We start from the raw sequence: 113,855 nt of genomic DNA on the forward strand, positions 1-113,855 counted from the left end.
CCGCGATGACAGTGGGGCTCCTGCTGCTTGCCACGCTCGGCGCGCACCCCGACGCCATGCAGATTACGTGGCGCATGGCACTGTGCGGCGCGGGCTTCGGCATCTTCCAGTCGCCGAACAATCGCACCATGCTGTCGGCCGCGCCGCGTGAGCGCAGCGGCGGCGCAAGCGGCATGCTGGGCACCGCGCGTCTAACCGGGCAGACGGTTGGCGCGGCACTGGTCGCGCTGATCTTTGGCGTTGCGCCGCAAAACGGACCGACTGTCGCGCTCTATGTGGCCGCGGGCTTTGCGGCGGTCGCCGCGGTCATCAGCACGCTGCGCGTGACGCAGCAGGTCAACACGCAACCTGCTTGAGCGCTTGACTGGAGAGCTTGGGATAGCGACGTTAGCGACGTGACTCGCCTGCGCGGCTTCGCTGAAACCGCGCAGGCCGCGGATCCGGCTACGACGATGCGGTCACGTCAGCGAGCTTTACCGCTTTGGCCGTCACCGAGGATGCGGTTGCGACATTGCGCAGATCGGCGAGGAAGGTATCGCGCCAGACTGACAGATTGTTCTCGCGCATCGGCGCCATCATGTCCGCATGCCGCGCCTGACGCTCGGCGAGCGGCATCGACAGTGCGCGTTCGAGCGCTTCGGCCATCTGCGACAGGTCGAACGGATTGACGACCAGCGCGCCCGGCAGCTGCTCGGCCGCGCCGGCGAATTGCGACAGCACCAGCACGCCCGGATCGGCCGGATCCTGAGATGCGACGTACTCCTTCGCAACCAGATTCATGCCGTCGCGCAGCGGCGTCACATAGCCGACCTGCGACTGGCGGAACAGCGCCATCAGCAGATTGCGCTCGTACTTGCGGTTCAGGTACTGGATCGGCGTCCAGTCGAGTTGCGCGAAGCGGCCGTTGATGCGGCCGGCTTCCCCCTCCAGCGTCTGACGAATCCGCTGATAGGTCTGCACATCCGCGCGCGTCGGCGGCGCGATCTGCACCAGCGACACGCGCCCGTGCCAACCCGGTGCATTCAGCAGCAGCCGCTCGAACGCCTGGAAGCGCTCCACCAGCCCCTTCGAATAGTCGAGGCGATCGACGCTCATGATCAGCTTGCGCCCGCGCATGCCGTCGCGCAGGCTGCGCACCGGCTTGCGGTCGGTGAACTGCTCGGCGGCGCTGGCAATCGCGTCGGGATAGATCCCGATCGGATATGCGCCCACTTTCAGGAAGCGGTTATACGCATGCATCATGCCGTCCTCGCTCGAGGTGCCATGATGGCCGCGCTCGATAAAGTCGACAAACGACTGGCGATCCGCTTCGGTCTGGAAACCGATCACGTCATAGCTGCACATGGCCTTGACCAGCTCATCGTGCGGCGGAATCGTCCTCAGGACTTCCGGCACCGGAAACGGAATATGCAGGAAAAAGCCGATCGGATTCTTCACGCCCAGCTCGCGCAGGCAACGCGCGAACGGCAGCAGGTGATAGTCGTGCACCCAGATGATGTCGTCGGGCTTGAGCAGCACCTTGAGCTGCCCCGCAAGCGTCGCGTTGACGCGCTGATAGCCGGCGTACTCCTGGCGGTCGTAGCGCGACAGGTCGTTACGGTAGTGGAAGGTCGGCCACAGCGTCGCGTTGGAAAAGCCGCGATAGTACTGGTCGTAGTCGCGCTTGGTGAGGCCAACCGTCGCGTAGGTCACGTTGCCCTGTTTTTCAATGACCGGCGCGCTCGGCTCGGTCACCGTCTCGCCATTCCAGCCAAACCAGACCCCGCCGGTTTCTTTCAACGCATCCAGCACGCCCACCGCGAGGCCACCCGCTGCGGGGCGGCCTTCCTGGATCGGCGCGACACGATTCGATACCACGATCAGTCTGCTCATTGATGCTCCACCTGGTTCAGTTGTTTCGTTGCATATCGTCATGCGCCAAATGAGTGCATGCAATTCACGTGCCGTTTTTTGAGATGTTGGAAATAAAAATGTATGCAAATGTGACAGGCGAGTAGAAACACGCAACGCCGTTTCGTCACGAAGAAATTTTTTCCCGCTTGATACGACGAAACCGGAAGCTCTCTCGCGGGCCGTCAAGTCGGCTCACGCGCCCTCTCAGGCATCCTTTCAGGCATCCTGTTCAGAGCCGAGATCGCGTTGATAGTCGAGGCCTTCCTGACGCACACCACCCTGGTTGTGCTCGCCGTCCGGCGGCGCACCGGGCGCGACCCGGTTCTGCGCGGCCGGATCGTGATCCTCCGAGACCGGCGGTGCGTCCTTGCCGCCGCCCGGCCGGGAATCGCGCTTCGAATGGCGCGCTGAACGTCGCAGTGCTGGATGTCTCATGATCCACGCCTCCTGGGCAAGCCCGCCGCCTGGTCCCGTTCGGGTGCCGGCGGCATCAATACAGTCTAGGGGTCACCGCGGCAATTTGCCGGTAAAAGATGCGCCGGGTTTGTAACAAGTACATAAAATCGTCGCACCGGGTCGCGCGGCGGACGCCCGGCCTCGCGGAGCCGCATCGTTGTGATCGCGACAGCCGCCGCCGGCGGGCTTGTGGCGTTTGTGTCGGTTCCGGCGGCGGATCGCCAATCGGCGGCGCAGCGGGTTCGTCGGGATCGATCGGAGGCGGACTCGGGCTGGGTATGGTGTCGGGATCGTCCGGGTCCGGCGGGGGCATCGGGGGCGGTGATGGTGGTTCGACCGGCTCCGGACGATGTGCGTGCTTCGAAGGAGGAAGCGCGGGACCAGCAGCGTATTGCGGCATGGCAGATATCCTCATTGGCGTTCCATGGGTTCGCCGCAAGGCCTGTGCCGTAAGCGTTGCCCCACCGGCCGCACGGCGCGGCCGGCGCGTGGACAGCCTAAGCGCCCGCGCCGCCCAGCGCGCGCGATTCGTCGGCGGCGTCGCCGTCCTCGCGTGTGTCGTTGCCGTACTCGACCAGACGGTTATAGAGCGTCTTCAGGCTGATGCCGAGAATCTCGGCGGCCCGCGTCTTGACGCCGCCACACTGCTCGAGCGTTGCAAGGATCAGCTGACGGTCCGCCTCGGCGAGCGAAGTCCCGAATGCAATGGTGATCGCCGTGCCGGCCGCGGGCTTCGACAGCGTAATCTGCAACGGCACCGCCGCGGTGCTATCCGAATCCGCACCCGACATGATGTGCGCGCGCTGCACGTAGTTTTTCAGCTCGCGGACATTGCCCGGCCACGGGTACGACATCAGCATCTCCTTCACGGCGGCAGGGAAATGCTTCTTCGTGCTGTGGCGCTCATTGAGTTCGTCGAGGAAAGCCTGCGCGAGCAGTTCCACGTCTTTGCCCCGGTCGCGCAACGGCGGCAGGCTGATGGGGAACACGTTCAGGCGGTGGTACAGGTCGAGCCGCAGCTTGCCCTCCAGCACCGCCTGCTCCGGATCACGGTTCGTGGCCGCAATCAGGCGCACGTCGGTTTCGACTTCCTTGGTCGTGCCGACCCGCATGAACATGCCGGTTTCCAGCACACGCAGCAGCTTGACCTGCAACTCGATCGGCATCTCGGTGATTTCGTCGAGGAACAGCGTGCCGCCGTTCGCGCGCTCGAAATAGCCCTTGTGCTGACGGTCCGCGCCCGTGAACGCGCCGCGTTCGTGGCCGAACATTTCCGACTCGATCAGGTTCGGCGAAATCGCGCCGCAGTTCACCGCAAGGAACGCATGCTTGCGGCGCAGGCTGAGTTGGTGCAGCGTCTGCGCGGCGACTTCCTTGCCCGTGCCCGACTCGCCCACCAGCATGACCGAGGCTGCCGTCGGCGCGACGCGGCCGATCTGGTCGTACACCTCCTGCATGGCCGGCGAATTGCCGAGCATCAGGCCGAAGCGGCCCATGCGGCGCAACTCGCCGCGCAACGTGCCGATTTCCGCCTTCAGGTCGCCGGCGCGCGGCAGGCGTGACAGGATCGCCTTCACGCGCTGCATGTTGATCGGCTTCACCAGATAGTCAGTGGCGCCCATTTTCAGCGCGTTGACCGCCGACTCCACCGTAGCGTGGCCGGTAATCACGATCACTTCCACGCCGGAGCGCGGATCCAGATCTTCGAACAGATCGACCCCGCTGCCGTCGGGCAGCTTCAGATCTGTGAACACGACGTCCGGCATCTGCCGGACCAGTTGAATGCGCGCCTCGCGCAGATCGCCCGCAGTGGCGGTAGTCAGGCCGTCTTCCGCGATGATGGCGGAAAGCGCCTCGCGGGTACCGGCATCGTCATCGACAATCAGTACATGTGGCATTGCGTCTCGATAGCCTGCAAGCGTGGGAGTCGGAAGGCATGCTAACGCGCATGCGGAACAACAGACCGACGGGCCGGCGCTTCGTCACGTGGCACGGCACCCTCTGACGTGAGTACCCACCAACTTACGCAAAGCACCGGTTCGGCGACTTGATACGTTACTGCAACAATGAACGAGAAAACCGCGCAAAATAACCGCTCATTGTTGTCTATTTACCTATTATACGGTGTTATTTGGATAACTTTTCGAGGTGCCGCGGCACTACCCGCCTGAACGTCGCCAGCGGTGCGTGGCGGGCAAACCCGTTCAACCGCGCGGAAACGGCCACGCACCGCCGTTGCCGTCCGGATGAGCGGCACCGTTGGCGCCGGGTGCTGCGGGGACCGTGCGCACCGCCACCATCTCATTGACCGACGATGCCGCGGACGCCGGCGCGACCGCTCCACCCTCGTCTTCCCAGCGGCTCAATTCACGCGCCGCCGAAGCCTGAGCGGAACGGCCGCGCTGCACATAGCGGAACGCCATATAGCCACCGAGCGCCACCAACGCGCCGAATATGCCAATTTTGGGTCGTGCCATCGTGACCTCCTGTTCATCAAGATGCTCTCATGATGCGCTCATGAAGCACGCGTGAAACGGATCCTTCCCTGCTGGAATACACTTTGGCGCGACGATGCTTTTCGTCCGCCATGGTCGCAGCCATCCGTCGATGTATAGTGGATGAAAGCCGCAAGTGCCGTGCCCGGTAAATTCGCCATTTGCGTAAGATCCGCGCACAGCCGCAAGCAGTTTCGACCGGTTGTGTTGCTTCGATTGCCGGAAAGCGCGCCGAAGTGGTTAAATCATCTTTTGTAAGATATCGGCGGGTCGCTCTGTTTCGCTCCCAGGCCTGCGCGCCGCGACAACGAACTCATTTGCACAGGACCCTCGTTCATGGCGTCTATCGATCTTGATTCGCCCAGCGCCTGCGCCGGCAGCGATGCCTCGGCACCGGCGAAGCAGCGTGGCGCGGACAGCATCGCCGGACTGCAGTCGTACGGGCTCCTGTACGGCTCGTCGCCGGTGATGCTGGATCTGTACGAGCAGATCGAACGGGTCGCTAGCACCGACGCGACCGCGCTGATCATCGGCGAGTCCGGCACCGGCAAGGAACTGATCGCCCGCACGATTCACGATCAGAGCAGCCGCAAGGACGCACCGTTCGTCGCCGTCAACTGCGGCGCGATCCCTGACGAGCTTATCGAGGCCGAGCTGTTCGGCCACGAAAAAGGCAGTTTCACGGGTGCCGTCCAGGGCCGCATCGGCTATTTCGAACATGCGAACGGCGGCACGCTGTTTCTCGACGAGATCACCGAAATGGCGCCGGTGCGCCAGGTCAAGCTGCTGCGCGCGCTCGAAACCGGGACCTTCTACCGGGTTGGCGGCAACGAACTGATCAGCGGCGACGTGCGCGTGATCGCCGCCACCAATCGCGACCCGGCGGCAGCCGTCAAGGAAAACGGCCTGCGTGAGGACCTCATGTACCGGCTCGCGGTTTTCCCACTGCGCGCGCCGCCGCTGCGCGAGCGCGAGAATGATCGCGAACTGCTCGCGCAATATTTCCTCGCACAACTGAATCAGCAGGAAGGCGCGAACAAGAGTTTCAGCAAACGGTCGATCGACACCTTGCGCACCTGGTCGTGGCCGGGCAATGTGCGCGAGTTGAAAAACGCCGTGTATCGCGCGTTCATTCTCGCGGAGAAAACCGTGGAGCTGCCGCATCCGCATCTCGCGTCGCGCGTGAAAAAACCCATGACGCAGGGCGATGCGATGAGCGTGTGGATCGGCACGCCGCTCGCCGACGCGCAAAAGCAGATCATTCTCGGCACGCTCAAATATTGCGGCGGCGACAAACGGCGCGCCGCGAAAGCGCTCGGCGTAAGTCTCAAAACGCTCTACAACCGCTTGAGCACGTATAGCAACGAAAGCACGGACGAAGAATCCGACCAGTAGTCCCCAGCTCAATTCCTTCGCACCACCAGGCAAAACTGGCATGCGTCCAGCAGAAACCGTTTTGCCTCGCATTAAGTTTTGCAATTTCTTGCACTTTTCCCCTGCCAATTACAAATAGCATCCTGCAAAATGCGGCAGCACGTATTGCTGCAATGAAACGCGTGCCACTCGTTCACAACTTCATTGCCGGCCGCGAACGAAAAGCACTTGCAGGAGCAGAGACAGGGAAATGCAGAAACACAGGGTGTGGGCCGAACGGGTAAAACACACGGGCCGGCGTAGACGTCCCCACGCAATAGCGCTCATTGCTGCAGCCGTGGCGATCTCCTCGGCAATGAGCGGCTGCAGCTCGCTCTACTCGGAAGGCGCTACCGCCGGCGCCGGTATCGCGGGCGCCGCGCTCGCGGCGAAAGTCACCAGCAATGCGGCCGTCGCCACGGGTATCGGTCTCGGTGCAGTGGCCGCCGCGCGCGCCGGTGTGCAGTACTCGGAGCGCGTGGTCCACAAAAATACCCAGGACGGCATCGCCAAGATTGCCGGACCTCTGGACGTCGGCGCAGTCGCGCCGTGGAGCGTGACCCACTCCGTGCCGATCGAAGACGACGAACATGGCCGCGTTACCGTGAGCCGCACGATCAGCGCGGGCGCGCTCGACTGCAAGGAAATCGTCTTCTCCGTCGATCAGTCCGCCACCAAGAACGTGCCGGCAAGCAGCGCGTTTTATGTCGCGTCGATTTGCCGTGACGGCGACAACTGGAAATGGGCATCGGCCGAACCGGCTACCGAACGTTGGGGTGCGTTGCAATGACGGCGCGTTCGCTTGCGGGTTTGACTGCCACGGCGCACGCGCCGCGTCGTCCCCGCCACCGCCTTCATCCGTTCCTCGCCTCGCTACCCGGCAACCGGCTGCGGCTCATGCTGGCCGGCGCGCTCTGTGTCGGCGCGAGCATGGTGACGAGCGGCTGCTCGTCGATCGGCGCGGCGACCGGCGCGGCCGCCGGGGTCGCCTCCGGTCTGGTGACGTCCAATCCCGCGGTCGGCATCGGCATCGGCATTGCCGTGCAGGCGGCAACGGACGAAGCCGTCGGCCGCTATATGCGCATCATGCACACCGATCAGCAGGACCTCATTGCGGCCCTGGCGGGCGCCATGCCGGTCGGCGAGACGCGCCCCTGGGCGGTCAAGCACACGCTGCCCGTCGAGAACGGCCACGGCCAGGTGCGCGTGACGCGCGCCTTCAGCTCGGCGCTCGCGCTATGCAAGGACTTCGTCTTCTCCGTGCAAGACGGCGACGGCCCGAATGCGCATGAGGACTGGTACACGGCCAGCGCGTGCCGCCAGGACAAAGGCTGGAAATGGGCGTCGGCCGAGCCGGCGGTGGAGCGCTGGGGCAATCTGCAATGAACGGGTAAAAGAAAAACGGCAGAGTCTCCCCTGCCGTTTTCTCTTCAAGCCTCTTAAACAACGACGGAGCGCTTAAGACTCCACGTCTTCCAGACTGAAAATTTCGGTCTGGTCGTTGTACGAGAAAATCTCCCCATAACGGCCCCAGTTGATGACCGCGTCGAGCGTCTCTTCCGCGGCGCTGTCCGACAGGAAGTCTTCAAGCTCCTGCTCGAAGCGCACGCGCGGCGCGCGATGGCCAGGGCGCTCGTTGAGCACCTTCTTGATTCGCGCGGCGAGCGGCACGTGCCGCAACAGGTGCTCGGCGAACATCATCTTCCGTTCCTGAGTGCCGAACTCGGAGAACACGCGCGCCGGCGGCGTCAGGAAAATGTCGCCTTCGCGCACGTCGGCGAAACCGAGGTGTTGCAGCACTTCGGCGACCGGGAACAGATCGTCCACCTCCAGATGCAGCGAGCGGGCGATTTCCGGCATGTCGGCGCGGCCGTGGTACGGCGCGGCGGCCAGCGTTTCGATCAGACCGGCCATCAGGTTGGTCGACACGTGTGGCAGCCAGCTGTGCAGCTCCAGCCCCTTCTTGGTCTTTTCGTCGGTCTGGCGCGCGGTCATCTTCGCGTAGATATCGTCCACCAGTTTGCGGAACGCCGGGTCGAGACGATTGCGCGGATGCTTGAACGGCACCTTGATTTCGGCGATCACCCGGCCCGGATTCGACGACAGCACCAGAATCCGGTCGCACATGAACACCGCTTCCTCGATGTTGTGCGTGACGATCAGCACCGACTTGATCGGCATGCGGCCTTGCGTCCACAGATCCAGCAGGTCGGTACGCAGCGTTTCGGCGGTCAGCACGTCGAGCGCGGAGAACGGCTCGTCCATCAGCAGCAGCGTGGGGTCGACCACCAGCGCGCGCGCGAAGCCGACGCGCTGGCGCATGCCGCCCGACAACTCGCGCGGATAGGCGTTTTCGAAACCGTCCAGACCGATCAGGTCGATTGCGGCGAGCGCCCGTTCGCGCCGCTCCCGGGCGCCCACGCCTTGCGCTTCGAGACCCGCTTCCACATTCTGCAGAACGGTCAGCCAGGGGAACAGCGCGAAGGTCTGGAACACCATCGCGACACCCTTGGCGGGGCCGTCGAGCGGCTTGCCCAGATACGTGACTTCGCCCCCGGTCGGTTCGATCAGACCGGCGATGATACGCAGCAGCGTCGACTTGCCCGAGCCCGAACGGCCCAGCAAACCGACGATCTCGCCTTCGCGCAACGACAGATTTGCGTCGTCGAGTACGAGCAGTTCGCCCTGTGTCTTGTTGAATCCACGGCACACGTCCTTGACGCGCAGGATTTCTTCGCCAAGGCGCGGCGGCATCGGCGGCGTCTGAATTGGCGCGGCGGTCATAGCAGCTTTAGGATTTTGCATCGCGTTAGGCCTTCAAATTTCAATCGAGCCGGAGCTTGGACTCGGCGTAGGCGTACATCGGGCGCCATAGCAGACGGTTGAACAGGGTCACGAACAGGGACATCACCGCGATGCCCAGAATAATCTTCGGATAGTCGCCCGCGGCGGTGGTCTGCGCGATATAGGCGCCAAGACCATGCGCGGCGACTTTCGTGTCGCCCCACTGCACGAATTCAGCCACGATACTCGCGTTCCATGCGCCGCCCGAAGCGGTAATCGCGCCCGTCACGTAGTACGGAAAAATGCCCGGCAGCATCGCCTGACGCCACCATTGCCAGCCTTTGATGTGGAAATTCTTGCTCGCTTCGCGATAGTCGTTCGGATACGAGGTCGCGCCGGCAATCACGTTGAACAGGATATACCACTGGGTGCCGAGCACGATCAGCGGTGACAGCCAGATATCCGGGTTCAAATGAAAGCGCACGATGACGATCACGAATACCGGGAACAGCAGATTGGCCGGGAACGCGGCGAGAAACTGCGCGAGCGGCTGAATCTTCTCGGCAAGCGCCGGACGCAAGCCGATCAGCACGCCGAGCGGCACCCAGATGACCGATGCGATGGCGATCAGCAACACCACGCGCAGCAGCGTGATGAGGCCGAGCACGAACACGTGGCCGACTTCGTCGAGCGTGACGCCGGTGCGCACGTAGATGACGACGCGGTACACGACATAGACCGTGCTGATCAGCACGAGCGTCGCCCAGATAAAGTCGCCGACGCGCGAGCTCTTCTGCATTTGCGGAATCTGGAAGCGCGGGCCCTGGAAAGCCGGCAGCCGCAACGGCACGCGCGCGGCCTTGGCGAGCATCCAGCCGGCCGGCACCAGCAGGCGGTGAATCAGGCGGGTGCGGCGAATCAGATCGAGCAGCCACGATTCCGGCGCATCGCCGGAACTGGTGTTTTCCATGCGGAATTTGTCGGCCCACGCGACGAGCGGACGGAACAGGAACTGGTCGTAGGCCAGAATCACCACGGTCATCGCAAGAATCACCCAGCCAATCGCGTGCAGATTCTTGTCCGAGATCGCCTGCGCCAGGAAGGCGCCGATCCCCGGCAGGGTGATCGTATTGTTGCCGACCGTGATCGCCTCGGAGGCCACCACGAAGAACCAGCCGCCCGACATCGACATCATCATGTTCCAGATGAGGCCCGGCATCGAGAACGGCACTTCCAGTTTCCAGAAGCGCTGCCATGAAGTCAGGTGAAAGCCGCGCGAGACTTCGTCCAGATCGCGCGGCACCGTGCGCAGCGACTGATAGAAGCTGAACGTCATGTTCCACGCCTGGCTCGTGAAGATCGCGAAGATCGCCGCCAGCTCGGCGCCGAGCACGCGGCCCGGAAACAGCGCGAGGAAGAACGTGACCGTAAACGAAATGTAGCCGAGCACCGGCACCGACTGCAGGATGTCGAGAATCGGCACCAGCACGAGGCCGGCGCGGCGGCTCTTGGCTGCCAGCGTGCCGTACACCAGCGTGAAGGTCAGCGAGGCGACCATCGCCGCCAGCATGCGCAGCGTGGTGCGCATCGCATATTCAGGCAGGTTCGACGGGTCGAGCGAGATGGCCTGGGTCTTGAGCGTCGACATCGGCGCGAGGGTTTCGTGGAACCCGATCGCCGCCATCGCGATCACGCAGATAATCAGTGGAAACGCAACGAAGTCCCAGCGGTTGGGCAGCACCCGCCATGCCGATGCATTGGCGGTGCGCTTCAGGTCAAAGCTGAAATCCATCAGATGCCCTCCCCATTGAAACAGGCGTTCGAACGTGACAAGAAGGAGGCCGTGGCTTCGGCGCGGCGGTCTGAAGATCGGTCCGGAAAGCGGAAATCAGGCATGGCAAAAACGCGTGTGCGCGGTAAATCGTTAGCGTTGGAGACGCATGAAGCGGTAACGGACGTGTCCCTGGACGAGCCGTCCAGGACCGCAACCATCAAGCCGGACTTCCTCGTCACCGCAGGCGCCGCCCGTAGGCTGGCGAGCTTTCCTTGTTTTGGACGGCACGACACTACACCATCCTATGTTTCAGGCACAACCTTTCCCGGTAAATAGCGGCAAACGTCAGGCTACCGTCCTCGCGCCATGCACCGCGCGGGTGACACAGCGTGCGTGGCGCACCGGCCACATTTTCGGCGATCGCGGCAGCTCTATCGTTCACCCCGGCATCACCTGGCAACCCCATACATCCATTAAGAAACCGGCCGGGTTGCCGTTAATAACCTGATGGACGCGGTGGACGCGCTTCGCATTCCTGCAATAAGAGTGGCGTCTGGCCCCATGACGGTTAAAATCAGAAGACGACGCCAGAGAGCGGTTCATCCCGGGCCACAGCGGCGGCGAATCGCCAGCCGCTTCAACAGGGGCGATACAGCGCCAGCGCGCTGCCAAGAATGAGCTAGTTGCATGTCACAGCCAGACGGATCAGAGGGTCGATGAACAGGACAACGTTGCGCCAGGTAACCGGGCCGGTCGGCTTTTTGCTGATCGTACTGGTTTGCTGGTTCGTGGCCGGCATGGTCGCGGACCGGATGGTACAGCAAGAGCTGGACGCGGCCCTACGCTCGCAGCGGCAAATGTCCACTTCGATCGTCGACAACATGGCGGAGGTGATTGCCAGTGACCTTGCCATGTCCCGGGCCATCCCTGCGACCATGGCCGAGATGGACGTGGTCCAGCGCGCGTTGGTGCAATCCCAGAATTATGCCGCGAACGACGCAGCGGCGGAACCCGCCATGCGCGCCGCCTTGCTAAAAGATGCGCGGATGACCGCCGTGAGCAACTTCCTGCACGACGCGCAGGGTTTCTCCGGGCTCGACCAGATCTGGCTCGTCAACGCCAACGGCATCTGCGTCGCCTCCAGCAATTCCATCAACAACCCGCTCGCGGCCGAGCGCTCATTCGTGGGCACCGACATGCGCACGCGCGGCTACCTGACGAACGCCCTGCTCGGTGCGTTCTCGGAAGCCTACGGCGTGGGCCGTTCGAGTGGCGAGCCAGGCATCTTCATCGCGGCGCCGTCCTACCAGGACGGCCTGCTGGTCGGCGTAGTCGTCGCCAAGGTCGGGCTCGCGCGGTTGCGCCACTGGGTCGCGCACGCCGGCACGTTCGTCGCCGACGAAAGCGGCGTCGTCATCATGGCGCACAACAGCGCGCTCGAAGGCCACGCGCTGCCGGACTCGCGCGTCACGCAAATGACACGCACCGATCGCATGCTCGTCTATCACCGCGAGGCATTCCCCGAGATCCAGATTCGCGTCGACGCCAACGTGCGCAAACAGGCGCCGTGGGTGCCGGAAGCCGTGGCCGGACAGCTGTTCGGAATGACCGAGCAGCCGGTGCCGTCGCTCTACCAGTCGCGCGGCGGTCTGAACTCGGGGCTGTCGGCGCACCTGGTCGATCCGCTCGCGGCATGGCCCGAACTGCTGCGCAATCACAAGCGCGATCATTTGCTGGTGTTCCTGACGCTGGCCGGCACGGTCGCGCTGGCGTGGGTCATTACCGTGTCGTATGTGCGCGAGCGGCGCCACCATCGGGCCACGCGCGACCTCGCCGAACAATTGCAGTCGGCTAACACGCTGCTTTCAGCCGAAGCGCGTCACGACGCGCTGACCGGCGCGGTGTCGCGACGCTACTTCCTCGATCTGCTGCGCCATGAGATCGAACGGGCGCACACGAGCAACGAACCGCTGTGCATGGCGATCGCCGACCTGGATCATTTCAAGCAGATCAACGACCGCTTCGGCCACGCCGCCGGCGACCGGGCGCTCGAGCATTTCGTCGACACCTGCCGCGCCGAGCTGCGCGGCGCCGATGCGATCGGCCGCCTCGGCGGCGAAGAGTTTGGCCTGCTGCTGCCGGCCACGGATCTGGCCGGCGGCCATGAAGTAGTCGAACGCCTGCGGCTGCGGCTGAAGGCGATGCCGTCGGCCAAGCTGCCGGCGTCGGTGGGCTTGAGCGTGAGCATCGGCATTACCGAGCTCTCGCCCGACGATCTGCCTGAGCGGATCATGAGCCGCGCCGACATGGCGCTCTACGCGGCGAAATCGGGCGGCCGCGACCGCACCGAGGCGCTGCCGCCCGACGACACCGCCCCGCCCGCCCGCACGGTCGCCAACGTCTGGTAAGGTCGCGCGCGGCCCGCACCAGCATCCGCACCCGAAGTGATGTAACGCAAAACCCGCGCTCGGGCGTCCCGTAATGAAGCAGGTATGATCAACCCTGACATCGAGGTTGCCGCTTACCGCTTTAACGGGAGATTCGCATGAAGGGAAATCTGGTCATTGTGTGCCGCGATCAGGATGCTGACGCGTTCGACCATCTGCTGGCTGAATACGGCGCGTTTCAGACGCGCCTGTCGTCTACCGCGTGGTATCTGAAACTGGAGGTCGCGCCCGAACTGATTCAGGAGGAAATCCTGGCGCGCCTCGGCAAATACACCACGCACTACATCTTCGAAGCGGAAACCGTGACGTGGAGTACGGTGGATGGCGAAGCGGCGAATGCGCTGAATACGTTGTTCGCGGAGTAGCTCGCCCGCTCCCGCCCGCGCCTCCTGAGCGCTGCTGCGGATCGCAAACGCGGCGCGGGTCACGCAATCCCGCACCGCGCTCCACTTCTACCATGCGCTTTCCGACGTTGCCGCAACCCGCGACAAGGCCTCAAGCGGAAAGCTCATCAAGCCGCGCAAGCCACGGCCGCCGTCGTTGCCGATTTCCCACTCCCCGCCCGCCCGCCGCACCAGACGCTCGACGATCGCGAGCCCCAGCCCGCTATGTCCATTGCCGCCGCGCGCCGGATCGAGCCGCACGAAGGGCCGGCTGGCATTGATGAGGTCCTGGGCCGCGATACCGCCACCGTTGTCGCTCACCGACAGTGTGAAGCCTTGCACCGTACGCGCCGTGGCAACGACAATTGGCGGCGCGCCATAAGCATGCGCGTTGTCGATCAGGTTCGAGAGAATCCGGTCGAGCGTGGCGGCAGGCAACAGGAACGCCGGCCCTGCGTTGAGTTCGGTCTGCACGGTGGGAGCGCCGGCGGCCACCGCACGATAGCTGCGCACGATCCGCTCGCACTGCGCATCCACTTCGACCGGCTCGCTGCGGTCGGCGCCGTCGTGCGCGAAGACCAGGAACTGCTCGACGATGTGCGTCATGGAATCGACGTCGCGCACCACGCCGTCACGCATCTTCACTTCGTCCATCATTTCGGCGCGCAGCCGCAAACGCGCGAGCGGCGTCTTCAGATCGTGCGCGACGCCCGCCAGCATCACCGCGCGGTCGTTCTCCGTACGTGCCACTTCCTGGACCATCTGATTGAAACCGTGCGTCAACTGCCGCAGCTCGCGCGGGCCGCGCTCCGGCACCGGCGGCACCGGCAGCCCGCGCCCAAAACGCGCCACCGCCTGGGCCAGCGAGCGCAACGGCTGCTGCAGCGCCCACGCGGCGAACAGCGCCGCCATGACCGCGAACGAGAAAATAATGGCGAGCCACAGCACCGTGCGGTCCAGCGAGCGCGGCATGCGCAGCGGCTGCACCGGCACGACGATCCAGTTGGGATCGGCCGTGGTGCGCACCCACAGCGTGGGCGGACGGCCCGGCACGCCGACACGCACCTGGGTGCCGGCCGGCATGCGATCGCGCACGTCTTCGATGAAACGTTCGAGCCCTGCCGGCAGCTTCGCATTTTCCGGCGGCACGTCCGGGCTCGCCGGATCGACTAGCTTGACGCGCGACGGCAGGGGTAGATCCGGTGTACGGGCGACGTGCTGGCGCACCGCGTCGACGAGGAAGGTGGCCTCCTCGACCGCGTATCGCGTTTGCTGCTGGGTGCGCTCGAGGCGCATGAGCGAGTACCACGCGAAATGCGACAGCAGCAGCACCGCGACGACTAGCAGCGCCAGCCGCCCGAACAGCGAATCAATGGGCCGACGCATGTTGTTCGCCGTCCGGCACGAACACGTAGCCACGGCCGCGCACCGTCTGAATGAAGCGCGGCGTGGACGGGTCGGTTTCGAGAATGCGCCGCAGACGCCACACCTGCACGTCGATGCCGCGGTCGGTGCCGTCATATTCCGGACCGTGCAGCAGTTCGAGCAGGCGCTCGCGCGTGAGCGTGCGCATGGGGTGATTGACGAAAATCTTCAGCAACGCGAATTCGCTGCCCGACAGCGTGAGCGGCTTGTCTTCCAGATGCAGCGTGCGCGACTGGAAATCCAGCGTGAAGCGGCCGAAGTTGAACGGCTCGCGCTGCTCCGGCGCCGCCGCCGAAGGCAGCGTGCGGCGCCGCCGCAGCACCGCCTGCACGCGCGCCAGCAGCTCGCGCGGATTGAAGGGCTTGCCGAGGTAGTCGTCCGCGCCGAGCTCCAGCCCGACGATGCGGTCCACGTCGTCCGCACGCGCCGTGAGCATGATCACCGGGATGTCGTCGCCCGATGCGCGCAGCTTGCGCAGCGCGGTGAGCCCGTCGACACCGGGCATCATCAGGTCGAGCACGATCAGGTCCGGGCGCTCGCGTTCGAGCCTGCGCTCGAGCGAGCCCGCGTCGTGCAGCACCGAGACTTCGATGCCCTGACGGGCCAGATAGTCGCGCAGCAGATCGCGCAATTCGACGTCGTCGTCGACGACAAGTATTTGAGTAGCCATGAGATGAAGTTTAACGCGCAGCAGGAGGGGATTTCGATTTCAGACGGCCCTCAAGGGTTACCGGGTGTTACGGTGAAAGGCGTGCGTAATGTCCCGTAATAGCGGCATCGAGCCACGTAACACAGCGCCGGACGCAGTTCTCTACGCTGTGTCTTACCGAATGCAGGCCGTCCCCTTTCTCGGTTGCATCGTCGGCTATTCCATTACAGGGAGTCTCACATGTCTACCAAAAAGATGTCGCGCTTTCTCGCCGTTGCCGCCACCGCCCTAGCCATCGGTGCGGGTGCCGCCTATGCCGCGCAGCCCGCCGAACACGGCGGCCCCGGCGGCTGGCACGGCCACTTCATGAAGGAACTCACGCAGCTGCACGACCAGCTGAAGCTGAACGCGGATCAGGAAAAGCAGTGGCAAGCCGCGCTCGACACCATGAAGCAGAACCACGAGGCGATGCGCGCCAATCATGAGCAGATGAAGAACCAGTTCAAGGCCGCCCAGCAGCAGCCGATTCTGGATCTGAACGCCATGGCCGCCGCCCACCAGCAGATCGAGCAGAAAGACGCGCAGCTGCGTCAGCAAACCTCGGACGCCTGGCTCAAGTTCTATAACGGCTTGAACGACCAGCAGAAAACTACCGTCAGTACGGCGCTGAAGCAGCGCTTTGCGAAGATGGAGTCGCGTCACGAGAAGATGAGCGAGCGCTGGGAGCATCATAAAGATGCAGCGTCGGCGCCGGCAGCGAACCAGTAAGCGGTCCGGTGCCGGGAGGCAGCCAGGCAGCCGGCCCGGGCGGCGGCCTGCCTGGGTGGCCGGCTGAATGCGAAAACGCCACGGATGAACTCCGTGGCGTTTTTGTTTGGCCGCGCGGCGTGCGGGTTACGCGGGGCACGTTGCGACGGCTCGTTGCGTTTTCAACGACTTGGCCGACGAGCGCGCAACCACGCCGTTATGGCTCGACGCCTAGCCATTCAGAGGCCCTAGGTCGAATAGCAGCACCTCGGCGTTCTTGCCCTTCTCCAGCGTCACCGTATCGATATCGCTGAGCTTGAGTGCGTCGCCCGCGCCAAGCGACTCTCCGTTCACCGTCAGCGCGCCTCGCGCAACGTGCACATAGGCGAGCCGCCCCTTGGGCAGGGCGAATGTGGCCGCTTCCGCGCCGTCGAGCAGCGCCGCGTAAATCGACGCATCCGCATGAATCGTCACCGAGCCGTCGCGGCCGTCGGGCGAAGCGGCCACGCGCAGGCGGCCGCGCTTGTCGGCGTCGTCGAAGCGTTTTTCCTCGTAGCCGGGCTGATCGCCCGCGCGTTTCGGAATCACCCAGATCTGTAGAAGGTGCGCCGGCTCGACCTGCGACGCGTTGAACTCGCTGTGCTGCACGCCGGTGCCGGCGCTCATGCGCTGCACGTCGCCGGGACGGATGGTCGAGCCGTTGCCCATGCTGTCGCGGTGAGCCAGCGCGCCTTCGAGCACGTACGTGACGATTTCCATGTCGCGATGTCCGTGCGTGCCAAAACCCTGGCCGCCGGCGATACGGTCTTCGTTGATGACCCGCAGCGGCCCGAAATGCACGTGCTGCGGATCGCGATAGTCGGCAAACGAAAAGCTGTGATACGAGTCGAGCCAGCCGTGGTTGGCGTGGCCGCGTTCTTCGGAACGGCGAATCTCGATCATGGAAGCACTCCCGGTGAGCAATTAGCGATGCCTCGAATGTATGGGCACGGCAGGCGGGACACAATCGCGTTGAGCGCACCGGATCGTTTCAGCAATCCACGCAATCGGGCGCCGGTGCAGCGTCGGGAGGAGAACATCACAACGTCGCGCACGCACAACGCCGGCAGCCGTCAGTTGGCCGCCGCCGGCGCGCCAGACTGGCGCCCCGTCCCTGTTCGGGTAAAATACCGCCCTTTTCAAGACACGTGGGCGCTTCAGGCGCGCCGCGATGGAATAACCGCGGGCTTGCGGCCCGCGCCCGGCTCCGTCGCTGCGTCAAATCCGCGCGATCCTGAGCGAAGCAGGCACCCCGCGCTGCGCGACAATTTTGACCGCCTAGAATAGCGACGGCCGGCCACGAGCCGGCGGTCGCCGAGATCGGATCACCACGACGATCAGTTTGACCCAGGAGAAACATGAAGAAGTTCGCACTGTGCGTGGCCCTTGCAGTCATGGCCACCGGCGCGCTGGCGAAAGAGTGGAAAACCGTACGGATTGGGGTGGACGCCAGCTACCCGCCGTTCGAATCGAAGGCGCCGGATGGCCAGATCGTCGGCTTCGACGCCGATCTGACCCGCGCCTTGTGCGCGAGGATGAACGTGAAGTGCGTGTGGGTCGAACAGGACCTCGACGGCATCATTCCGGCGCTGAAGGGCAAGAAGTACGACGCGATCGTGTCGTCGCTGACCATCACCGACAAGCGCCGCGAGCAGATCGACTTCTCCGCCAAACTGTTCGACGCCCCCGCGCGGATGATCGCCAAGGCCGGCTCGCCGCTCCTGCCCACGGCTGAATCGCTGAAGGGCAAGCGCGTCGGCGTCGAGCAAGGCTCGACGCAGGAAGCCTACGCGAAGGTGTGGTGGGAGCCCAAGGGCGTGATCGTGGTGCCCTACCAGAATCAGGATCAGGTGTACGCGGACCTCGCTTCGGGGCGCCTTGACGCCGCGTTGCAGGACGAAGTGCAAGCCGACGCCGGCTTTCTGAAGACGCCGCGCGGCAAAGGCTTCGCCTGGGCAGGTCCGGAAGTGAAAGACCCGAAGACGATTGGCGAAGGCACGGCCATCGGATTGCGCAAGGAAGACGTCGAGTTGAAAGCGATGTTCAACCGCGCGCTGGCACAGGTTCACCAGGACGGTACGTTCAGGAAGCTCGAAAAGCAGTACTTCGATTTCGATATTTATCCTGGACAGTAAGCTGGACAATGAGCTGGACAGTGAGCCTGGACGCGCAGCCCAGGCGCCTGACGGGGGACGCAGGACGGCAGCCCCCGCGAGTCTCGGGGCGAGCCCGCATGGGCTTTCGCGAGGCTTCGTAATACAGTCCGCAGTAGCTTTAAAAGCAGTTTCAACAAGAGTCGAAAAGCGCGCTGCAAGACCGGCAACGGCCATGCAGTCATGATTTGCACAGCGGTGCGCTCTGCGCCGCGTCTTTCGCGGTGTGTCACGAGCACATCGTCAAGGACCCCCTATGTTCCTTCAAGGCTACGGCCCGCTGCTTCTCAACGGCACCTGGCAAACCGTCAAACTGGCGGTATTGTCGTTGGCGTTCGCTTTCGTGCTGGGCCTGCTCGGCGCGGCGGCGAAACTGTCGAAGAACCGTTTCTCCTACGGTGCCGGCACCGTCTACACGACGCTTGTGCGCGGCGTGCCCGATCTGGTGCTGATGCTGCTGCTGTTCTATAGCATCCAGATCTGGCTGAACAACCTGACCGACATGCTCGGCTGGGACCAGATCGACATCGACCCGTTCGTGGCCGGCGTCGCGGTGCTCGGCTTCATTTACGGCGCGTACTTCACCGAGACCTTCCGCGGCGCGTTTCTCGCGGTGCCGCGCGGCCAGCTCGAAGCGGGCGCGGCCTACGGCATGACCGGCTGGCAGGTGTTCTCGCGCATCATGTTCCCGCAGATGATGCGCTTCGCGCTGCCCGGCATCGGCAATAACTGGCAGGTGATGGTCAAGGCGACCGCGCTGGTGTCGATCATCGGCCTCGCGGATGTCGTCAAGGCCTCGCACGGTGCGGGCAAGGGCACGCTGCGGTTCTTCTTCTTCACCCTGTTCGCAGGGGCGATCTATCTCGTCATCACCACAGTGTCCAACTTCGTGCTGATGTACCTCGAAAAGCGTTACTCGACCGGCGTGCGAAAGGCGGATCTATGATCGAGATCATTCAGGAATACTGGCGCAACTATCTTTATAGCGACGGCTACCGCTTCACCGGCGTCGTGATCACGCTGTGGCTGCTGGTGGTGTCGATCGGGTTCGGCTTCTGCCTGTCGATTCCGCTCGCCGTTGCCCGCGTGTCGAAGAAGAAGTGGCTTGCCGGTCTCGTGTGGCTGTATACCTATGTGTTTCGCGGCACGCCGCTGTATGTGCAATTGCTGCTCTGCTACACGGGCCTGTACAGCCTCGAAATCATCCGCAACCATGAGCTGACCAACGCGTTCTTCCGCGACGGCATGCATTGCACGCTGCTCGCCTTCACGCTGAACACCTGCGCGTACACCACGGAAATCTTCGCCGGCGCGATCAAGGCCACGCCGTACGGCGAGATCGAAGCGGCGCGCGCGTATGGCATGTCGTCGTTCACGCTGTACCGGCGCGTGATTCTGCCGTCGGCATTGCGCCGCGCGCTGCCCTACTACAGCAACGAAGTGATCCTGATGCTGCACGCCACCACCGTCGCCTTTACCGCGACCGTGCCGGACATCCTCAAGATCGCGCGCGACGTGAACTCCGCGACCTATCAGTCGTTCAACGCTTTCGGTATCGCCGCGCTGCTCTATCTGTGCATTTCCTTCGCGCTCGTGTGGCTGTTCCGCCGCGCCGAGCGTCGCTGGCTCGCTTACCTGCGGCCCCAAGGCAAGTAACCCCGGGGGCCGCCGCGCCCCCAGCAAGTGAGCCCTCCTGATGAACACCAAGAAGCAAAAGCTCTTCGTCGACGAGCTTCACAAACAATACGGCGACAACGAAGTCCTCAAAGGCGTGTCGCTCAAGGCCAACGCGGGCGACGTGATCAGCGTGATCGGCTCGTCCGGTTCGGGCAAGAGCACGATGCTTCGCTGCATCAACTTTCTCGAGCAGCCGAACGCCGGGCGCATTTTCGTCGACGGCGAAGAGGTCCGCACGCAGACCGGCAAGAACGGCGCATTGCGCGTGTCCGACCCGAAGCAGTTGCAGCGCGTGCGCACCAAGCTGTCGATGGTGTTTCAGCACTTCAATCTGTGGTCGCACATGAACGTGCTCGAGAACATCATCGAGGCGCCGGTCAATGTGCTGGGCCTGAAGCGCAAAGAGGCCGAGGAACGCGCGCGTCAATATCTGGAAAAGGTCGGCCTCGCGCCGCGTCTCGAGAAACAGTATCCGTCGCATCTGTCGGGCGGCCAGCAGCAGCGCGTGGCGATCGCGCGCGCGCTCGCCATGCATCCGGACGTGATGCTGTTCGACGAACCGACCTCCGCGCTCGACCCCGAACTGGTCGGCGAAGTGCTCAAGGTCATGCAGAAGCTCGCCGAAGAGGGCCGCACGATGATCGTCGTCACCCACGAAATGGGTTTCGCACGCAACGTGTCGAACCACGTGATGTTTCTGCATCAGGGCCGGGTGGAAGAAGAAGGCCATCCGGACGAAGTCTTCAAGAATACGAAGAGCGAACGCCTCAAGCAGTTCCTCTCAGGCAGTCTCAAATAATAGGCAATCGCACAGCCTGTTCGAAGGGCTGTAGTCGAAGTAGCATTACAAGGCGCTTACGAGCGCCTTTTTTGTTTCGCTCACCTGTGCATTCCGGTCATTCCGGCCGCGAAAAACACGCCTCGCAGTACGTCCCGCCGCCCTTATCCCCGCCTTTTCGCCCTACTCCGCCGCATTTGAAGCGTCAATAGTGGCAATCCTTAACGTTGCTCGCGCCAAACCGTGATTCCCTTGTCGCAGAAGGGTTTCCGCGTTTTTTGAAGGCATGGTGACGGGCCCTTGGACACATTCGTATTGCAATTTGGAGACATTGGTCCAGGCAGGTACTAATTTCTTCTCCCAGTCAGGGGTATTTTTGATAAATTAGTAACCAAAGTAGCAAAACAAAGTTCATTAAAAGTAGTTTCACTTCAAAGCACAGAGGAGAACCGGTCGGCGAGGGATCGGCATGACGAGCAGATAGCCCCCACAAGGCTACACGTCAAGGCAGGAGACCCAGTCCACCCGCCAATCTCCCTGGTACCGCTTTCTGTTCGGCGCTAATCGCGGCCGAACACCATTCGCAGTACTGGGTTTCACTTTTTGACAGGGTATGGAGGAGAAGATGAAGAAAGCTTTGCTCGCCGCTGCGCTGATGTCAGCCGGTGTTGTTGCGCATGCCCAAAGCAGCGTGACGCTGTACGGCCGCCTTGACGCTGGCCTGGAATACATGACGGGCGTTCCGCAAGGCGTGGGTGCAAACGGCCAGGCAACGGGCAGCACGAACCGTTGGCGCGCGGAAAGCGGCGACTGGGGTACCAGCCTGTGGGGTATGAAGGGCGTTGAGGACATCGGTGGCGGCAACAAGGTCCTGTTCCAGTTGGAAGGCTCCTTCAACACCATGACGGGTGCAGGCCCTGGCGGCGGCGGTCTCTTCAATCGCTGGGCAACTGTCGGCGTGGCGAACGACCAGTACGGTACGTTCACGATGGGCCGCATGCTCTACATCTCGAACGGCGTGTGGGACTTCGACCCGTTCGGTCAATCGAGCTGGTCGTCGGCATCGCTGGTGCGTGGCCGCAACTGGCCGCAATCGAGCAACAACTTCGCGTACCAGTCGCCGAAGATCGCAGGCTTTGACTTCTACGGCCAATACGCGCTGTCGAACGCAACGAGCTGGAACGGCAACGGCACCACGCCTCAAGGTCGTGAAGCCGGCGCACAGGTTACCTACACGACCTCGCTCTTCCAGATTCGCGGCTTGTACGACGAAATCCGCAACCCGGCTAACGGTAATCTGTACGGTGCGAGCGCAAGCACGGTCAATCCGGGCAACATCGGCAGCGGCGTGTTCGCGGCATCGCGCGAATACTCGGCTCTCGTGAACGTGTTCCTCGGCCAGTTCAAGATTCAGGCGGCTTACCAGGCTATCCGCTCGGCGAGTGCGACGAACGTTCTGCCGGGTCAGCCGACCACGCTCGATCATGAATGGGGCGGCGTGACGTGGCAAGCAACGCCGGCTGCGGCGCTGATCGCTGCGGTGTACCACGTGAACGGCAACAACGGCGCGGGCAATGCGACGATCTACACGATCGGCGGTTCGTACAACCTGTCCAAGCGCACGCTGCTGGACATCCAGGTTGCCACCACGCAAAACAGCAAGACGGCTAACTACGGCCTGAATGCCAACAACGCTGGTACGTCGACCGCGACGGACAACCCGCTGCCGGGTCATAGCCAGACCGGCGTGTACGCAGGTATTCAACACTCGTTCTAATCAAACGGTGTTTGCCCCGAAGGACTTCCTTCGGGGCGCCCCCCAAGGGGACTTCCTTCGGGGCGTAGTCAGGAGTTCTCCAAGAGAATCTTTTTCACGCTGCTGCGAGAGGCGCGTATCGGTGCGATGTCCGCAAGGGTATCGCACCGTTTTTTATTGGAGCGGGTGGTTTCGTTACTGTCTGAGCGCACCGCCGCGGTGCACTCAAACAGCCGCTTCGTTTTCCTCACCGGTACGGATGCGGATTACGCGCTCCACGTCCGCGACGAAAATCTTGCCATCGCCGATCTTGCCAGTGCGCGCCGCGCCGATGATCGCGTCGATCACCTGGTCACACTGATTGTCCGCGACCACCACCTCGATCTTCACCTTCGGCAGAAAGTCGACCACGCACTCTGCACCACGATAGAGCTCGGTATGGCCTTTCTGGCGGCCAAAGCCTTTGACCTCGGTCACCGTCAGCCCGGTAAGGCCGACTTCAGCGAGCGCCTCGCGCACTTCGTCGAGTTTGAACGGTTTGATGACTGCGGTGATGCGCTTCATGGCGAACCTCGTCTCGTGATGGGAAGAGTGAAAGGAAAATGGATGATTTTTATTCTACGCCGCACCGGACGCATTGCGGCATCCGGCGCGTGCTTCAGGTCAGTCAGCGATGGTTCGCCGCGGCTCATTCCACCGGCTCGGTGTAGCGCGAAGTAATCGGATAACGCCAGTCGCGGCCAAACGCGCGATGCGTGACGCGAATGCCGATCGGCGCCTGCCGGCGCTTGTACTCGTTGATCTTGATGAGGCGCGTGACACGTTTGACGTCGTCCACCGAGTAGGCCGCCGCGATGATTTCAGCGAGCGAGCGGTCCTCTTCCATGTACATGCGCATGATCGCGTCGAGCACTTCATACGGCGGCAAGCTGTCCTGGTCGGTCTGGTTCTCGCGCAATTCCGCCGACGGCGCGCGCGTCAGAATCCGCTCGGGAATCACGTCCTGCTTGCTGAACGTGGTGGCCTGGTTGCGGTAGTGGCAAAGCCGGTAGACGAGCGTCTTGGCAATATCTTTGATGACCGCGAAGCCGCCGGCCATGTCGCCGTACAGTGTGCAATAGCCCACCGCCATTTCGCTCTTGTTGCCGGTGGTCAGCACGATCGAGCCGAACTTGTTCGACAGTGCCATCAGCAAGGTGCCGCGAATGCGCGCCTGAATGTTTTCTTCGGTGGCGTCTTCGGCACGGCCCGCGAACTCTTCGGCAAGCGAGCTGCGGAACGCGTCGAACATCGGGGCGATCGCGATTTCGTCATAACGCACGCCAACGCGGCGCGCCATCTCGGCGGCGTCCGTCGTTGAAATATCCGCGGTGTAGCGCGACGGCATCATCACCGCGCGCACCCGGTCCGCGCCAAGAGCGTCGCACGCAACCGCCAGCACCAGCGCCGAATCCACACCGCCCGACAGCCCGATCAGCGCGCCAGGAAAGCCATTCTTGTTGATGTAGTCGCGCACGCCCATCACGAGCGCGGCATAGACCTGCGCCTCGATCGACAGTTCAGGCGCGACGGTTGCGGGCAACGGTTGGCCGTTTTCGAACTCGACGATCGCGGTGGCCTCGTCGAACTGCGCCATCTTCGCAACCAGTTGGCCTTGCGCGTCGAGCACGAACGAGCCGCCGTCGAACACCAGTTCGTCCTGCGCGCCGACCATGTTGACGTAGACCATGGGCAAGCCCGTCTCGCGAATCCGCGCGCGCAGAATGTCGAAGCGCACCGCTTCCTTGTTCAGGTGATAAGGCGAGCCGTTCGGAATCAGCACCACTTGCGCGCCCGCCGCCTTCGCCATTTGCGCCGCGGACGAATGCCACGCGTCTTCGCAAATCACCACGCCGTACTTCACGCCGTCCAGGTCGAACACGAACGGTTGCGGGTCGGACGCGAAGTAGCGCTTCTCGTCGAACACCTCGGTATTGGGCAAATCCTGCTTGCGATACGTGCCGCGGACTTCCCCGTCGACGATCAGCGAAGCCGCGTTGAACGTGTCGACCGGCGGCACGCCGCGCTCGATTGGCGCGTTTGCATTACCATGGCCGTTCGCCGGCTCGCGTAGCGGATGCCCGACGATCACATGCAAGCCGGTGAAAGGCTTGAGCTGCGCGGCCAGGTCGGCCAGCGCCGCCGCACTCGCGGTATAGAACGCGGGGCGCAGCAGCAGGTCTTCGGGCGGATAGCCGGAGAGCGCGAGTTCAGGCGCGATCAGCAGCTTCGCACCATCGTTGTGCGCGGCGCGCGCGGCAGCGACGATCTTCGCGACGTTGCCGGCGAAGTCGCCGACGGTGACATTGATTTGAGCAAGAGCGATTCGGGTCTTCATGGCAGGATCGACAGGCAAGCCAGATTGGCCTGCGAGTACCGCGGCTGGTGAGCTCGACGGCATGGACAAATCGGATAAACGAACGGCGTAGCGCTCATCGCGCCGCGCCGCTCATTGGCAACACTCATTGGATACAGTCACACAGATTGAACCAGGAACGCTTTGATTATCGCACGGGCATTCTGGCGTCGCCCTCGGAGGTGGACGCCGCTGAATGGAACGCCCTACTCGCGCAGCAGTCGCAGCCCACGCCGTTTCTGCGGCATGAATTCCTGAGCGCGCTGCATGCGACCCGCTGCGCGGTCGCGGATACCGGCTGGGCGCCGCAATTCGTCACGCTCACCGACCCGCGCACGGACCGGCTCGTGGCCGCCGCACCGGTGTACCTGAAGGGGCACTCGTACGGCGAGTACGTGTTCGATTGGGCCTGGGCCGACGCCTACAAGCGTAACGGCCTGGCGTATTACCCCAAGCTGCTGTGCGCCGTGCCGTTCACGCCCGTGCAGGGCAATCGCCTGCTGGCGGCGGATACGCACGCGCTGCGTCATCTGGCGGCCACGCTGATGGCGTTCGCCGAGCAGGCCGATGTGTCGTCGCTGCACGTGCTGTTTCCGACCGAAACGGAAGCCGGCGCGCTCACCGACATGGGCATGATGCAGCGTGAAGGCGTGCAGTTTCACTGGCTGAACGACGGCTATCGCGACTTCGACGATTTCCTCTCGACACTCGAACAGAAGAAGCGCAAGAACATTCGCGCCGAGCGCCGCAAGGTGCAGGAGGCCGGCGTGACGATGCGCCGGATTCGCGGCGAGGACATTCAGGACGCCGACTGGCGCTTCTTCAGCAAGTGCTATCGGCAGACTTACCGCGAGCATTTTTCGAGTCCGTACCTGAACCTCGATTTCTTCCGCATGATCGGCGCGTCGATGCCGGAGAACCTCATGCTCGTGATCGCCGAACACGAAGGCAAGCCCATCGCCAGTTCGCTCGTGGTCTATCAGCGCGACGCGAAGACCGGCGGCACGCTGTATGGCCGCTACTGGGGCGCGTTGGAACACGTGCCGTGCCTGCATTTCGAAACGGCGTACTACCAGCCGCTCGAATTCTGCATCGAGGAAAAGCTCGGCGCGTTCGAAGGCGGCGCCCAGGGCGAGCACAAGATGGCGCGCGGTTTCATGCCCACGGTCACGCGCTCGGCGCATTGGCTCGCGCACCCCGCCTTCGCCGATGCAGTCGGCCATTTTCTCGACAACGAAAAGAACAGCATCCACGCGTATGTGGATGAGTTGCGCGAACACAATCCGTTCAGAGGCTGAAGCGCGAATATGGCGTGGTTTCTTTATCTGCTCGAATGCTCGGACGGCAGCGTCTATACCGGCATTGCCATCGACGTGCAGGCACGCTTCGAGCAACACGCAAGCGGCACAGGCGCGCGTTATACGCGTTCGCGCAAACCGGTGCAGGTGCTGGCGTCGTTCGAACTGGCGGATCGGTCGAGCGCTTCGCGCGCGGAATATTGGGTCAAGCGGCTGCCGCCCGCCGAGAAGCGCGCGCTCGCGGCCGGTGTGCGGACGCTCGAATCGGTCGTGCCGTTGCCGGAACCTGACGCGCTCGCCGGCGATGAGGACGGAGAAGAAACGGGCGCTGCTTGACAGCGCCGCTGCTTGGTCTCGCTGCCGCGCCGTTCTGTCTCGCACACTAACGCGCTATCCCCTCGCCTCGCGCATCCTCTCGGTGAGCAGCCGAAGCATCAGCGCCAGTTCCCCTACCGCGTCGGCCTCCAGCGAAGTCAGCCTGTCGCGCACCGGCAGCGCATGACGCGCGGGCCGCAAAGTCCGATTCAACGCGGCGTCGATGTCCTCGCTCACTGCGGTGATCCATGCATCGAGTTCGTCGTGCATCTCGCGCCGGTTGGCGCTCAGGCGCAGTTGCGTGGCGGTCCCGGCCATGCGTCGCAACAGGCTCAGCACGGTCAGCGTGACGGTGTCGACCATCGAGTCTTCGAGCTTTTCGAGGCGCATGCGGCCAATGGCCTCCTCGGCGTTATTGCTACCAAGGCCGGCGGCCCGGCGCAGGCGTTCCATGTCTCTGTCTCCAGGCGCAGGCGACGCCAGCGCCGCCCTCAGATACGCGAGATTGGCGCGCACCGCGTCGTTCAGATAGACGCGGTAATCGGCCTTTTCACGCGTCGGCCAAAGATAGAACGTGGCCAGCAGGGCCAGCACGCAGCCGAGCACATTGTTGCCGAGCCGCGTGATCGCATAGGCGAATTCGTTGGCGCCCGGCGAGGCGAAGTCGGCCACCAGCACGAACGTCGGCGTGAGGAACAGCACGAACAGGCTATAGCTGACCGGCCGCAGCGCCATGGTCGCCATCACCAGCGGAAACACCGCGAGGGAAATGCCGAGCGGCGAATGGATCGCATAACCAAGAGCCGCCGCCAGCACGCCGCCGACAATACTGCCCGCCGCCCGCTCGATACTGCGCGGCCAGGTCGCGCCGATCGACGGTTGCAGGATCAGCAGCGCCGCCATGGTGGCCCAGTAGCCGAACGGCAGCCCGAGCGCGCGGATGATGAGAAAGCCCGTGGTCGTCGTCACGCCGACGCGTGCCGCGTGCCGCAAGCCGACGGATTGCGGCGACAGGTTCGCCTTGAGCGTCGCCCAGGTTTGCGTCAGAAACCGGGCGGCGCCTTCCTTCCAACGCTCGGACGGCGCTTGCGCCGGCGCGAAATCGACCAGCTCGAAGCCGGACTTCAGTTTCACCGGTTCCATCAGGGCCGTTTCGAGCCGCTCGGCCAGGCGCCGCAAGCGCAGTTGCAAGCCGGCGACACGTGCCCCCTGCCCGTCGCTGGCGGCAGCGCCGATGCCGCGCAGCACGTCACCGATCGCGGTCAGCAGCCGGGCCACGCGGCGTGCGCGCCGTGCGTCGTCGGGGACTTTTTCGCATGCGCCGGAGACGGCGATCAGATAGGCAAACAACGCCTCGCCGTCGGTCAGCAAACCGAGCAGATTGTCATAGGTCTCGTGGCCGCCCGATCTCGATGCCGGCACACGCGCGAGAACTTTGCGCGAGCGCTCCAGCGCGCCGCGGGCGTCGGCGCGAAATTGCGCGGCATGGGTGGCCCAATCGCCGCGCACCGCGCGCTGTTCGAGCAGGCGGGCGCTATCCGATGCGATATCGGCCAGACGCAGGTAGACGGCGCGCAGCGCAGCGCGGCTTGAGCCGAATGGGTGAATGCGCCAGACGGTCAGGCTCAGCGCCACGGCAAACAGGCATCCGGCGAGATAGATGCCGAGGGACGCCATGCCGGCACGAAGATCGTGGATGGGCCGGTCGACCATCACGACACACGCGGTCGCCACGAGAATCGTCACCTGCGCCGTGGCCGCGCCCCAGATTCTGCCGAACGCACCCAGGCTCGTGAACACCAGCAGCGCGAGTGCCGCGGCCGCGGTCCCGGCACCGGATGCCAAAGCCGTCAAGCCGCCGCATACGGTGGACAGCAACGCGAAACCCATCATCGACGCAAAGCGCGCACGATTGGAGCCGGCGGCGTCGGCGAGGCACGTCCAGAAGGCGCCGATCGCGGCCCACGCGAACGCCGGATCGTGCAGCAGATTGCCCACGACCAGCATGGCCGTGGAGGCGCAAGCCGCCCTCAGGCCTTCCGGCAGACTGGCCTCGCTCGCCGAGAACGACACCATCCACACCGGCCGCTTGCGGTAGATCGTGCTAGCGAGCGCATGCAGCCGGTTCGACCAGCGCAGCGAAAACGCCGACGGTTTGGACTTGCGATTCAACATCTGGACGGTGTGCTCCCGTGAGCGTGCAATGGCGCGGAAAAGGTCACGTGAAGCGCGTCACATGAAGCGGCACATCATAAGGGTTTACACCGAGCAATAAAAATGGCTTCGATTCATCCGCGCGATGCACTGCGTCTATGCGCGCCGTGCAGCGCGCCACCGCGACCTGCGCATTGAGGCGGCCATAAAAAAAACCGCGCGGCCCTGGCGGGCTCGCGCGGTTTTTCTCAGTCCGAATAACGTGATGCAGCTTACTTCTTGAAATTCGCCACGCCTTCCGAGATTTCCTTGTGCGCGGCTTCAATGCCCGCCCAGCCGTCGACCTTCACCCACTTGCCCTTTTCGAGCGCCTTGTACTGTTCGAAGAAGTGCTTGATCTGGTCTTTCAGGTACGCCGGGACGTCGTCGATCGACTTCAGGTCGGCCGTCATCGGGCACACCTTGTCGTGCGCGACGGCGACGAGCTTCGCGTCCACGCCCGATTCGTCGGTCATTTGCAGCATGCCGAGCGCGCGTGCGCGCACCACCGAGCCTGCCAGCAGCGGGAACGGCGTGATCACCAGCACGTCGACCGGATCGCCGTCGCCCGACAGGGTTTGCGGAATGTAGCCGTAGTTCGCCGGATAGCGCATGCCCGTGCCGATGAAACGGTCGACGTGGAGCAGGCCCGTTTCCTTGTCGGCTTCGTACTTCACCGGATCGCTTTGCGCCGGGATTTCGATGATGACGTTGAAATCTTGCGGAAGGTCTTTGCCTGCGGGGACGTGATTGAAGCTCATGAACGCTCTCTGATCAGGATGGAATTCGGGACACGGCGTGCGGCTGACGGGGCCTGAGTTCGAGTCACACGCCTCGTGAAACTCGCCTCGGGCAGCCGTGCTGCGGCCGGACGTGCGAAATGGAATACGCCATTATAGCCAATCGGCCGATGGCATCCCTTGCAGGATCGGCGCGATAATCGTCTGACGCCTTTCGGATTGTGCCTCTCGTTAGTGAACACAACGTAACCGCCGCATGGTTGCGTGACACCTCAAGGAGCCTGCATGGACGAAGCCCGACACTTTATCGGCGGCGAGTGGGCCGCCGCTTCTGGTGGTGACACGATCGCCGTGCTCGACCCTTCGGACGGCCAGCCCTTCTCCCAGTTGGCGCGCGGCAACGCGGCGGACATCGACGCCGCCGTGCGCGCCGCCCGCCGCGCCTTTGAAGGCGTGTGGGGCGAGGCGAGCGCCGCCGAGCGCGGCCGCGTGCTGTACCGGATTTCCATGCTGGTCGCCGCGCGTCAGGAAGAACTCGCCCAGCTCGAAGCGCGCGACACCGGCAAGCCGCTCAAGCAGGCGCGCGCCGATTCGGCCGCCCTCGCCCGCTATTTCGAGTTCTACGCCGGCGCGGCGGACAAGCTGCACGGCGAGACGCTGCCTTACCAGACCGGCTATACGGTGCTGACCGTTCGCGAGCCGCACGGCGTGACGGGCCACATCGTGCCGTGGAATTACCCCATGCAGATTTTTGGCCGCAGTGTCGGCGCGGCGCTCGCCGCCGGCAATGCGTGCGTCGTCAAACCGGCCGAAGACGCGTGCCTGTCCGTCCTGCGCGTCGCGGAACTGGCCGCCGAGGCGGGCTTGCCCGCCGGTACGCTGAATATCGTCACCGGCTACGGTCATGAAGCGGGTGCGGCGCTCGCGCGTCATCCCGGCATCGATCACATTTCGTTCACCGGGTCGCCGGAAACCGGCAAGCTCGTCACGCAAATGGCCGCCGAAAATCACGTGCCGGTCACGCTGGAACTCGGCGGCAAGTCGCCGCAAATCGTCTTCGCCGACGCCGATCTCGACGCGGCGCTGCCCGTGCTGATCTCGGCCATCGTGCAGAACGCCGGGCAAACCTGTTCGGCGGGCAGCCGCGTGCTGATCGAGCGGGCCATATACGAACCCTTGCTCGACCGGCTGAGCGGCGCGTTCCACGCGCTGCGCGTCGGCCCCTCGCAGGCCGACCTCGACTGCGGACCGCTGATCAACGCCAAACAACAGCAGCGCGTGTGGGATTTTCTCTCCGACGCGCAGCACGACGGCATTGCCATGGCCGCGCATGGCGAGGTGATTCCCGAGGCGCCGGAAAGCGGCTTCTATCAAGCGCCCACGCTATTGCGCGACGTGCCTGCGACCCACCGCCTCGCGCGCGACGAAGTGTTCGGCCCGGTGCTCGCGGCCATGTCCTTCGGCAGCGAAGACGAAGCGCTGGCGCTGGCCAACGGCACCCCGTTCGGCCTCGTGGCCGGCGTCTGGACGCGCGACGGCGCGCGGCAGATGCGCCTCGCGCGGCGCCTGCGCGCCGGCCAGGTGTTCATCAACAACTACGGCGCGGGTGGCGGCGTCGAACTGCCGTTCGGCGGCGTCAAGCATTCGGGCCACGGGCGCGAAAAAGGCTTCGAAGCGCTCTATGGATTCACGGTGCTGAAAACCATCGCGATCCGGCACGGCTAGTCCGGCACATGGCAGCGAAGCACGCGCATCACCATCCACAACCCACAGCGGAGACATCATGCGGTTGACAGGTAAAACAGCCATCGTCACAGGCGGCGGCTCGGGTTTCGGCGAAGGCATTGCGAAAACCTATGCACGCGAAGGCGCGAACGTGGTGGTCAACGATCTGAACGGCCCGGCCGCCGAGCGTGTGGCAAGCGAAATTGCACTGGCCGGCGGCAAGGCCATCGCGGTGCCAGGCAACGTCGCCGAGCGCAGGGATTGGCAACAACTGCGCGAAGCGGCGCTCGAAGATTTCGGCAGCGTGCAGATCGTGGTCAACAACGCCGGCACCACCCATCGCAACAAGCCCGTGCTGGAAGTGACGGAGGCCGAGTTCGACCGCGTCTACGCGGTGAACGTCAAGAGCATCTATTGGAGCGTGCAGGAATTCGTGCCGTATTTCCGCCAGCAAGGCGGCGGCTGCTTCGTCAATATCGCGTCGACGGCCGGCGTGCGGCCGCGCCCCGGGCTCGTCTGGTACAACGGCAGCAAGGGCGCGGTGATCATCGCGAGCAAGTCGCTGGCCGCCGAGCTGGGCCCGGACCGTATTCGCGTGAACTGCGTGAACCCGGTGATCGGGGAAACGGGCCTCACCTCCGAGTTCATGGGCGTGGAAGATACGCCGCAAAATCGCCAGCGCTTTCTCGCCGGCATCCCGCTCGGGCGCTTCTCGACACCGCAGGACATCGCCAACGCCGCGCTCTACCTGGCCTCGGACGAGGCGGAGTTCATCACGGGCGTGTGTCTCGAAGTGGACGGCGGACGCTGCGTGTAGCGCCTCGCGCGAGGGCCGTGCAGGCGCGGCCCGCGCGGAAGTTAGTGTTTTCCCCCTCGGTCGATTCGTCATGCAAATCAACCGGTGCGGCTAGAATCGCTCGAAGTCGGTCAATCATTTCCACAAGAAAAGAGGAGACGCCATGGCTAGTCCCGCAGATCCGCTCCACCATCCCGGCGCGGGTGCGCCGCCTTCCACGTTCGAAGAGGCCACCTATCGCAAGGTCAGCTGGCGGCTCGTGCCGCTCCTGATGCTCTGTTACGTGGTCGCGTATCTGGACCGCGTCAACGTCGGCTTCGCCAAGCTGCAAATGACCAGCGACCTCGGACTGAGCGACACGGTGTACGGCTTCGGCGCGGGGATTTTCTTCCTCGGCTATTTCTTCTTCGAAATTCCAAGCAATGTGATCCTGCACAAGGTCGGCGCGCGCGTGTGGATCGCGCGGATCATGGTGTCGTGGGGCGTGATCTCCATGCTGACCATGTTCGTCACCACGCCGTCCATGTTTTACGTGATGCGCTTCCTGCTCGGTCTCGCCGAGGCGGGCTTCTTCCCCGGCATCATTCTGTATCTCACGTATTGGTATCCGGCGCATCGGCGCGGCCGCATGACCACGTGGTTCATGACGGCGATCGCGTTGTCCGGCGTGATCGGCGGTCCGGTGTCGGGTTATATCCTGAAGTCCTTCAATGGCATGAACGGCTGGCATGGCTGGCAGTGGCTGTTTCTCCTCGAAGGGATTCCTTCGGTGCTCGTCGGCATTCTGGTGTTCGCGGTGCTGGACGACCGCATCTCGAAGGCCAAATGGCTCACCAAGGAAGAGCAGCAGCTTCTCGAGCGCCATGTATCCGCCGAAGAAGCCACCAAACACGACATGCCGATCAGCCAGGTGCTGAGAAGCGGCCGCGTTCTGATGCTGAGCCTCACTTACTTCTCGTTCGTGATGGGCCTGTACGGCGTGAGCTTCTGGCTGCCGACCATCATCAAGGCGACCGGCGTGACCGATGCGTTCATGATCGGCCTGCTGTCGGCGATACCGTTCGCAGCGGCCGTGGTGGCGATGGTGTTCGTGTCGCGCAGCGCGGACCGCAGCCGCGAGCGGCGCTGGCATATCGCGTTGCCCGCGTTCGCTGGGGCGATCGGGCTGGTGCTCTCCGTGGTGTATGCGCACAACACCGTGCTCGCGATGGCTTCGCTCACACTCGCGACCATGGGCATCATGACCACGCTGCCGCTCTTCTGGAGTTTGCCGACGGCGATTCTCGCCGGCACGGGCGCGGCGGCCGGTATCGCCATGATCAACTCGATCGGCAATCTGGCCGGTTTTCTTAGCCCCTATGCGGTGGGCTGGCTCAAGCAGGCGACGGCCGCGAACGATTCCGGCATGGTCATGCTGGCGGCGTTCATGGTGCTCGGCGGCTTGCTGGCGATCAGTGTGCCCGCGAAGATGGTGAACAGGTGAAGTGGTTCGTGGCGTGACATCGGGCGGTAAGTACCGCTAACGCCAGATGTCATGTTGCATGGCTCAAGCATCACCCGCCAACGAAAAAGCCCCCGGCGCTCTAAAACGCCGGGGGCTTGTTTCCATCTGTCTGCGCACCGCTCACCCTGCGAGCCGCACGGAACCCGCCACGCTTCAAACGATATTCATCGCCAACGCGCTCTCGCGATAATGCTGGCTCGCCTTATCCATATCGCCAAGCTGCTCGTGCAAACGCGCCAGCGCACGATGCGAACGAATCTTCAGCGTCTCGTTGTCGGCGAGCTTGAGCGCCCGCTCGAGGAACGACTGCGCCTTGCCCCACAACTGCTGATGCAGGCACAGGCGGCCCAATGTGAACAGCAGGTCGGCGTCTTCCGGACGATCCTTCTGCCACGCTTCTGCCTTCTGGATCAGCGGCAACGCGTCGCCCGCCGTGGTGTCCGGATAGCGGCGCAGCAAGCGCGCGTCCCAGTTCTGCGCCAGTGCTTCCTCAACGATCTTGCGTGCTTCCAGCGGCCGGTTCAGCGCCACCAGCAATTCGGCGGCGAGATCCGCGAGACGCGGCGAGTGGCGCTCGGTCGCCGACAGCGAACTCCACAACTCCAGCAGCGCGTCGGCGTTATGCCGGCGGTCGCGCAACAGGTTCTCCGCCGCGAGCTGGCGCAAACGCACCGCCACCGCCGGGTGAATCGCTTCGCGCTTTTCCAGCATCTTGACGAGCTTGAGCACTTCGCCCCAGTTCTTCAACTGCTGTTGCGCGCGCAACATGATCTGCTGCGCGTGAATGCGCCGCGCACCCTGCGATTGCATTTCGGTCAGCGCATTCAGCGCTCCATCCGCGTCGCGGCCGTCGGCGCGCATGTCGGCGGTGGCCATCAGGCGCGCGTCCTGCCAGTCGGACTCGTTGATCTGCGCGAGCCATTCGTCACGTCGCGCATATTCGCGCATGCGGTGCGCGGCCGTGGCCGCGATCAACCCGGCCGCGCCCTTGTTGTCGCCGTTCGCGAGCGCATCTTTCGCTGCCTTCTCAGCGCGCGAAAAACGCCCGGCGTACAGATTGCCGATTGCATCGCGCAGCGCGGCGTGAGCCTTCGCAACACGCGAGCGCGCGCGATAGGCAGCCACGCGTTGCGGCATGCGCCAGATATTGCGGAAGATGCGCAGCAGTGCATACAACAGGATGAACAGCACCACCAGCCCGACCACGAACAGATTCAACGACAGATCGACGCGGTACGGCGGATAGATCAGCAGCACCTGCCCCATGTCGAAGCGCCCGACCACCGCCAGCACCACCGCGACGGTGAACAGCAACGCAAGCCAAAGAAGTCCCCGGATCGCCATGATTAACCTCGGCTCCGGTATTGATTGACGGCCTGCAGGCTCGTATTCAGATTCGGCAGTTCGACCGCCGCCGAGCCCGTGTCCACCTGCTTGACCAGATCCACGACCGTCTGCGTCTTCTTCGACGTATTGTCGAAGTAGCGCGTGAGCGCGTTCTGCGCCGCCTGCAGATCGGACCTGAGCGTGGTCTCGTTACGCGAGAGCAAGGCGAGGCGCGCCGAGAGCAGGCGCAGCTTCAGATTCTCACGCACGAAGTAGCCTTGATCGGGCGTGACCAGCATCGCGTCGGCGTTGTCGATGCGGCGCACTTGCACGAGGCTCGTCAACTGCTGGCCGATGCCGGTGGTCACTTCACGCCACCACACTTTCCAGCGCGGCTCGCCGGTGGCCGCGGCCACCTTCGCCGTGTCGGCCCAGGTTGCTGCGTGCGGCGTGACATGGGCGATCGGCGCTTCGCCCGAGAGCGGCAGGTTGTCGACCTGGTCGATCGCGTTGTCGAGCTTGATGGCGAGACCCGTGAGGTCGGTGGAAGGCGCGGCCTTCAGCTTGTCGATGTCTTGCGCGATGGCCTTGCGCACCGCGACGGCCTGCGGGCTGTCCGACGCGGCGAGACGGGTGTCGGCGCTTTGCAGTGCGAACAGCGCGAGCTGCGTGTTGCCGGTGAGCTGCAACTGCTGGCTCGCGGCCGACAGCATCTGGCCGACTTCGGCGAGCGTCCAGTCGTCGCGATTGCGGGCGAGATCCGCGTATTGCTGCTGCAGCGCCTGCTGCGCGGCTTGCGCATCGGCGAGCTTGCCCTCGAGCTGCACGACCTGGGTGTCCGATTGATGGACCGTGACCAGCGCCTGCTCGGTCTTGGCGCGCAGTTCGCTGGTCTGCGCGTCGTTGGCTTGCTGACGCTGCGCGAGCTGCTGCTCGGTGCGCTCCAGCTTGCGATTGAGCGCAAAGCCGCCCACGCCTGCGGCGCAAGCGATCACCACGACGACAAACCACAACAGCGGTCCACTCGCGCTGTGGCGCTTCTGCGCTTCGTAGGGCGTGAAGGGTTGATTCGGCGGCAACGCAGTGGTCGCGGCCGGCTGGGGTGCAGCGTTCGTGGAAGCGTTCGTTTCAGTCATGCGTGATTTAGCCGGTGAATGAGCCGGATTGGACGATACCGGTTGAACTACGGTCGGAACGGCGGCGATCAGCGCGCGGGCAATGCGCTCATCGCCCGCGCCGGACACCGTAATGCTATCAAAACCCAATGCCCGCGCGGTCTGCGCGATACGGGGATGCGGCGCGACGAGCGCCGCGCGTTTGAGCTGCGCGATTTCGTCGGCGGTGAGGTGGTCTTGCGCGAGTTCGTGCAGATTGCGCACGCCTTCGGAGCTGGTGAGCAGCCACGCATGCGGCTCGCCGGCAAGCAGCGCATGCACGCGCGCCCAACCGCCAATGGACGGTTCCGGCACGAGGCGCCGGTACGCCGCGACTGTTTCGACTTCGGCGCCCGGTTCGCGCAGACGCTCGGCGAGCCACTCGCGGCCGCCGTCGCCACGCACGATCAGCACGCGCTTGCCCTCCAGGCCGGCGACACCGAGCGCCGTCTCGATCGCCGCGAAGAGCCCCTCCGAATCGAAGCGCGCGGTGTCTTCATCGGTACCGGACGGCGGGCTGATCACCTGGTACGCCGGCTCGGCAACGCCATGGCGCGCGAGCGCCTGCACGCTGCCCGGCCCGACCACGCCGACCGGCAGCGCATGCGGCCAGATCGTGTCGCTGCGGGCGAAAGCGTGATCGACGGCGTTCGGCGAAACGAACACCACGAGCGCGTAGCGTTCGAGCGATGCCAGCGCCGCGCGCAGCGGCGCGTCGTCGGTGACGGGCGCGATGTCGATCAGCGGGAAGTCGAGCGTGGCAATCCCGGCGGCGGCGAGCCGGGTGATCAGTTCGTTCGACTGACCGGCCGGTCGCGTAATCACGACCGTGAACGGCGTCGCGCCGACGGAGGAGGATGCGTTGCCGGGGATGTCGGCCGCCATCAGTCGCCGGACGCCGCGCTGTCGGCGGCGCTATCTTTATGCGCCGCCGCGGGACCGCTGGCGATGCTGAGCGCGCGCACGATCTCCATCGCGCCCTGCGCCTCGAGCGCGTCCGCCACTTCCTGGCCGAGCGCGATCGCGCGTTCGACCGTGGGCGCCGGCGCCGACGCCTGCGCGCTCAACACGCGCTGACCGTCGGGCGTGGCCACGATGCCGCGCAGATGCAGCGCGCCGTCGCGCCACGTGGCATAGGCCGCGAGCGGCACTTCGCAACTGCCGCCGAGCGCGCGCGAGACCATGCGCTCCGCTTCCACGGCAGCCGCCGTATGTTCGTGATGCAGCGGGGCGAGCCACGCCGCGAGTTCCGCGCGGTCGGCGCGAATCTCGATGCCGAGCGCGCCCTGGCCCGCCGCGGGCAAGCTGTCTTCGGGATCGAGCAGCGCACGGATGCGCTCGCCGAGGCCCAGGCGCTTCAAACCGGCTGCGGCCAGAATGATCGCCGCGTAATCGCCGCGGTCGAGTTTCGCCAGACGCGTGTCCAGATTGCCGCGCAACGGCCGCACCTCGAGGTGCGGGTAACGCATGCGCAGCATGGCTTCGCGGCGCAGGCTGGAGGTGCCGACCACGGCGCCGGCGGGCAACGCCGCGAGCGAGTCATAGTCATTGGAGACCAGCGCGTCGCGCGGATCTTCGCGCTCCATGATGGCGGACAGTGCAAAACCTTCGGGCAACTCCATCGGCACGTCTTTGAGCGAGTGCACGGCGAGGTCGGCGCGGCCGTCGGCGAGCGCGGCCTCCAGTTCCTTGACGAAGAGCCCCTTACCACCAACCTTCGACAAAGTGCGATCGAGTATTTGATCGCCACGTGTTGTCATTCCGAGGATTTTTACGTCACAAGATGGATATAATTTGTGCAGCGCACATCGCACATGCTCCGCTTGCCACATGGCAAGGCGGCTTTCTCGCGACGCAATCACAAGCGTGTGGGGTGGCGTGGAAAACGTCTCGGTGTTCATTAGCTTGCTGATTGAATGACGGGATGTAGTACAAACAATGTTAGCACGCGCCCTTGTGTCTCAAGGCACAGCGCAGCGCCGTGCTGAAGCGGTATCGATGGAGGAGACGGGCTTCGCGCGGTGTCGCGCCTGCCCCATCCCAGCCTGTTCACGCACGGTCGTTCGCGCACCGGGCCGCGGCATGCGGGATGATGCAATGCGGCGCAACCCGTCGCGGGTGCCTCGCGCGCAAGCCGCATCACAAGTGCGCGGCGCGATTCGGGCACGCATCCCCTCTCAGGCATGTCGCCACCGGCGCATACCGTTTCGAGCAGTTCACGTTGCAACTCATAGTGCAGTTCCGCAGTAGCAGTTCATCAATCAACAGACCCTGGCTTCCCTGAGGAAACCCATCGTGACGTCTTCCGGATCGGCGCGCCCTGACCGCCGCAACACTGCATCGCCCAACGCTGACGCGGCTGACGCCGCCGCGGCGCCCGCCGACACTGCTGTAACCGCCGCTCAGCCGGCGCCGGCCAAACGGTCGGGCAAGACCGCCCAGGCGGCCAAAGCCGGCAAGGCCGCCAAAGCCTCCACGCCCGTCAAGGCGGACAAGGCTGCGAAAGCCACGAAGGCTGAGAAGGCCGCAAAGGTCGGGAAGCCGGACCCGGCCGTAGAAGCCGCCCTCGCCGTCAAGGCGCGCAAACCGGCCAAGGCCGGTGCCACGAAGCTCAAGGCCGCCAAGGAACAGCCGGCCGGGGAAACGCCGGCGGCCGCGCCGAAGGGCAACGGCCGTACGCGTGAGGACAAGGACCACCCGCTGTTCCAGGACATCCGTTACCTGGGTCGCCTGCTCGGCGACGTGCTGCGCGAGCAGGAAGGCGACGCGGTATTCGACGTCGTCGAAACGATTCGTCAGACTGCTGTGCGTTTTCGCCGCGAAGACGACAGCGCCGACGCGCAGACGCTCGACAAGAAGCTGCGTTCGCTGAGCCCCGAGCAAACGGTCAGCGTGGTGCGCGCGTTCAGCTATTTTTCGCATCTTGCGAACATTGCTGAAGACCGCCACCGCAATCGCCGTCACCGGATTCACGCGCTGGCCGGCTCGACCTCGCAACCGGGCACCATCGCTCACGCGCTCGAACGGCTCGTCGAAGCCGGCTCGGCGGCGACGCCCGTGCTGCAGCAATTCTTCAACGACGCGCTGATCGTGCCGGTGCTCACCGCGCACCCCACCGAAGTGCAGCGCAAGAGCATTCTCGACGCACAGCACGACGTCGCGCGCCTGCTTGCCGAGCGCGACCAGCAGCTGACCGAGCGCGAACGCGCGCACAACGAAGCGATGCTGCGCGCCCGCGTCACGTCGCTGTGGCAGACGCGCATGCTGCGCGACTCGCGCCTGTCCGTGGCCGACGAAATCGAAAACGCGCTGTCGTACTACCGCGCCACGTTCCTCGAGGAAATTCCGGCGCTCTATACCGATATCGAAGAAGCGCTCAAGGAGCACGGTCTCGACGCGCGCCTGCCGCCGTTCTTCCAGATGGGCAGCTGGATCGGCGGCGACCGCGACGGCAACCCGAACGTCACCGCCGAGACGCTGGAAAACGCGATCACCCGCCAGGCCGCGGTGATCCTCGAGCACTACATGGAGCAGGTGCACAAGCTCGGCGCCGAACTGTCGGTGTCGAACCTGCTGGCCGGCGCGAGCGACGCACTCAAGGAACTCGCGGCGATCTCGCCGGACCAGTCGCCGCATCGCACCGACGAGCCGTACCGCCGCGCGTTGATCGGCATGTACACACGGCTCGCGGCCAGCGCGCGCGTGCGCCTCGGCGAAGGCAGCGTGCCGGTGCGCAGCGCGGGTCGGGGCGCGGCGCCGGTGCGCGCCAAGCCGTATGACGACTCTGAAGAATTCGTGCGCGACCTGCATGTGCTGATCGATTCACTGGCCGCGCATCACGGCGCGCCGCTCGCGGCCCCGCGCCTCGCGCCGCTCGCGCGGGCGGCCGAAGTGTTCGGCTTCCATCTGGCGAGCATCGACCTGCGCCAAAGCTCCGACATCCACGAAGCGGTGATCGCCGAGCTGCTCAAGCGCGCGGGGGTCGAAGAAGACTACGCGGCCCTCTCCGAAGCGGACAAGCTGCACGTGCTGCTCGCGGAACTGGCGCAGCCGCGCCCGCTGCGTCTGCCGTATGCGGAGTATTCCGATCTCGTGAAGAGCGAACTCGGCGTGCTCGAAGAAGCGCGCGTCACGCGCGAAAAATTCGGCGCTCGCGCGGTGCGCAACTACATCATTTCGCACACGGAGACCGTCAGCGATCTGGTCGAAGTGATGCTGCTGCAAAAGGAAACCGGGCTGCTGCGCGGACGTCTGGGCGACGCAAACGACCCGGCGCAAGCGGGCCTGATGGTGATCCCGCTGTTCGAGACGATCCCCGACCTGCGCAACGCGCCGCACATCATGCGCGATCTGATCGCGCTGCCTGGCATGGGCTCGCTGATCGAACATCAGGGCAACGAGCAGGAAGTGATGCTCGGCTATTCGGACAGCAACAAGGACGGCGGCTTCCTCACGTCGAACTGGGAGCTGTATCGCGCCGAACTCGCGCTGGTGTCGCTGTTCAACGAACGCGGCGTGACGCTGCGGCTGTTCCATGGCCGCGGAGGCACCGTCGGCCGTGGCGGCGGTCCGACCTATCAGGCGATTCTGTCGCAGCCGCCGGGCACCGTCGACGGCCAGATCCGCTTGACCGAGCAAGGCGAAGTGATCGCCAGCAAGTTCGGCAATCCGGAGATCGGCCGGCGCAATCTGGAAACGGTGGTGGCCGCGACGCTCGAAGCGTCGTTGCTGCCGCAAGGCAACGCGCCCGCCGAACTGCCCGTATTCGAAGAGACGATGCAGCAGCTCTCCGACGCGGCGATGGCCTCGTATCGCGCGTTGGTCTACGAAACGCCGGGCTTCAAGGAGTACTTCTTCGAGTCCACGCCGATCGCGGAGATCGCCGAGCTGAACATCGGCAGCCGCCCTGCTTCGCGCAAGCTGCAAGACCCGAAGCAACGCAAGATCGAGGACCTGCGCGCGATTCCATGGGGTTTCTCGTGGGGCCAATGCCGTTTGCTGCTGACCGGCTGGTACGGTTTCGGCAGCGCGGTGGCCGCGCATCTGGACAGCGCGCCTTCCGACGCCGAACGCGCACGCCGTCTCGCGCTTCTCAAGAAGATGCACAAGACCTGGCCGTTCTTCTCGAACCTGCTGTCGAACATGGACATGGTGCTGGCAAAGACCGATCTCGCGGTCGCTTCGCGTTACGCGGCGCTCGTCTCCGACAAGAAACTGCGCAAGCACGTGTTCGAGCGAATCGTCGCGGAATGGGAGCGCACGTCGAAGGTGCTGTCGGAGATCACGGGCAAGAGCGAACGGCTCGCGGAGAACCCGCTGCTCGCGCGTTCGATCAAGAACCGCTTCCCGTATCTCGATCCGTTGAATCACCTGCAGGTGGAACTGCTCAAGCGGCACCGCTCGGGGGATACCAACCAGCGCGTGCGGCGCGGGATTCATCTGTGCATCAACGGGATTGCCGCGGGCTTGCGTAATACAGGCTGAGCGACGGCCCAACGCGTTTGCATTGAAATTAAAGCCGGTCGCGGATCAGTTCGCCGTGACCGGCTTCGGCATTTCTCGCGGCGGTATATTGAACTTGATTTCGGGGTTGTTACGCGCACGCCTTGCCTGGTCGATTGCCTCCCGTTCCGCCGCCGCTTGTCTGTCAAAGGTACCGCTCGCTTCCTGTGACGCTCGTACCGCCGCGCTGTCCTGCGTGATGGTGGGCTGATTCGAGCCGTACGGCGCGCCCCTCGGATCCGAGGCGATTGCACGCGGCATCGACGTGCCGTGTCGGCTGTAAAACTCCTGATCGGTTTCCGCTGCGGCATAAAGATATACCGTTGCCAATGAGATACTCACGATCTGTTTCAACATTTCAATAACAATCCGGATAGCTAAGCAACCCGGAGCGTATCACGATGGTCCCGCCCCTTTATTTTGGGATGGTTGACTTCACAATGAAGGCGCAGAACCATCATGACCTACGACGTTGTCCTCATTGCGCGTCGATCATCAGCGCGTCGAGCTTGAACGAGCCGTCTTCCTGCACGTCGAAATATTGACGCACTTCATCGGGCGCGCCGGCCCACATCGAGCGAATCGCCACCACGCGCGGCTCGGGTGTGCGCATGCGCGCCACCCATGAGCTGAACTCGATGTCGATGCGCCAGCGCTCGCGGAGCGACGCCTTGAATCCTGCCGCGGCGAACAACGCGATCCATTCGTCGGCGCGGTAATCACGAATGTGCGAAGCGTCGCGCAGCAACTCGATCGCCTGGATGTGCGTATCGAGCAGCGGATGATCAATGCCGGCAATGTCGATGAACAACACCTTGCCGCCCGGTTTCAGCACGCGCCGCACCTCCGCGAGCGCGCGCGGCACGTCGTGCCAGTGATGCGCGCTCATGCGGCTGATCACCCAATCGAACGAATGATCGGCGAACGGCAGCGTTTCGGCCGCGCCTTGCTGCGTGCGGATGTTGGCAAGGCCGCGCTCCTTCGCCGCGCCGTCCACCGTCGCAAGCATCTGCGGCGCGATGTCGTATGCCACCACTTCTTTGGCGTGCGGCGCGACCGCGAAACTCGCGTGGCCGGCGCCGCAGCCCATGTCGAGCACCGTCGCCCCGGGCGTCGCCGCGATCGATTCGGCCAGCGTGCGCAGATCGGCGCCGGTGGCATGCGTCTGACTCGTCAAATAGGCGGCGGCGGTCGAGCCGAAGGCGTCGGCGACCTGATCGTGATGCTTCATGGGAGGCTCCGTTATCCGGGTGGGTGGTGCGGAACGCGTTGTGCCGTTCCAGCCGCTACAATAGAGCCCGCCGTGTACCAGTACAAGTTAAGCAATTATTCTGGTATCTCTATTACCCCCTCCACGCGCCACCCGACCAGCATGACCACGCCGTCTTCCGCCGACCACCCGCCGCCGCTCGACGCCACCCCCGCCCGCGCGCTCGGCGAATTCATCCGCGCTCACCGCGAGCGGCTCTCGCCGCAAGCCGTCGGCCTGCCGCCGGGCCCGCGCCGCCGCACGCCGGGATTGCGGCGCGAGGAAGTCGCGCAGCTGTGCGGCGTGAGTCCGACCTGGTACACGTGGATCGAACAGGGGCGGCCGGTGTCCGCTTCCGCGGACGCGCTCGCCCGCATCGCGGTCGCCCTGCAACTGTCGCGCGCCGAACGCGCCTATCGGTTCGAACTGGCCGCCCAGCGCGACCCGGCCGAGCCCGATCCGGCCGCCGCCGACGCGCCCGCCACGCTGCTCGAAACCGTGCAGCTCGTGAACACGCCGGCCTATGTGCTCGACCGCCAGTGGAATGCGCTCGCGTGGAACGAACGCGCCGCAGACCTGTTCGTCGGCTGGCTGGACGAGGCGCACGACCGCAATCTGCTGCGCTACACCTTCACCGAGCCGGCCGCGCGCGAGCTGATCGTCGATTGGGAGACGCGCGCGCGGCGGCTCGCCGCCGAATTCCGCGCAGACTCTATCCGTCATCTGAACGATGCGCCCACGCGCGCGCTGATCGACTCGCTCACGGCCACGAGCGATGCCTTCGCGCAGTTCTGGGCGTCGCAGGACGTGGGCGGCCGCGAGGGCGGCCGGCGCGAGTTCAACCATCCGCGCGACGGCCGCATCGTCTTCGACCAGATCACCTTCAAGCCCGCGCATCGCGAAGATCTGAAGCTGGTGGTGCTGGTGCGCGAGTAGTAGACAAAAAGCGCACGAAAAAACGAACGAATAAGCGCACAAACAGGCGCACGGCCGGCGCAGTCTTCCACGCTCCCGGCCGGTGTTAAAATCGTTGTCTTTCCGCGCTTCGCCGGCACCTTTGCACAGTCCGTGCGAGTGCGCCGCCAGCCTCTTCACCGTTCGTTCAACTGCCCAACACCATGACGTCCCAACTGCACAAAAAAGGCGAAGCCTGGTCGGCTCGCTTCTCGGAGCCGATGTCGGAGCTCGTCAAACGCTACACGTCGTCGGTTTTCTTCGACAAGCGTCTGGCGCTAGTCGATATCGAAGGGTCGCTCGCGCACGCCTCGATGCTGGCCGCGCAGAAGATCATCGCCGCCGACGACCTCGCCGCGATCCAACGCGGCATGGCGCAGATCAAGGGTGAAATCGAGCGAGGCGAGTTCGAGTGGCAACTCGATCTGGAAGACGTGCACCTGAATATCGAAGCGCGCCTGACCGCGCTGATCGGCGACGCCGGCAAGCGCCTGCACACCGGCCGCTCGCGTAACGACCAGGTCGCGACCGACATCCGTTTGTGGCTGCGCGGCGAAATCGACCGGATCGGCGGCTTGCTGACGGAGCTGCGCACCGCGCTGCTCGACATGGCGGAGAAGAACGCGGCGACCATCATGCCGGGCTTCACGCACCTGCAAGTGGCGCAGCCGGTCACGTTCGGCCATCACCTGCTCGCCTACGTCGAAATGTTTTCGCGCGACGCCGAGCGCATGCTCGACTGCCGCAAGCGCGTGAACCGCCTGCCGCTCGGCGCGGCCGCGCTCGCCGGCACCAGCTATCCGATCGACCGCCACGCGGTGGCGAAGACGCTGGGCTTCGACGGCATCTGCGCAAACTCGCTCGACGCGGTATCCGACCGCGACTTCGCGATCGAATTCACGGCGGCGTCGGCGCTCGTCATGACGCACATCTCGCGCTTCTCCGAAGAGCTCGTGCTGTGGATGAGCCCGCGCGTCGGCTTCATCGACCTGGCCGACCGCTTCTGCACCGGTTCGTCGATCATGCCGCAGAAGAAGAACCCGGACGTGCCCGAACTGGCGCGCGGCAAGACCGGCCGCGTGAACGGCCATCTGATCGCGCTGCTCACGCTGATGAAAGGCCAGCCGCTCGCGTACAACAAGGACAATCAGGAAGACAAGGAACCGCTGTTCGACACCGTCGACACGGTGGCCGATACGCTGCGCATCTTCGCTGAAATGGTTGCCGGCATTTCGGTCAAGCCGCAAGCCATGCGCGACGCCGCGTTGCAAGGCTTCTCCACCGCAACTGATCTCGCCGACTACCTCGTCAAGCGCGGCTTGCCGTTCCGCGACGCGCACGAAGCCGTTGCTCTCGCCGTGCGCATCTGTGCCGATCGCGGCTGCGATCTGGCGGATCTGACGCTGGAGGAAATGCGCACCGAACTGCCGAACGTCGCGCATCTGATCGGCGACGATGTGTTCTCGTACCTCACGCTCGAAGGCTCGGTCGCAAGCCGCAATCATCCGGGCGGCACAGCGCCGGAGCAGGTGCTTGCCGCTGTAAAAGCAGCCCGGCTGGCATTGCAGTAAAGCCGAAAAAAAGCCCGCGCGAAGCGGGCTAATTGAAAGACTTCCACCGATGCCTCCCGAGGGAGGCAGTCGCAGTGTAGGCTCGTTTCGAACGCGCACCAAACCGTTCATATTTCAGCGCGTTACGGGCGCTGGGACACGGAAAGCGGGTGAACGCCAATTGCTTCCTGGCTTATTTTGACTACTATCAAATCACGTCCCGTCCCGCGTTATCTCCGACGATGTTCACCCGTACGCGTCACCCTCTCCGCCTGACCGGCAGTCGTGTGTACCGTGTCAGTGCATGGCCCGCGCTTGGCCGCGGCATGCTATTCGCCGCAGCGCTGTGCATCGCCTTGAGCGGCTGCAATGTGACGCTCACGCCGTGGACACGCCCCGCAGCCGTGTCCACACCGCCGGCTGCCATCAATAGCGTGACGCTCGATCAGTACCGCGATGCCGTTGCAAGACGCATCGTCGAACGCAATCCGTCTTATGTGCTGCGCGGCACACCGCAAGCCATGCTGCGTTCGCTGGTGGTGGTGTCGTTCACGGTGGATGCGAATGGCCGCGTGGTGCAGTCGTCGGTCTATCGCACCAACGGCGACAATGAAGCCGAAAGCGCCGCGCTCGCCTCGTTGCGGCGCGCCGCGCCGCTGCCGGAGCCTCCCGGCAAATTGCTGAACGGCCGTGGCCAGCTCGAACTGTTCGAAGACTGGCTCTTCAACGACGACGGCAAATTCCAGCTCCGCGAGCTCGCCTCGCCGCAAGCGCAAACCATCGACTGAAGCCCGTTGCGCTCGCTATAATTTTCGGATTCCCTGCGCCGGAACCTTCCGGCATGGCTCACGCCGCCCAGTGGAATCACGACACATGGAGACCCTGCATGTCCACTTCGCCGATTTCCGCGGCCGGGCCCAATGCGGCCAAGCAGAATAACAACGCGCGGATCATCTTCGCGAGCTTTATCGGCACCGCGATCGAGTTTTACGATTTCTACGTCTATGCAACCGCCGCGGCGCTCGTCATCGGGCCGGTGTTTTTCCCGCACGGCTCGGCGACCGCGCAGGCCGTGTCGGCCTTCGTCACGTTCGGCATCGCGTTCATTGCGCGGCCGATCGGCTCGTTCCTGTTCGGCCACTTCGGCGACCGGATCGGCCGCAAGTCGACGCTGGTCGCATCGCTGCTGGTGATGGGCGTGTCGACCACGCTGATCGGCTTCGTGCCGGGCTACGACTCGATTGGCAGCCTCGCGCCGATCCTGCTATGCGTCTTGCGCTTCGGCCAGGGCATTGGCCTCGGCGGCGAATGGGGCGGCGCGGCGCTGCTCGCCACCGAGAACGCGCCCGCCGGCAAACGCGGCTGGTTCGGCATGTTCCCCCAGCTTGGACCGTCGATCGGCTTTCTCGCATCCAACGGACTGTTCTTCGCGCTGGCGCTCTCGTTGAGCGACGAGCAATTCCGGAGCTGGGGCTGGCGCGTGCCGTTCCTCGTGAGCGCCGTGCTGGTCGCGCTGGGTTTATACGTGCGTTTGAAGATTGCCGAGACGCCGGCGTTCCAGGCGGCTATCGACCGGCAGGAACGCGTCAAGGTGCCAATCGCGACGTTGCTGTCGCAACACTGGGTGCCGACTCTGCTCGGCGCGCTCGCGATGGTGGTCTGCTACACGCTGTTCTACAACGCCACCACGTTCTCGCTGTCGTACGGCGTGTCCGTGCTGCACATTCCGCGGCCGACTTTCCTCGGGCTGCTGTGCATCGCCGTGGTGTTCATGGCGCTCGCCACCCCGCTGTCCGCCTGGGCCAGCGACCGCGTTGGGCGCAAGCCGGTGCTGATCGTGGGCATCATCGCGGCGATCCTGTCTGGCTTCACGATGGCGCCGCTTCTCGGCAGCGGACAGACTCCGCTGGTGCTGCTGTTCCTCGTGATCGAGCTGTTCCTGATGGGCGTGACGTTCGCACCGATGGGCGCGCTGCTGCCGGAACTGTTCCCGACCAATGTGCGCTACACCGGCGCGGGTGTGTCGTATAACCTCGGCGGGATTCTCGGCGCCTCGGTCGCGCCGTATATCGCCCAGATGCTTGCCGCGCGCGGCGGGCTGCCGTGGGTTGGCGCGTATGTGTCGATCGCCGCCGCCGTCAGCATGATCGGCGTGCTGTGCATGCGCGAAACGCGCGACGCGCGTTTGATGTAACCCGGGAGGCCGCGCCAGCGCCTTGCTTGTAGTGACTCGATGCCGTCCCGCACGCGATGCGTGGCACGGCGGCATTGGTCACCCCTGCCCCGCTTCACCGCCCGCTTCACACCCTCGCCTGCCGGGCGTTCCTGGGTGAATCCCCTGCCTTGCACGTCTTTTTGACTTCCCTATACTCGACGCAAATAACCCTATTGTGCGCAGGGAGGTCCGGATGAATATTCATCTTCACAACGCGGACGTCGTCATGATCATTGCGCTGGCACTGCTGTGTTCGCTGCTGCTTGCCCTGCGCTTTCGCCCCGCGACATGGAAAGGCATTGTCGTGGAGGCGCTGGCGGCGAATGCCGCGGCCATCGCGGCAGTGATCGCCTTCGAAATGCTACTGGCCTGACCCGGCCTCATGCCGCGCGTCCGTGCTTTCGCACGTTGAGCGCCGCGGCACCTGACCTCGGCCCTTAGCGGTAGTAGTAACCGCCGTGATGGTAGTAGCCGCCTCCGCCATAGTAGTAGCCGGGGGCCGGCGCGACGATGCAGCCGCCAAGCGCTGTTGCGAGCAGTGTGCCTGCGATCAGGCTCAGAATCAGGCGTTTCATGTTGTTCTCCGTCGAGTCAGATTTATTCGAGCCCAAGCCCGATGACTCGATTGAACACGACGGCGCCTCACGCAAGCGTTGCCATTTGTAAGGGAAGATCACCAAGGTGTTACATGATCCGCGCACGTGGCATACGGCGTCCGAGGCATGAGCGCGACCAATTCACCGCAGAGGAAAACACCGCCTATACTGGTTTGAACTTGCCTGCGAGGCAGGCGCCTTGCTGGAAGCGCATCCGTAGCGCATGTGAGAGGCAAGGCGCCGTGGCGCGCGGCAAGGTGTTGAAGGGGCAGGCGGCCCCGGCACCATCGGCGAAGTGACAAGATGCACCGGCGGCGCCGTTAGGCACCCTACGAAAAGCGACAGATTTAACAGGCGTGTAATGCGCGGCGCGTGCGCCGGCTCAACGCCTGGTGCAGACCCAGCAGGGTTGTACGCAACGATTCCTCTCCGCCCGTTGTTCCCCGACGCGGGCGTTTTTCAGAGGCGTTACGAGGCAGCGCCCGACTGATCGGGCGTACCGCGCGTGGCGCCTCTTTTCTTTTGGGCAAACGATTGCGCGGCCGCGCAAAGTGCGGCGCGGCGCTCAGGCTGCAGCCGATCCACTTTGCATAGAAACGGCGTGCGGATCGGTATGAACGTAGTCAATCGCCTCGAGCGCTGCGCTGACGGGCGGCACCGACTGGCCGTCGCCGATCGAGATGGAGCGGAACGGCGATTCGATACCGCAGTGCGACGGCGAGGTCGCCACGAAGATCATCACCGTGCGCTTCTGCAACGCGTGCGCGAGATGGACGAAGCCGGTGTCGGTGCCGATGACCAGTGCGCACGCATCGATCATCTGCGCGATTTCGGTCACGCTCATTTTCGGCAGAACGGCCGCGCCCGGCACTTGCGATGCAATCTGCTCGGCCTCGGCCCGCTCGCCCTCCGAACCCCACGGCAGCACCACATGAAAACCGCGTTGCGCCAGTTCGCGGCCGACCTCGGCCCAATGCGTCAACGGCCATTTCTTGTCGTCTTTCGAGGTAGCGTGGAAAAGCGCGGCGACCGGCGCGCTGTTCGACCCGAACGGCAGGCTGGCCGGCTCGGGCAGGCGCAGATTGTAGATCGCCGGGCCTTCTACTTCGTAGCCCAGCGCCTCGCCCGTGCTGATACGCATGCCGTGCCACGCATTGCATTGCGGACGCGGCCCGAAGCGGCCGGTGTACGCAAATGCGGCGCCGCGCTCGCCCAGATCCTGGGACTGGTAGCCGATACGCTTCGACGAGCGCGCCAGAAAGGCGATGATCGCGCTCTTGTAGACACCGTGGATGTCGATAATGAAATCGTAACGGTAGGCGCGCAGTTCGGCGATAGACGCCCAGATCGCCTTGAAATCGGCCCAGCGGCGGGCCTTCTTGAACCGGCGCAGCGGCGCGCACAGCACGCGATCCACGCTCTCGCTCCAGTGCACCACCTCGGCGAATGCTTCGTCTGCGGCCCAATCCACCTGAACGCCGGGATACGCGCGTTTGATATCGGCGACAACTGGCAAAGCCTGCACGATATCGCCGAGTGAAGTGACCTTGACGATAAGGACGCGCTTCATGGAGGACCTGTTAGCTGTTCGAATGTAAAAAAGTATTTTAGCCGACGATTTCAATAACCATGACTGAAACCGACACCCTGCGAGCCGGTCATTAATACGGTGCATTACGTTAACACCATTACAAAATCCATCTCAAAATATTTCACCATCCTTTCAATTCGTTTTATCGAACCGGTGCGGCTTATACTTCAACCTTTGCGCCTGCACACGCTCATGTCCCGGCCACTCCCCCTGCGCTCTCCTCCCATCGTGCGGCGCGCGAGGCGCCTCTGGCGCCAATACGGTATTTTCTGGCTCGGCGCGGTCGCCGTCGGCCTCGTCGCGGTGATGTATGCAAGGCTCATCGACCTGGGCTACAGCGAATTCCGCAGCCTGCAGCAAGAGCATGTGTGGGCGCCGCTGATTCTCACCCCCGCGGTCGCGGCGCTCGCCGGCTGGCTTACGCGCACCTTCTTCCGCGGCGCGGAAGGCAGCGGCATTCCACAGGTCATCGCCACGCTTCACTCCAAGCCGAGCGATCACGGCGCGCGGCTGCTGTCGTTCCGGATTCTGTTCGGCAAGATCGCCGTGTCCTTTCTGGCGATTCTCGGCGGTTTCACGATCGGTCGCGAAGGACCGACCGTGCAGGTCGGCGCGGCGCTGATGTTCAATCTGCGGCGGCTCTATCCGCGCTCCAACGCGCTGATCGAGCGGCAGCTGGTGCTGGCCGGCGCGGCGGCCGGATTGTCCGCGGCGTTCAACACGCCGCTCGCCGGCATCGTCTTCGCCATCGAGGAACTGACCCGCAGCTTCGAGGCGCGCGCAAGCGGCGTGCTAATTACCGCGATCATCATCGCCGGCGTGATCGCGCTCGGATTGAACGGCAACTACACGTATTTCGGCACGATCCAGATCGGCGCGCACTTTCCCAAGCTGCTGGCGCTGGCCGTGCTGCTCACCGCGATCGTCACCGGCGCCGCGGGCGGCTTGTTCGGCTGGCTGCTGCTGAACACCGCGCGCTGGATTCCGGCGCCGCTGCGTCAATTGCATGGCGAGCGTCCGGTTGCGTTTGCCGCGTTGTGCGGTTTCGCGATCGCGGTGGTCGGCCTGATCTCGGGCGGCACAACCTTCGGCAGCGGCTATGCCGAGGCGCGCGGGTTGCTCGACGGGCAGACGCAGTTGTCGGTGTTCTATCCGTTCCTGAAGATGATCTCGATGGTCGGCTCGTACCTGCCAGGCATTCCGGGCGGCATCTTCGCACCTTCGCTGTCGATCGGCGCGGGCTTCGGCAATCTGCTGCATATCGTGTTCGACTCGATGAGCCTGCCCATGCTGATCGCGCTCGCGATGGTCGGCTATCTGGCCGCCGTCACGCAATCGCCGATCACGTCGTTCGTGATTGTGATGGAGATGATCAACGGCCATGCGTTGGTGATTTCGTTGATGGCAACCGCGTTGATTGCGAGCCGCGTATCGCGCCTGTTCGCGCCTCCGCTGTATGAATCGCTGGCAGCGCGCTATATGGCGCCGCTGCCGCAACCGGCGCCCGCGCCGGTGCCCGAAGTCCCCGAAGTCGAAGCGCTCGACGCGGCTCCCGCGCCAGCCAATGGCGGATCGGACAGCGGCGCCAACGCTGCCGCCGGCTCTGACGCGCCACGTCAGTAGACAACGACCGCCGGCGCGCGCATATACACCGGCCGAGCCGGCACGACGACGCAGCCGGCCAGCATGACCGCCAGCACGGCGATCAGAAGCAGATTCTTTTTCATCATGGGTTCCCTTGAGCGCACGGGCGGGCGCTACGCCGAACTGGCGGGCCACGCTATGCCGTCATCGATCTGGAAGATGCGGCGCGTGCTGCACCCGGCGTGCCGCATCGCGTCCCGGTGAAGCCGGTGGAATTACGCCCAGTGGCCTTCGACCCAGCGGTAGTTCGGGCCATGCTCGACCCAGTGGCCCGGCACCCAGTGATAGCCGACGCGCTCAACTTGCCAGTGGCCCGCATCCCACACATAGCGGCCATGGTCCCAGCGCCAATGCCCCTTGTCCCACACATAGCCGACGCGCGGTGCCGGCACGACTTCATAGCGCACCGGCGGCGGCGCGGAAGGTGCGATGACAACGACTTCTTCAGCCGAAGCCGACGCGACTGCGGCTGCGCCGGCAGCGATCAATACGACGTTGACGATCAGCGAACGAAAGGTCTTGTTCATGATTTTCCCCTCTGTTGGTGGACACCGAATACGCGTGATCCGTGGTGTTATCCAATCAATGCGCGAGGGAACGGACTGGCTGACTACGGGCGTGTAACGGCACACACCGAAGTGCAACGGATTATTTCGACGAGGGGGAAACACGCGAGAGAGCACACGCGGCACGCGCGCGAAGCGTCGGTACCGGCACGCTCCGCTGCGTCATGTCTTACCGACACGACGCGGCAAAGCGCGCGGCACATGTGAAACCGGCAGCGGCTCCTGAGAGACCAGGAAACCCGAGGCGACCCGAGGCGCTCAGGCCTGCGGTATTTCGATCTTGACCTCGAGCACTTCGAGATCGTCCTGGCGTTCGAGGCTCACGCGAATATCGTCATGGGAGATCTTCACGTACTTCGAAATCACGGCGACCAGTTCGCGTTGCAACGCAGGCAGGTAATCGGCCGGCGCATGGCCGCCGGCGCGCTCGTGCGCGATGATCAACTGCAGGCGTTCCTTCGCTACCGACGCGGATTTCTTCTTCTCGCCCAGCAAAAACGAAAGAATCGACATTACGTGCGCTCCCCTTACTTGGTGCCGAAGAGGCGCTGCAGCAGCCCGGGCTTCTGGTAATCGGTAAAGCGAAGCGACTTCTGCTCGCCGAGGAAACGCGACACGACGTCTTTATACGCCTCGGCCACATCGGTGCCGTCGAGGTGCACGGCCGGCAGGCCCTGGTTCGACGCATGCAGCACCGCTTCCGATTCCGGAATCACGCCGATCAGGTCGATGCGCAGGATTTCCTGAATGTCGGTGAGCGAGAGCATTTCGCCTTCGCTGACGCGCTTCGGGTTGTAGCGGGTGATCAGCAGGTGCTCCTTGATCGGCTCCTTGCTTTCGATCGCGCGCTTGGTCTTGGACGACAGAATGCCGAGGATGCGGTCCGAGTCGCGCACCGACGAAACTTCCGGATTCGTCACGATCAGCGCTTCGTCGGCGAAGTGCATGGCGAGCAGCGCTCCCGACTCGATACCGGCCGGCGAATCGCAGACGATGTATTCGAAATCCATCGCGATCAGATCGTTGATGACCTTCTCGACGCCTTCCATCGTCAACGCGTCTTTGTCACGCGTTTGCGAGGCCGGCAGGATGAACAGGTTCTCGCACTTCTTGTCCTTGATGAGCGCCTGGTTCAGGTTGGCTTCGCCCTGGATCACGTTGATCAGGTCATACACCACACGTCGCTCACAGCCCATGATGAGGTCGAGGTTACGCAGGCCGACGTCGAAGTCGATCACGGCGGTCTTGCTGCCCCGCAATGCGAGGGCCGATGCAAAACTCGCGCTCGTGGTCGTCTTGCCCACGCCACCCTTGCCCGAAGTCACCACAATGATTTTTGCCATTACCCTTACCTTGTGTTCGTCAAATTCATCAATTATGTGCGGCCAAATTTGCCGTGAACCGGCGCCTGCCCTGTACGTTCAGGACACTGCGCGCTTCACGCCGGTCAGGTCAGCCGCAGCGGTTCGATCATCAACTTCTCTTCTTCGAGCCAGATCTGTACCGGCTTGCCGAGCACGTCGGCCGGCAGCGGGTTCTCGGTCGTCCGATAGATGCCCGCGATCGAGATGAGTTCCGGCTCGAGACACGTGCAGAAAATGCGCGCGTCGTGATTGCCCAGCACGCCGGCCAATGCCCGGCCGCGCAGCGGCGCGTAAATATGGATATTGCCTTCCGCGATCACTTCCGCGCCGTGGCTCACGAGGCCGAGCACGACCAGGTCGCCCTTGGCGTAGATGCGCTGGCCGGAGCGCAGCGGCTTGTCGATCACCGTGGTTTGCGACGAAGTGGCGAGACGCACCGGCTCCGCGGCGGGAGCAGGTTCGACTGTGGCCGGCGCGCCGGCTTCGGGAGACCCGCCGGCGGGCGCGACTGCGGCGGCTTCGAACAGATCGGCCGGCGGCGTGGCGGTCGCGGCCGTCGCAGCCGGTGCTGGAACGGGAGCGGGAGCGGCGCCGTTGGCGCTTTCTTCGTCAGCGGACCGGCCGGCGGCACCGCGGCGGTCGCGAGCTTCGAGCAGCGGCAACGCGGACTCGGCGGCCCACGTCTGCTGTGCATTGGCGACCACGCCGACCGGGCGCATGCGCACGCTGCCGAGCAGTTGGGCGATGTCCGCCAGCGGCACGCGTTCATGCTCGGTGAGGCGGCGCACATCGATCGCGACGACGTCGTTGGCGAAAAATTCAGGGGTCGCCTCGAAGCGCCGGGTCAGTTCGGCACGCATTGCGTCGAGGTCGGTTGTCTTGACCACGAACAGGAGTGTGTCGACAGAGCCGCTGCGAAGTTCGAAAAAGGGCGATTTCTTGGGCGACATAGCGTTCGGCAAAAAATTTTGCGTATTTTACAGGCGTCGACGCGCACGAGCAGCTTTTTTGCCGGAAGAACGGGTCGCCGCGATTGCGGCGCAGTCGTGAGGAACCTGCGCGATGGCCGGTCAGCCCGCGCTTCGCGCCGACAACCCGGCCACGAACGCTGAACAGACGCGGATGGGAATCGAGCGGCAGGCTGTTGCGCCGCTCGCGAGATCACTGCTGAAACACCTGGGACGTGGTCGGCACGTGGCGCACCAGCAGACTTTCGGCCTGGTCGGGCGCGCGCGTGATACGCCGGTGCTCGCCGGTCGGACCAAAGCCGAGCGCTTCGTAAAAGCGCATGGCGGTGCGATTGGCGTCGGCGACCCACGCGTAGATTTCGGTGGCGCCTTCGTTGGCGAGCCAGGTGCTGGCCGTGTCGACCAGCAACTCGCCGCCCCGCAGATGACGCACGGCGGGCGCCACCCACAGTTCGCCGACAAACGCGCGGCGCGCCGCGCTGTCTTCGAAATGCGCTTCGATCAGTCCGGCGGGATGGCCCTCGGTATAGAGGATGAAGCTGGTGACGATGAAGGAAACCGCATGTTCCGCGGCAGTGGCATCGAAACTGGCGGCGCCCGCCGACAACGCGTCTTCTAGCGTGGCGCCGAAGGCATAGGGCGCCTCCCGCAGCGACGCAGTACGGAGTTCGCGAAACACGGCGCCCTGGTCAGCGGCGATACGGCGAACGGTCAATGACGGACTCATGCAGACAAAAACCCCTTGAAATCCTAAGGCGTAGCTTTAACCGAACCGGCGCGAGAGTCAAATCATTATTTACCGGATTGTGCCATGCCTCACAGGAAGTCCCTTGAGGACCTCTCGCGCAGCACACACACTCCCTAGCATGTCGCGCGCCCGTGCGCGGCGCATGCGTGCCGGACGCGGCACATGCAACGTGTTTACGGCGCTTCGTAGCGGCCGGTACCGTCTGGCCAGGGTGTCAGCAGTTCATAGCCGTCTTCGGTCACGGCAATCATATGCTCCCATTGCGCCGACAACGAACGGTCTTTGGTGACGACGGTCCAGCCGTCGCGCTGCACCGTCGTGCCGGCGCGGCCGGCGTTGATCATCGGTTCGATCGTGAAGACCATGCCCGGCTTCAGACGCACGCCCTGCCCCGGCTGGCCGTAGTGCAGCACTTGCGGGTCTTCGTGATAGACCTTGCCGATGCCGTGCCCGCAGTAGTCACGCACGATGGAGAAGCCGTCGCGCTGGGCGACCTTCTGGATGGCATAGCCAACGTCGCCGAGCGTGGCGCCCGGCTTCACTTCGCGGATGCCGGCGAGCATCGCCTCATAGGTCGTGTCGATCAGCTGGCGCGCCACCGTGCTCGGCTCGCCCACGCAATACATGCGGCTGGTGTCGCCGAAATAACCGTCCTTGATGATCGCGACGTCGATGTTGATGATGTCGCCGTCTTTCAGAATCTCGCTGCGATTCGGAATGCCGTGGCACACCACCTGGTTGACCGAAGTGCAGACGGTCTTAGGAAAACCCAGATAGCCGACATTCGCAGGAATCGACTTTTGCGTCTTGACAATGTAGTCGTTGCACAGTGCGTCCAGCTCGTCGGTGGAGACACCGGCCTTGACGTGCTCGCCGATCATTGCCAGAACGTCGGCGGCGAGGCGGCCGGAAATGCGCAGCTTGGCGATGTCGTCGGGAGTCTTGTAGGTAATGGCCATGAATTCGGTCGATGGGGTCGAATGGAGTGCGATGTTCAATCGGACAGCCAATTGTACAGAGGATCGCCGCCGTACCGCCACGAACCGGGCAAAACGTGCGGCGCTGAAGGCTTCGCGATGCAAGTCTGTGCCAGTCTATCAGTACAACCAATTGAATCGATCAGCCGATTTATGTGTGCTCCACGACTTCGCGTAATACGATCTGCAGGCGGGCACGGCAATAGCAGCGACGAATCGAAATCCGCAGCGACGTTCAATGCCAATTGCGATCCGTCGTCGTAGGAACCTGCTTTAACTCTTGCTCGACGTCTTGGCGACGAACGGCGTGGGGGTGTGTTGAATCTGCTCGCTGCCACACTTCGGGCAGCGCGGGTGAGCGGTTTGATGCTCCGCGAGATGTTCAACGTGTTCGAACGTCTCGCCACATTTCTCGCAACGATATCGGTAAGTCGGCATGGCATCTCTCCAGCGCGAAACTTGCATGTGCGGCCCCGGACGAAGCCCGGGCGGTGTGCGGCAGCCCCGATGAATCATTGTAGTTCAGCAGATGGACAGACAGAAATCGTTGATTCGTCGCCATGGCGGCGACTCCGTCACGCAATCCGCTCAACCCACTGAGTGCGCCAGCCTGGCGCCTCAAAGGACTCTGAAAAATATTGGGTCTCGTGCACGACCTTGCCGTCAACAAACTCCATGATGCTCACGACGCACGCTGGCCGCCCGTTATAGGTAATCGTGTATTCGGTAATCCACAGACTCCCGTTTCCCTGGATTCGCCTGACGTCGAACCCGGATGGCTTATCGGGATGATGGCCTCGCAACGCCTGCAAATTGGCCCGCCCAATAATTCGTTCACCTGATTGAGGATAGTCGCAGATGGCGCCATCGTCGTAAATGTCGTGTTCCGCGATTAGATCGCCAGCGGCCGACGCGCGCCAGTGCGCATTCAGCGCTTCACGCATTTGTTGGTCCTGCATGGGGCGCCTCCGGATACAGATGACGTACGGTCATCCCACCCCATGGATGCTAGTCTGATTTTCGCTCAACTTCCATGTCCGTCTGCGGCGGCCTCAACGGCGAAGCTCGCATCAAGGCAAAACCAAAACCCTCAATACCATCGATAAGCGCGCGCCGCAGGATAGAACACCCTCCCGCACCCATAGACGCACCGATACCAGTTGCCCCCTGTTGGCCCGACACCCGCAAGATGGAAACGGCACTTGTGGACGGCCCCAGAATTCCCCATTGATGTCTCCTCGAATTGTCAGAGGATCGACTGAAACATGTCGTTTCGTCGGCCCACTGGCGGGAGTTGATTTTTTGATCGGAAAGGAAATTTCGTGCTTCACGCATGAAGGTTCATGCATAGAACACGAAAGTGTTACCGGATCTTACTGGAAATGGAAAGTCGCGGCTCTTAAAGCTTTGGCAGGCTCTTTGGCCGAGCAGAAACGAAAACAGGCCCCGAAGGGCCTGTTTTTCAAATCTGGCGGAGAGGGTGGGATTCGAACCCACGGTACGGGAAAACCGTACGCCTGATTTCGAGTCAGGTACATTCGACCACTCTGCCACCTCTCCGGGGTACTGCCTTACTGCTTCTCAAGCCTTGGCCGGCGGCCAGAGAAGGCAGGATTATAGAACATTTTTTTGTTTCCGCAAGCCCTCTCTTGAGAAAATTTCGGGGGCGAGGCATTCATCCTGACCGCGCCCCTGAACCGGCACCAGCGTTCAGGCGCCCGCTTCGAGACGCGCAACGCCGCCCATGTAAGGGCGCAGCACCTCAGGCACCGTAACCGAACCGTCCGCTTCCTGGTAGTTCTCAAGCACGGCGACGAGCGTGCGGCCCACGGCCAGGCCCGAACCGTTGAGCGTATGCACGAGTTCCGGCTTGCCCTGCGCATTGCGATAACGCGCCTGCATCCGGCGAGCCTGGAACGACTCCGTGTTCGAGCAGCTCGAGATTTCGCGATAGGTGTTCTGCGCCGGCACCCACACTTCCAGGTCGTACGTCTTGGCGGCCGTGAAACCCATATCGCCCGTGCACAGCGTGATCACGCGATAAGGCAGCGTCAGCTTCTGCAAAATCGCCTCAGCGTGGACGACCATCTGCTCCAGCGCGTCATACGAAGTTTCCGGTGCGACGATCTGCACCATCTCGACCTTGTCGAACTGATGCTGGCGGATCAGGCCGCGCGTATCGCGGCCATACGCACCCGCTTCCGAGCGGAAGCACGGCGAATGAGCGGTCAGCCTGATCGGCAGCGCGTTCGCTTCGACGATGCTGTCGCGCACCGTGTTCGTCAGCGAAATTTCCGACGTGGAGATCAGGTACTGCGTGACCGTGTTCTCCTCGCCACCCTTCTCCACGCGGAACATGTCTTCGGCGAATTTCGGCAGCTGGCCGGTGCCGTACAGGATTTCCGGATTGACGATATACGGCGTGTAGATCTCCGTATAGCCGTGCTGCTGCGTGTGCGTGTCGATCATGAACTGCGCCAGCGCGCGGTGCAGCCGCGCAATCTGCCCGCGCAGCATGGTGAAGCGCGCGCCCGAGAGCTTCGCGCCGGTCTCGAAGTCGAGGCCGAGCGGCGCGCCGATGTCGACGTGATCCTTCACCGCGAAATCGAACTGGCGCGGCGTGCCCCAGCGGCGCACTTCGACGTTGCCGTTTTCGTCCTCGCCCTGCGGCACGCTCTCATGCGGCAGGTTCGGCACGCCGAGCAACAGGTCCGACAGACGTTTCTGGATCTCGTCGAGCTTCGCGGCCGACGCCTTCATCTCGTCGCCGATACCGCCCACTTCGGCCATGATCGCCGACGTGTCCTCGCCCTTGCCTTTCATCGCGCCGATCTGCTTCGACAGGCTGTTGCGGCGCGCCTGCATTTCTTCGGTACGGGTCTGGGTGTCGCGGCGTTCCGCTTCGAGCGCGGTGAACGCGGCCACGTCGAGGGAAAAGCCGCGGTCGGCGAGGCGCTTCGCGACGCCGTCGAGGTCTTTACGCAGCAGCTGAATGTCGAGCATGAGATGGGGCGGGTATTCGTTGGATGAAGGTGGGATTTTACCGCACGGGAAAGGCTCAGCCTTTCTTCTGCTTGTTCTCGCTGCGCCATTGCGCGTCCAGTTCGGCCAGACGCGCCATCTTGTCGCCAATCTTGCCTTCGAGCCCGCGCGGCGTCGGCTCGTACCAATGCGGATCGCGCATGTGCTCCGGCAGATAGGTCTCGCCGGCCGCGTAGGCGTCGGGCTCGTCGTGGGCGTAGCGGTATTCGTGGCCGTAGCCGAGTTCCTTCATCAGCTTGGTGGGCGCATTGCGCAGATGCACCGGCACCGCGCGCGACTGGTCCTTGCTGACGAACCGGCGTGCCTCGTTGTACGCGTTGTACCCCGCGTTCGACTTCGGCGCGACCGCCAGATAGATGATCGCCTGCGCCAGCGCCAACTCGCCTTCGGGCGTGCCCAGGCGCTCGTAGGTCTCGGAGGCGTCGAGCGCGATGCGGGCGGCGCGCGGATCGGCGAGGCCGATGTCTTCCCACGCCATGCGCACGATGCGGCGCGCCAGATAGCGCGGATCCGCGCCGCCGTCGAGCATGCGGCAGAACCAGTACAGCGCGCCGTCCGGGCTACTGCCGCGCACCGATTTATGCAGCGCGCTGATCTGGTCGTAGAATGCGTCGCCGCCTTTGTCGAAACGCCGCAGGTTTTCGGCGAGCGCGCTGCCGAGCAAGGCACCGTCGATCTCGGTGGTTTTTTGCTGCGAAGCCGCCCGCGCGACGATTTCGAGGTTGTTGAGGAGCTTGCGGCCGTCGCCGTCGGCGGAACCGATGAGTGCATCGCGCGCTTCGTCGGTGAACGTGAGGCCGCCGAGTTCCTCCTGGGCGCGGGCGAGCAACTCGCGCTGTTCGTCGTCGGTCAGGCTTTTCAGCACGTAGACCGCGGCACGCGAGAGCAATGCGCTGTTCACTTCGAACGACGGATTCTCGGTCGTCGCGCCAACGAACACGAACAGCCCCGATTCGACGTGCGGCAAGAACGCGTCCTGCTGGCTCTTGTTGAAGCGATGCACCTCGTCGACGAACACCAGCGTCTGATGCCCGTTCGCGCGATGAATCTGCGCGGTCTCGACGGCCTCGCGGATATCTTTCACGCCGGAGAGCACCGCGGACAACGCGATGAACTCGGCATGAAACGCGTCCGCCATGAGCCGCGCGAGCGTGGTTTTACCGACGCCGGGCGGGCCCCAGAGGATCATCGAATGGGCTTCGCCGGATTCGAACGCGACCCGCAGCGGCTTGTTCGGGCCGAGCAGGTGCTTCTGGCCGATCACCTCGTCGATATTGCGGGGCCGCAGGCGTTCGGCGAGCGGAACATTGGCACGGGTTTCTTCAAACATGACGTTTTAGAGATAATCTCGGCTTTCCGGACGCGGTCCGTATGAAGGCGGCGCACTGCCGGATGAGCAAACCCGGCACCCAAAGGTGCGGGCAATGTCCTGCATTATGACAGCGACGGCGCCCTAACAAGTCTGCAAGCAACAGCATTACCAACAGGGACAAGACCAGATGGCACAAGATCCACTCGCCGGCGACGCCGGTTCCACTTACGCACCGCTCACGCCGGTGCCCGACGCGCGGCGCGCGTTCCGCACCGGCGACGCCTTCGCACTCTGGTTCTCGCTCGGCATCGGCCTGCTGGTCGCGCAAGCGGGCGCACTGCTGGTGCCGGGGCTGTCGCTGCCCCATGCGCTCGTCGCCATTGTGATCGGCAGCGCGATCGGCGTGGTGCTGCTGGCACTCGCCGGCGTGATCGGCACGGACACGGGCCTCGCGGCCATGTCGTCGTTGCGGCCGACGCTCGGCGTGCGCGGCGCGTCGGTGCCCGCCGTGCTGAACGCGGTGCAACTGGTCGGCTGGGGCTCGTTTGAAGTCATCGTGATGCGCGATTCCGCCGACGCGCTCGCCAAGCAGGCCTTCGGCTTCTCCATGCCGCTCATCTGGACTGTGATCTTCGGCTTGCTCGCCACGCTGCTGGCGATCAGCGGTCCGCTGTCGTTCGTCCGGCGCTTCCTGCGCACATGGGGCATCTGGCTGCTGCTCGCGGGCGCGGCGTGGCTCTCGTGGAATCTGCTCGCGAGGCACGATCTGGCCGCGCTGATGCGCCGCCCCGGCACGGGCGAGATGTCGTTCGGCGGCGCGATCGATCTGGTGGTGGCGATGCCGCTGTCATGGCTGCCGCTGATCGCCGACTACACCCGCTTTGCCCGGCGCCCCGGCGAGACGTTCCGCGGAACGCTGCTCGGCTATGGCATCGCCAACCTCTGGTTTTACGCGCTCGGCGCGATCTACGGCCTCGCGGCGGGCGGCGGCGATGCGCTGCTGACCGGCGCTCTCGCGCAAGCCGGCGGCGGCCTTGCGCTGCTGCTGATCCTGATCGACGAAGTCGACAACGCCTTCGCCGACATTCACTCGGCCGCGGTTTCGACCGGTACGTTCTGGACGCGCGGCACCGTGCCGATGCTGTCGGCGGCGTTTGGCGCGCTCTGCACGCTGATCGCCCTGCTCGTGCCGATGGACAAGTATCAGAACTTCCTGCTGCTGATCGGCTCGGTGTTCGCGCCGCTGTTCGGCGTGGTGCTGGTGGACCATTTCATCGTGCGCAAGCGCCGTATCGAAGCGGCCGCGCTCGCCGATGCACGGGGCCGTTATGCGTTCTCGGGCGGCTGGCATCTGAGCGCGTTTGCCGCGTGGGCCATCGGCATCGCCGCGTATCAGGTGATCAATCAATGGCTGCCGAATCTCGGCGCGACCTTGCCCGCGCTGGCGATCGGCGCGCTGTGTTATCTGGCGTTCGTGTCGGCGCGCAAGACTGCGTATGCGTAAGGCTTGAGCGAGCGGCACGCAGAAACACAAAAAGGCCTGCAATGCAGGCCTTTTCTTCTTTGCACGTTCCTTGCGCGTCACTTCACCGCGTGGACGCCCGGTACTCGACACCCGGCAACACGCACAGCAATTCGAACGCGAGATTCGCGCCCAAGAGCGCGGTCGTGCCGAACGGATCGTACGGCGGCGCCACCTCGACCAGATCGCAGCCGACAATGTTCAGCCCGCGCGAGCCGCGAATGATTTCCAGCGCCTGCGGCACCGTCAAACCGGCGATTTCCGGCGTGCCCGTGCCCGGCGCAAACGCCGGATCGATCCCGTCGATGTCGAACGTGATGTACACCGGGCCATCGCCCATCCGCTCGCGCACCCGCGCCATTAGCGGCACGAGCGACTGGTTCCAGCACTCCTCGGCTTGCACGACTTCGAAGCCCTGATCGCGGCACCAGTCGAAGTCTTCCGCCGCGTAACCCGTGCCGCGCAAGCCAATCTGCACGACCCGGTCGCAATCGAGCAAACCCTCTTCCGCCGCGCGGCGGAACGGCGTGCCGTGCGCAATCTTCTCGCCCATCATCGTGTCGTTGACGTCGGCGTGCGCGTCGACGTGAATCAGGCCGACCTTGCCGTGCTTGCGATGGATCGCGCGCAGGATCGGCAGCGCGATGGTGTGATCGCCGCCCAACGTGATCGGCTTGCAGTCGTGCTGGAGAATTTCGTCGTACGCGGTTTCGATGCGTTTGATCGAATCGTGCAGGTTGTACGGATTGATCGCGACGTCGCCGAGATCGGCCACGCGCAGCGAATCGAACGGCGCGGCGCGCGTCGCCATGTTATACGGGCGCAGCAGCACGGACTCGCTGCGGATCTGGCGCGGCCCGAAGCGCGCACCGGTGCGGTTCGAGGTGCCGAGGTCGAACGGCACGCCGACGAAGCAGGCGTCGAACCCTTCGGCCGAGCCGACGTTCGGCAGACGCATCATCGTCGCTATGCCGCCGCAGCGGGGCATGGCGTTGCCGGACAGCGGCTGCGGCCGTTCGCCGGCCTCTGGGGAAATGAAGGAAGTGGTATTCATCGTGTCTCGGCAATGAAAAAGGGCAGCAAGCAAATTCGTGCAGACCGGCCGAGGGGAAGCGTCGTAACCGCACCTTGCCGGGCGAATCTCGATTCTTGAGCAGTTTCCCGGAAGTTAAAATACCGACAGAATAAACTTCACATTGATTCCCGGCGATGTATCCTGACGTATGTTCTCCCAACTCACCGATCTCGACCTGCGGCTGATCCGCGTCTTTCTCGCCATTGTCGACGCGGGCGGCGTTTCGCCGGCCCAGGCCACCCTCAACGTCGGTCAGTCGACCATCAGCACACAGCTCGCCACGCTGGAAACGCGCCTCGGCTACCGGCTGTGCGAGCGCGGGCGCGGCGGCTTCAGCCTGACCGCGCGCGGCGAGCAGTTCATCGACGCCGCTCGCGCCCTGCTCGCGGCGGTCGATACGTTCGGCATGCAGGCCCGCAACGTGGGCCGCAAGCTGGTCGGCACGCTCGATATCGGCATGATCGGCCACACGCCGGTATCCGCCAGCGCGCGCATCAGCGAGGCGATCGGGCGGTTCCGGGCACGCGATCAGTCGGTGCGTTTTTCGATTCTGGTGCGCTCGCCGGGCGAACTGGAAGAATTGCTGCTCAATGGGCGGATTCAGATCGGCATCGGTTACTTCTGGCATCGCGTGCCGTCGCTCGAATACACCGAGGTGTTCGCGGAAGATCAGTTCGCTTATTGCGCCAAGGGGCACCCACTGTTCGATCAGGCCGGCGACGTCCCGCCCGCCGATGCAGCCCAGCATGAATGGGCGTGGCGCAGCTATCCGCTGCCTGAAGCCGAGAGCTCGACCACGCCGCAGAACGTCACCGCCGTCGCCGACAACATGGAAGCGGTCGCGATGCTGGTGCTCTCCGGACATCACCTCGGCTATTTGCCGGGGCATTTCGCGGCGCCGTTCGTCAAGGAAGGCCTGCTCGCCGCGCTGAATCCTGCGCAGATGCGCTACCGCGTCGCGTTTCACATGGTCACGCGGGCGCGGCAGCATCGTACGGATATCGTCGAAGCCTTTATCGACGATATGAAGGCCGCGCATCCGGCGCGGGAGCTGGAAGTGACTGAATAGCGCAAGCGCCCCTCAATCGACCGGCAATAAAAAAACCGCGCCCGATTCAGCGCGGTTTTTCCGTTCTTTGGACACCACCTGCGGGTGGCTTACCCGTTGATCACGTCCGCGCCTTTCGGGACGGTGAACTTGAACGCGTCAGCCGGCAGCGGCGGATTCTTCTGAATGTTCGAGAACGTCAGCAGCGTCACGTTGCCGAACACGTCGTGCAATTCCATCGCTTCGAGATTACCGTCCTTGAAGCCAATGCCGACCCGCTCGAACTGCGTGTCCTTCGCCTTCGGCGTGAGTTCGAGCCAATCGATACCGGCCTTCACGCCAGCGTCGCGCAGCGTGAAATTCTTGTCCAGATCGTTGCTGCCGAACAGGATCGCCGCCGGGCTTGCGCCGAGCGCGCCGCCGAGGCTGCGCACGGTCACCTGATTCAGGTCCTTGTCGTACACGTAGAGCTTGTCGCCGTCCGCTTGCAGCAGTTGGGCATAAGGCTTCTCGTATTGCCAGATGAACTTGCCGGGACGCGCGAACGTAAAGGTGCCGCTAGAGGTTCCGACCTTGCCGGCCCCCGTGGTGGACAGCGTGCCGCTCGCGCCCTGCGCCTTGCTTGGCGCCCGCACTTCCTGCTGCACGAAGGTGCCGCGCGCCGAATGCACTTGCGCGACGAACGCCTTGAGTTGCTCGGTGCCGCTCGCGAATGCCTGCGACGCGACGAGCATCGACGCGCCGATCGCGACGCTGCCGACCCCACGCACGAGAGTCCGGGCAAGCTGGCCGAAGCGGCCGGATTGAGCACCCGGCCGAGCGTGCTGCTGCGCGAATAGCTGCATGGTGTTTTCTCCCTTGATTGAATTTGTTGAGCGGTCGTGACCGCCGGCACGCGGGCCTTGTTGCGAGCCCGTGGCGGCAGGGGCCTGGCGCGGCGCCAGGCGGTCGATCGCTGGTCGTATTGATGACAGCTTAAGCGACCCGCCTTAAACGAGGCTTAGCGGGTTAGCTGATGCATCAGCCGCAAAGCCCGTGCCGCGCTGCATTGCACGCGAACAAGTGTCGCGGCTCATGCCCCTCTTTTTCCGCGCTCTTTCCGTTCTTATTCCGCTTCCCGTGCCGGCGCGAGAATCTCGCGATTGCCGTTGGACGACATCGCCGACACCACGCCCGAGTTCTCCATCTGCTCGAGCAACCGCGCGGCGCGGTTATAGCCGATGCGCAAATGCCGCTGCACCAGCGAGATCGACGCGCGGCGGTTCTTCAACACCACGTCGACGGCCTGGTCGTAGAGCGGGTCCGACTCGCCGTCGCCCGCGCCGCCGCCGGCGCCCGCCGAGCCTTCGTCGCCCTCGCCCGTCACTCCGCCTTCGAGAATGCCCTCGATATAGTTCGGCTCGCCCTGCTCCTTCAGTTTGTCGACGACGCGATGCACTTCCTCGTCGGACACGAAGGCGCCGTGCACCCGCACCGGCAAGCCCGAGCCAGGCGGCAGGTAGAGCATGTCACCCATGCCGAGCAGCGATTCCGCGCCCTGCTGGTCGAGAATGGTGCGCGAGTCGATCTTGGACGACACCTGGAAGGCCATGCGCGTCGGCACGTTGGCCTTGATGAGGCCGGTGATCACGTCCACCGACGGCCGCTGCGTGGCGAGAATCAGGTGGATGCCTGCCGCGCGCGCCTTTTGCGCGATCCGCGCGATCAGCTCTTCGACCTTCTTGCCGACCACCATCATCAGGTCGGCCAGTTCGTCGATCACCACGACGATGTTCGGCAGGCGCGTGAGCGGCTCCGGGTCATCCGGCGTGAGGCTGAACGGGTTCGGCAGCTTCTCTTCGCGCTTGGTGGCTTCGTCGATCTTGTTGTTGTAGCCGGCCAGATTGCGCACGCCAAGCTTGCTCATCAGCTTGTAGCGGCGCTCCATTTCGGCGACCGCCCAGTTCAGCGCGTGGCCGGCCTGGCGCATGTCCGTCACCACCGGACACAGCAGATGCGGAATGCCTTCGTAGACGCTCATTTCCAGCATCTTCGGATCGATCAGGATCATGCGAACCTGCTCGGCGCTCGCCTTGTAGAGCAGCGACAGGATCATGGCGTTGATGCCCACCGACTTGCCCGAGCCCGTCGTACCCGCTACCAGCAGGTGCGGCATCTTGGCGAGGTCGGCGCACACCGGCTTGCCGCCGATGTCCTTGCCGAGGCCCATGGTGAGCGGCGACGCGGCGTCCGCGTAGACCGCCGAGCCGAGAATCTCGGAGAGGCTCACGGTCTGGCGGCGCTGGTTCGGCAACTCCAGCGCCATGAAATTCTTGCCCGGAATCGTTTCGACCACGCGGATCGACACCAGCGACAGCGAACGCGCCAGATCTTTGGCAAGACCGACGATCTGGCTGCCCTTGACGCCCGTGGCCGGTTCGATTTCATAGCGCGTGACGACCGGGCCCGGATACGCCGCGACCACGCTCACCTCGACGCCGAAGTCCTTGAGCTTCTTCTCGATCAGACGCGAAGTGAACTCCAGCGTATCCGCGGAGATGGTTTCCTGCGCGGCGGGCGCGGCGTCGAGCAGCGAGATGGGCGGCAAGGTGGAATCGCCCGGCAGGTCCGTGAAGAGCGGCACCTGGCGTTCTTTTTCGACGCGCTCCGACTTGGCCGGCGTCACCACCGGCGGCACGATCATGACCGGCTCGTGCTCCTCGATCCGCACGCGCCCCTTTTCGACCTTGCCCTCGCGCTTCACGGCCGCCGCTTCGCCGAGTTTCCGGTCGCGGCCGGCCTCGCGGCGCAGCTTGGCGAACGTCACCGCGGAAATGATCGACTCGCCGACCTTTTCCGACACCGACAGCCACGAGAAACGGAAATACAGCGACAGGCCGATTGCCAGCGCGATCAGCAGGGCCAGCGTGCCGCCCGTGAAGCCCAGCGCATGCGACACGCCGCGCGCGACGGCGTCCCCAACCACGCCGCCCTTGACGCCCGGCAACTGCACCTTGAGCGACCACATGCGCAGCGCTTCGATGCCGCTGCACGACAGCAGGACAAGCACGAAGGCGAACGCGTCCGTGAGCCAGCCAACGCCGCGCGGCGCGTCGTCCTCGTCGTCTTCGCGGCGGGTGATGCGCCGGTAGTTGTCGGAAATATGGCGGCCGAGCAGTACGACCCACCAGTACGTGGATAAACCGAACAGCAGCAGCAGGATGTCCGAAGTTCGCGCGCCGACGCGGCCCGCCCAGTTGGCGATGTGGTCGACCTGCGCGGCATGGGTCCAGCTCGGATCGTGCCGGCTGTAGCTGACGAGCGCCATGAGCAGGAACACGCCGAGCGCAACCTGCAGGATCCAGCGGATTTCGGTGAAAAGGCGCGACATGCGGTGCGGCAATGCCTGCGCGCTCGCGGAATAGGGAGCTTTTGCCATTGATCCTGTTGCGTGTGTACCCGATTGGCCGCCCGGGCCGCGGCCGGCGCCTCGCCCGGCGTGGCTTCGGGCCCGATTCCGGCTTCCGGAAACTTCGATCCGGCTTATTGTAAACGCTGTGCCCCGCGTGAGGCTGTAAATGACGGTAACTTGGCCGTTTGGCCACAGAATGCGGTGACAAGCCGGTCTCGAGCGTGCAGCGGCACTATCGGCGCGATCGCAAAGCTTCATGGAGCACGCCGGCGCCCCGACCTTTATAATGCCGCACGGATGCCCATCTATCGAATTGACTCAAGTCGCGCGGCCTCGCATGGGCGAGTCCGGCGCTGTACAAGGATTTCCATCATGCCCGCAACTACCACGAAACACGCCAAGGTTCTGATTCTCGGTTCCGGTCCTGCCGGCTACACGGCAGCGGTCTACGCGGCACGCGCCAATCTGTCCCCAGTGCTCATCACGGGTCTCGCCCAGGGCGGCCAGCTGATGACTACGACCGACGTCGAAAACTGGCCGGCCGACGCCAACGGCGTGCAAGGCCCGGAACTGATGACGCGCTTCCTGGAGCACGCCGAGCGCTTCAACACGGAAATCATTTTCGACCACATCCACACGGCCAAGCTCGATGAGAAGCCGATCCGCCTGATCGGCGACTCGGGCGAATACACCTGCGACTCGCTGATCATCTCGACCGGCGCATCGGCGCAGTACCTCGGCCTGCCGTCGGAAGAAGCGTTCATGGGCAAGGGCGTGTCGGCTTGCGCCACCTGCGACGGCTTCTTCTACAAGCAACAACATGTGGCCGTGATCGGCGGCGGCAATACCGCGGTCGAGGAAGCGCTCTACCTGGCCGGCATCGCCAAGAAGGTCACCGTGATCCATCGCCGCGACAAGTTCCGTGCCGAGCCGATCCTGATCGACCGCCTGCTGGCGAAAGAGAAAGAAGGCGTGGTCGAGATCAAGTGGAACCACACGCTGGACGAAGTAACCGGCGACCAGTCCGGCGTGACCGGCCTGCGCATCAAGCATACGCAAACCGGCGAAACCACTGACATCGCGTTGCAAGGCCTCTTCGTCGCGATCGGCCACAAGCCGAACACGGACATTTTCGCGGGTCAGCTGGAGATGAAGAACGGCTACATCATCACCAAGGGCGGCCTGAACGGTTTCGCCACCGCCACCAGCGTGCCGGGCGTGTTCGCCGCGGGCGACGTGCAGGACCACATCTACCGTCAGGCGATCACCAGCGCGGGCACGGGCTGCATGGCCGCACTCGACGCGCAGCGCTATCTGGAAACCATCAACGAGATGGGCGGCGAGCACGCGATGAGCGCGGAAGCCGAGCGTTAATCGGGCGCGAGCGTCTGCGAGCATCGACGCAACGGTAAAATGGCGGCTGGGTGTGGCCTGGCTGCCTGTTTGAAGAAGGCCGCGGCTGACAAGCCGGCGGCCTTTTTTCTATGCCGGCCGCCACGACACGTCGCGTGATCGATCTACTTTTCCGCGTGTACTACCGATATGCCGAAGAATCAACCTCACCCGAGCGAACCGAAGCGCGCGCGAGTCGTCGCGCAACCCGCGCCCGCAGCGGCTGTGCCCGCCGCCAGGACCAAAGTCGAACCCGCTGCGGGTCTCGCCGGTCTCGGCGCGCTGCGCGATGCATTGAAGGGCGATGCCGAGCGGCGTGAACGCGAACGCACGGCGGCCGCGGCCAAGCAGCGCGAAGCCTCGGCGGACGCCGATCTGTTTCGCCGCGAGATCGGCGCGGTCGCGCCGCTGGCGGCTCCGCCGCGCGCTACGCAACCGCGCAATCCCCCGCCGCCCTTGCCGGTGCAAACCCGGCTCGACGAAGAAGCCGTCCTGCACGAAGCGATCTCGGACGAATTCGACCCCGAGGTCCTGCTCGACACCGACGAAACGCTCTCCTATTGCCGCCCAGGCGTGAGCCAGGAAGTCGTGCGCAAACTGCGGCGCGGCGATTGGATCGTGCAGGCGCAAATCGACCTGCACGGCATGCGGCGCGAGCAAGCGCGCGAGGCGCTGGCCGAGTTCATCCGCGAGTCGGTGAAGCGCGGCCTGCGGTGTTTGCGCGTGATTCACGGCAAGGGTTTGGGATCGATCGGCAAGGAGCCGGTGCTCAAGGGCAAAGTGCGCGCATGGCTCGTGCAGAAGTCCGAGGTCATCGCGTTCTGCCAGGCACGCCCGCACGACGGCGGCGCCGGGGCGGTGGTCGTGCTGTTGCAGCCGGGCGCATCGCCCGCGCACGCCAAGTCCTGACGGAGCCGCGGTGATCCATCCGAGACTGACGCTCGCGCTGACCATCATGGAGGCGCTGGCGCTTTTCTCTTACGCCATCTCCGGTCTCATCGAGGCGAAAACCCGCCGGCTCGACGCCGTGGGCACGTTTCTCGTGGCTATCGCCACGGCCTTTGGCGGCGGCACGCTGCGCGACGTGCTGCTGGAGCGGCGGCCCTTCTACTGGGTCGAGCACCAGGATTATCTGATCGCGATCTTCGTGATGTCGCTGTTCGCGCCCAAGGTGTTGCAGATGACCTCGCGCCTGCTCTCCGAGCGGGTGCTGCTGGTAGCGGACGCCGTGGGTCTCGGTTTGTTCAGCATTGCCGGCACCTCACTCGCGCACGACGCGCAAATGCCGTGGTTCACGTCGGTAATGATGGGTGTGCTGACGGGTGTGTTCGGCGGCGTGATTCGCGACGTGCTGTGCAATGAGGTGCCGCTGATCCTGCGCGACTCTCGGCCTTACGCCACGTGCGCTTTTGTAGGCTGCTGGCTGTATGTGCTGCTCGACTATGCGAACGTCGACACCGTATACAGCGTGCTGATCGCCACCGGTTTTATCCTGCTTGCCAGGCTCGTGACGTTCCGCTTCAACGTTCGCCTGCCGCATTGACGGCATCGGCCCCACGATCGGCGCATCTCCCGCGAACGGAGCATGCGCCGCCTCGCGAACTGACGTCGCGAACTTACTTGTTGGTCGCCAGCGCACCCGCGCTCTTCGAGCCGCCGAACAGCGCCGTCAGGTAGGCCGAGTTGTTGTTCATGGTCGCCATCAGCTTGTTGAGGGCCGTGAACTGGCTCTGATACTGCTTGGTCAGCTGCGTGGCGTAGTCGGCGAGCGTGTTCTGCTGCGTGGTGACGCTTTTCAGATCGGCGTTCAGCGCGCTGTTGCGAGTGTCGATGATGCCGCCCGTGCGCGTGAACTCCGTGATGCTCTTGTTCAGTTTGGCGCCAATGCCATCGGTCGAATTGAACAGCGCGGCAACCCGCGCCGGATTGTTGCTGAGCGCAGCGCTCAGGGCCGTATTGTTGACCACCAGCGTGCCGCCGGCCGGATCGCCCTTCAGCGTGATGCCGATATGCGCGAGGCTCACCACCGACGTGCCCTTGCCGACGCCACCGCCGACAATCGACGCCAGTGCGTTCTTGATCGTCATCAGCGTCGAGTCGCCGAGCAGCGCGCCAGCGCTCTTCGACGATTTGTCATACGAGGACAGCTTGTTGACCGTCGTGACGACGGTGTTGTAAAGGTTGGCGAAATTCGTGATCGCCGTGTTCTGCGCCGTGGTGTCCGGTGCGACGGTCAGCGTCTGCGGATTGCCGACCGAGGCGCTCGACACATTCAGCGTGACGCCGGCAATCGCGTCGGTCACGGCGTTGCTGGCACTGCGCGCCTCAATCCCGCCGATGCTCAGCAGCGCGTCCTGCGCGCCCTCGCTCTGGTGCCACGCCTTGTTGGTATCGGACGAGACGATCGAGGACGCCGCGCCGTTCGCACCGGGCGTGGAGGTCACGCCGAGACTCGACAGACCTGCGTCGTTCTGCACGTTGCTCGCCACCACGTTGATCGTGTTGGCCGCGCCGCTCACGGCCGAGCGCAGCACGAGGTGGGCGCCGCCGGTGCCGGTCACGATGGTGGCCGTGACGCCGGGATTGTTGGCGGCCTTATTGATGGCGGCGGCGATACCGCTCAAGGTGTTGTTGGTGCTGTCGATCGCAACGTCCATCGACTTGCCGCCGAGCGAAATGGTCAGCTTGCCGGTGCCCAGTTGCGTGGTGGCGCCGAACGCCGCCGACGACAGGCTTTGCGACGCCGCGATCTGCGTGACGTCGATCGTGTAGCTGCCGGCCACGGCGCCGGCGCCCGCTTTCGGGTCGATGCCCTTGCCGCTCGCGGTGGCCGCGAAGGTCGAGAGCGTGGTGCCGTCCGAGAGATTCTTGATGGCCGCCTGCAAGGCGCTGAGCGCCGAACTCAACGCGCCGTAGGCAGACAGGATGGTGGTATCGCTCGTCTGCTTCGCCTTGAGCGCGGCCGTCTGACCGGCCGTCTTCGCGTTCACGAGGGCCGACACGAGGGTGGCCACATCCATCGACGAGTTGCCGGTCGAACCGCTGATAATGGATTGCGCAGCCTGCTGAACCTGGCTCTGCGCGTTGCTGGTCGCGCTGTTCACCGACGATGTGTTGATCGTAGACATGCCAAGACTCCCCGTGCGCCGAATGTTTTGCTATTGATTGAGTGACGCCCCGGGCCTGCTTTTTATTGCGCCTTCTTTCCGGTTATAGCGGCGTCTCTTACAAAGTTTTCAAATGTTACACCATCTTTCTTCATAGTTTTGTGTCGTTTTGTCGTAAGAAAGGATGCCCGCGGACGCCGCTGTCGATTCGCCCGCGTGCCGTTCGTCGTCAGGTAAACGGCCTGCCGGCCGCCGACTTGCCGCGCTGCATCCCGCAACCGCGCAACTGCCCGAGGTGATCACGATGACCCTGAAGCTCTATGCCCATCCGTTCTCGTCTTACTGCCAGAAGGTCCTGACCGCGCTCTACGAAAACGGCACGCCGTTCGAGTGGCGCCTGCTGTCGCACGACGACCCGCAGGTCATGGCCGAATTCGCCGCGCTTTGGCCCATCAAGCGCTTTCCGGTGCTGGTCGACGGCAGCCGGACGGTGATGGAGGCGAGCGTCATCATCGAATATCTCGGTCTCTATCATCCCGGCCCGGTGCAGCTGCTGCCGGCCGACGCCCGCGCAGCGCTGGAGGTGCGCAGCATGGACCGCTTCTTCGACAACTACGTTTCGACGCCGCAGCAGAAAATCGTCTATGACAGCATGCGGCCCGAGCCGGAGCGCGACGCGCGCGCGGTGGCCGATGCACGCGCCATGCTCGACACCGCGTACGGCTGGCTCGACAAGGTGATGGCCGAACGCGAATGGGCCGCGGGCGACACCTTCAGCCTCGCCGATTGCGGCGCCGGACCGTTCCTGTTCTACGCGGACTGGACGCACGCGATCGGCCCGGCGTTCCCGCACGTGCTCGCCTATCGCAAGCGCCTGCTGGCGCGGCCCTCGTTCGCCCGCGCGGTCGATGAAGCGCGCCCCTATCGGCCGTTCTTCCCGCTCGGCGCGCCCGACCGGGATTGAGCGCGACATGCCGTGGCGCGGGCGGGCGCGCCACGGCACGCCGCCCGCTCGCCATCATCAAATGCGACAACATTTTTTCCAGCCTATACACTTCACTTCGAAACCTACTTCCGGCAATCACCCATAAGGCACAACATGGACCGTTTCGAAGCGATGGAGATATTTACGCGTGTGGTGGAAGCGAACAGCTTCACCAAAGTATCCGAATCGCTCGACCTGCCGCGCGCCAAAGTCAGCCGCACCATCCAGGCGCTGGAGGAGCACGTCGGCGTGCGCCTCTTGAACCGCTCGACGCGCCAGGTCAGCGTGACCGAGGACGGCGCGCTGTTCTACGAGCGCTGTGTGCGCATCCTCGCCGACGTCACCGACGCTGAATCGTCGCTGTCGAACAAGCGCGAAAATCCGGCCGGCACGATCCGCGTGGATACGTCCGGCACGCTGGCCCGCGCGCTGCTGCTTCCGGCGCTCGACGATTTCTACCAGCAATACCCCGAGATCGACGTGCGGCTCGGCCTCGCCGATCGCAATATCGACCTGATTCAGGACGGCGTGGATTGCGTGATCCGCATGGGCACGCCGGAAGAGTCGAGTCTCGTCGCGCGGCGCATCGGCCACTCGCGGATCGTGACGTGCGCGTCGCCCGCGTATCTGGCGAAATACGGCACCCCCACCACGCTCGAAGAGTTGAGCGAGCATCGCGCGGTCAACTACGTGTCCGCGCGCAGCGGCAAGACCTTTCCGTTCGAGTACGAGGTGGACGGCGAGATCGCCAAGGTAACGCTGAAGAGCGTGCTGGCGGTGAACGACGGCAGTGTGTACATCGGCGCGGCCGCGCTCGGACACGGCATCATCCAGCCCTCGCGTTTCATGGTCGCGGATCTGATCCAGCAAGGCGCGCTGCAGGAGATTCTCACCAACTATACGACCCCAGGCACGCCGCTTTCGGTGCTCTACGCGCATCGCCGCAATCTGAGTTCGCGGCTGCGCGCATTCATCGAATGGGTAACCGAACTGGCACGCAACAATCCGGATCTGCGCCTCGCGGAATAGTCACGGATCCGTCAGGCCGCAAAAAGCAGAAGCCCCATGCGTCTCGCAACGCATGGGGCTTTTTCAATTCAAGCAGACTTCGCGATCAGGCAATCCGCTCTTCGTTCGACGGATCGAACAGAACCGCCTTCGACGTATCGAACAGCAGCGTGGTGTTGGTCAGCGGCTGCGGATTCGAGGCCGGGTGCACGCGGCTCACCACGCGCTTGCCGTTGACCTGCGCGAACACCAGCGTGTCCGGGCCGGTCGGCTCGATCACGTCGACCTTCACTTCGATAGGCTGCAGCTTCGCGTTGTCGCCATGCGCGCCGCGCGCGTCGGTAATACGCTCCGGGCGCAAGCCAAGAATCACGTCACGGCCCACGTGCGACTTCACCTTCGCCGTGTCGAACGGCAGGTTCAGCGCGGTACGCGCGACACCCGTATCGAGTTCGAGCGCGACACCCGCTCCCTGCTCCACCAGCTTGCCCTGAATGAAGTTCATCGGCGGCGCGCCGATAAAACCGGCCACGAACAGATTGGATGGCGAGTCGTAAATCTCCTGCGGTGCGCCGAATTGCTGCACGATGCCGTCTTTCATCACCGCGATGCGGTCGCCGAGCGTCATCGCTTCGATCTGATCGTGCGTCACGTAGACGATCGTCGTGCCGAGGCGCTGATGCAGCAGCTTGATCTCGGAGCGCATCTCGATACGCAGCTTCGCGTCGAGATTCGACAGCGGCTCGTCGAACAGGAACATGACCGGATCGCGCGCGAGCGCACGGCCCATTGCCACGCGCTGGCGCTGGCCGCCGGAAAGCTGGCCCGGCTTGCGGTCCAGCAGGTGCGTGATCTGCAGCGTGTTCGAGACGCGGTCGACGATCTGCGTCTGCTCCTGCTTCGGCACCTTGCGGATGTTCAGACCGAACGAGATGTTCTCGCGCACCGTCATGGACGGATACAGCGCGTACGACTGGAACACCATGGCGATGTCGCGATCTTTCGGCGACAGGTTGTTCACCGTCTTGCCGTCGATCTGGATCTCGCCCTTGGTCACGGTTTCGAGGCCGGCAATCATGTTGAGCAGCGTCGATTTCCCGCAGCCCGAACCGCCGACGAGAATCAGGAACTGGCCGTCTTCGATGTCGATATTGACACCCTTCAGAACCGGCACCCCGTTCGGGTAGGTCTTGTACACGTCACGGATGGAAAGGCTTGCCATGCTGTGAATCCTCTTTGTCTCTGGTACTGCTTGAAAACGTCTTGTCGGGTGCCGACGGCGCTCATCTGCTGATATGCGCCGCCGCGCTCGGATAGTTCAGCCGTGGTTTAGCCCTTCACTGCGCCGGCCGTCAGACCGCGTACGAAATAGCGTCCGGCAACGATGTAGACCAGCAAGGTCGGCAACGCGGCGATGATCGCGCCGGCCATGTCCACGTTGTATTCCTTCACGCCGGTCGAGGTGTTCACGAGGTTGTTCAGCGCCACTGTGATCGGCATCGAATCGACGCCGGAGAACACGATACCGAACAGGAAGTCATTCCAGATCTGCGTGAATTGCCAGATCAGGCACACCATGAAAATCGGCAGCGACACCGGCAGCAGAATCTTCGTGAAGATCGTGAAGAAGCCCGCGCCGTCGATCCGCGCGGCCTTCACGAGTTCAGCCGGAATGCTCACGTAGAAGTTGCGGAAGAACATCGTGGTGAAAGCGATACCGTAGATCACGTGCACCACCACCAGGCCGGTCGTCGTGTTCGACAGGCCGAGGAAGCCTTCGAAACGCGCCATGGGCAACAGGATGGCCTGGAACGGAATGAAGCAGCCCACCAGCAGCATCGTGAAGATCGGATCGGCGCCACGGAAACGCCAGTGCGTGAGCACATAGCCGTTGAACGCGCCGATGATCGACGAGATCAGCACGGCGGGAATCACCATCCGCACCGAGTTCATGAAGAACGGCTGCATGCCGTCGCAGCGCACGCCCGTACAGGCGCCGCTCCATGCCTTGATCCACGGATCGACGGTCCAGTGCGAAGGCGGCGTGAGCAGATTGCCCGTGCGCAGCTGGTCGATGTCCTTGAACGACGTCGACAGCATGACGTACAGCGGGAACAGGAAATACAGGGCAAACAGAATCAAGGCCGCATAAATGACGGCACGGCTGATCGTCATCTTAGGCTGCATTGCGGGTGCTCCTCGATTCCAGATACATCAGCGGCACGAGCACGGCGACGACGGTGGCGAGCATCATCATCGACGATGCCGCGCCGACGCCCAGCTGCCCGCGATTGAACGAAAACGTGTACATGAAAATAGCCGGCAGCGACGAAGACGTGCCCGGGCCGCCCGCGGTCAACGCCACGACCAGGTCGAAGGTCTTGATCGTGATGTGGCAGAGAATCAGCAGCACCGAGAAGAACACCGGGCGCATGCTCGGAATCACGATCTTGCGGTAGATGGTGGGCAAGCCGGCGCCGTCCATCTGCGCGGCCTTGAAGATTTCACCGTCGACACCGCGCAAGCCCGCGAGGAACAGCGCCATCACGAAACCGGTGGACTGCCACACCGCCGCGACCACGACGCAGAAAATCGCCTTGTCCGGGTCGCCGAGCCAGCTGAACGAAAAACTCGTCCAGCCCCAGTCGTGGAACACCTTTTCGAGGCCGATGCTCGGCGTCATGATCCACTGCCACGCCGTACCGGTGACGATGAACGACAGCGCCATCGGGTAGAGAAACACGGCGCGCAGCGCACCTTCATTGCGGATCTGCTGATCGAGCAGGATGGCGAGGAAGAGGCCAAGGCCGATACAGATAGCGATGAACGGGATGCCGAACCAGCCCAGGTTCGCAGCCGAGGTCCAGAACACGTCGTTATCGAACAGTTCGCGATAGCGGTCGAGACCGACAAATTCATAACGCGGCATCAGTCGCGAATTGGACAGCGACAGATAGCCGGTAATTGCGATGAAGCCATACACGAAGATCAGGCTGATCACGACGCTGGGTGCGAGCACCAGCTTCGGAATCCAGCGATCGGCAAGGGCCGCCATGGGCGACGCGCGGCGGGAGGCGGTGGCCGTTTTCCCGTTTCCGCTGATGGAAGCAGTCACTACTTGACTCCTGCTGAAACTGTACCGCCGGGACATTCACGCTGGGACAGCGCTCGACCGCAACGGCATAGGTGTGAGTCCATGAAACCTGCATGAAACCCGAGTGAGGCCGCCTGCTGCCAATGCAATCAGCGACTTGAAGGGCGCGCCCGGCGCCCGTTGCTGCAACGACCGGGCGCGCCGCTTCGCTTACTTCACTTACTTGGTCTTCGCTGCCTTCGCGAGCGCGGCAACCGCGCTCTTCGAATCCTGCTGCGAGTTCATGAACTTCGTGACCACGTCCGAGATCGCGCCGGCTGCTGCATCCGGTTGCGCCATGCCGTGTGCCAGCGAAGGCACATAGCCGCCCGACTTGATCGCCACTTGTTCATCCGCGTACGACTTCTTCGCGCAGTCGTCGAACTTGGCCATCGACACGCCCAAACGCACCGGGATCGAGCCCTTGTTCAGGCTGAACTGTTCCTGGAAGTCCGGCGACATGATCGTCTTCGCCAACGCGAGCTGACCCGGCGTTGCGCCCGTCTGGCCCTTCTGCTGGAAGAACACGAACGAGTCGACGTTGAACGTGTAAGCCTTTTCCGTGCCCGGAACCGCAGCGCAGACGTAGTCCGAGCCCGCCTTCTTGCCGGCGTTGGCGAATTCGCCCTTCGCCCAGTCGCCCATGAACTGCATGCCAGCCTTGCCGTTGATGACCATGGCCGTGGCCAGGTTCCAGTCACGGCCCGTGCGGCCCGCGTCGAAGTAGCCCTGAATCTTGCGGACCGTGTCGAACACGCCGACCATCTGGTCCGACGTCAGGGTCTTCTCGTCGAGATCGACCAGCGCCTTCTTGTAGAAAGCCGGGCCTTGCGACAGCACGACGTCTTCCCACAACGTCAGGTCTTGCCACGGCTGACCGCCCATGGCGATCGGCTGGATGCCCGCGGCTTTCATCTTGTCGGCCACCGCGAAGAATTCAGGCCACGTGGTCGGCACCTTGCCGCCGGCCTTGTCGAGTGCCGCCTTGTTGATGTACAGCCAGTTCACGCGATGCACCGAGAACGGCGCGCCCACGTAGTGACCGTCCGCGTGCATGATCTTGTCGATTTCCGGCGGGAGGTTCTTCTTCCAGTCGCCGGCAGCCGCGTCGATCGGCACCAGCACGCCTTGCGATGCCCAGTCCTGGATCAGCGGACCCTTGATCTGCGCGGCGCTCGGCGCGTTGCCCGAGATCACCTGCGTCTTGAGTGCCGTCATGGCAGCCGCGCCGGCGCCACCCGCAACCGCAAAGTCCTTCCACGTGTAACCCTGCTTCGTCATGTCGTCCTTGAGGACGCCGACGGCTTTCGATTCACCGCCCGAAGTCCACCAGTGCAACACTTCGATCGACTCGGCAGCCTGCACCGCCGAGACGCCACACATCAGACCTGCGGCGCACAAAGCGCCCATGATCGCGCGAAATTTCATTGCTTATCTCCTCCAGACACCTGAACAAAAAACAAATGACCCCTGATATCGCCAGGGTGCTGTGGTTGGTTCAAACAGGCAAAACACAGGGCGATCGAGCACGGTCGGGCGCATGCGCGATGCATGTGCCGGCGGACCGGTGTCCGTCCGCTGGAAGCTCAAGAGATGAGTGGTTCGGGATGCAACTGACTGTCTCCTCTTTTGATTTTTGCCTGCCCGCGTCGCGCGCGGCAGACTCGAGGTGCCTTGCACGTCAACTCAGGCAACCGTCCTGCCGCCGCTCAACGCCCCGGCTTTCCGTAAAGGCCGCCGGGCTTGCTGGCACGTGCTGACACGCAATGTCCGTTAACATGCAGGGGACGCCTGCCGACTTGGAAAAGCGTGCGTCCTGATCCTCAGCGCACGCTTTTTTCATCGATTTAGCGCTACCTCTTGATTTGGATTGTAGTTAAACTACAATTCAGTGTCAAAAAATATTTTATCGGACTACGGTCGCCCTTCCGCTCACCCCGGCGGCCTCACGACATCGACGGAGACTCATGCAAACCGACTCAAGTTTCACCTTCGTTCTCTTTGGCGGAACCGGCGACCTGTCGATGCGCAAGATCCTGCCGGCACTGTATGAAGCACACCGTGCAGGCGGCATGCTGGCCGACAGCGGCAAGATCGTCGCGGTGGCGCGCCACATCGAGGATCGCGGCGAATACCTGCAGTGGGTGAACGAGCACGTCAAACCGCATGTATCGAAGAACGGTCTTGACGAAACGGCATGGGCGAGCTTTCTCGCGCGCATCGAGTTCGCGAAGATCGACCTCGGCAATCCGGACGACTTCGTGCTGCTGCGCGACGCGATCAAGGACCTGCCCGGCATTCGCGTTTTCTATCTGGCCACCGGCCCTTCGCTGTTCGTGCCGATCTGCCACGCGCTGGCGTCGGTGGGGCTGAACGCGAACTCGCGTATCGTGCTGGAGAAGCCGCTCGGCTACGACCTCAAATCGTCCAACGCGATCAACGACGCAGTCGGCGAGATCTTCGCGGAAGAACAGATCTACCGGATCGACCACTACCTCGGTAAAGAACCGGTGCAGAACCTGCTCGCGCTGCGCTTCGGCAACGTGCTGTTCGAGCCGATGTGGCGCCGCGAGTGGGTCGAGAGCATTCAGATCACGATTGCGGAAGAACTCGGTGTGGAAGCGCGCGGCGATTTCTACGACAATACCGGCGCGCTGCGCGACATGGTGCAGAACCATTTGCTGCAACTGCTTTCCATCGTTGCGATGGAGCCGCCGCATTCCATGGATTCGGACTCGGTGCGCGACGAAAAACTGCGCGTGCTGCGGGCATTGAAGCCGATCGATCCGCGCGATATCGGCAAGGTTGCCGTGCGCGGCCAGTATCATTCGGGCGTGATCCGCGGCACCGCGGTGCCGGCGTACGCAACCGAGGCCGGCGTGAAGCCGGACAGCGCGACCGAAACCTTTGTCGCGCTGAAGGTCGAGATCGAGAACTGGCGCTGGGCCGGCGTGCCGTTTTTCCTGCGCACGGGCAAGCGGCTGGCCGATCGCGTCGCGGAGATCGTGGTGAATTTTCGTGCGGTGCCGCATTCGGCGCTGGGCGCCTCCGCGCTGCGCGCCGGCGCGAATCGTCTGGTGATCCGCCTGCAGCCGAACGAAACCATCCGTCTCTACTGTCTAGCGAAGCAGCCCGGCGAAGGCATGAACCTCGCCAGCGTGCACCTCGATCTCGCGTTCGACCAGTTCTTCCGCGAAGGGCAGATGGAGGCGTATCAGCGTCTGCTGCTCGACGTGATCAACGGCCGCCTCGCGCTGTTTGTGCGGCGCGACGAGCAGGAAGCCGCGTGGCGCTGGGTCGAACCGATCCTGGACGAATGGAAGACCTCGACCAAGCCGCCCAAGCCGTACGCGTCGGGCACGTGGGGACCGGCCGCGGCGAGCGCGATGCTTGCGCAGCACGGCACCTGCTGGCTCGAAGAAGAGAATTGAAACACGGCGGCACGTTGTGTTCGATTGAATACGACCCGCCGCCTGACAGCACGACCGACGAACTGAACGGAATGGCGCCGGTATCACGAATGCGCCTGCAGGCCATCCGCCTTGCAGGCATCGCGTGAAAGCAGCACGGCACATTCCGCAGATCCAACAAGAAAGCAGCACGGAGGAGAAGTGATCCAGCTTCACGCTTTCGACGATCAACGCGCCCAATCCGACGCGTTGGCGAAAGCGGTCGGCGACGCTTTACAAGCGTCGCTCGCCGCACAGGCGGCCGCATCTGCCGCGCCTTCCGCGCCTACCCAGAGCGCGCGCCCGGCCATGCTCGCAGTGTCCGGCGGCAGCAGCCCGCGCCCATTCCTGCAGACCTTGTCCACGCAAGCCTTCGACTGGTCACGCATTGCCGTGACGCTGGTCGACGACCGCTGGGTGCCGGAATCAGATGGCGCGAGCAACTCGCAGCTGGTGCATGCCACGCTGCTGCAGAACGCCGCGAAGAACGCCATGTTCTGGCCGCTCGCGGACACCACCCAGGATCTGAACGCGCACGTTGCCGCGCTGAACGCCGACCCGCGCTTTAGCGCCGTGCCGGACGTCGCGATTCTCGGCATGGGCGAAGACGGCCACACCGCGTCGATCTTCGCCGACGCCCCTGAATGGGACCACGCGATCACCACCGCCGAGCGCTTCGTCGCCGTGCACCCGGGCAGCGCGCCGCATGCGCGCGTGAGCTGGTCGCTGTCCGCGTTGAAAGAAGTGAAGCACCTGTTTCTGCTGATCGCCGGACCGCGCAAGATGGACGTGCTGAATGCCGCCACCGCTGCGCTACAAAAAAATGCCATCTCACAGTTGGCAAACGACAAGGGAGTGAGACTCGATGTCTACTGGTGTGCAAACTAAGACTGTGCCGGGCGCGGGTCAGCACGCCGATGGACCCAGGCTGCTGGCCGACATCGGCGGCACCAACGCGCGCTTCGCGCTGGAGACAGGCCCGGGCGAAATCGGCTCGGTGCTCGTTTATCCGTGCGCGGACTATCCGGGCGTGGCCGAAGTCATCAAGAAGTATCTGAAGGACACCAAGATCGGCCGCGTGAATCATGCGGCGATCGCGATTGCGAACCCGGTCGACGGCGATCAGGTCCGCATGACGAACCACGACTGGAGCTTTTCGATCGAAGCCACGCGCCGCGCGCTCGGCTTCGACACGCTGCTGGTGGTGAACGACTTTACCGCGCTGGCCATGGCGCTGCCCGGCCTCACCGACGCGCAGCGCGTGCAGGTGGGCGGCGGCACGCGCCGTCCGAACAGCGTGATCGGCCTGCTCGGCCCGGGCACCGGCATGGGCGTGTCCGGCCTGATTCCTGCCGACGACCGCTGGATCGCGCTCGGCAGTGAAGGCGGCCACGCCACCTTTGCGCCGGCCGACGAACGCGAAGACATCGTGCTGCAATACGCGCGCAAGAAGTGGTCGCATGTGTCGTTCGAACGGGTAGCCGCGGGCCCTGGCATCGAGGTGATTTACCGCGCGCTCGCGGGACGTGACAAGAAGCGTGTGGCGTCGAACGTCGACACGATCGAGATCGTCAAGCGCGCGCTCGACGGCGAGCCGCTCGCGGCCGAATCCGTGGATGTGTTTTGCGGCATTCTCGGCACCTTCGCGGGCAATATCGCGGTGACGCTCGGCGCGTTGGGCGGCATTTATATCGGCGGTGGCGTGGTGCCGCGGCTTGGCGAGTTCTTCGAACGCTCGTCGTTTCGTCAGCGCTTCGAGGCTAAAGGCCGTTTCGAGGCCTATCTTCAGAACGTGCCGACGTATGTGATTACCGCTGAATATCCCGCGTTCCTCGGTGTGTCGGCGATTCTCGCCGAGCAGTTGTCGAACCGTACGGGCGGTAGTTCATCGGCAGTGTTCGAGCGGATTCGCCAGATGCGCGACGCGTTGACGCCGGCCGAGCGCCGCGTGGCCGATCTCGCGTTGAATCATCCGCGCTCGATCATCAACGATCCGATTGTCGACATCGCCCGCAAGGCCGATGTGAGTCAGCCGACGGTGATCCGTTTTTGCCGTTCGCTCGGCTGCCAGGGCTTGTCGGATTTCAAGCTGAAGCTGGCAACCGGATTGACCGGCACGATTCCGGTTAGTCATAGCCAGGTGCATCTTGGTGATACCGCTACTGACTTTGGCGCGAAGGTGCTGGATAACACGGTGTCGGCGATTTTGCAGTTGCGCGAGCATCTGAATTTCGAGCATGTCGAGCGGGCTATTGATTTGTTGAATGGTGCGCGGCGTATTGAGTTTTATGGGCTCGGCAATTCGAATATCGTCGCGCAGGATGCGCATTACAAGTTCTTCCGGTTTGGGATTCCTACTATTGCCTACGGCGATCTGTATATGCAGGCGGCGTCTGCTGCATTGCTTGGCAAGGGGGACGTGATTGTTGCCGTGTCCAAGTCAGGGCGTGCGCCTGAGCTGTTGCGGGTGCTGGATGTTGCCATGCAGGCTGGGGCTAAGGTGATTGCTATTACTTCAAGCAATACGCCGCTGGCTAAGCGGGCTACTGTGGCGCTTGAGACCGATCACATTGAGATTCGCGAGTCGCAGTTGTCGATGATTTCGCGGATTCTTCATTTGGTCATGATTGATATTCTGGCTGTTGGAGTTGCTATTCGGCGGGCCGTGCCTAGTGCTGATGTGGCTGAGACTGTTGCTCGCGCGCGCGCGGGGGCTGATGATGATGCTAGTGCTGTGCTCGATTGGTTGAGTCATGGGGCGGCTTCTTCTGCTCGTGACTAGTAGTTGGGTTTTTTGCTTTTTGCGGCGGTATGGTGGTTGATGCTGGGCTTTTCTTGAGTTCACGGTTTGCTGATTTTTTGTGTTGGCCTTTCCTTGAATTCACGGTGGTCTATTAGCGTTGCCCCTGTGCGGGGCGGCACCTACTTTCTTTGCCGCGGCAAAGAAAGTAGGCAAAGAAAGCCGCTTCACACCGCTAATTCTTAAGCGGGTCCCCTGGCTTGGAGGGGACAGTGGCTCATCTGGAATCCGTGCCCTCGCACACTCCGCCTTAGTGACAAGGCAGTCATACTTCCGGCGGCGCTGCGCGCGCCGCGGCGGTAGTTCATCAAACATCGGTGATTTACCAGGCTGCTGTACTTCATCAAACCTTGGTCAGCCCATCGATTCGGCATACTTATCAAATTTTCGGCCCACTCCGGCACCTCGCCGGGGCGAAGCCGAGGGCCTCCACCACCTCTAACGAAGCCACTGGTTTTTCGGGCGAACCGTTCCGGCGAGCGCGTAGCGCGAGGCGGGAAGTATGACGGCCTTGCCACGAACGCGGAGTACGCGAGACGGCAGATTCCAAATGCACCACTACCCCCTCCAAGCCAGGGGACCCGCTTAAGAATTTGCGGTGTGAAGCGGCTTTCTTTGCCTACTTTCTTTGCCGCGGCAAAGAAAGTAGGTGCCGCCCCGCACAGGGGCAACGCTAATAGACCACCGTGAATTCAAGGAAAGGCCAACAAACCCCACAAACAAACCACTAACGGACCAAGGAAAGGCCAACACCACAAGGCACACCGCCCCAAAACCCAAAAAAGCGATAATAGAACCCCCACCGCCGCAGGCAAAAAGCACCCAGCAATGATCATCCGCCCCCACCTCCACTGGTTCCGCATGCTGCTAGCTTGGCGAGGCTCCGTTCTCCCACAATTGCTCCCGCGCCTGGCCCTGATCTTCTGCATCTCGATCATCGCGGTCGCCGCCCACGACCACCTGCTGCCGATCTCGCTAAACCTGAACACCACCGCGCCTTTCTCCCTTGTCGGCATTGCCCTCGCGGTCTTTCTCGGCTTCCGGAACAACGCCAGCTACGACCGCTGGTGGGAAGCCCGCAAACTCTGGGGACAATTGCTGAACGAGTCGCGCTCGCTCACCCGCCAGGCCCTCACACTGCCAACAAAGCAATTAGCAAAAGAAGACGTCAAAGAATTCCTCACAGCGCTCGGCGCCCTCCCCCACGCGCTGCGTCATCAACTGCGCCAGAGCGATCCGCGCGAAGACCTCGCAGATCGCCTGCCCCGAGCGCTCTTCGAGCGCGTCATAGCGTCGCGCTACAAACCGGCAACCTTGCTGCTCGCCCTCGGCGAATGGGTGCAACGCCACGCGCAAGCAGGCGCGATCGATCCAATAGCTGTTATCGCCTTCGATCGGAATCTGAATGGAATCTCGGATGTGATCGGCGGATGCGAGCGTATCGCCTCGACGCCGCTGCCGTTCGCCTACTCGGTGATGATTCACCGCACGGTGTACTTCTTCTGCGCGTCCCTGCCGTTTGGCCTGGTGGACAGCATCGGCATCTTCACGCCGGTCTTCGCGGTGTTCGTCGCGTACACCTTCATGGCGCACGAAGCCATCGCATCGCAGATCGAAGAACCCTTCGGCACTGACGACAACGACCTCGCACTCAACACGATGTCCATCGTGATCGAGGACGCCATGCGGGATCTGCTCGGAGAACCGGCATCTGCAGCGCTACCGAGCGCGGAAGAGCAAAGCTACATCCTCAATTAAGCAAGCCGGGCCAGAAACGCGCCGGGCGCGCTCAACTGTTGCCGACCGTTTCCGACAGGCGCTTGAGCGTCGCCACGCGTGCACCGATGATATCGATGCGGCTGTGCTCGTCGATTACCGGCGTGGTGGCGTCGAGATAGGCGCCCCAAGCCTTCTGCGCGCGCGTCAGCGTCGGACGCAAGCGCGCCGGCATCTTCGACTCCAGGCGCCGGTAGTAGCGGTTCAGATCGAACATCGCATGTTCGCATTGCGCATCCGCGCGGCACGCGCGCGGGCGGACCGGCGGATCGCCGCCGCCGGCGCTGGCCTGCGCCACCGCGCTACGCAGCGCGAGCGCCCGGTCGCGCACCGGCTGCAACTGCATATCGGCTTCGGCGATCTCGTACATCGAGCCGTGCGTCGTCGCGAACACGGCCGTCAGCAATTGCTTTTCTACCTCGCGCGACGCCTGCCAGCTCGTCTGGCTCTTTTCCCACAGCTTGCGCTGCGCGGGCGGCAACTTCGGCTGAAGCTGCTGCCACGCGTTGTCCAGCGCGGTCTTCCAGGCGATCCGCGCGTTGTCCATGCACTGCACCTGTCCCGTTGTCGACGACATGTCGCTGCGCGCCAGACACGTTCGCATCGACGCGTCGATCGGATCGGCAGCGGCGACTTCGGCGTGCGCGGCAGGCGACACCACGCCGAACACCGCCGCCGACGCCACCGATGCGACGACCAGCGCGCACCACGCGCGCCGCCGTCCGCCGACGCCCAACCGGGACATCACTCGCCCCATCGTCAGGCGCGCACGCAGTCGACGAAGTATTCGACGCGCCCGTTGATCGTTTCAGCGACAAGCCCGTGGATGTCCGTGTGGAAACCCGGGAAACGCTCGTTGAACTCGCGCGCGAAACGCAGATAGTTGACGATGGTCCTGTTGAAGCGCTCGCCCGGAATCAGCAGCGGAATGCCCGGCGGATACGGCGTCAACAGAATCGACGTGACACGGCCTTCGAGTTCGTCGATAGGCACGCGGTCGATCTCGCGGTGCGCTAGCTTCGCGAACGCGTCGGACGGCTTCATGGCCGGTTCCATGCTCGACAGGTACATCTCGGTCGTCAGGCGCGCAATGTCGTTCGCGCGGTAGACGCTGTGAATCTGCTGGCACAGATCGCGCAGGCCGACCCGCTCGTACATCGGATGATGCGAAACGAACTCGGGCAGCACGCGCCACAGCGGCTGGTTGTTGTCGTAGTCGTCCTTGAACTGCTGCAGTTCGGTGACCATCGAGTTCCAGCGGCCCTTGGTAATGCCGATCGTGAACATGATGAAGAACGAGTACAGCCCCGTCTTCTCGACAATGATGCCGTGCTCGGCCAGATACTTCGTGACGATCGCGGCCGGAATGCCGGACTCGCCGAAGCCGCCGTCCATGTCCAGACCCGGCGTGACGATCGTCGCCTTGATCGGGTCGAGCATGTTGAAGCCTTCGGCCAGCGGACCGAAACCGTGCCATGCGTCGTCCGGGCGCAGCATCCAGTCTTCGCGCGAGCCGATGCCCTCTTCGGCGAACTGATCCGGGCCCCACACCTTGAAGAACCAGTCGTCGCCGTACTCGGCGTCGACCTTGGTCATCGCGCGGCGGAAGTCGAGCGCCTCGGCAATCGATTCCTCGACGAGCGCGGTGCCGCCCGGCGCTTCCATCATCGCCGCGGCCACGTCGCACGAGGCGATGATCGCGTATTGCGGGCTGGTCGACGTGTGCATCAGATACGCTTCATTGAAGCGATGCTTGTCGAAGCGGCTCTCCTTCGAATCCTGCACGACGATCTGCGAAGCCTGCGAAATACCGGCCAGCAGCTTGTGCGTGGAGTGCGTGGCGAACACCAGCGCGCCGATCCGCGGACGGCCCGCGCCGATCGCGTGCATGTCCTGATAGAACTCGTGGAATTCCGCGTGCGGCAGCCAGGCTTCGTCGAAGTGCAGCGTGTCGAGCCAGTCGCCCAGCATGTCCTTGATCATCTCGACGTTGTAGATCACGCCATCGTACGTGCTTTGCGTGATCGTCAGAATACGCGGCTTGAGGTTCGGGTTCTTCGCGAGCGCTTCGCGGGCGAACGGATTGGCCTCGATCTTCCTGCGGATGTTCTCCGGTTCGAACTCGCTGCGCGGAATCGGACCGATGATGCCGAAGTTGTTGCGCGTCGGCGTGAGAAACACCGGAATCGCGCCGGTCATGGTGATCGCGTGCAGGATCGACTTGTGGCAGTTGCGGTCCACCAGCACGATGTCGCCCGGCGCCACCGTGCCGTGCCAGACGATCTTGTTCGAGGTGGACGTGCCGTTGGTCACGAAGAACACGTGGTCCGCGCTGAAGATGCGCGCGGCATTGCGCTCGGACGCCGCGACCGGGCCAGTGTGGTCCAGCAGCTGGCCGAGTTCGTCGACCGCGTTGCACACGTCGGCGCGCAGCATGTTCTCGCCGAAGAACTGATGGAACATCTGGCCGAGCGGGCTCTTCAGGAACGCCACGCCGCCCGAGTGCCCAGGGCAGTGCCACGAGTAGGAGCCTTCGTCCGCGTACTGCACCAGTTCCTTGAAGAACGGCGGCGCGAGCGAATCCAGGTACACCTTGGTCTCGCGGATGATATGGCGCGCCACGAACTCCGGCGTGTCCTCGAACATGTGGATGAAGCCATGCAGTTCGCGCAGGATGTCGTTCGGCAGGTGGCGCGAGGTGCGCGTTTCGCCGTACAGGAAGATCGGAATGTCCGCATTGCGGCGGCGCACTTCCGTCACGAACGCGCGCAGCGCGATGATCGCCGCGGCCAGTTCCGGCGTTTCGCCTTCCACCACCACATTGTCGGTATACGGCAGCAGTTCGTCGTCGTCGATCGAGAGGATGAAGCACGAGGCGCGGCTCGACTGCTGCGCGAACGAAGTCAGATCGCCGTAGCTCGTCAACCCGAGCACTTCCGCGCCTTCTTTCTCGATAGCCTCGGCCAAAGCCCGAATGCCGGAACCCGAGATGTTCTCGGAGCGGAAATCTTCGTCGATGATGACGACGGGAAAACGAAACTTCATGGGCGATTCTCCAAAAAGAACGACCGCTGCCTTGAGTCAGTGCAGCGGTCACCCGAATAGCTGGTGGGTCAGTACGCTGCGGACGTCACGTCTTGGGCAACGTCACGCCGTGCTGACCTTGATATTTGCCGCCGCGATCCGCGTACGACGTCTCACAAATTTCGTCGCTTTCGAAAAACAGCACCTGGGCGACGCCTTCGTTCGCGTAGATTTTCGCAGGCAAAGGTGTCGTATTCGAGAATTCCAGCGTGACGTGCCCTTCCCATTCCGGCTCGAACGGCGTCACGTTGACGATGATCCCGCAACGCGCATAGGTGGACTTGCCCAGACACACGGTCAGGACGCTGCGCGGAATCCGGAAATACTCGACCGTGCGGGCCAGCGCGAACGAATTCGGCGGGATGATGCAGACATCGCCCTTGAAGTCGACAAACGACTTCTCGTCGAAGTTCTTCGGATCGACGATGGTCGAGTTGATATTCGTGAAGATCTTGAATTCGTCGGCGCAGCGAATGTCGTAGCCGTAGCTCGAGGTGCCGTAGCTGACAATCTTCCGGCCATCTTCGGAGACGCGGACCTGATCGGGGGCGAACGGCTCGATCATGTTGTGCGACGCGGCCATGCGTCGGATCCACTTGTCGGATTTGATAGTCATAGGTAAACGCTGCTCGACGTGAATGACAGGTGTGTGACGGATAACAACCCGGTAAGTGCCGGGCAACTTTTGGCAAACCGCGTTCGGGCAAACGGCGCGCTTGGCGAGAGCCGGTTTCTGGTACGCGCCCGGCCGGCGTGCCGCTGAAGCAGGCCTCGCGCAGACGCGCGGCGCGTGCTGCAAGCCCACAACGGCGCTTTCCCGGCCGGTGGCCGAACGAAAGGCGTTTATTTTACGCGAACATGAGCCAGCTGCCGCGGGCGGGGTTGGAGAACCAGTCTATGCCTGGTTGAGAGCAGCCTGGCGACATGCCTTCAAGGTGCGCTGGAACTGCGAACACACGGCGCGCGCCGCTCACTGGCGAATCACGCCGCACGCGAGCGCGGGGCCCGCGCCATGCTGTGCGTAGGCGTAGGGGTCGGACGCGTCGTGATGCAGCAGCACGGCGCGCTGCAACACCGAGCGGATGCCGTCGAGCGCGACGTCCGGCGCGACGATGAAGCCGGTGGCCACGCCATTCGCATCCGCATGGATATTGCCCAGATCGCCTTCGACCCGGGCACCCGCCTTCAGACGCTCGGCGGCCGGCGAAAACACCTGGCCGGCGCTGGAGCCGTCGGCGGCATTGCAGTCGCCGCGTTCGTGAATTTGCAAGGCGTGGTCGCTGTTGGCCGGCAGGCCTGCGAGATTGTAGGTGACTTGCACGCCGTCCGAGCGCTCGATGAACGTGACGAGGCCGCGCGCCTGATTGCCCACGGTAGGCAGCAACTGAGCGTCAGCGCGCTTTTCCTGTGGTCTCAGGAACGTGCTACAGCCGCATAGCAGCACACTGCCGGCGGCCAGGACGATGAACGCATGCACCGCGTGCCCGTCGATTCGTTTTCCCATGCGATCCTCTTGCCGGCCTGGCTGCCGCCCCTGCGGCGGCCGGACCGAACTGGTGAAGTCGACATGATACCGCGAGACCAGGCGCAAATAGACGCCTCGAACCCTTGTCCGAACGGCTACTCGAGAGCGCAGCCCAACCTCTCGCCGCGCACGACGCGCCCCCGAGGTCCGACGAATTCTCAGGTGTTCTGGACGACGATGTTGGGAAACTTCGAGGTCATGTCGCGAGCCCGCTCGGCAATGTGAACCGCCACCTTGCGCGCGATGGTCCTGTAGATCTCCGCGATGCGTCCCTGCGGGTCCGCCACCACGGTCGGTTTGCCGGAGTCGGCCTGCTCGCGGATCGTGATGTCGAGAGGCAGGCTGCCGAGCACGTCGACGCCATATTCCGCGCCCATGCGCGCACCGCCGCCGGCGCCGAACACATGCTCCTCGTGGCCGCAGTTCGAGCAGATATGCATGCCCATGTTTTCGACAATGCCGAGGATCGGAATGCCGACCTTCTCGAACATCTTGAGCCCCTTCTTCGCGTCGAGCAGCGCGATGTCCTGCGGCGTCGTGACAATCACGGCGCCCGTCACCGGCACGCGTTGCGACAAGGTCAGCTGAATGTCGCCGGTGCCCGGCGGCATGTCGACGATCAGGTAGTCGAGGTCCTGCCAGTTGGTCTGCCGCAGCAACTGTTCGAGTGCGGAAGTGGCCATGGGGCCGCGCCATACCATCGGGTTGTCCTGCTCGATCAGAAAGCCGATCGAGTTGGCCTGCAAGCCGTGGCCGCGCATCGGGTTCATCGACTTTTCGTCGGGCGACTCGGGGCGGCCCTCGATCCCGAGCATCATCGGCAGCGACGGGCCGTAGATGTCCGCGTCGAGAATGCCGACCGAGGCGCCTTCGCTCGCCAGCGCCAGCGCGAGATTGACGGCGGTCGTGCTCTTGCCGACGCCGCCCTTGCCGGAAGCCACCGCAACGATGTTCTTGACGTTCGGCAACAGTTTCACGCCGCGCTGCACAGTGTGCGCGGCGATCTGCTGGGACACCTGGACACGCGCGTCGGCGACGCCGGGCACAGCGCGCAATGCATCGGCGAACTGCGTGCGGATGGCGTCGAACTGGCGCATGGCCGGATAGCCGAGTACCACTTCGACGCTGACTGTGTCACCCTGCACGGCGACATTGCGGATGTTCTTTGCCGCCGCGTAGGGCTGGCCGGTGTTGGGGTCGGCGACGGCCGCGAGGGCGGCGTCAACCAATGCCCGATCGATACTCATTGACACTCCGTGGGGAACACCTGCGGCGCAGCGGAATCGAAGTCTCGGCCACGCGTCGGATTTTGAAAAAAATTGTTAGACAGCATTGCGTAAACCACGCGTGCCGGGCACCCTTCGGGCAGGCGGAACGCCATGGGGCCACATCGCTGCGTGCTTCAGTCATTATTGTAGTGGCTGGCGCCAAGCCCTGCCGGAAGACCCTTCTTCACTATCAGACGGGGAAGAATGCGGCGTAGGATTTGTCGTATCGTCGAGCGGGACGGTTTACTGCCGTCATGTTCGGCGTATAGATTGATAGTTGGATGCCGTCTTACTTGCCCTGACTCGCTACACCCTCAAGAGGACCTAAAAATGAATGCAAAACTCATGACTCGCCTGGCTGTCTTCGCCGTTGCCGGTTCGCTGCTGGCAGGCTGCGCCACCCAACAGGGCACTGACACGGCCGTCGGTACGGGCGTGGGCGCCGCCACCGGCGCGGCGATCGGCGCAATCTTCGGCGGCGGCAAGGGCGCGGCGATCGGCGCGGGCGCGGGCGCTGCAGTGGGCGGCATCACCGGCTACAACTGGCAAGCCATTCACAACAAGCTGTCGGGCGCCACCAAGGGCACTGGCACGCAGATCACCGAACAGCCGGACGGTTCGCTCAAGCTGAACATCCCGAGCTCGGTCACGTTCGACACCAACAGCTACGCGGTCAAGCCGTCGTTCGCACCGGTGCTGGATCAACTGGCGCAAACCCTGCAGCAGAATCCTGAAGTGATCGCGCAAGTGGTCGGCCATACGGACAGCACGGGCCAGGCGGCTTACAACCAGACGCTGTCGGTCAATCGCGCCGAAAGCGTGACGGGCTACCTCGGCCAGCGCGGTATCGCGCCGCAACGCCTGTCGGCAAGCGGCATGGGCGCGACCCAGCCGATCGCCGACAACAACACCGAAGCCGGCCGTGCGGCCAACCGTCGCGTGGAAATCTATCTGCGCGCTACGGCTCAGCACACCACGCAGTAAGGACAAGGGATCAGGAGAATGGGGAAGCCGGGCGCCGGGGGTTGAATCACCGGCGCTCCGCGGGCTGTGACAGGCCGTCGCGAGGGGGCGAAACGGAATCTCGCACGAGAGACGAAAAAATTTCGAACTCTCTCGAAAATCCGCTGTCTCTATTTACGGTACGTGGCTGGCGATGCCGCCGCGTCACCATTCTCCTCTTGTCGTTGTTGCTCCGGGGTTAATAGCCCCGGTTTTTTTTGGGCGCGCGGATTTCGCATCGCAGGGGCTCCCCTTGAGGTGCACGCCGCAGGAAGTCGCCTTGGGGACACACCGCCCCACTCCGCCATATGCCAGACCGTGCTCCAAGCGGCCCAACCCGCGCGGCACGCCTGCCCTGCTAGAATCAACCTTTCGTCCCACCGCAGGCTCCCACCATCCTTATGTCAGCACCCGCAACCGATCTCTCCGCAGGCGCGCCGTCAGGCCGTCGCCAGATTCTCGTCACGTCGGCCCTTCCGTATGCGAACGGGCAAATCCATATTGGCCATCTGGTTGAATATATCCAGACGGACATCTGGGTCCGGACGTTGCGAATGCACGGGCACGAGGTCTACTATGTGGGCGCCGACGACACGCACGGCACGCCGGTCATGCTGCGCGCGGAAAAGGAAGGTCTCACGCCCAAGCAGCTGATCGATCGCGTCTGGCAGGAGCACAAGCGCGACTTCGACAGCTTCGGTATCTCGTTCGACAACTACTACTCGACCGATTCCGAGGAAAACCGCGTCCTCAGCGAAAACGTCTATCTGGCCCTCAAGGAAGCGGGCCTGATCGAGGCGCGCGATATCGAACAGGCGTATGACCCGGTCAAGGAAATGTTCCTGCCGGATCGCTTCATCAAGGGCGAATGCCCGAAATGCGGCGCCAAAGACCAGTACGGCGACAGCTGCGAAGTATGCGGTTCGACCTATCTGCCCACCGAGCTGGTCAATCCGTACTCGGTCGTCTCGGGCGCCACGCCGATTCGCAAGACGTCGACCCACTACTTCTTCCGTCTCTCCGATCCGCGTTGCGAGAACTTCCTGCGCGCATGGGTGGGCGGTCTGGCGCAACCGGAAGCCACCAACAAGATGCGCGAGTGGCTCGGCGACGCCGGCGAGGCCAAGCTCGCCGACTGGGACATCTCGCGCGACGCGCCGTATTTCGGCTTCGAAATCCCGGGGGCGCCGGGCAAGTACTTCTACGTGTGGCTGGACGCGCCGGTCGGCTACTACGCGAGCTTCAAGAACCTCGCCGAAAAGCGCGGCCTCGACTTCGAAGCGTGGGTTCGCAAAGGTTCGAAGGCCGAGCAGTATCACTTCATCGGCAAAGACATTTTGTATTTCCACACGCTGTTCTGGCCGGCCATGCTCGAGTTTTCGGGCCACCGCACGCCGACCAACGTATTCGCGCACGGTTTTCTGACCGTGGACGGCGCAAAGATGTCGAAGTCCCGCGGCACCTTCATCACCGCGCAAAGCGTGATCGACACCGGCCTGAATCCGGAATGGCTGCGCTACTACTTCGCGGCCAAACTGAACAGCACGATGGAAGACCTCGACCTGAACCTCGACGACTTCCAGGCGCGCGTGAACAGCGATCTGGTCGGCAAATACGTGAACATCGCGAGCCGCGCGGCCGGCTTCCTGATCAAGCGCTTCGAGGGCCGCGTGCAGGACGGCGCCATGCAGCATCCGCTGCTCGCCTCACTGCGCGCCGCTGTGCCGCAAATCGCCGCGAACTACGAGGCGCGCGAGTACAACCGCGCGCTGCGTCAGACCATGGAACTGGCCGACGCGGTGAACGCCTACGTCGACACCGCCAAGCCGTGGGATCAGGCCAAGGATCCGGCGAACGGCGCCGCCTTGCATGAAACCTGTACCGTGAGCATCGAGGCGTTCCGCCTGCTGTCGCTGGCACTGAAGCCGGTGCTGCCGAAGCTGGCCGAAGCGGTCGAAGCCTTCCTCGGCATCGAGCCGCTGGTATGGGCCGACGCCAACGTGCCGCTCAGCTCCACGCGCCCGATCAACGCCTACAAGCACCTGATGACGCGTGTCGATCCTAAGCAGATCGAAGCGCTGCTCGCCGCCAACCGCGATTCGCTGCAGGCTACCGCACCGGAAGCCACGGCACCGGCCAACGCCAAAACGCAAGCGAAGGCGGCAAAAACGGCCGCCGCCGAGAAGGACGACACGCCCGGCATCATCTCGATCGACGACTTCGCCAAGATCGATTTGCGCGTTGCGAAGATTGTCGACTGCAAGGCCGTGGAAGGCTCGGACAAGCTGCTGCAACTGACGCTCGACGTCGGCGAAGAGAAAACCCGCAACGTGTTTTCGGGCATCAAGTCCGCGTATCAGCCGGAGCAACTGGTTGGCAAGCTGACGGTGATGGTCGCGAACCTCGCGCCGCGCAAAATGAAATTCGGCATGTCCGAAGGCATGGTGCTGGCAGCGTCCGCAGCCGACGAGAAAGCCGAACCGGGCCTCTACGTGCTCGAACCCAATAGCGGCGCGAAGCCGGGCATGCGCGTGAAGTAAGACGCGGCGCGTCTCGAACCGCTGGCGCGAATGAAAAAACGGCACGCTGTAAAAAGCGTGCCGTTTTTTTATCTCTGCGCAAAAACCTGGACTCGCACCCGCCGCATCACCACCGGATCTGGTCGAAACGCCGGGTGTACAGCAGTTCGATCCCGTCGAACGTGCCGCCGTAGCCCGCCACCGACCAGTACCGCGTCAGGTTGATCGTCGCCTTGATCGCGTTGCTCGCCGATTGCAGCCCCTGCTCGTAGCCAATCACGAGCCATTCGTTAATCGCCTTCGACACCATCACCACCTGCGGATCGGTCAGGCCAACCTCGCTGCGTCCGATCGAAAACTCGTCGAGCCCGAACGTCTGCGCGATCCGCTTGCCACTCGCACTGCCGAGCAGCGCCAGCGCCGTGGTCATGGTGCTTTGCTGGCCGAGGTTGTTGCCCTGATCCGTGCCGTGGCCGAACAGCAGCCATGAGAGCTTTTCGTTGTCCGGCACGTTTGGCTCCGACACCAGCTTAGCCGTCGGGAACTGGACGGTGCCTGTGACCTGCACCCCCGCTTCGACCTGCTGATTGCGCCGCATGGCGAGGATGTTGATGCCCGGATTGGCCACCGGACCGTTGAACGTGAAGAAGCCGTTCTCGATATTGAGCTTGCGGCCGAACGCGGTGTAGGTCGAACCCGGCGTGACCCGCACGTTCCCGACCGCGCGCAGCGGCAGATTCGGCGCGCTCATCGCGGTGATCGTGCCGGCGAGGCCGAGGTCGGCGCCCATGCCGCGGAAACGGAAACTGTTGCCGAGGCCGATGTCGATATTGGCGCGCGGCGCGAAGGGGCCGACCGGCTTGTTGGTGCCCGGCACCGGCTGTGGCCGCTCGCCGGCCACCGTGCCGTCGGGGCGCACCACCACCACGTCGTCGCCGAGCTTCGGCGCGGACTGCTCCGGCATGTCGAACAGCGCGTGATCGACCACGAATTTGCCGTTGATCGCCATGCCGCCCTCAGCGCCGGCATTGGCGACACTCGCGCTGCCCGACAGCGACAGGTTGCGATCCGGCGCGGCGAACAATTCGAGCTTGTCCGCGACGATGCTCGCGGTCAGATCCGGCTCCGCGCCGTCCAGGCGCACGCGGCCGGTGGCGCGCAGCGTGCCGCTCGCGCCATGAAACTCCACCTGCTGGAAGTCCACCAGATTCTGCGACAGCAGGATGCGCACCACGCCGTCCTTCAGTTGCACGCCCTGGTCGACCAGCGTCGCGGACAGGCCGTCGCCGAGGAGCGAGCCGGTCAGATTCGGCTTGGCGACCGTGCCGCCGAGCGCGAGCTTGAGCGCGAGGTGGCCGTCGAGCAGATAGCTCGGGCCGAACAGGCCGCCCGTTGTCTTCAGCGACGGCACGTTGGCGTTCACGTTACCTGTTAGCGCACCCTCTTCGTTGACGGTCAGGAAACCGTCGCGCGCGACCAGCGTGGTATGCGCGTCCGCGTCGATCACACCGATCCGGCTCGCCTGCGCATGCACGGTGGCATTGAGCCGGTTGCCGCCGCTGAATTCGGCGCGCGCGCTGATATCCTGGATGCCCAGCGAGGTCAGGCCGCGGCCAATTTCGACCGTGACGTCGCCGCTGTGACGCTTGAGCTGAACGTGGCCGCTTGCCGTGTTGCCGAGGGCGAAGTCCCAGTCGCCATCGAACACCAGGTCGGTTTTGACGGCAGGCGGCGTGCCGGTGAACTGGCGCCGCGTTTCCTGCAATCGCGCGATCGAAATGCCGGTCAGGCTGCCCGTCGACTGAATCTTGCCGTGGTCGAACGCGAAGGTTTTCAGGCTCAGTACCGCGCCTTCGAGCGTCAGACGCGTCGCGCCAAGAGTCAGCCGGCTCGGCCCGACGCTGACCGCCAGCGGCGACTCGAGATTAAGCGCCGGGATGCCGCGATTCTGCAGGCGCGTCACGCTGCCGTCCCAACGCGTGCCGTCGCGCGCGTCGGTCAGCTTGCCGTTGGCGGCGAGCGTCAGATCGAGCGGGCGCTCCTGCAGCTTGCCGGTGGCCGCGGCTTCGAGCGTGTGATTGGCGCGCGTGCCGGACAGGCGCGCCGTGAGCGTACTCAGATCGACACCACCCGCGCTCAGATTGCGCGCGTCGGTAGTGAAGACGAGCGCGCCGTTCGCGCCATCGCGCAGTTCGGCGTGACCTTCCGCGTGGCCGATGCGGTCGCTGCCGAACACCACGCTGTCGGCCTTGTAGTTCAGCTCGATGTTTGGATGCGCGAACGAGCCGGTCAGGTCGCCGTCGGCGGCGATCAGGCCCGCGAGGCCGAAACCGAGCCGTTCGAGTTGCGGCGCGTCGACGCGAAACTTCAGCCGGTCGCCGCGCGCACCGAAGCTGCCTTGCAGGTCCACCTGGTTGCCCGCTACCGAGAGGTTCGCGCGGCTCGGCAGAATCCGTGATCCCGCGAGTTGGATCGTCCCGCCGCCCGTGAGCGGCAGGCCGTCGTACACGCTCTGACCCAGCTTGAATTCAGCCTTGGTCGTGAAGACCGGGCCGAGCATGCCGGCCGCGGTCAGCGTACCGCTCACGCGCGCCTCGATCTTGTGGGCCGGTGGCGCGCTGCGCTTGGGTGGCGGCGTTTTGCGCTGGAGTACTTCGGTCTTGACCGCCGCCTTGGCGGTGTTTTTCACGACGGCGGCGGCTTTGTCGGCCGGCGCCGCGCTTTTCGCGCCAGCCGTGCTGCCGGCCTGCCCGGCCTTGCCGTCTGCGGCACGGCTTGCCGCCGGTGCCGGCCCGGCCACCGGCGTGCGCGCCGGCATCTGCGAAGCGAGCGTCAGCGGATCGAAATCGGTCAGTTGCGCTTTCAGGTTGTAGTTGGAATTCGCGTCGTGCTTGAGCGCGCCGGACAGGTCGATACGGCCTTTGCCCGAGGTGACGCGCACGTCGTTGAAACTGATCCGCGCGGGATCGAACGTGACTTTGCCCTGGGCGCGCAGCTCGGCTTTCGGATCGGCGAGATCGAGCATGAGGCTTTGCACGTCGTCATGCAGGCGGATGCCAATCGAGCCGGAAAGCTGCGTGGGCCGCACCGGCGCTTCCAGTGCGTTCAGATCCAGTCCGGCGACCTTCAGATCGAACTGACCATGTTTGCCGCTCAGCACGCCGCCACCGGTGAGCGTCGCGTTCTTCACGAGCCGCACGTTCAGGTTCGAGATGTGCTGCGCCTGGGCATCGAGGTGCACGTCCACATTGGCATCGATCAGCGGCACCAGGTTCTGGTCGATTGCGCCGGGTTTGGCGTTGACGATCGACACATGGCCGGCAACGGCGAAACCCGCAGCGCTTTTTTCGGCCGCCCCGGAGTGGGCGCCGTGCTTGCCGTCTTTTATAGCCGGAGGGGGTGCCGCGCCCTGCGCGACCGGCTGCAACTCCGCCCGCACGGCCAGATCAGCCAGCGGCGCGCCGGGCGCAAAGGCTTGCGGATTGACGTGATCGAAAGTCAGCGTGGCGCGTTGCAAAGGCACGTCGGCGAACGGCGTGGCCTCGACGCGCGCATGGCCGGCGAGCTTCATGCCGCTTGCATCAAGCTCGGCCACGAGATTCTCGAGCGAGCCGCTCAGATGACCGCCGACCTGCACCGCCTCATCGTTGACCTTGCCCGAATAGCCGACGTCGCCGGTCAGCGGAAAAGGCCGCACGCCGTCGAGCTTCGCCGCTGCCGTCACCGCGCCGAACGGCGTGTCGAGCCGGTCGATCGCCGCCTCGTGATGACGCCCGTCGCTGCGTCCGTGAAACGCGAAACGCGACAATTCGGTCGTGGACGTGCCCTCGTGCAGCCGCAGCTTGTCGAGCTGGAGGTCGCGCACCTCGAGTTGCATCGGCAAGCGCAAGTCCTGCGGCAACGTCACCGGTCCACTACTGCTCGACGACGCACCGATGCGCGCCTCCACCGTGCCGATATGCAGATAGTCGATGGAAAACCGCCACGGTTCGCGCGTGAGCGCCCAGCGGCCGGCCACGCGGTCGATCTGGATATCGGTGCCGCTGCCGTCGAGGCTGCGCCAACGCACCTGCCGCAGTTGCACGCCGTTTGCGAGCGTGCCGCTGTCGAGCGTGCCGCCCAGCTTGCCGCCCAGCAGCTTGACCGCCGCCTGCCACGCATACACGGTACCGCGCTCAGTGGTCAGCGCGCCGTACAGCAGGCCGGCCGCCAGCACGACCAGCAGCAGCAGCACGGCGACCGTCCACGCGAGCGTTTTCAGCAACACTCGCCCGAGCCCGCGCCGGGGCGGCGGCGCCTCGGGTGGCGGCGGCTCTCCGGGCGGCTGTCCTGGTGGCTGAGCACCAGGCGGCTGTCCGGGCGGGTGGGCGGAAACGTCCGTGGTCATGCGTGGATCATGTGGAAGCAGGTTGTCATCAGAAAGCGATGCCCAGCGTCAGATACGGCCGCACACTTCTATTGCGAGTGCCGTAAGCGACGTCGAAATTCACCGGGCCGACCGGGCTGCGCCAACGCGCGCCCACACCGACGCCAGGATAAAAGATCTTTTCGCCCCAGGTGTCGGTGGCGGTGCCAATGTCGAAGAACGCGGCCGCGCCCCAGTCGTGACTGAACCAGTGCTGATACTCGCTCGACGCCGTCACGAGATACTTGGTGGGCAGCACCGACCCGGCAACGTTGTTACCAATGCTCTGATAGCTGTAGCCGCGCACGGAATTCGAGCCGCCGGCGCGAAATAGCAGCGAAGCCGGCACGCCGCTCGAACTGCCGCTCGTGAACACGCCGCCGAGTTCGGCGCGAAACAGCACGAGGTCTTCCTTGCCGATCGGCAGGTACTGCTGGCCGCGTGCGTAACCGCGCACGAAGGTCTGGTCCGTCAATGCGCCTTTGACGGCGAAGCCCGCCTCCACGTGGATCAGATTGCCCGAGCGCGGGAACAGCGGGTCGTCGGTATTGCGCCGCGTCCACGACCAGGACGGCACCAGCGCGCGGCTGGTGGTGGGCGCGGCCGCGTTCTGATCGAGCCGGTCCTGGTAGTACAGGAGCGCGTAGTTGTAGTCGAGAAATTGCGAGGTCCGGGCCCGCTGCAGCCCGCCGCGCAGGCTGTAGATGCGGGTGTCGGACACGTCGGTGGTGGTATAGGACGCGAGCGCGCTATTGGTCCACGCCCGCGGCCCCGGCGGCATCGAGAGCTGGATTTGCCCATATTGCTGGACCTGGTCGAGACGGCCCGAGACGGTAAACGGCCACGCCTTGCCGAATGTGTCGAGATACGAATAGGAACCCTGGACCAGCGGGCCGTTGTCCGTCGAGTAGCCCACCCCGCCGCGAATACTGTTGTAGGGATACTCCGATACTTTCACGTGCATCGGCGTGTTGACCGCGTGGGCCGGATCGCTGTCCACGTCGATGGCGACGCTCGCGTAGTACGGCGTGTTCTGCAACTGCCGCTGCAGTTCGGTGACACGCTGCACGTCGTAGATATCGCCCACGGCAATCGGATTCACGTTGTCGACGATCTGTTCCGGATAACGCCGCGTGCCCGACACGTCGAGCTTGCCCATCGTGAAGGTCGGCCCGCTTTCGAAAGTGACCGCCAGGGTCGCCTCGTGCGTGCGCGGATCGACCCGCGCCTCGGAGTGATAGATCTTCGCGCCCAGATAGCGGCGTGACTGCAAGGCCTTGAGCGCGGCGTTTTTCGCGTCGTCCCAGCCGCCCTGCGAGAACGGATCGCCTTCGTGCAGCGAAAACGCGAAGCGCGCGGCATTTTCCTGCGCCGGATCTTCGGTCAGCACCGGGCCGCGAAACGACAGCGAAATCGACGAGATGAGGGTTTGCGGACCGGGATCAACACTCACGGTGACGCGTTTCGCGTTGTCGATGGTGCGCACGTCGGTACGCACGACCGGTGTGAAATAGCCTTCCGTCGCGGCCAGATCGCGGATCTGCTGGGGTGCGGCGGTGATCAGAAATTCGAACTGGTCATCGCTGATATCGGGCCGTTTGGCGAAACGCGCAAGATCCAGATGCGCTTCGAGCAGCTTACGCAGCGAGCGCGGCGTGGCTTCGATATCGACCTTGTAGCTGGCGGCCGGTTTCGCTGCGTGGGCGTGGGCGGCCGCGAGGCTCAGCATGACGAGGCCGAAGGCCAGCCATGCGCGCAGCCAGCGCCGCAGGGGCGTCGGATACCCGCGCCTGGAATCGGCCTTGCCACGCCGCAGACGCGGCTTGTCGATCGCACACCCCGCCAAACGGGACCTCCGGCCGTAGTTGATGAATTCTGTTGCCCAGCCGCGCCGCGGCGGCCGAAGCTCGCTATTTGACCACATCGGCGGGACGCCGCGAGATCTCAAAAAGTGCCGTTGCAACAGGCCGGACCGGCATTGCGCCCGCCTTTGACGCGCGGCACGGGGCGCTGGTTCCGGATATTTGCGCGCCTTCCCGCCCGTCGCCGCCGCCATTTTTCGACCACGCCCGGCGCATGCGGTAAAATTATCGGATAGCAGTGGCGCCCTGCCGGTTTCCGCCAGGCGGCCACCCAATCCCACACCACGGACGTCGAGTCATGTATCAATCGGACATCACGCAGTTCCTGAACCAGCTCAAGCAGCAGAAGCCCAATCTGGAAGCCGAACAACGCCGCGGCCGCGCGCTCTTGTGGGACAAACAGCCGATCGATCTGGAAGAGCGCGCCGAGCAGAAAGCCTCGCGCGTGGAACAGACGCCTTACTCGTACTACCAGAATTTCTAAGCGCGTGAGTCACGCCGACGAGGCACACGGCGTACCGCCGGCTCCCGCCGACGCCGCGCTGGCCGCGCCCGCCACCGATTCGACACCGGACACCGTCGACGGCATTGCCTTCGCTCGCCTGTACGGCGAGCCGCTCTTCAAGCTGCCGACGGATCTGTACATCCCGCCGGACGCGCTCGAAGTGTTCCTCGAAACGTTCGAAGGACCGCTGGATCTGCTGCTGTACCTGATCCGCAAGCAGAACTTCAACGTGCTCGACATCCCGATGGCGGATGTCACTGTGCAATACCTCGGCTATGTCGACCAGCTGCGCCAGACCAATCTCGAACTCGCGTCCGAATATCTGCTCATGGCCGCGATGCTGATTGAGATCAAGTCGCGCATGCTGCTGCCGGTGAAAAAGGCCGACAGCGGCGATGAAGCCGAGGATCCGCGCGCGGAACTGGTGCGCCGCCTGCTCGAATACGAGCAGATGAAGCTCGCCGCCCAGCGCATCGACCGGCTGCCGCAACTCGGGCGCGACTTCCTGCGTGCCGAGGTGTACATCGAGCAAAGCATCACACCGCGCTTTCCGGACGTGAACAGCGAAGACCTGCGCGCCGCGTGGGCCGACGTGATCAAGCGCGCCAAGCTGGTCCAGCATCACAAGATTTCGCGCGAGGAACTGTCGGTGCGCGAGCACATGAGTTCGATCCTGCGGCAATTGCAGAACGCGCGCTTCATCGAATTCTCCGATCTTTTCGACACCAGCAAGGGCGTGCCGGTGGTGGTGGTGAACTTCATCGCCGTGCTCGAGTTGTGCCGCGAATCGCTCGTCGAAATCACTCAGGCGGAACCGTTCGCGCCGATTTATGTGCGCCTCGCCTACCTGCCGGCCTGACGCCTCCCGTGCGCCATGCGGCACGCGCGCCAGGTTGGCCGCAGGCGCCTCATTGCGGTGCGCCCGGCGCACAAATCCACTACAATCCCGCGCTCCGAACCTGTTATTACAAGTGAGACCGCGGGTCGCGCGGCACCTCGAGGTCTCGCGTCAACCCAGTCTCGCGCCGCGCGAGGAAATCCCTGTCCGATCATGAAAGTCATCAGCTCGATCCATGAATTGCGCGACCAGTTGCGCGGCCAGAATCGCACGGCCTTTGTGCCGACCATGGGCAACCTGCACGAGGGCCATCTGTCGCTGATGCGCCTCGCGCGCCAGCACGGCGATCCGGTGGTGGCGAGCATTTTCGTCAACCGGCTGCAGTTCGGCCCGAACGAAGATTTCGACAAATACCCGCGCACGCTCGAAGCCGACATCGACAAGCTGCAGAAGGAAAACGTCTACGTGCTGTTCGCACCGACGGAGAAGGATCTGTATCCCGAGCCGCAGGAGTACCGCGTGCATCCGCCGCACGATCTGGGCGATATCCTCGAAGGCGAATTCCGGCCGGGGTTCTTCCAGGGCGTGTGCACCGTGGTGATGAAGCTGATGTCGTGCGTGCAGCCGCGCGTCGCCGTGTTCGGCAAGAAGGATTACCAGCAGCTAATGATCGTGCGCCGCATGTGCAACCAGTTTGCGCTGCCCACCGACATCATCGCCGCGGAAACCGTGCGCGACACCGACGGCCTCGCACTCAGCTCGCGCAACCGCTATCTGCAGGCCGCCGAGCGCGCCGAGGCGCCGGCTCTCGCCGCCCAGCTCAAGCGCATGCGTGAAGCGGTGCTTTCCGGCGAGCGCGACTTCGCCAAACTCGAACAGGCGGCGATGGCGGAGATGTCGGCACGCGGCTGGCAACCCGACTACATTGCCGTGCGCAAGCGCTCGGATCTGCTGCCGCCGGGTCCGCAAGACACAAACGCGGAACTGGTCGTGCTGGCCGCCGCCAAGCTCGGCGCCACCCGCCTTATCGACAACCTCGAAATCTGACGCCGTCACAGGCCGGGCGGGTACGCGCCGGCCAGTATTCGAAGCCACACAGGATTAGCCATGCAACGCAACATGCTGAAGTCGAAGATCCACCGCGTCGCGGTCACGCACTGCGAACTGCACTACGAAGGCTCGTGCGCGATCGACGAGGATCTGCTGGAAGCCGCGAACATTGTCGAAAACGAACGGATCGACATCTGGAACATCAACAATGGCGAGCGTTTCTCGACCTACGCGATCAAGGGCGAGCGCGGCAGCGGCATGATTTCGCTGAACGGCTCGGCCGCGCGGCGTGCGCAGTTGGGCGATCTGGTGATCATCGCGGCGTTCGCGGTGGTCGATGAGGCGGAATTGAAGGCAGGCTGGAAGCCGGACCTGGTGTTCGTCGACGACAACAACAAGATCAAGGGCAGCCGCGATCACGTGCCGACCCAGAACTGGACCTGAGCGCCCGGCCGTTCAGCCCACGCCCGCCGCGCCCGCGTCAAGTGCGCCGCGCGGCTCCACGCAGCGGGCGGCCATGCCGCCTGCTCCGCCCTCTCAAGCCTTGCTGGTCCCGTTAGTCCACTCGAGGATCGGCTGCCACTGCTCCAGATCCTTTTCCACGCGGCTTTTCGCGACGTCCCACAAGGTCAGCCCGTGAGCCGCCAGTTGCACGTAGTTTTGCGTATCGCGCAAGAAACCCAGCACCGGCAGCTTCAAGCCCTCGACGAAGCGATGCAGCTGCTCCGCCGAGCGAGTCCGCGCATCGACGCGCATGCCGACCACGCCGACTTCGATGTTGCCTTTCCTGACCGCTTTTTCCTTCGCCAGCCGCTCGAGAAATTCCTGAGTAGCGAGAATATCGAAGATGGATGGCTGCAGCGGCACGATGACCTTGTCGGCCAGATCCAGCGCGATGCTCATGCGATTGCCGTGCAGCCCGGCCGGTGTGTCGATGACAGCGTGCTCCAGCCCCTTGGGCGGCTTGGCCGGCGAGTCCTGATTGACTTCCCAGCTTTCGATGGCCGGTAGCGTGTCGGGCCGCAACGATAACCACGCGTGCGCGGACTGCTGTTTGTCCAGGTCAGCCAGCGCAACCCATTCGCCGGCCGCGGCGAAATAGCCGGCCAGATTGGTGGACAGCGTGCTTTTGCCCACGCCGCCCTTCGGATTCGCCACCACGATCACCGTCATGAAATCTCCCGGAAAGAAGGCTGGGCATCGCCAGCCGGTTTGCCGCGCTATTGCGTTGACCTGGCGCCGTGTGACCTGATCCGTACCGTTTTCAGGTTCACGCGCCGATCCAGCCGTTGATAATATCGACAAATGCACCGGGGCCGAAGCCCCCAGCGGCGAATCGGCCGCCGTGCCCCACCGATTTTTCCCTCGAGGACCCGAATTTCATGAGCAAGCTCCGCCCGGAATACACCATCGAACACCTGCACAATCGTCAGAAGGGCAAGCTGCCCGGCTTGCTGGGCGTGCAAGTCCTGTCGCTGGAGGAAGGCGTCCTGACCGCTGAATTGACCGTGCGCGAGGAATTGCTCGCGCCGAACGGCTTTTTGCATGCCGCGACGGTGATCGGCCTCGCCGATACGGCTTGCGGCTACGCCTGCCTCGCCCATCTGCCCGAGACGGCGCGCAATTTCACGACAATCGAGCTGAAGAGCAATTTTCTCGGCACTTCGACCGAAGGCACGATCCGCGCGGTCGCCAAGGGCGTGCATCTGGGGCGCAGCACGCAGGTGTGGGACGCCACGGTCACTGATCCGAACGGCAAGACGATGGCCCTGTTTCGCTGCACGCAGATGGTACTGTATTGAGCGGCTTGGGGTGGCGTGGTGACTCCACGCCATAAAAAAAGCACGCTGCCGTGAAGCGCGTGCTTTTTTATTTTCCGCTGCGGGGCTAGCCCCCAGCGCAAACTGCCTCAGTCCGTCAAGCAGCCGCCACGCGCGGCGCCTTGGCACCACTGAGCGCCAGCGCTCCGCCACCAAGCAGGGACTGCACCACCAACGTCACGGCCCAGTACGCCGGATATTCCCAGCCACCGTGCGGCGACGCGAAACCCCAGCCGTTTTGCAGATGTTGCGACATCGCGCCGAGCATGAAGGGCAGCAACACCAGCGCAACCCAGCGAACTTGCACGCCGAGCAGCAGCGCGATGCCGCCGAACAGCTCGACGAACGCCGTCACATAGCCGAGCCAGCCCGGCAAACCAATCGAAACGAAGAACTGCGCCGTACCGGGCAGCGTGAAAACGAGAATCTTTTGCAGACTGTGGGCGAGGTACAGCACACCCAAGGCGACGCGGAGCAGTAAGGCGGCCAGATCGGCGGAGCGGTTCGAATTCATGACAGGTCCTTGAGAAGAAAGACTGCCCGCGACCGGGCTGTCGATACCGGGACTGTATTCGAACCATACGGCGCGAAAAACCACCGCCGGAGCTTTTATTATTTCTCAATAGGATTTAATCAGGTCTGCGCGGCTGATCCGGGTCAACCGATCGCCGCAAACAGCTTCGCCAGATCGAGATGTTCGGCCAGCGTATCGGCAAGACGATCGAGCGACGCCTCGCGCAGCGCCGGATAGTCGATCGTCTCGGCCTCGCTCAATCCCGCCCACGCGAGCAAGGCGGTGCACGCGGCCGGTGTGTCGAACAGACCGTGCACGTAGGTCGCCAGAATTTGACCATCGGCGGAAATCGCGCCGTCGGGGCGCGCCGTCTGCGCACCGTCCAATTGCAGCGCGGGCGCATCCAGCGCCGGGCCGTGGGTCTCGCCCATGTGAATCTCGTAGCCGGCCACTTCGGGCGAGCCGGGCAACGCGAGGCGGCCGGTCACGTTCTTCAGCGTCTTCTCACGCGTAAGGACGGTCGAGTAGTCGAGCCAGCCGAGTCCCGCAGACGCGCCCGGCGCGCCCTCCACTCCATGCGGGTCCGCCACTTCGCGCCCCAGCATCTGCATGCCGCCGCAAATGCCGATCACACGCCCGCCATAACGCAGATGCTTTTGCAGCACCGCATCCCAGCCTTGCGCGCGCAGAAACGCAAGGTCGCCCGGCACGTTCTTCGAGCCCGGCAGGATGATCAGATCGGCCGGCGGCATCGGCATGCCGCTTCGCACGTAATGAAAATCGACCTGCGGATGCGCGCGCAACGCATCGAAATCCGTGTGATTGCTGATATGCGGCAGCACCGGCACGACCACGCGGAGCATGCGCGCCGCGTCGCCGCGGTGGGCCGCGCGCAATTCGGGCGGCAGCATGTCTTCCGCGTCGAGCGTGAGGCCGTGCAGATACGGCACCACGCCGAGCACCGGTTTGCCGGTCTTCGCCTCGAGCCAGTCGAGCCCCGGTTTCAGCAAACCGACATCGCCGCGAAAGCGGTTGATGATGAAGCCGCGCACTCTCGCCTGCTCGCTCTCGGACAGGCACGCCAGCGTGCCCGTGAGATGCGCGAATACACCGCCACGGTCGATGTCGGCCACCAGCACGACCGGGCAATCGACCGCCTCCGCGAAACCCATGTTGGCGATATCGCGGTCGCGCAAATTGATCTCGGCGGGACTGCCTGCGCCTTCGACAAAAATCGTCTCATACGCCGCCTGCAGCCGTTCATACGATTGCAGCACCGCTTCGAAAGCAACGGGTTTGTAGTCGTGATAGGCGCGCGCGTCGAGATTCATGCGCGCCTTGCCGTGGATGATCACCTGCGCGCCACGGTCGCTGGTCGGCTTGAGCAGTACTGGATTCAGATCGGTGTGTGCAGCAATGCCGGCGGCCACCGCTTGCAGAGCCTGGGCTCGGCCGATCTCGCCGCCGTCGACCGTCACCGCGCTATTGAGCGCCATGTTTTGCGGCTTGAACGGCGCGACCCGCACTCCCGCGCGGCGTGCGAGCCGGCACAGGCCGGCCACCAGCGTGCTCTTGCCCGCATCGGACGTGGTGCCTTGAATCATCAGCGTGCCGCGCGGCACGGGGATAGCGTCATGCGATGTCGAAGTGGCGGTCACGGAATGTCGGGCTCGGCGATGAGAATGTTCGATGAAGCAAGCGGCGGTGTGCACGGCGCAATCGGTCGGCAGCACAACTGTCGCGCGGCAACGCAGTGCAGCAATCAAGTGCGTGGCACGCGGCATTATCCCATCGCGCCGGCCCGTGCTGCACGCCGGTACAATCATGCGATGACTCCCCGCGACCTCACCTTCGTTCTCGGCGGCGCCCGTTCGGGCAAGAGCGTGCACGCCGAGCAGCTTGCCCGCGACAGTGCCCTGCCGGTCACCTACGTCGCCACCGCGCGCGTCGCGGACGACGCCGAATTCAGCATGCGTATCGCGCATCATCGCGAGCGACGTCCGGCGCATTGGCGGCTGTTCGAAGCGGATATCGATCTCGCCGGCGCCGTGAAGCAGATCGACGCGCCCGGCCACTGCATGCTGATCGACTGCTTGACGTTGTGGCTCGCCAATCTGCTGTGTCCGCCCGAAGGCGACGCGCTGTCGGCCGATCAAGTGAACGCGCACATCGCCGCGCTCGAGGCGGCGCTAGTCAACGCGAAAGGCAAGGTCATCGTGGTCAGCAATGAAATCGGTTTGGGCGTGGTGCCGCTTGGGGCGGCCACGCGGCTTTACGTCGACGAGATCGGGCGGCTCAACCAGCGCATTGCCGCTCTGAGCACGCAGGCCACGATGATGGTCGCGGGCTTGCCGCTCGCGCTGAAAACTGCGAGCCGAGCGTGATGCTGTCGCTTCCTCTACTCGTGACGCTAGCCACTGCGGGCGTCGCCGTCGACCGCTGGTTTGGCGAGCCGCGCACCGCGCATCCGTTGGTGGGATTCGGCAAATGGGCGATGCGGCTCGAAGCGCGTTACAACACCGGCCGCCGCTTGCGGCTCAAAGGGTTGCTGGCGTGGTCGCTGGCGGTCATGCCGCCGGTGCTGATCGCGTGGGCGCTGATTGCCATGCTGCCGTTTTACGCGGCCTGTGCGGTACATGTGGTGCTGCTGTGGTTCGCGCTGGGCGCGCGCAGCCTGCACGATCACATTGCGCCGATCGCGCAGGCGCTGACACAGCGCGATCTGGCGCAGGCTCGCCTGCTGACCGCACGGATCGTGTCGCGCGAAACCGCCAATGCCGACGAAGCCGCGCTGTCGCGCGCCGCCGTCGAATCGGCGCTTGAAAACGGCAACGATGCGATTTTCGGCGCTTTGTTCTGGTTCGCGATTGCGGGCGGTCCGGGCGCGCTCGGATTTCGCCTCGCCAACACACTCGACGCGATGTGGGGTTATCGCACGCCGCGTTATTTGCGCTACGGCTGGGCTGCCGCGCGCCTCGACGACGTGCTCAACTGGATTCCCGCGCGCCTGACCGCCGCCAGCTACGCCCTGCTCGGCGACACGCACACCGCGTGGCACTGCTGGCGCGAGCAGGCACAGCTTTGGGACAGCCCGAATGCCGGGCCGGTGATGGCCTCCGGCGCGGGCAGCCTGAACGTGCTGATCGGCGGCCCGGCGGTTTATCACGGCGCACTCGAATACCGGCCAACGCTCGGCTTCGGCCAGCCGGCAAAAGCCGCGCACGTCACCGCCGCGTTGATGCTGGTGGAGCGCACGATCATTCTCTGGCTGGCGGTGCTGATCGTGCTCGCGCTGCTGAGCGTGCCCTTCCATGCCTGATTCAACGACTGGCCGCGCGAACGAAATGCGCACGTCTAACGATGCCGTCGTGCACGGCGGCAATCTGCACGAAGCGGCCAAACGGTACGGTATTCCGTGCGCGCACTGGCTCGACCTGTCGACGGGCATCAATCCGCACGGCTATCCGGTCCCGCCGGTTCCCGCCGACGCGTGGCGCCGCCTGCCCGACGACGGCGGCGACCTCGCCGCCTGTGCCGCGCGCTACTACGGCGCGCCCGATGCCGCGCACGTGCTGCCCGTCGCCGGCAGCCAGGCGGCGATTCGCGCGCTGCCCGCATTGCTGCCGCGCGCACGCGTCGGCATCGCGCCGCTCACCTACAGCGAATACGCGCCCGCGTTCGAACGCGCCGGTCACGAAGTGGCACCGCTTGACGTGAATCGGGAAAGCTTGCCCGACTCGCTCACACATGCGGTCGTCGTGAATCCTAACAATCCGACCGCGACGCATCTGAGCGCTGAGAAACTGTTGCAGTGGCATACCGAGTTGCGCGCACGCGGCGGAACGCTGCTTGTCGACGAAGCGTTTGCCGATGCGATGCCTTCGGCTTCACTTGCGGCGAGCACGCATCGCGACGGTTTGATCGTGTTGCGCTCGCCCGGGAAATTCTTCGGCCTGGCGGGTGTGCGCGCGGGTTTCGTACTCGGCGCGCCTGCGTTGCTTGATGAGCTGAACCAGGCGCTCGGCGCATGGACAGTCAGTGGTCCCGCGCGTCACGCGGTCAAAGCCGCTTTCGCCGACGACGCGTGGCAACGACACATGCGCGCCCTGCTCGCCGCCGAAAGCGCGCGCCTCGTCAAGCTGTTGCATGCGCAAGGATTCAGCTCGCGCGGCACGCCGCTCTTCGCGTGGACCGACGAACCACGCGCCGCCTTTTTGCACGAAGCGCTGGCGCGGCGCGGTGTATGGACGCGTCTTTTCACGTCGTCGGGAAGCGTGCGTTTCGGCTTGCCCGCCAGCGAGGCAGAGTGGACCCGTTTCGACGAAACACTGCGCGAAGCGGTTCAGGCCATCTCCGCACGCGCGGATTGATGTAGCGACAACCCGCACCCGTCTCATGCCGACTTCGCGTCTTCCAACACCTCGCCCGATGCCCCGACTCATCCGCTTCACGCTCGCTGCACCGCTCATTTGCGCCGCGCTGCACGCGCAGGCCGCGATCACCGTCATCGACGACAGCGGCGCGAGCGTCACCTTGCCCGCCCCCGCGCAGCGCGTAATCAGCCTCGCGCCTCATGTCACCGAACTGCTGTATGCCGCGGGTGGCGGCGCGAAAGTGGTCGGCGCGGTGTCGTACAGCGACTTTCCACCTGAAGCGAAGCAGTTGCCGCGCGTGGGCGACAACAAGGCGCTCGACCTCGAACGCATCGTCGCGTTGAAGCCCGACCTGATCGTCGTGTGGCGGCATGGCAACGCGCAGCGTCAACTGGACCGCCTGCGCGAGATGCACATTCCGTTGTTCTTCAGCGAACCGCATCATCTCGACGACGTGGCCGTGTCGCTGACGAAGCTCGGACAATTGCTGGGCACGTCGCCGGCCGCGGATGCGGCGGCGGCCGCCTACCGCCAGGACATCGCGAAGTTGCGCTCGCGTTATGCGAACCGGCCGCCCGTCAGCGTGTTCTATCAGGTATGGGATCAACCGCTAATGACGCTCAACGGCGCGCATATGATCAGCGACGTGATCGCGCTATGCGGCGGCCGCAATGTGTTCGCCCAACTCGAACCGCTGGTGCCGACGGTCTCCACCGAAGCGGTGCTCGCAGCGAATCCGGAAGCGATCGTCACGGCGGCGCCAGGCGCTACTCAACCGGACAGGACGTTGCCTCAACTCGGCCAATGGCGCGCATGGCCGAGTCTGACTGCGGTCGCGAACAACAATCTGTTTGCGATCGACGGCGATCTGATCAACCGCCCGGCACCGCGCATTGCGCAAGGCGCGAGGCAATTGTGTGAGGATCTCGAAGTGGCGCGCTCGCGCAGAAAAGCCGGCGCGCAGTAGTACGACGGAAATCAACCACGGCAAAGCTCACGCATTCCAGCGCACCAGCGACCACTGCTGCGTTTCATCATTCCTGCGCAAGCAGACAATCCCGGTCGTATCGAGCGACCAGCGCAGACAGCGTTCCAGCGGCACGTCCAGCACGATCGACGCGATAGCCCGCATCACACCGGCATGCGTGACCACATAAGCCGGCGACAACTCGCGCGTCTGCACGAACGCGCCGAGCCATGAGCGCACCCGCTCGACGAACTGCGCCACGCTCTCGCCGCCATGCGCGCGCGCGTGTTCGAAGTTGGTCGCCCAGTCGTCGAGCAGCTCACGGTCGATGTCGTCCCAGCGCTGCGCTTCCCAATCGCCGAAGTTCATTTCCTTCAGACGATCGTCGTGACTGACCACGCAGCCGAAGTCGTTCGCCAACTCGACGGCAAGCGCAGAGCAGCGCGTCAACGGACTCGATATCAATACGCGTGGCGCGGGCACTTGCAAGGTCGCCAGCTTCAGGGCCAGCGCCGTCGACGAGATCTCGGCCCTTTGGGCGAGCGCCACATCGCTGTGGCCATAGCACACGCCCGCATCGAGCGCGACTGCGGGATGACGGATCAGGACGATATCCATGCGAGCCCCACCAGATAAATGCTCAATTCAAAAATCTGCTGCGCGAAGCCGAGACAGTCGCCGGTGTAGCCGCCTATGCGTCTGACGAAATAACAGCCCAGGACGATGCGCAGCACAACCAGAACTGCCAGCACGGAGCCCGCAAAGCGCCAATCCGGCGCTTCGAGCCAGTTCGGCAACAGCAACCAGGGCACGCCGAATAGCGCTGCACAGATCAGCGCAGCACCGCTCAAGCGCTGCGCGACCGGCTTGGCTTTGCCTTCGGCACGCACATAGTCGAGCGTTGCCAGATAGCTGATTGCGAACGTCCGGCTCGCCGCATGCGCGGCAATCATCAGGCCCGCGGCGCGCATCGGCGGCAACGCGGCAAGCGTTTGCCACTTCAACCCTAGTGCAATGACGAGAGCAATGGCGCCAAAAGCCCCAATGCGCGAATCATGCATGATTCGCAATACATCTTCGCGTGTATAGGCGCCACCGAACGCATCGACACAATCTGCGAGGCCGTCCTCGTGAAACGCGCCGGTCACGAGGAGCGATGCAGCCATTGACAACAACACCGCCACGCCCGCAGGAAACACCCGCAGCGCCGCGAGATAGACAAGCGCGCTCAATCCGCCGATCAATACGCCAACCAGCGGAAAATAGCGCGCCGCCGCGTTCAGATAGTGCGGCTCATAACCAACCCAGCGCGGCACCGGCACCCGCGTGAAATAGCCGAGCGCCGTGAAGAAGTAGCGCAGTTCCGCGAGCGGATTCATAGGTGAACCAGGTACCTGTTCTCGTCTGACGGATCAGACATCGCGATTTGCGACGCCTGCCGATTCGAAGCTCGCCATCTCGTTCACGAACGCCGCCGCCGCGCGCAGCAACGGCACCGCGAGCGCCGCGCCGCTGCCTTCGCCCAGACGCATGTCGAGCGCCAACAACGGCTGCGCGCCGAAATGATCGAGCATGCGCCGATGCCCCGCTTCGTTCGACGCATGCGCGAACACGCAGTACTCCCGCACGCTCGGCGCCAGGGCGTCGGCAATCAGCAATGCCGAGGTAGCGATGAAGCCATCGACCAGAATCGTCATGCGAGCCTCGGCCGCCGCGAGATAGGCGCCCGCCATCATCGCGATCTCGAAGCCGCCGAACGTGGCGAGCACCTCGAACGGATCGGTGGAAACGGGGTGATGCGCGAGCGCCGACGCCAGCACGTTGCGCTTTCTGGCGAGTCCCGCATTGTCGAGCCCCGTGCCGCGCCCAACGCATTCGTCGATCGGCACGCCGCACAGACGGCTCATCAGACATGCGGCCGCGGAGGTATTGGCAATCCCCATCTCGCCGAAGCCGATCACGTTGCTGCCGAGCGCCGCGTGGTGCCGCACGCGCAGCGCGCCCGCCCGCATCGCGGCGAGTGCCTGGTCGCGCGTCATGGCGGGCTCGTGCGCGAAGTTGCGCGTGCCGGCCGCGACCGGAATGTCGACGAGTCCTGCCGTCGACGGCAACGGCGTCGCGATGCCCGCGTTGACCACTTCGAGTTCGAGGCCCGCGACCCGGCTCAAGGCGTTGATCGCCGCGCCGCCCGCGAGAAAATTGGCGACCATCTGCGCGGTCACCGCCTGCGGATAGGGGCTGACGCCTTCCGCGGCAATGCCGTGATCGCCCGCAAACACGATCATCGCGGGACGGTTCACGGTGGGATGCGTGGTGCGCTGAATCAGGCCCATCTGACGCGCGAGCGTCTCGAGGCGGCCCAGGCTGCCAGGCGGTTTGGTCTTCGTGTCGATGATGTGCTGCAACTCGGCGCGCAGCGACTGATCGAGCGGTTCGACTTCGGGCAGTCCGGGAAAACGTGGCAATGAAGTCATGAGCGTTTCTGAAAAGAGTCTGTCTGGATTAAACGGTTAGCTTGCCGGCGTGTCATGATCCGCCAGCGATTCATGATACGAACGCGGCGCGGGAATCAATGCCTCGTGCTCCCCGTCGCGAATCAGAATCAACGGATAGCCAAACGCACGGCTTGCTCGCGCCGGGGTCAGCACGTCGCGCGCCGGTCCGGCATAGGCGCCGCCTTCGCCATCGAGCAGCAGCGCATGGGTCGCGAAGCGGCGCGCGAGGTTCAGGTCATGGCACGAAAACATCACTGTACGCCGAGGCTCGCGCGTCCAGGCAGCGAGCGCCTCGAGGCAGTCGATCTGATGATGCAGATCGAGATGCGACAGCGGTTCGTCGAGCAGC

The 113,855-nt window shown here is 64.0% G+C and carries 98 protein-coding genes and 1 tRNA gene (2 of these 99 cut by a window edge); 46 read left to right on the plus strand and 53 right to left on the minus strand.

What is annotated here, in order from left to right:
* Positions 1-356 carry the final stretch of an MFS transporter gene (locus A6V37_RS37855; RefSeq protein WP_075643628.1) on the plus strand. The gene continues 1,093 nt to the left of window position 1, outside the view, so only the last 356 of its 1,449 coding nucleotides appear in the window; its start codon lies off the left edge, out of view; it ends in the stop codon at positions 354-356.
* 88 nt (positions 357-444) lie between these two features.
* On the opposite strand, the gene otsA is transcribed toward A6V37_RS37855, so the two are convergent.
* The 4 genes from otsA to A6V37_RS37875 all read right to left on the minus strand — a co-directional run bounded on the left by otsA (position 445) and on the right by A6V37_RS37875 (position 4,826).
* The gene (gene otsA, locus A6V37_RS37860) at positions 445-1,872 is read right to left on the minus strand and encodes an alpha,alpha-trehalose-phosphate synthase (UDP-forming) (RefSeq protein ID WP_064272275.1); all 1,428 of its coding nucleotides are present in this window, start codon (positions 1,870-1,872) and stop codon (positions 445-447) included.
* Between the two features lie 237 nt (positions 1,873-2,109).
* Complete coding sequence (locus A6V37_RS37865; RefSeq protein WP_064272277.1) at positions 2,110-2,328, minus strand: hypothetical protein; 219 nt, start codon at positions 2,326-2,328, stop codon at positions 2,110-2,112.
* A 518-nt stretch (positions 2,329-2,846) separates the two neighbouring features.
* On the minus strand, positions 2,847-4,247 hold the full coding sequence (locus tag A6V37_RS37870) for a sigma-54-dependent transcriptional regulator (protein WP_064272279.1): 1,401 nt from the start codon (positions 4,245-4,247) through the stop codon (positions 2,847-2,849).
* Positions 4,248-4,553: 306 nt separating this feature from the next.
* Entirely contained in the window at positions 4,554-4,826 is a 273-nt protein-coding gene (locus A6V37_RS37875; protein ID WP_064272281.1) for a hypothetical protein, read from the minus strand.
* Between the two features lie 354 nt (positions 4,827-5,180).
* Here A6V37_RS37875 and A6V37_RS37880 point away from each other — a divergent pair, with 354 nt between their 5' ends.
* From A6V37_RS37880 to A6V37_RS37890, 3 genes are all read left to right on the plus strand, one after another.
* Complete coding sequence (locus A6V37_RS37880) at positions 5,181-6,239, plus strand: sigma-54 interaction domain-containing protein (RefSeq protein WP_064272283.1); 1,059 nt, start codon at positions 5,181-5,183, stop codon at positions 6,237-6,239.
* Between the two features lie 229 nt (positions 6,240-6,468).
* Positions 6,469-7,047: a hypothetical protein gene (locus A6V37_RS37885; RefSeq protein ID WP_064272284.1), complete on the plus strand. Its 579-nt coding sequence runs from the start codon at positions 6,469-6,471 to the stop codon at positions 7,045-7,047.
* Positions 7,044-7,643 carry a hypothetical protein gene (locus tag A6V37_RS37890; RefSeq protein WP_244174078.1) on the plus strand — a complete coding sequence of 200 codons (600 nt, stop codon included), beginning with the start codon at positions 7,044-7,046 and terminating at the stop codon, positions 7,641-7,643. Before A6V37_RS37885 ends, A6V37_RS37890 begins: the two co-directional genes overlap by 4 nt.
* Before the next feature lie 72 nt (positions 7,644-7,715).
* Here the strand turns inward: A6V37_RS37890 and A6V37_RS37895 are convergent, their stop codons facing one another.
* Both A6V37_RS37895 and A6V37_RS37900 read right to left on the minus strand, forming a co-directional pair.
* The gene (locus tag A6V37_RS37895; protein ID WP_064272286.1) at positions 7,716-9,062 is read right to left on the minus strand and encodes an ABC transporter ATP-binding protein; all 1,347 of its coding nucleotides are present in this window, start codon (positions 9,060-9,062) and stop codon (positions 7,716-7,718) included.
* A 19-nt stretch (positions 9,063-9,081) separates the two neighbouring features.
* A complete protein-coding gene (locus A6V37_RS37900) occupies positions 9,082-10,833 on the minus strand; it encodes an ABC transporter permease (RefSeq protein WP_064272288.1) in 1,752 nt (583 codons plus the stop codon).
* 698 nt (positions 10,834-11,531) lie between these two features.
* Here A6V37_RS37900 and A6V37_RS37905 point away from each other — a divergent pair.
* Together A6V37_RS37905 and A6V37_RS37910 are read left to right on the plus strand one after the other, a co-directional pair.
* On the plus strand, positions 11,532-13,223 hold the full coding sequence (locus A6V37_RS37905) for a sensor domain-containing diguanylate cyclase (RefSeq protein ID WP_064286919.1): 1,692 nt from the start codon (positions 11,532-11,534) through the stop codon (positions 13,221-13,223).
* A gap of 137 nt (positions 13,224-13,360) precedes the next feature.
* Positions 13,361-13,627, plus strand: coding sequence for a hypothetical protein (locus tag A6V37_RS37910; RefSeq protein ID WP_064272291.1), 267 nt, complete (start codon positions 13,361-13,363; stop codon positions 13,625-13,627).
* Positions 13,628-13,714: 87 nt separating this feature from the next.
* On the opposite strand, the gene A6V37_RS37915 is transcribed toward A6V37_RS37910, so the two are convergent.
* The gene (locus A6V37_RS37915) at positions 13,715-15,031 is read right to left on the minus strand and encodes an ATP-binding protein (protein WP_064286920.1); all 1,317 of its coding nucleotides are present in this window, start codon (positions 15,029-15,031) and stop codon (positions 13,715-13,717) included.
* Positions 15,015-15,740, minus strand: a complete 726-nt coding sequence (locus A6V37_RS37920) for a response regulator (protein WP_007175815.1) — start codon at positions 15,738-15,740, stop codon at positions 15,015-15,017. The genes A6V37_RS37915 and A6V37_RS37920 overlap by 17 nt, the downstream gene beginning before the upstream one ends.
* A gap of 219 nt (positions 15,741-15,959) precedes the next feature.
* Here A6V37_RS37920 and A6V37_RS37925 point away from each other — a divergent pair, with 219 nt between their 5' ends.
* Entirely contained in the window at positions 15,960-16,487 is a 528-nt protein-coding gene (locus tag A6V37_RS37925; RefSeq protein ID WP_064272293.1) for a Spy/CpxP family protein refolding chaperone, read from the plus strand.
* A gap of 210 nt (positions 16,488-16,697) precedes the next feature.
* Here A6V37_RS37925 and A6V37_RS37930 read toward each other — a convergent pair whose 3' ends face one another.
* Positions 16,698-17,408 (minus strand): pirin family protein, encoded by a 711-nt coding sequence (locus A6V37_RS37930; RefSeq protein ID WP_064286921.1) that lies wholly within the window; start codon positions 17,406-17,408, stop codon positions 16,698-16,700.
* A gap of 455 nt (positions 17,409-17,863) precedes the next feature.
* On the opposite strand from A6V37_RS37930, the gene A6V37_RS37935 reads away from it, so the two are divergent.
* From A6V37_RS37935 to A6V37_RS37955, 5 genes are all read left to right on the plus strand, one after another.
* On the plus strand, positions 17,864-18,640 hold the full coding sequence (locus A6V37_RS37935) for an ABC transporter substrate-binding protein (protein WP_064272295.1): 777 nt from the start codon (positions 17,864-17,866) through the stop codon (positions 18,638-18,640).
* A 274-nt stretch (positions 18,641-18,914) separates the two neighbouring features.
* Positions 18,915-19,604 carry an ABC transporter permease gene (locus A6V37_RS37940; RefSeq protein WP_064286922.1) on the plus strand — a complete coding sequence of 230 codons (690 nt, stop codon included), beginning with the start codon at positions 18,915-18,917 and terminating at the stop codon, positions 19,602-19,604.
* On the plus strand, positions 19,601-20,314 hold the full coding sequence (locus A6V37_RS37945; RefSeq protein ID WP_064272297.1) for an ABC transporter permease: 714 nt from the start codon (positions 19,601-19,603) through the stop codon (positions 20,312-20,314). Before A6V37_RS37940 ends, A6V37_RS37945 begins: the two co-directional genes overlap by 4 nt.
* Before the next feature lie 40 nt (positions 20,315-20,354).
* Complete coding sequence (locus A6V37_RS37950) at positions 20,355-21,134, plus strand: ABC transporter ATP-binding protein (RefSeq protein ID WP_064272298.1); 780 nt, start codon at positions 20,355-20,357, stop codon at positions 21,132-21,134.
* A 604-nt stretch (positions 21,135-21,738) separates the two neighbouring features.
* Entirely contained in the window at positions 21,739-22,890 is a 1,152-nt protein-coding gene (locus A6V37_RS37955) for a porin (RefSeq protein ID WP_064286923.1), read from the plus strand.
* A gap of 204 nt (positions 22,891-23,094) precedes the next feature.
* Here A6V37_RS37955 and A6V37_RS37960 read toward each other — a convergent pair whose 3' ends face one another.
* Both A6V37_RS37960 and A6V37_RS37965 read right to left on the minus strand, forming a co-directional pair.
* A complete protein-coding gene (locus tag A6V37_RS37960; protein ID WP_064286924.1) occupies positions 23,095-23,433 on the minus strand; it encodes a P-II family nitrogen regulator in 339 nt (112 codons plus the stop codon).
* A gap of 124 nt (positions 23,434-23,557) precedes the next feature.
* A complete protein-coding gene (locus A6V37_RS37965; protein WP_064286925.1) occupies positions 23,558-25,246 on the minus strand; it encodes an NAD+ synthase in 1,689 nt (562 codons plus the stop codon).
* A gap of 146 nt (positions 25,247-25,392) precedes the next feature.
* Here A6V37_RS37965 and A6V37_RS37970 point away from each other — a divergent pair, with 146 nt between their 5' ends.
* The gene (locus A6V37_RS37970) at positions 25,393-26,562 is read left to right on the plus strand and encodes a GNAT family N-acetyltransferase (RefSeq protein ID WP_064272302.1); all 1,170 of its coding nucleotides are present in this window, start codon (positions 25,393-25,395) and stop codon (positions 26,560-26,562) included.
* 9 nt (positions 26,563-26,571) lie between these two features.
* Positions 26,572-26,898, plus strand: a complete 327-nt coding sequence (locus tag A6V37_RS37975; RefSeq protein WP_064272303.1) for a GIY-YIG nuclease family protein — start codon at positions 26,572-26,574, stop codon at positions 26,896-26,898.
* A gap of 54 nt (positions 26,899-26,952) precedes the next feature.
* On the opposite strand, the gene A6V37_RS37980 is transcribed toward A6V37_RS37975, so the two are convergent.
* On the minus strand, positions 26,953-29,052 hold the full coding sequence (locus tag A6V37_RS37980) for an FUSC family protein (RefSeq protein ID WP_064272304.1): 2,100 nt from the start codon (positions 29,050-29,052) through the stop codon (positions 26,953-26,955).
* 251 nt (positions 29,053-29,303) lie between these two features.
* Complete coding sequence (gene ppa / locus A6V37_RS37985; protein WP_064272305.1) at positions 29,304-29,831, minus strand: inorganic diphosphatase; 528 nt, start codon at positions 29,829-29,831, stop codon at positions 29,304-29,306.
* A gap of 264 nt (positions 29,832-30,095) precedes the next feature.
* Here ppa and A6V37_RS37990 point away from each other — a divergent pair, with 264 nt between their 5' ends.
* From A6V37_RS37990 to A6V37_RS38000, 3 genes are all read left to right on the plus strand, one after another.
* Positions 30,096-31,535 (plus strand): aldehyde dehydrogenase family protein, encoded by a 1,440-nt coding sequence (locus tag A6V37_RS37990; RefSeq protein WP_064286926.1) that lies wholly within the window; start codon positions 30,096-30,098, stop codon positions 31,533-31,535.
* A 58-nt stretch (positions 31,536-31,593) separates the two neighbouring features.
* Positions 31,594-32,352 carry an SDR family oxidoreductase gene (locus A6V37_RS37995; protein ID WP_064272307.1) on the plus strand — a complete coding sequence of 253 codons (759 nt, stop codon included), beginning with the start codon at positions 31,594-31,596 and terminating at the stop codon, positions 32,350-32,352.
* A gap of 142 nt (positions 32,353-32,494) precedes the next feature.
* Positions 32,495-33,814, plus strand: coding sequence for an MFS transporter (locus A6V37_RS38000; RefSeq protein WP_064272308.1), 1,320 nt, complete (start codon positions 32,495-32,497; stop codon positions 33,812-33,814).
* A 174-nt stretch (positions 33,815-33,988) separates the two neighbouring features.
* Here A6V37_RS38000 and A6V37_RS38005 read toward each other — a convergent pair whose 3' ends face one another.
* Genes A6V37_RS38005 through hemC form a run of 3 tightly spaced genes read right to left on the minus strand, consistent with a single transcriptional unit; the run spans position 33,989 to position 38,216 of the window.
* Entirely contained in the window at positions 33,989-35,179 is a 1,191-nt protein-coding gene (locus A6V37_RS38005; protein WP_064272309.1) for a heme biosynthesis protein HemY, read from the minus strand.
* 2 nt (positions 35,180-35,181) lie between these two features.
* On the minus strand, positions 35,182-37,200 hold the full coding sequence (gene hemDX / locus A6V37_RS38010) for a fused uroporphyrinogen-III synthase HemD/membrane protein HemX (protein WP_064286927.1): 2,019 nt from the start codon (positions 37,198-37,200) through the stop codon (positions 35,182-35,184).
* The gene (gene hemC / locus A6V37_RS38015; RefSeq protein WP_064272311.1) at positions 37,200-38,216 is read right to left on the minus strand and encodes a hydroxymethylbilane synthase; all 1,017 of its coding nucleotides are present in this window, start codon (positions 38,214-38,216) and stop codon (positions 37,200-37,202) included. The genes hemDX and hemC overlap by 1 nt, the downstream gene beginning before the upstream one ends.
* 394 nt (positions 38,217-38,610) lie before the next feature.
* Here hemC and ppc point away from each other — a divergent pair, with 394 nt between their 5' ends.
* Positions 38,611-41,799 carry a phosphoenolpyruvate carboxylase gene (ppc, locus tag A6V37_RS38020; RefSeq protein ID WP_064286928.1) on the plus strand — a complete coding sequence of 1,063 codons (3,189 nt, stop codon included), beginning with the start codon at positions 38,611-38,613 and terminating at the stop codon, positions 41,797-41,799.
* 45 nt (positions 41,800-41,844) lie between these two features.
* Here ppc and A6V37_RS38025 read toward each other — a convergent pair whose 3' ends face one another.
* Both A6V37_RS38025 and A6V37_RS38030 read right to left on the minus strand, forming a co-directional pair.
* Positions 41,845-42,174, minus strand: coding sequence for a hypothetical protein (locus A6V37_RS38025; RefSeq protein WP_064272313.1), 330 nt, complete (start codon positions 42,172-42,174; stop codon positions 41,845-41,847).
* 121 nt (positions 42,175-42,295) lie between these two features.
* On the minus strand, positions 42,296-43,048 hold the full coding sequence (locus tag A6V37_RS38030; protein WP_064272314.1) for a class I SAM-dependent methyltransferase: 753 nt from the start codon (positions 43,046-43,048) through the stop codon (positions 42,296-42,298).
* Positions 43,049-43,189: 141 nt separating this feature from the next.
* Between A6V37_RS38030 and A6V37_RS38035 the strand changes: the two genes are divergently transcribed.
* The 5 genes from A6V37_RS38035 (at position 43,190) to A6V37_RS38055 (ending at position 48,158) form a co-directional block, all read left to right on the plus strand.
* On the plus strand, positions 43,190-44,002 hold the full coding sequence (locus A6V37_RS38035) for a helix-turn-helix transcriptional regulator (RefSeq protein ID WP_064286929.1): 813 nt from the start codon (positions 43,190-43,192) through the stop codon (positions 44,000-44,002).
* A gap of 182 nt (positions 44,003-44,184) precedes the next feature.
* Positions 44,185-45,591 carry an argininosuccinate lyase gene (gene argH, locus A6V37_RS38040; RefSeq protein ID WP_064272316.1) on the plus strand — a complete coding sequence of 469 codons (1,407 nt, stop codon included), beginning with the start codon at positions 44,185-44,187 and terminating at the stop codon, positions 45,589-45,591.
* A gap of 221 nt (positions 45,592-45,812) precedes the next feature.
* Positions 45,813-46,358: a TonB family protein gene (locus A6V37_RS38045; protein WP_082904899.1), complete on the plus strand. Its 546-nt coding sequence runs from the start codon at positions 45,813-45,815 to the stop codon at positions 46,356-46,358.
* A 98-nt stretch (positions 46,359-46,456) separates the two neighbouring features.
* On the plus strand, positions 46,457-47,764 hold the full coding sequence (locus tag A6V37_RS38050) for an MFS transporter (protein WP_064286930.1): 1,308 nt from the start codon (positions 46,457-46,459) through the stop codon (positions 47,762-47,764).
* A 214-nt stretch (positions 47,765-47,978) separates the two neighbouring features.
* Entirely contained in the window at positions 47,979-48,158 is a 180-nt protein-coding gene (locus A6V37_RS38055) for a hypothetical protein (RefSeq protein WP_064286931.1), read from the plus strand.
* Between the two features lie 64 nt (positions 48,159-48,222).
* Here the strand turns inward: A6V37_RS38055 and A6V37_RS41645 are convergent, their stop codons facing one another.
* Both A6V37_RS41645 and waaC read right to left on the minus strand, forming a co-directional pair.
* The gene (locus A6V37_RS41645; RefSeq protein WP_165614508.1) at positions 48,223-48,360 is read right to left on the minus strand and encodes a hypothetical protein; all 138 of its coding nucleotides are present in this window, start codon (positions 48,358-48,360) and stop codon (positions 48,223-48,225) included.
* 586 nt (positions 48,361-48,946) lie between these two features.
* The gene (waaC, locus tag A6V37_RS38060; RefSeq protein ID WP_064272319.1) at positions 48,947-49,951 is read right to left on the minus strand and encodes a lipopolysaccharide heptosyltransferase I; all 1,005 of its coding nucleotides are present in this window, start codon (positions 49,949-49,951) and stop codon (positions 48,947-48,949) included.
* A 213-nt stretch (positions 49,952-50,164) separates the two neighbouring features.
* Here waaC and A6V37_RS38065 point away from each other — a divergent pair, with 213 nt between their 5' ends.
* Positions 50,165-51,595 (plus strand): chloride channel protein, encoded by a 1,431-nt coding sequence (locus A6V37_RS38065; RefSeq protein ID WP_064286958.1) that lies wholly within the window; start codon positions 50,165-50,167, stop codon positions 51,593-51,595.
* 236 nt (positions 51,596-51,831) lie between these two features.
* Here A6V37_RS38065 and A6V37_RS38070 read toward each other — a convergent pair whose 3' ends face one another.
* From A6V37_RS38070 to A6V37_RS38120, 11 genes are all read right to left on the minus strand, one after another.
* The gene (locus A6V37_RS38070; protein ID WP_064272320.1) at positions 51,832-52,143 is read right to left on the minus strand and encodes a YXWGXW repeat-containing protein; all 312 of its coding nucleotides are present in this window, start codon (positions 52,141-52,143) and stop codon (positions 51,832-51,834) included.
* 297 nt (positions 52,144-52,440) lie between these two features.
* A complete protein-coding gene (minE, locus tag A6V37_RS38075; protein ID WP_012432104.1) occupies positions 52,441-52,695 on the minus strand; it encodes a cell division topological specificity factor MinE in 255 nt (84 codons plus the stop codon).
* A 14-nt stretch (positions 52,696-52,709) separates the two neighbouring features.
* Positions 52,710-53,525, minus strand: coding sequence for a septum site-determining protein MinD (gene minD, locus A6V37_RS38080; RefSeq protein WP_027799748.1), 816 nt, complete (start codon positions 53,523-53,525; stop codon positions 52,710-52,712).
* Positions 53,526-53,629: 104 nt separating this feature from the next.
* Positions 53,630-54,496, minus strand: coding sequence for a septum site-determining protein MinC (gene minC / locus A6V37_RS38085; RefSeq protein WP_064272321.1), 867 nt, complete (start codon positions 54,494-54,496; stop codon positions 53,630-53,632).
* Positions 54,497-54,707: 211 nt separating this feature from the next.
* A complete protein-coding gene (locus A6V37_RS38090) occupies positions 54,708-55,241 on the minus strand; it encodes a GNAT family N-acetyltransferase (RefSeq protein WP_064272322.1) in 534 nt (177 codons plus the stop codon).
* 194 nt (positions 55,242-55,435) lie between these two features.
* Positions 55,436-56,221 carry a type I methionyl aminopeptidase gene (map, locus tag A6V37_RS38095; RefSeq protein ID WP_064272323.1) on the minus strand — a complete coding sequence of 262 codons (786 nt, stop codon included), beginning with the start codon at positions 56,219-56,221 and terminating at the stop codon, positions 55,436-55,438.
* Positions 56,222-56,512: 291 nt separating this feature from the next.
* Entirely contained in the window at positions 56,513-56,677 is a 165-nt protein-coding gene (locus A6V37_RS38100) for an FmdB family zinc ribbon protein (protein ID WP_064272324.1), read from the minus strand.
* Between the two features lie 137 nt (positions 56,678-56,814).
* Positions 56,815-57,198, minus strand: coding sequence for a nuclear transport factor 2 family protein (locus A6V37_RS38105; protein WP_064272325.1), 384 nt, complete (start codon positions 57,196-57,198; stop codon positions 56,815-56,817).
* 510 nt (positions 57,199-57,708) lie between these two features.
* A tRNA-Ser gene (locus A6V37_RS38110) sits at positions 57,709-57,799 on the minus strand.
* Positions 57,800-57,949: 150 nt separating this feature from the next.
* Positions 57,950-59,242, minus strand: a complete 1,293-nt coding sequence (gene serS, locus A6V37_RS38115) for a serine--tRNA ligase (RefSeq protein WP_064286932.1) — start codon at positions 59,240-59,242, stop codon at positions 57,950-57,952.
* 55 nt (positions 59,243-59,297) lie between these two features.
* A complete protein-coding gene (locus A6V37_RS38120) occupies positions 59,298-60,611 on the minus strand; it encodes a replication-associated recombination protein A (protein ID WP_064272327.1) in 1,314 nt (437 codons plus the stop codon).
* 169 nt (positions 60,612-60,780) lie between these two features.
* Between A6V37_RS38120 and cytX the strand changes: the two genes are divergently transcribed.
* On the plus strand, positions 60,781-62,097 hold the full coding sequence (cytX, locus tag A6V37_RS38125) for a putative hydroxymethylpyrimidine transporter CytX (protein WP_064272328.1): 1,317 nt from the start codon (positions 60,781-60,783) through the stop codon (positions 62,095-62,097).
* Between the two features lie 82 nt (positions 62,098-62,179).
* On the opposite strand, the gene speB is transcribed toward cytX, so the two are convergent.
* Complete coding sequence (gene speB, locus A6V37_RS38130; RefSeq protein ID WP_064272329.1) at positions 62,180-63,169, minus strand: agmatinase; 990 nt, start codon at positions 63,167-63,169, stop codon at positions 62,180-62,182.
* A 169-nt stretch (positions 63,170-63,338) separates the two neighbouring features.
* Between speB and A6V37_RS38135 the strand changes: the two genes are divergently transcribed.
* Complete coding sequence (locus tag A6V37_RS38135; protein WP_064286933.1) at positions 63,339-64,259, plus strand: LysR family transcriptional regulator; 921 nt, start codon at positions 63,339-63,341, stop codon at positions 64,257-64,259.
* Between the two features lie 89 nt (positions 64,260-64,348).
* On the opposite strand, the gene lolA is transcribed toward A6V37_RS38135, so the two are convergent.
* Positions 64,349-65,083 carry an outer membrane lipoprotein chaperone LolA gene (gene lolA / locus A6V37_RS38140; protein WP_064272331.1) on the minus strand — a complete coding sequence of 245 codons (735 nt, stop codon included), beginning with the start codon at positions 65,081-65,083 and terminating at the stop codon, positions 64,349-64,351.
* A 260-nt stretch (positions 65,084-65,343) separates the two neighbouring features.
* Positions 65,344-67,656 carry a DNA translocase FtsK gene (locus A6V37_RS38145; protein ID WP_064286934.1) on the minus strand — a complete coding sequence of 771 codons (2,313 nt, stop codon included), beginning with the start codon at positions 67,654-67,656 and terminating at the stop codon, positions 65,344-65,346.
* 345 nt (positions 67,657-68,001) lie between these two features.
* On the opposite strand from A6V37_RS38145, the gene trxB reads away from it, so the two are divergent.
* The 3 genes from trxB (at position 68,002) to A6V37_RS38160 (ending at position 70,564) form a co-directional block, all read left to right on the plus strand.
* Complete coding sequence (gene trxB / locus A6V37_RS38150) at positions 68,002-69,003, plus strand: thioredoxin-disulfide reductase (protein ID WP_064272333.1); 1,002 nt, start codon at positions 68,002-68,004, stop codon at positions 69,001-69,003.
* Positions 69,004-69,171: 168 nt separating this feature from the next.
* Positions 69,172-69,930: a Smr/MutS family protein gene (locus A6V37_RS38155; protein WP_064286935.1), complete on the plus strand. Its 759-nt coding sequence runs from the start codon at positions 69,172-69,174 to the stop codon at positions 69,928-69,930.
* A gap of 13 nt (positions 69,931-69,943) precedes the next feature.
* A complete protein-coding gene (locus A6V37_RS38160; protein WP_064272366.1) occupies positions 69,944-70,564 on the plus strand; it encodes a trimeric intracellular cation channel family protein in 621 nt (206 codons plus the stop codon).
* Positions 70,565-70,637: 73 nt separating this feature from the next.
* Here the strand turns inward: A6V37_RS38160 and fliD are convergent, their stop codons facing one another.
* Complete coding sequence (fliD, locus tag A6V37_RS38165; protein WP_064286936.1) at positions 70,638-72,149, minus strand: flagellar filament capping protein FliD; 1,512 nt, start codon at positions 72,147-72,149, stop codon at positions 70,638-70,640.
* A 283-nt stretch (positions 72,150-72,432) separates the two neighbouring features.
* Between fliD and A6V37_RS38170 the strand changes: the two genes are divergently transcribed.
* Together A6V37_RS38170 and A6V37_RS38175 are read left to right on the plus strand one after the other, a co-directional pair.
* Positions 72,433-73,092: a glutathione S-transferase family protein gene (locus A6V37_RS38170; protein WP_064272367.1), complete on the plus strand. Its 660-nt coding sequence runs from the start codon at positions 72,433-72,435 to the stop codon at positions 73,090-73,092.
* A gap of 135 nt (positions 73,093-73,227) precedes the next feature.
* Positions 73,228-74,142, plus strand: a complete 915-nt coding sequence (locus A6V37_RS38175; protein WP_064272336.1) for a LysR family transcriptional regulator — start codon at positions 73,228-73,230, stop codon at positions 74,140-74,142.
* Positions 74,143-74,227: 85 nt separating this feature from the next.
* Here the strand turns inward: A6V37_RS38175 and A6V37_RS38180 are convergent, their stop codons facing one another.
* The 4 genes from A6V37_RS38180 to A6V37_RS38195 all read right to left on the minus strand — a co-directional run bounded on the left by A6V37_RS38180 (position 74,228) and on the right by A6V37_RS38195 (position 78,682).
* Entirely contained in the window at positions 74,228-75,343 is a 1,116-nt protein-coding gene (locus tag A6V37_RS38180; protein WP_064272337.1) for an ABC transporter ATP-binding protein, read from the minus strand.
* 107 nt (positions 75,344-75,450) lie between these two features.
* Positions 75,451-76,308 (minus strand): carbohydrate ABC transporter permease, encoded by an 858-nt coding sequence (locus A6V37_RS38185; protein WP_064272338.1) that lies wholly within the window; start codon positions 76,306-76,308, stop codon positions 75,451-75,453.
* The gene (locus tag A6V37_RS38190) at positions 76,298-77,236 is read right to left on the minus strand and encodes a carbohydrate ABC transporter permease (protein ID WP_064272339.1); all 939 of its coding nucleotides are present in this window, start codon (positions 77,234-77,236) and stop codon (positions 76,298-76,300) included. The genes A6V37_RS38185 and A6V37_RS38190 overlap by 11 nt, the downstream gene beginning before the upstream one ends.
* A 198-nt stretch (positions 77,237-77,434) precedes the next feature.
* A complete protein-coding gene (locus A6V37_RS38195; RefSeq protein ID WP_064272340.1) occupies positions 77,435-78,682 on the minus strand; it encodes an ABC transporter substrate-binding protein in 1,248 nt (415 codons plus the stop codon).
* A gap of 539 nt (positions 78,683-79,221) precedes the next feature.
* Between A6V37_RS38195 and zwf the strand changes: the two genes are divergently transcribed.
* The 4 genes from zwf (at position 79,222) to A6V37_RS38215 (ending at position 85,261) form a co-directional block, all read left to right on the plus strand.
* Complete coding sequence (gene zwf, locus A6V37_RS38200; RefSeq protein WP_064286937.1) at positions 79,222-80,685, plus strand: glucose-6-phosphate dehydrogenase; 1,464 nt, start codon at positions 79,222-79,224, stop codon at positions 80,683-80,685.
* Between the two features lie 180 nt (positions 80,686-80,865).
* A complete protein-coding gene (gene pgl / locus A6V37_RS38205; RefSeq protein WP_064272342.1) occupies positions 80,866-81,591 on the plus strand; it encodes a 6-phosphogluconolactonase in 726 nt (241 codons plus the stop codon).
* On the plus strand, positions 81,569-83,485 hold the full coding sequence (locus A6V37_RS38210; protein ID WP_064272343.1) for a bifunctional transcriptional regulator/glucokinase: 1,917 nt from the start codon (positions 81,569-81,571) through the stop codon (positions 83,483-83,485). Before pgl ends, A6V37_RS38210 begins: the two co-directional genes overlap by 23 nt.
* Before the next feature lie 846 nt (positions 83,486-84,331).
* On the plus strand, positions 84,332-85,261 hold the full coding sequence (locus A6V37_RS38215; protein ID WP_064269061.1) for a bestrophin family protein: 930 nt from the start codon (positions 84,332-84,334) through the stop codon (positions 85,259-85,261).
* A 31-nt stretch (positions 85,262-85,292) separates the two neighbouring features.
* Here A6V37_RS38215 and A6V37_RS38220 read toward each other — a convergent pair whose 3' ends face one another.
* The 5 genes from A6V37_RS38220 to apbC form a co-directional block, all read right to left on the minus strand.
* Positions 85,293-86,024 (minus strand): lysozyme inhibitor LprI family protein, encoded by a 732-nt coding sequence (locus A6V37_RS38220; RefSeq protein ID WP_242665829.1) that lies wholly within the window; start codon positions 86,022-86,024, stop codon positions 85,293-85,295.
* A gap of 14 nt (positions 86,025-86,038) precedes the next feature.
* A complete protein-coding gene (locus tag A6V37_RS38225) occupies positions 86,039-88,324 on the minus strand; it encodes an arginine/lysine/ornithine decarboxylase (protein ID WP_064286938.1) in 2,286 nt (761 codons plus the stop codon).
* 85 nt (positions 88,325-88,409) lie between these two features.
* Positions 88,410-88,979, minus strand: coding sequence for a dCTP deaminase (dcd, locus tag A6V37_RS38230; protein ID WP_012432068.1), 570 nt, complete (start codon positions 88,977-88,979; stop codon positions 88,410-88,412).
* Between the two features lie 354 nt (positions 88,980-89,333).
* Positions 89,334-89,867: a superoxide dismutase family protein gene (locus tag A6V37_RS38235; RefSeq protein ID WP_064269058.1), complete on the minus strand. Its 534-nt coding sequence runs from the start codon at positions 89,865-89,867 to the stop codon at positions 89,334-89,336.
* A 179-nt stretch (positions 89,868-90,046) separates the two neighbouring features.
* Positions 90,047-91,135, minus strand: coding sequence for an iron-sulfur cluster carrier protein ApbC (apbC, locus tag A6V37_RS38240; protein WP_064269057.1), 1,089 nt, complete (start codon positions 91,133-91,135; stop codon positions 90,047-90,049).
* A 351-nt stretch (positions 91,136-91,486) separates the two neighbouring features.
* Between apbC and A6V37_RS38245 the strand changes: the two genes are divergently transcribed.
* Positions 91,487-92,140 (plus strand): YiaD family glycine zipper/OmpA-like lipoprotein, encoded by a 654-nt coding sequence (locus A6V37_RS38245; RefSeq protein WP_064269056.1) that lies wholly within the window; start codon positions 91,487-91,489, stop codon positions 92,138-92,140.
* A gap of 419 nt (positions 92,141-92,559) precedes the next feature.
* Positions 92,560-94,698: a methionine--tRNA ligase gene (gene metG / locus A6V37_RS38250; protein ID WP_064269055.1), complete on the plus strand. Its 2,139-nt coding sequence runs from the start codon at positions 92,560-92,562 to the stop codon at positions 94,696-94,698.
* 106 nt (positions 94,699-94,804) lie between these two features.
* Here metG and A6V37_RS38255 read toward each other — a convergent pair whose 3' ends face one another.
* Together A6V37_RS38255 and A6V37_RS38260 are read right to left on the minus strand one after the other, a co-directional pair.
* Positions 94,805-99,064, minus strand: coding sequence for a translocation/assembly module TamB domain-containing protein (locus A6V37_RS38255; protein WP_064286939.1), 4,260 nt, complete (start codon positions 99,062-99,064; stop codon positions 94,805-94,807).
* A 28-nt stretch (positions 99,065-99,092) separates the two neighbouring features.
* The gene (locus tag A6V37_RS38260; RefSeq protein ID WP_064269053.1) at positions 99,093-100,928 is read right to left on the minus strand and encodes an autotransporter assembly complex protein TamA; all 1,836 of its coding nucleotides are present in this window, start codon (positions 100,926-100,928) and stop codon (positions 99,093-99,095) included.
* A 314-nt stretch (positions 100,929-101,242) separates the two neighbouring features.
* Here A6V37_RS38260 and A6V37_RS38265 point away from each other — a divergent pair, with 314 nt between their 5' ends.
* The 4 genes from A6V37_RS38265 (at position 101,243) to panD (ending at position 103,781) form a co-directional block, all read left to right on the plus strand.
* Positions 101,243-101,428, plus strand: a complete 186-nt coding sequence (locus tag A6V37_RS38265) for a DUF3460 family protein (RefSeq protein ID WP_007175923.1) — start codon at positions 101,243-101,245, stop codon at positions 101,426-101,428.
* Positions 101,429-101,432: 4 nt separating this feature from the next.
* Positions 101,433-102,308: a segregation and condensation protein A gene (locus A6V37_RS38270; protein WP_064286940.1), complete on the plus strand. Its 876-nt coding sequence runs from the start codon at positions 101,433-101,435 to the stop codon at positions 102,306-102,308.
* Between the two features lie 192 nt (positions 102,309-102,500).
* Positions 102,501-103,334: a pantoate--beta-alanine ligase gene (gene panC / locus A6V37_RS38275; protein ID WP_064269051.1), complete on the plus strand. Its 834-nt coding sequence runs from the start codon at positions 102,501-102,503 to the stop codon at positions 103,332-103,334.
* A gap of 60 nt (positions 103,335-103,394) precedes the next feature.
* Positions 103,395-103,781 (plus strand): aspartate 1-decarboxylase, encoded by a 387-nt coding sequence (gene panD / locus A6V37_RS38280; protein ID WP_012432059.1) that lies wholly within the window; start codon positions 103,395-103,397, stop codon positions 103,779-103,781.
* 93 nt (positions 103,782-103,874) lie between these two features.
* Here panD and A6V37_RS38285 read toward each other — a convergent pair whose 3' ends face one another.
* A complete protein-coding gene (locus tag A6V37_RS38285) occupies positions 103,875-104,510 on the minus strand; it encodes a ParA family protein (RefSeq protein ID WP_064269050.1) in 636 nt (211 codons plus the stop codon).
* A gap of 209 nt (positions 104,511-104,719) precedes the next feature.
* Between A6V37_RS38285 and A6V37_RS38290 the strand changes: the two genes are divergently transcribed.
* Complete coding sequence (locus A6V37_RS38290) at positions 104,720-105,139, plus strand: PaaI family thioesterase (RefSeq protein WP_064269049.1); 420 nt, start codon at positions 104,720-104,722, stop codon at positions 105,137-105,139.
* A 115-nt stretch (positions 105,140-105,254) separates the two neighbouring features.
* Here A6V37_RS38290 and A6V37_RS38295 read toward each other — a convergent pair whose 3' ends face one another.
* Positions 105,255-105,671 carry a DoxX family protein gene (locus A6V37_RS38295; RefSeq protein WP_064269048.1) on the minus strand — a complete coding sequence of 139 codons (417 nt, stop codon included), beginning with the start codon at positions 105,669-105,671 and terminating at the stop codon, positions 105,255-105,257.
* Positions 105,672-105,814: 143 nt separating this feature from the next.
* Positions 105,815-107,275, minus strand: coding sequence for a cobyric acid synthase (locus tag A6V37_RS38300; protein WP_242665832.1), 1,461 nt, complete (start codon positions 107,273-107,275; stop codon positions 105,815-105,817).
* A 225-nt stretch (positions 107,276-107,500) separates the two neighbouring features.
* Between A6V37_RS38300 and cobU the strand changes: the two genes are divergently transcribed.
* The 4 genes from cobU to A6V37_RS38320 are packed head-to-tail and all read left to right on the plus strand — an operon-like array spanning position 107,501 to position 111,011.
* A complete protein-coding gene (cobU, locus tag A6V37_RS38305; protein WP_064269065.1) occupies positions 107,501-108,055 on the plus strand; it encodes a bifunctional adenosylcobinamide kinase/adenosylcobinamide-phosphate guanylyltransferase in 555 nt (184 codons plus the stop codon).
* The gene (cbiB, locus tag A6V37_RS38310) at positions 108,055-108,990 is read left to right on the plus strand and encodes an adenosylcobinamide-phosphate synthase CbiB (protein ID WP_064269046.1); all 936 of its coding nucleotides are present in this window, start codon (positions 108,055-108,057) and stop codon (positions 108,988-108,990) included. Before cobU ends, cbiB begins: the two co-directional genes overlap by 1 nt.
* Entirely contained in the window at positions 108,983-110,041 is a 1,059-nt protein-coding gene (gene cobD / locus A6V37_RS38315; protein WP_064286942.1) for a threonine-phosphate decarboxylase CobD, read from the plus strand. Before cbiB ends, cobD begins: the two co-directional genes overlap by 8 nt.
* A gap of 58 nt (positions 110,042-110,099) precedes the next feature.
* On the plus strand, positions 110,100-111,011 hold the full coding sequence (locus A6V37_RS38320) for a cobalamin-binding protein (RefSeq protein ID WP_064286943.1): 912 nt from the start codon (positions 110,100-110,102) through the stop codon (positions 111,009-111,011).
* Between the two features lie 27 nt (positions 111,012-111,038).
* Here the strand turns inward: A6V37_RS38320 and cobC are convergent, their stop codons facing one another.
* The 4 genes in view from cobC to A6V37_RS38340 are tightly spaced (at most 36 nt apart) and all read right to left on the minus strand, a layout consistent with a single transcriptional unit that may run on beyond the window.
* Positions 111,039-111,629, minus strand: coding sequence for an alpha-ribazole phosphatase (gene cobC, locus A6V37_RS38325; protein ID WP_064269043.1), 591 nt, complete (start codon positions 111,627-111,629; stop codon positions 111,039-111,041).
* Complete coding sequence (locus A6V37_RS38330; protein ID WP_064286944.1) at positions 111,614-112,390, minus strand: adenosylcobinamide-GDP ribazoletransferase; 777 nt, start codon at positions 112,388-112,390, stop codon at positions 111,614-111,616. Before A6V37_RS38330 ends, cobC begins: the two co-directional genes overlap by 16 nt.
* A gap of 33 nt (positions 112,391-112,423) precedes the next feature.
* Positions 112,424-113,485, minus strand: coding sequence for a nicotinate-nucleotide--dimethylbenzimidazole phosphoribosyltransferase (gene cobT, locus A6V37_RS38335; RefSeq protein WP_064286945.1), 1,062 nt, complete (start codon positions 113,483-113,485; stop codon positions 112,424-112,426).
* 36 nt (positions 113,486-113,521) lie between these two features.
* On the minus strand, positions 113,522-113,855 hold the final stretch of the coding sequence (locus A6V37_RS38340) for an ABC transporter ATP-binding protein (RefSeq protein ID WP_064269064.1). Its footprint extends 506 nt past the window's final position; 334 of the gene's 840 nt are visible here — the last part of the coding sequence; the start codon falls outside the window, past its right edge — the gene reads right to left on this strand; the stop codon is at positions 113,522-113,524.

The organism is Paraburkholderia ginsengiterrae (genome assembly GCF_001645125.1).
In the GTDB taxonomy this organism is placed as follows: domain Bacteria; phylum Pseudomonadota; class Gammaproteobacteria; order Burkholderiales; family Burkholderiaceae; genus Paraburkholderia; species Paraburkholderia ginsengiterrae.

What these genes read in the sequence shown, in the direction of transcription:
- A6V37_RS38285 (WP_064269050.1), bottom strand. Translation starts at nt 104,510, where the DNA reads ATGACGGTGATCGTGGTGGCGAATCCGAAGGGCGGCGTGGGCAAAAGC.
- cbiB (WP_064269046.1), top strand. Translation starts at nt 108,055, where the DNA reads ATGCTGTCGCTTCCTCTACTCGTGACGCTAGCCACTGCGGGCGTCGCC.
- A6V37_RS41645 (WP_165614508.1), bottom strand. Translation starts at nt 48,360, where the DNA reads ATGAAACGCCTGATTCTGAGCCTGATCGCAGGCACACTGCTCGCAACA.
- A6V37_RS38265 (WP_007175923.1), top strand. Translation starts at nt 101,243, where the DNA reads ATGTATCAATCGGACATCACGCAGTTCCTGAACCAGCTCAAGCAGCAG.
- cytX (WP_064272328.1), top strand. Translation starts at nt 60,781, where the DNA reads ATGGCACAAGATCCACTCGCCGGCGACGCCGGTTCCACTTACGCACCG.
- A6V37_RS37910 (WP_064272291.1), top strand. Translation starts at nt 13,361, where the DNA reads ATGAAGGGAAATCTGGTCATTGTGTGCCGCGATCAGGATGCTGACGCG.
- A6V37_RS38055 (WP_064286931.1), top strand. Translation starts at nt 47,979, where the DNA reads ATGAATATTCATCTTCACAACGCGGACGTCGTCATGATCATTGCGCTG.
- cobD (WP_064286942.1), top strand. Translation starts at nt 108,983, where the DNA reads ATGCCTGATTCAACGACTGGCCGCGCGAACGAAATGCGCACGTCTAAC.
- A6V37_RS38300 (WP_242665832.1), bottom strand. Translation starts at nt 107,275, where the DNA reads ATGATTCAAGGCACCACGTCCGATGCGGGCAAGAGCACGCTGGTGGCC.
- speB (WP_064272329.1), bottom strand. Translation starts at nt 63,169, where the DNA reads ATGAATACCACTTCCTTCATTTCCCCAGAGGCCGGCGAACGGCCGCAG.
- trxB (WP_064272333.1), top strand. Translation starts at nt 68,002, where the DNA reads ATGCCCGCAACTACCACGAAACACGCCAAGGTTCTGATTCTCGGTTCC.
- A6V37_RS38175 (WP_064272336.1), top strand. Translation starts at nt 73,228, where the DNA reads ATGGACCGTTTCGAAGCGATGGAGATATTTACGCGTGTGGTGGAAGCG.
- A6V37_RS38225 (WP_064286938.1), bottom strand. Translation starts at nt 88,324, where the DNA reads ATGAAGTTTCGTTTTCCCGTCGTCATCATCGACGAAGATTTCCGCTCC.
- A6V37_RS38180 (WP_064272337.1), bottom strand. Translation starts at nt 75,343, where the DNA reads ATGGCAAGCCTTTCCATCCGTGACGTGTACAAGACCTACCCGAACGGG.
- A6V37_RS38065 (WP_064286958.1), top strand. Translation starts at nt 50,165, where the DNA reads ATGTCCCGGCCACTCCCCCTGCGCTCTCCTCCCATCGTGCGGCGCGCG.
- waaC (WP_064272319.1), bottom strand. Translation starts at nt 49,951, where the DNA reads ATGAAGCGCGTCCTTATCGTCAAGGTCACTTCACTCGGCGATATCGTG.
- A6V37_RS37945 (WP_064272297.1), top strand. Translation starts at nt 19,601, where the DNA reads ATGATCGAGATCATTCAGGAATACTGGCGCAACTATCTTTATAGCGAC.
- A6V37_RS37920 (WP_007175815.1), bottom strand. Translation starts at nt 15,740, where the DNA reads ATGGCTACTCAAATACTTGTCGTCGACGACGACGTCGAATTGCGCGAT.
- A6V37_RS37930 (WP_064286921.1), bottom strand. Translation starts at nt 17,408, where the DNA reads ATGATCGAGATTCGCCGTTCCGAAGAACGCGGCCACGCCAACCACGGC.
- A6V37_RS37885 (WP_064272284.1), top strand. Translation starts at nt 6,469, where the DNA reads ATGCAGAAACACAGGGTGTGGGCCGAACGGGTAAAACACACGGGCCGG.
- A6V37_RS38210 (WP_064272343.1), top strand. Translation starts at nt 81,569, where the DNA reads ATGTCTACTGGTGTGCAAACTAAGACTGTGCCGGGCGCGGGTCAGCAC.
- A6V37_RS37870 (WP_064272279.1), bottom strand. Translation starts at nt 4,247, where the DNA reads ATGCCACATGTACTGATTGTCGATGACGATGCCGGTACCCGCGAGGCG.
- A6V37_RS38215 (WP_064269061.1), top strand. Translation starts at nt 84,332, where the DNA reads ATGATCATCCGCCCCCACCTCCACTGGTTCCGCATGCTGCTAGCTTGG.
- A6V37_RS37980 (WP_064272304.1), bottom strand. Translation starts at nt 29,052, where the DNA reads ATGTTGAATCGCAAGTCCAAACCGTCGGCGTTTTCGCTGCGCTGGTCG.
- A6V37_RS37995 (WP_064272307.1), top strand. Translation starts at nt 31,594, where the DNA reads ATGCGGTTGACAGGTAAAACAGCCATCGTCACAGGCGGCGGCTCGGGT.
- A6V37_RS38170 (WP_064272367.1), top strand. Translation starts at nt 72,433, where the DNA reads ATGACCCTGAAGCTCTATGCCCATCCGTTCTCGTCTTACTGCCAGAAG.
- otsA (WP_064272275.1), bottom strand. Translation starts at nt 1,872, where the DNA reads ATGAGCAGACTGATCGTGGTATCGAATCGTGTCGCGCCGATCCAGGAA.
- A6V37_RS37895 (WP_064272286.1), bottom strand. Translation starts at nt 9,062, where the DNA reads ATGCAAAATCCTAAAGCTGCTATGACCGCCGCGCCAATTCAGACGCCG.
- A6V37_RS37925 (WP_064272293.1), top strand. Translation starts at nt 15,960, where the DNA reads ATGTCTACCAAAAAGATGTCGCGCTTTCTCGCCGTTGCCGCCACCGCC.
- A6V37_RS38050 (WP_064286930.1), top strand. Translation starts at nt 46,457, where the DNA reads ATGTCCACTTCGCCGATTTCCGCGGCCGGGCCCAATGCGGCCAAGCAG.
- A6V37_RS37905 (WP_064286919.1), top strand. Translation starts at nt 11,532, where the DNA reads ATGAACAGGACAACGTTGCGCCAGGTAACCGGGCCGGTCGGCTTTTTG.
- minE (WP_012432104.1), bottom strand. Translation starts at nt 52,695, where the DNA reads ATGTCGATTCTTTCGTTTTTGCTGGGCGAGAAGAAGAAATCCGCGTCG.
- A6V37_RS38220 (WP_242665829.1), bottom strand. Translation starts at nt 86,024, where the DNA reads ATGTCCCGGTTGGGCGTCGGCGGACGGCGGCGCGCGTGGTGCGCGCTG.
- cobU (WP_064269065.1), top strand. Translation starts at nt 107,501, where the DNA reads ATGACTCCCCGCGACCTCACCTTCGTTCTCGGCGGCGCCCGTTCGGGC.
- A6V37_RS38100 (WP_064272324.1), bottom strand. Translation starts at nt 56,677, where the DNA reads ATGCCGACTTACCGATATCGTTGCGAGAAATGTGGCGAGACGTTCGAA.
- A6V37_RS38235 (WP_064269058.1), bottom strand. Translation starts at nt 89,867, where the DNA reads ATGGGAAAACGAATCGACGGGCACGCGGTGCATGCGTTCATCGTCCTG.
- lolA (WP_064272331.1), bottom strand. Translation starts at nt 65,083, where the DNA reads ATGCAGCTATTCGCGCAGCAGCACGCTCGGCCGGGTGCTCAATCCGGC.
- A6V37_RS38155 (WP_064286935.1), top strand. Translation starts at nt 69,172, where the DNA reads ATGCCGAAGAATCAACCTCACCCGAGCGAACCGAAGCGCGCGCGAGTC.
- A6V37_RS37975 (WP_064272303.1), top strand. Translation starts at nt 26,572, where the DNA reads ATGGCGTGGTTTCTTTATCTGCTCGAATGCTCGGACGGCAGCGTCTAT.
- A6V37_RS37880 (WP_064272283.1), top strand. Translation starts at nt 5,181, where the DNA reads ATGGCGTCTATCGATCTTGATTCGCCCAGCGCCTGCGCCGGCAGCGAT.
- A6V37_RS37955 (WP_064286923.1), top strand. Translation starts at nt 21,739, where the DNA reads ATGAAGAAAGCTTTGCTCGCCGCTGCGCTGATGTCAGCCGGTGTTGTT.
- A6V37_RS38025 (WP_064272313.1), bottom strand. Translation starts at nt 42,174, where the DNA reads ATGTTGAAACAGATCGTGAGTATCTCATTGGCAACGGTATATCTTTAT.
- argH (WP_064272316.1), top strand. Translation starts at nt 44,185, where the DNA reads ATGACGTCCCAACTGCACAAAAAAGGCGAAGCCTGGTCGGCTCGCTTC.
- A6V37_RS38045 (WP_082904899.1), top strand. Translation starts at nt 45,813, where the DNA reads ATGTTCACCCGTACGCGTCACCCTCTCCGCCTGACCGGCAGTCGTGTG.
- A6V37_RS38195 (WP_064272340.1), bottom strand. Translation starts at nt 78,682, where the DNA reads ATGAAATTTCGCGCGATCATGGGCGCTTTGTGCGCCGCAGGTCTGATG.
- A6V37_RS37865 (WP_064272277.1), bottom strand. Translation starts at nt 2,328, where the DNA reads ATGAGACATCCAGCACTGCGACGTTCAGCGCGCCATTCGAAGCGCGAT.
- A6V37_RS38035 (WP_064286929.1), top strand. Translation starts at nt 43,190, where the DNA reads ATGACCACGCCGTCTTCCGCCGACCACCCGCCGCCGCTCGACGCCACC.
- hemC (WP_064272311.1), bottom strand. Translation starts at nt 38,216, where the DNA reads ATGAACACCGAGACGTTTTCCACGCCACCCCACACGCTTGTGATTGCG.
- metG (WP_064269055.1), top strand. Translation starts at nt 92,560, where the DNA reads ATGTCAGCACCCGCAACCGATCTCTCCGCAGGCGCGCCGTCAGGCCGT.
- ppa (WP_064272305.1), bottom strand. Translation starts at nt 29,831, where the DNA reads ATGAGCTTCAATCACGTCCCCGCAGGCAAAGACCTTCCGCAAGATTTC.
- A6V37_RS38145 (WP_064286934.1), bottom strand. Translation starts at nt 67,656, where the DNA reads ATGGCAAAAGCTCCCTATTCCGCGAGCGCGCAGGCATTGCCGCACCGC.
- fliD (WP_064286936.1), bottom strand. Translation starts at nt 72,149, where the DNA reads ATGTCTACGATCAACACATCGTCGGTGAACAGCGCGACCAGCAACGCG.
- minD (WP_027799748.1), bottom strand. Translation starts at nt 53,525, where the DNA reads ATGGCAAAAATCATTGTGGTGACTTCGGGCAAGGGTGGCGTGGGCAAG.
- A6V37_RS37940 (WP_064286922.1), top strand. Translation starts at nt 18,915, where the DNA reads ATGTTCCTTCAAGGCTACGGCCCGCTGCTTCTCAACGGCACCTGGCAA.
- A6V37_RS38030 (WP_064272314.1), bottom strand. Translation starts at nt 43,048, where the DNA reads ATGAAGCATCACGATCAGGTCGCCGACGCCTTCGGCTCGACCGCCGCC.
- A6V37_RS37890 (WP_244174078.1), top strand. Translation starts at nt 7,044, where the DNA reads ATGACGGCGCGTTCGCTTGCGGGTTTGACTGCCACGGCGCACGCGCCG.
- A6V37_RS37990 (WP_064286926.1), top strand. Translation starts at nt 30,096, where the DNA reads ATGGACGAAGCCCGACACTTTATCGGCGGCGAGTGGGCCGCCGCTTCT.
- dcd (WP_012432068.1), bottom strand. Translation starts at nt 88,979, where the DNA reads ATGACTATCAAATCCGACAAGTGGATCCGACGCATGGCCGCGTCGCAC.
- serS (WP_064286932.1), bottom strand. Translation starts at nt 59,242, where the DNA reads ATGCTCGACATTCAGCTGCTGCGTAAAGACCTCGACGGCGTCGCGAAG.
- zwf (WP_064286937.1), top strand. Translation starts at nt 79,222, where the DNA reads ATGCAAACCGACTCAAGTTTCACCTTCGTTCTCTTTGGCGGAACCGGC.
- A6V37_RS37935 (WP_064272295.1), top strand. Translation starts at nt 17,864, where the DNA reads ATGAAGAAGTTCGCACTGTGCGTGGCCCTTGCAGTCATGGCCACCGGC.
- apbC (WP_064269057.1), bottom strand. Translation starts at nt 91,135, where the DNA reads ATGAGTATCGATCGGGCATTGGTTGACGCCGCCCTCGCGGCCGTCGCC.
- A6V37_RS37875 (WP_064272281.1), bottom strand. Translation starts at nt 4,826, where the DNA reads ATGGCACGACCCAAAATTGGCATATTCGGCGCGTTGGTGGCGCTCGGT.
- A6V37_RS37965 (WP_064286925.1), bottom strand. Translation starts at nt 25,246, where the DNA reads ATGAAGACCCGAATCGCTCTTGCTCAAATCAATGTCACCGTCGGCGAC.
- panD (WP_012432059.1), top strand. Translation starts at nt 103,395, where the DNA reads ATGCAACGCAACATGCTGAAGTCGAAGATCCACCGCGTCGCGGTCACG.
- hemDX (WP_064286927.1), bottom strand. Translation starts at nt 37,200, where the DNA reads ATGGCGGCCGACATCCCCGGCAACGCATCCTCCTCCGTCGGCGCGACG.
- A6V37_RS38000 (WP_064272308.1), top strand. Translation starts at nt 32,495, where the DNA reads ATGGCTAGTCCCGCAGATCCGCTCCACCATCCCGGCGCGGGTGCGCCG.
- cobT (WP_064286945.1), bottom strand. Translation starts at nt 113,485, where the DNA reads ATGACTTCATTGCCACGTTTTCCCGGACTGCCCGAAGTCGAACCGCTC.
- A6V37_RS38090 (WP_064272322.1), bottom strand. Translation starts at nt 55,241, where the DNA reads ATGAGTCCGTCATTGACCGTTCGCCGTATCGCCGCTGACCAGGGCGCC.
- A6V37_RS38295 (WP_064269048.1), bottom strand. Translation starts at nt 105,671, where the DNA reads ATGAATTCGAACCGCTCCGCCGATCTGGCCGCCTTACTGCTCCGCGTC.
- A6V37_RS38255 (WP_064286939.1), bottom strand. Translation starts at nt 99,064, where the DNA reads ATGACCACGGACGTTTCCGCCCACCCGCCCGGACAGCCGCCTGGTGCT.
- A6V37_RS37960 (WP_064286924.1), bottom strand. Translation starts at nt 23,433, where the DNA reads ATGAAGCGCATCACCGCAGTCATCAAACCGTTCAAACTCGACGAAGTG.
- A6V37_RS37900 (WP_064272288.1), bottom strand. Translation starts at nt 10,833, where the DNA reads ATGGATTTCAGCTTTGACCTGAAGCGCACCGCCAATGCATCGGCATGG.
- A6V37_RS37950 (WP_064272298.1), top strand. Translation starts at nt 20,355, where the DNA reads ATGAACACCAAGAAGCAAAAGCTCTTCGTCGACGAGCTTCACAAACAA.
- A6V37_RS38330 (WP_064286944.1), bottom strand. Translation starts at nt 112,390, where the DNA reads ATGAATCCGCTCGCGGAACTGCGCTACTTCTTCACGGCGCTCGGCTAT.
- A6V37_RS38105 (WP_064272325.1), bottom strand. Translation starts at nt 57,198, where the DNA reads ATGCAGGACCAACAAATGCGTGAAGCGCTGAATGCGCACTGGCGCGCG.
- cobC (WP_064269043.1), bottom strand. Translation starts at nt 111,629, where the DNA reads ATGGATATCGTCCTGATCCGTCATCCCGCAGTCGCGCTCGATGCGGGC.
- A6V37_RS38070 (WP_064272320.1), bottom strand. Translation starts at nt 52,143, where the DNA reads ATGAACAAGACCTTTCGTTCGCTGATCGTCAACGTCGTATTGATCGCT.
- A6V37_RS37915 (WP_064286920.1), bottom strand. Translation starts at nt 15,031, where the DNA reads ATGCGTCGGCCCATTGATTCGCTGTTCGGGCGGCTGGCGCTGCTAGTC.
- A6V37_RS38245 (WP_064269056.1), top strand. Translation starts at nt 91,487, where the DNA reads ATGAATGCAAAACTCATGACTCGCCTGGCTGTCTTCGCCGTTGCCGGT.
- map (WP_064272323.1), bottom strand. Translation starts at nt 56,221, where the DNA reads ATGGCCATTACCTACAAGACTCCCGACGACATCGCCAAGCTGCGCATT.
- A6V37_RS38120 (WP_064272327.1), bottom strand. Translation starts at nt 60,611, where the DNA reads ATGTTTGAAGAAACCCGTGCCAATGTTCCGCTCGCCGAACGCCTGCGG.
- A6V37_RS38290 (WP_064269049.1), top strand. Translation starts at nt 104,720, where the DNA reads ATGAGCAAGCTCCGCCCGGAATACACCATCGAACACCTGCACAATCGT.
- A6V37_RS38005 (WP_064272309.1), bottom strand. Translation starts at nt 35,179, where the DNA reads ATGGCGATCCGGGGACTTCTTTGGCTTGCGTTGCTGTTCACCGTCGCG.
- A6V37_RS38185 (WP_064272338.1), bottom strand. Translation starts at nt 76,308, where the DNA reads ATGCAGCCTAAGATGACGATCAGCCGTGCCGTCATTTATGCGGCCTTG.
- A6V37_RS38135 (WP_064286933.1), top strand. Translation starts at nt 63,339, where the DNA reads ATGTTCTCCCAACTCACCGATCTCGACCTGCGGCTGATCCGCGTCTTT.
- A6V37_RS38320 (WP_064286943.1), top strand. Translation starts at nt 110,100, where the DNA reads ATGCCCCGACTCATCCGCTTCACGCTCGCTGCACCGCTCATTTGCGCC.
- panC (WP_064269051.1), top strand. Translation starts at nt 102,501, where the DNA reads ATGAAAGTCATCAGCTCGATCCATGAATTGCGCGACCAGTTGCGCGGC.
- minC (WP_064272321.1), bottom strand. Translation starts at nt 54,496, where the DNA reads ATGTCGCCCAAGAAATCGCCCTTTTTCGAACTTCGCAGCGGCTCTGTC.